This window comes from Sedimenticola selenatireducens, assembly GCF_963675335.2.
Lineage (GTDB): Bacteria > Pseudomonadota > Gammaproteobacteria > Chromatiales > Chromatiaceae > Sedimenticola > Sedimenticola selenatireducens.
Genome location: NZ_CAXXYC010000002.1, coordinates 1 through 115,343 on the forward strand (window position 1 = coordinate 1; position 115,343 = coordinate 115,343).

General features: G+C 56.3%; 102 protein-coding genes and 1 riboswitch (1 of these 103 running past the window's edge). Of the genes, 72 read left to right on the forward strand and 30 right to left on the reverse strand.

All coding sequences use genetic code 11. From position 1 onward, the window contains the following. Nucleotides 1-385, reverse strand: a 385-nt coding sequence (locus tag ACHZBF_RS02590; protein ID WP_321527584.1) for a hypothetical protein, incomplete at its 3' end; no start/stop codon positions are given. A gap of 368 nt (nucleotides 386-753) precedes the next feature. Between ACHZBF_RS02590 and ACHZBF_RS02595 the strand changes: the two genes are divergently transcribed. The 13 genes from ACHZBF_RS02595 to ACHZBF_RS02655 all read left to right on the forward strand — a co-directional run bounded on the left by ACHZBF_RS02595 (nucleotide 754) and on the right by ACHZBF_RS02655 (nucleotide 14,276). Further along, nucleotides 754-1,200: a hypothetical protein gene (locus tag ACHZBF_RS02595; protein ID WP_321527585.1), complete on the forward strand. Its 447-nt coding sequence runs from the start codon at nucleotides 754-756 to the stop codon at nucleotides 1,198-1,200. 304 nt (nucleotides 1,201-1,504) lie between these two features. Then, nucleotides 1,505-3,226 (forward strand): type II secretion system ATPase GspE, encoded by a 1,722-nt coding sequence (gene gspE / locus ACHZBF_RS02600; RefSeq protein WP_321527586.1) that lies wholly within the window; start codon nucleotides 1,505-1,507, stop codon nucleotides 3,224-3,226. Between the two features lie 5 nt (nucleotides 3,227-3,231). Beyond that, entirely contained in the window at nucleotides 3,232-4,452 is a 1,221-nt protein-coding gene (locus tag ACHZBF_RS02605; RefSeq protein WP_321527587.1) for a type II secretion system F family protein, read from the forward strand. Nucleotides 4,453-4,542: 90 nt separating this feature from the next. Further along, nucleotides 4,543-4,983 carry a type II secretion system major pseudopilin GspG gene (gene gspG / locus ACHZBF_RS02610; RefSeq protein ID WP_273440655.1) on the forward strand — a complete coding sequence of 147 codons (441 nt, stop codon included), beginning with the start codon at nucleotides 4,543-4,545 and terminating at the stop codon, nucleotides 4,981-4,983. Between the two features lie 77 nt (nucleotides 4,984-5,060). After that, complete coding sequence (locus tag ACHZBF_RS02615; RefSeq protein WP_321527588.1) at nucleotides 5,061-5,504, forward strand: GspH/FimT family protein; 444 nt, start codon at nucleotides 5,061-5,063, stop codon at nucleotides 5,502-5,504. Next, nucleotides 5,470-5,880, forward strand: a complete 411-nt coding sequence (locus tag ACHZBF_RS02620; protein ID WP_273440658.1) for a type IV pilus modification PilV family protein — start codon at nucleotides 5,470-5,472, stop codon at nucleotides 5,878-5,880. Before ACHZBF_RS02615 ends, ACHZBF_RS02620 begins: the two co-directional genes overlap by 35 nt. Continuing rightward, nucleotides 5,877-6,521 (forward strand): prepilin-type N-terminal cleavage/methylation domain-containing protein, encoded by a 645-nt coding sequence (locus tag ACHZBF_RS02625; RefSeq protein ID WP_321527590.1) that lies wholly within the window; start codon nucleotides 5,877-5,879, stop codon nucleotides 6,519-6,521. Before ACHZBF_RS02620 ends, ACHZBF_RS02625 begins: the two co-directional genes overlap by 4 nt. A gap of 15 nt (nucleotides 6,522-6,536) precedes the next feature. After that, nucleotides 6,537-7,457 (forward strand): type II secretion system minor pseudopilin, encoded by a 921-nt coding sequence (locus ACHZBF_RS02630; RefSeq protein ID WP_321527591.1) that lies wholly within the window; start codon nucleotides 6,537-6,539, stop codon nucleotides 7,455-7,457. A 36-nt stretch (nucleotides 7,458-7,493) separates the two neighbouring features. Then, nucleotides 7,494-8,636 (forward strand): PilN domain-containing protein, encoded by a 1,143-nt coding sequence (locus tag ACHZBF_RS02635; protein WP_321527592.1) that lies wholly within the window; start codon nucleotides 7,494-7,496, stop codon nucleotides 8,634-8,636. A 32-nt stretch (nucleotides 8,637-8,668) separates the two neighbouring features. Beyond that, nucleotides 8,669-9,232, forward strand: a complete 564-nt coding sequence (gspM, locus tag ACHZBF_RS02640; RefSeq protein WP_321527593.1) for a type II secretion system protein GspM — start codon at nucleotides 8,669-8,671, stop codon at nucleotides 9,230-9,232. Between the two features lie 2 nt (nucleotides 9,233-9,234). Next, nucleotides 9,235-9,816, forward strand: coding sequence for a hypothetical protein (locus ACHZBF_RS02645; RefSeq protein ID WP_321527594.1), 582 nt, complete (start codon nucleotides 9,235-9,237; stop codon nucleotides 9,814-9,816). A 31-nt stretch (nucleotides 9,817-9,847) separates the two neighbouring features. Next, nucleotides 9,848-12,052: a type II secretion system secretin GspD gene (gene gspD / locus ACHZBF_RS02650; protein ID WP_321527595.1), complete on the forward strand. Its 2,205-nt coding sequence runs from the start codon at nucleotides 9,848-9,850 to the stop codon at nucleotides 12,050-12,052. Between the two features lie 136 nt (nucleotides 12,053-12,188). Next, nucleotides 12,189-14,276: a PAS domain-containing sensor histidine kinase gene (locus tag ACHZBF_RS02655; RefSeq protein ID WP_321527596.1), complete on the forward strand. Its 2,088-nt coding sequence runs from the start codon at nucleotides 12,189-12,191 to the stop codon at nucleotides 14,274-14,276. A 120-nt stretch (nucleotides 14,277-14,396) separates the two neighbouring features. On the opposite strand, the gene ACHZBF_RS02660 is transcribed toward ACHZBF_RS02655, so the two are convergent. Continuing rightward, entirely contained in the window at nucleotides 14,397-15,050 is a 654-nt protein-coding gene (locus ACHZBF_RS02660; protein WP_321527597.1) for a response regulator transcription factor, read from the reverse strand. A 620-nt stretch (nucleotides 15,051-15,670) separates the two neighbouring features. Between ACHZBF_RS02660 and ACHZBF_RS02665 the strand changes: the two genes are divergently transcribed. The 17 genes from ACHZBF_RS02665 (at nucleotide 15,671) to ACHZBF_RS02745 (ending at nucleotide 27,847) form a co-directional block, all read left to right on the forward strand. Beyond that, nucleotides 15,671-16,495: a phosphate/phosphite/phosphonate ABC transporter substrate-binding protein gene (locus ACHZBF_RS02665; RefSeq protein WP_169720379.1), complete on the forward strand. Its 825-nt coding sequence runs from the start codon at nucleotides 15,671-15,673 to the stop codon at nucleotides 16,493-16,495. Next, on the forward strand, nucleotides 16,492-17,955 hold the full coding sequence (locus ACHZBF_RS02670; RefSeq protein WP_321527598.1) for a sensor histidine kinase: 1,464 nt from the start codon (nucleotides 16,492-16,494) through the stop codon (nucleotides 17,953-17,955). The genes ACHZBF_RS02665 and ACHZBF_RS02670 overlap by 4 nt, the downstream gene beginning before the upstream one ends. Further along, nucleotides 17,948-19,285: a sigma-54-dependent transcriptional regulator gene (locus ACHZBF_RS02675; protein WP_321527599.1), complete on the forward strand. Its 1,338-nt coding sequence runs from the start codon at nucleotides 17,948-17,950 to the stop codon at nucleotides 19,283-19,285. Before ACHZBF_RS02670 ends, ACHZBF_RS02675 begins: the two co-directional genes overlap by 8 nt. Nucleotides 19,286-19,439: 154 nt before the next feature. Then, complete coding sequence (locus ACHZBF_RS02680) at nucleotides 19,440-19,931, forward strand: YeeE/YedE thiosulfate transporter family protein (RefSeq protein WP_029132886.1); 492 nt, start codon at nucleotides 19,440-19,442, stop codon at nucleotides 19,929-19,931. A gap of 1 nt (nucleotide 19,932) precedes the next feature. Then, entirely contained in the window at nucleotides 19,933-20,577 is a 645-nt protein-coding gene (locus tag ACHZBF_RS02685; protein ID WP_051301943.1) for a YeeE/YedE thiosulfate transporter family protein, read from the forward strand. 25 nt (nucleotides 20,578-20,602) lie between these two features. After that, nucleotides 20,603-20,914 carry a sulfurtransferase TusA family protein gene (locus ACHZBF_RS02690; RefSeq protein ID WP_051301942.1) on the forward strand — a complete coding sequence of 104 codons (312 nt, stop codon included), beginning with the start codon at nucleotides 20,603-20,605 and terminating at the stop codon, nucleotides 20,912-20,914. Between the two features lie 9 nt (nucleotides 20,915-20,923). Further along, nucleotides 20,924-21,133, forward strand: coding sequence for a hypothetical protein (locus tag ACHZBF_RS02695; RefSeq protein ID WP_029132885.1), 210 nt, complete (start codon nucleotides 20,924-20,926; stop codon nucleotides 21,131-21,133). A 105-nt stretch (nucleotides 21,134-21,238) separates the two neighbouring features. After that, nucleotides 21,239-21,508: a hypothetical protein gene (locus ACHZBF_RS02700; RefSeq protein WP_029132884.1), complete on the forward strand. Its 270-nt coding sequence runs from the start codon at nucleotides 21,239-21,241 to the stop codon at nucleotides 21,506-21,508. Nucleotides 21,509-21,512: 4 nt separating this feature from the next. After that, complete coding sequence (locus ACHZBF_RS02705) at nucleotides 21,513-22,349, forward strand: rhodanese-like domain-containing protein (RefSeq protein WP_321527600.1); 837 nt, start codon at nucleotides 21,513-21,515, stop codon at nucleotides 22,347-22,349. A 52-nt stretch (nucleotides 22,350-22,401) separates the two neighbouring features. Then, nucleotides 22,402-22,692 carry a hypothetical protein gene (locus ACHZBF_RS02710; RefSeq protein ID WP_029132882.1) on the forward strand — a complete coding sequence of 97 codons (291 nt, stop codon included), beginning with the start codon at nucleotides 22,402-22,404 and terminating at the stop codon, nucleotides 22,690-22,692. Nucleotides 22,693-22,702: 10 nt separating this feature from the next. Next, on the forward strand, nucleotides 22,703-22,975 hold the full coding sequence (locus ACHZBF_RS02715) for a hypothetical protein (protein ID WP_321527601.1): 273 nt from the start codon (nucleotides 22,703-22,705) through the stop codon (nucleotides 22,973-22,975). 16 nt (nucleotides 22,976-22,991) lie between these two features. After that, a complete protein-coding gene (locus ACHZBF_RS02720; RefSeq protein WP_288107567.1) occupies nucleotides 22,992-23,177 on the forward strand; it encodes a hypothetical protein in 186 nt (61 codons plus the stop codon). Between the two features lie 18 nt (nucleotides 23,178-23,195). Beyond that, nucleotides 23,196-24,119 carry a sulfurtransferase gene (locus ACHZBF_RS02725; protein WP_051301941.1) on the forward strand — a complete coding sequence of 308 codons (924 nt, stop codon included), beginning with the start codon at nucleotides 23,196-23,198 and terminating at the stop codon, nucleotides 24,117-24,119. Continuing rightward, a complete protein-coding gene (locus tag ACHZBF_RS02730) occupies nucleotides 24,119-24,748 on the forward strand; it encodes a hypothetical protein (protein WP_321527602.1) in 630 nt (209 codons plus the stop codon). The genes ACHZBF_RS02725 and ACHZBF_RS02730 overlap by 1 nt, the downstream gene beginning before the upstream one ends. Before the next feature lie 389 nt (nucleotides 24,749-25,137). Continuing rightward, nucleotides 25,138-25,872, forward strand: coding sequence for a PEP-CTERM sorting domain-containing protein (locus ACHZBF_RS02735; RefSeq protein ID WP_273440675.1), 735 nt, complete (start codon nucleotides 25,138-25,140; stop codon nucleotides 25,870-25,872). Between the two features lie 199 nt (nucleotides 25,873-26,071). Next, on the forward strand, nucleotides 26,072-26,950 hold the full coding sequence (htpX, locus tag ACHZBF_RS02740) for a protease HtpX (RefSeq protein WP_029132877.1): 879 nt from the start codon (nucleotides 26,072-26,074) through the stop codon (nucleotides 26,948-26,950). A gap of 210 nt (nucleotides 26,951-27,160) precedes the next feature. Continuing rightward, nucleotides 27,161-27,847, forward strand: coding sequence for a tetratricopeptide repeat protein (locus ACHZBF_RS02745; protein WP_273440677.1), 687 nt, complete (start codon nucleotides 27,161-27,163; stop codon nucleotides 27,845-27,847). On the opposite strand, the gene ACHZBF_RS02750 is transcribed toward ACHZBF_RS02745, so the two are convergent. Beyond that, the gene (locus tag ACHZBF_RS02750; RefSeq protein ID WP_029132875.1) at nucleotides 27,844-28,626 is read right to left on the reverse strand and encodes a ParA family protein; all 783 of its coding nucleotides are present in this window, start codon (nucleotides 28,624-28,626) and stop codon (nucleotides 27,844-27,846) included. The genes ACHZBF_RS02745 and ACHZBF_RS02750 overlap by 4 nt on opposite strands. A 380-nt stretch (nucleotides 28,627-29,006) precedes the next feature. Here ACHZBF_RS02750 and ACHZBF_RS02755 point away from each other — a divergent pair, with 380 nt between their 5' ends. The 5 genes from ACHZBF_RS02755 to thiH all read left to right on the forward strand — a co-directional run bounded on the left by ACHZBF_RS02755 (nucleotide 29,007) and on the right by thiH (nucleotide 33,970). Continuing rightward, nucleotides 29,007-29,354 (forward strand): MGMT family protein, encoded by a 348-nt coding sequence (locus ACHZBF_RS02755; RefSeq protein ID WP_273440678.1) that lies wholly within the window; start codon nucleotides 29,007-29,009, stop codon nucleotides 29,352-29,354. Nucleotides 29,355-29,758: 404 nt separating this feature from the next. Beyond that, nucleotides 29,759-29,854: riboswitch (TPP riboswitch) on the forward strand. Between the two features lie 83 nt (nucleotides 29,855-29,937). After that, nucleotides 29,938-31,821: a phosphomethylpyrimidine synthase ThiC gene (gene thiC / locus ACHZBF_RS02760; protein ID WP_321527603.1), complete on the forward strand. Its 1,884-nt coding sequence runs from the start codon at nucleotides 29,938-29,940 to the stop codon at nucleotides 31,819-31,821. A gap of 9 nt (nucleotides 31,822-31,830) precedes the next feature. Beyond that, nucleotides 31,831-32,028, forward strand: coding sequence for a sulfur carrier protein ThiS (thiS, locus tag ACHZBF_RS02765; RefSeq protein WP_273440680.1), 198 nt, complete (start codon nucleotides 31,831-31,833; stop codon nucleotides 32,026-32,028). A 42-nt stretch (nucleotides 32,029-32,070) separates the two neighbouring features. Beyond that, entirely contained in the window at nucleotides 32,071-32,850 is a 780-nt protein-coding gene (locus tag ACHZBF_RS02770; RefSeq protein WP_321527604.1) for a thiazole synthase, read from the forward strand. A gap of 7 nt (nucleotides 32,851-32,857) precedes the next feature. Continuing rightward, nucleotides 32,858-33,970 (forward strand): 2-iminoacetate synthase ThiH, encoded by a 1,113-nt coding sequence (gene thiH, locus ACHZBF_RS02775; RefSeq protein ID WP_321527605.1) that lies wholly within the window; start codon nucleotides 32,858-32,860, stop codon nucleotides 33,968-33,970. Between the two features lie 59 nt (nucleotides 33,971-34,029). On the opposite strand, the gene ACHZBF_RS02780 is transcribed toward thiH, so the two are convergent. The 5 genes from ACHZBF_RS02780 to ACHZBF_RS02800 form a co-directional block, all read right to left on the reverse strand. Then, the gene (locus ACHZBF_RS02780) at nucleotides 34,030-35,241 is read right to left on the reverse strand and encodes a hypothetical protein (RefSeq protein ID WP_321527606.1); all 1,212 of its coding nucleotides are present in this window, start codon (nucleotides 35,239-35,241) and stop codon (nucleotides 34,030-34,032) included. A 1-nt stretch (nucleotide 35,242) separates the two neighbouring features. Continuing rightward, the gene (locus ACHZBF_RS02785) at nucleotides 35,243-36,025 is read right to left on the reverse strand and encodes an outer membrane lipoprotein-sorting protein (protein WP_157606752.1); all 783 of its coding nucleotides are present in this window, start codon (nucleotides 36,023-36,025) and stop codon (nucleotides 35,243-35,245) included. After that, the gene (locus ACHZBF_RS02790; RefSeq protein ID WP_321527607.1) at nucleotides 36,015-38,345 is read right to left on the reverse strand and encodes an efflux RND transporter permease subunit; all 2,331 of its coding nucleotides are present in this window, start codon (nucleotides 38,343-38,345) and stop codon (nucleotides 36,015-36,017) included. Before ACHZBF_RS02790 ends, ACHZBF_RS02785 begins: the two co-directional genes overlap by 11 nt. Before the next feature lie 98 nt (nucleotides 38,346-38,443). Further along, nucleotides 38,444-39,229 (reverse strand): TetR/AcrR family transcriptional regulator, encoded by a 786-nt coding sequence (locus ACHZBF_RS02795; protein WP_321527608.1) that lies wholly within the window; start codon nucleotides 39,227-39,229, stop codon nucleotides 38,444-38,446. Nucleotides 39,230-39,588: 359 nt separating this feature from the next. Then, nucleotides 39,589-40,782 (reverse strand): MFS transporter, encoded by a 1,194-nt coding sequence (locus ACHZBF_RS02800; RefSeq protein ID WP_321527609.1) that lies wholly within the window; start codon nucleotides 40,780-40,782, stop codon nucleotides 39,589-39,591. 70 nt (nucleotides 40,783-40,852) lie between these two features. Between ACHZBF_RS02800 and ACHZBF_RS02805 the strand changes: the two genes are divergently transcribed. After that, the gene (locus tag ACHZBF_RS02805; RefSeq protein ID WP_321527610.1) at nucleotides 40,853-41,629 is read left to right on the forward strand and encodes an AraC family transcriptional regulator; all 777 of its coding nucleotides are present in this window, start codon (nucleotides 40,853-40,855) and stop codon (nucleotides 41,627-41,629) included. On the opposite strand, the gene ACHZBF_RS02810 is transcribed toward ACHZBF_RS02805, so the two are convergent. The 3 genes from ACHZBF_RS02810 to ACHZBF_RS02820 all read right to left on the reverse strand — a co-directional run bounded on the left by ACHZBF_RS02810 (nucleotide 41,626) and on the right by ACHZBF_RS02820 (nucleotide 46,616). Continuing rightward, a complete protein-coding gene (locus tag ACHZBF_RS02810; protein WP_321527611.1) occupies nucleotides 41,626-43,203 on the reverse strand; it encodes a SpoVR family protein in 1,578 nt (525 codons plus the stop codon). The genes ACHZBF_RS02805 and ACHZBF_RS02810 overlap by 4 nt on opposite strands. Nucleotides 43,204-43,369: 166 nt before the next feature. Beyond that, nucleotides 43,370-44,635 (reverse strand): YeaH/YhbH family protein, encoded by a 1,266-nt coding sequence (locus tag ACHZBF_RS02815; protein ID WP_321527612.1) that lies wholly within the window; start codon nucleotides 44,633-44,635, stop codon nucleotides 43,370-43,372. A 58-nt stretch (nucleotides 44,636-44,693) separates the two neighbouring features. After that, nucleotides 44,694-46,616 carry a PrkA family serine protein kinase gene (locus ACHZBF_RS02820; protein WP_029132863.1) on the reverse strand — a complete coding sequence of 641 codons (1,923 nt, stop codon included), beginning with the start codon at nucleotides 46,614-46,616 and terminating at the stop codon, nucleotides 44,694-44,696. A 333-nt stretch (nucleotides 46,617-46,949) separates the two neighbouring features. On the opposite strand from ACHZBF_RS02820, the gene mazG reads away from it, so the two are divergent. From mazG to ACHZBF_RS02840, 4 genes are all read left to right on the forward strand, one after another. Next, nucleotides 46,950-47,747 carry a nucleoside triphosphate pyrophosphohydrolase gene (mazG, locus tag ACHZBF_RS02825; protein WP_037374851.1) on the forward strand — a complete coding sequence of 266 codons (798 nt, stop codon included), beginning with the start codon at nucleotides 46,950-46,952 and terminating at the stop codon, nucleotides 47,745-47,747. Continuing rightward, a complete protein-coding gene (locus tag ACHZBF_RS02830) occupies nucleotides 47,744-49,315 on the forward strand; it encodes a M48 family metalloprotease (protein WP_321527613.1) in 1,572 nt (523 codons plus the stop codon). Before mazG ends, ACHZBF_RS02830 begins: the two co-directional genes overlap by 4 nt. A gap of 86 nt (nucleotides 49,316-49,401) precedes the next feature. Then, entirely contained in the window at nucleotides 49,402-50,277 is an 876-nt protein-coding gene (locus tag ACHZBF_RS02835) for a DUF4743 domain-containing protein (RefSeq protein WP_321527614.1), read from the forward strand. A gap of 91 nt (nucleotides 50,278-50,368) precedes the next feature. Further along, the gene (locus ACHZBF_RS02840) at nucleotides 50,369-52,459 is read left to right on the forward strand and encodes a carboxy terminal-processing peptidase (RefSeq protein ID WP_321527615.1); all 2,091 of its coding nucleotides are present in this window, start codon (nucleotides 50,369-50,371) and stop codon (nucleotides 52,457-52,459) included. A gap of 11 nt (nucleotides 52,460-52,470) precedes the next feature. On the opposite strand, the gene ACHZBF_RS02845 is transcribed toward ACHZBF_RS02840, so the two are convergent. Then, nucleotides 52,471-53,214: a serine hydrolase gene (locus tag ACHZBF_RS02845; RefSeq protein ID WP_321527616.1), complete on the reverse strand. Its 744-nt coding sequence runs from the start codon at nucleotides 53,212-53,214 to the stop codon at nucleotides 52,471-52,473. A 380-nt stretch (nucleotides 53,215-53,594) separates the two neighbouring features. On the opposite strand from ACHZBF_RS02845, the gene gshA reads away from it, so the two are divergent. Continuing rightward, nucleotides 53,595-55,169 (forward strand): glutamate--cysteine ligase, encoded by a 1,575-nt coding sequence (gene gshA, locus ACHZBF_RS02850; protein ID WP_321527617.1) that lies wholly within the window; start codon nucleotides 53,595-53,597, stop codon nucleotides 55,167-55,169. A 131-nt stretch (nucleotides 55,170-55,300) separates the two neighbouring features. On the opposite strand, the gene ACHZBF_RS02855 is transcribed toward gshA, so the two are convergent. Further along, nucleotides 55,301-56,137, reverse strand: coding sequence for an SDR family oxidoreductase (locus ACHZBF_RS02855; RefSeq protein WP_321527618.1), 837 nt, complete (start codon nucleotides 56,135-56,137; stop codon nucleotides 55,301-55,303). Between the two features lie 242 nt (nucleotides 56,138-56,379). On the opposite strand from ACHZBF_RS02855, the gene pomA reads away from it, so the two are divergent. The 3 genes from pomA (at nucleotide 56,380) to ACHZBF_RS02870 (ending at nucleotide 58,690) form a co-directional block, all read left to right on the forward strand. After that, nucleotides 56,380-57,141, forward strand: a complete 762-nt coding sequence (gene pomA, locus ACHZBF_RS02860; protein ID WP_029132857.1) for a flagellar motor protein PomA — start codon at nucleotides 56,380-56,382, stop codon at nucleotides 57,139-57,141. 5 nt (nucleotides 57,142-57,146) lie between these two features. Next, on the forward strand, nucleotides 57,147-58,010 hold the full coding sequence (gene tssL / locus ACHZBF_RS02865; RefSeq protein ID WP_321527619.1) for a type VI secretion system protein TssL, long form: 864 nt from the start codon (nucleotides 57,147-57,149) through the stop codon (nucleotides 58,008-58,010). 65 nt (nucleotides 58,011-58,075) lie between these two features. Beyond that, nucleotides 58,076-58,690, forward strand: coding sequence for a hypothetical protein (locus ACHZBF_RS02870; protein WP_321527620.1), 615 nt, complete (start codon nucleotides 58,076-58,078; stop codon nucleotides 58,688-58,690). A 7-nt stretch (nucleotides 58,691-58,697) separates the two neighbouring features. Here the strand turns inward: ACHZBF_RS02870 and ACHZBF_RS02875 are convergent, their stop codons facing one another. Then, entirely contained in the window at nucleotides 58,698-59,129 is a 432-nt protein-coding gene (locus tag ACHZBF_RS02875) for a DUF1841 family protein (protein WP_273440698.1), read from the reverse strand. A gap of 13 nt (nucleotides 59,130-59,142) precedes the next feature. After that, nucleotides 59,143-59,778: an endonuclease III gene (gene nth / locus ACHZBF_RS02880; RefSeq protein WP_321527621.1), complete on the reverse strand. Its 636-nt coding sequence runs from the start codon at nucleotides 59,776-59,778 to the stop codon at nucleotides 59,143-59,145. A gap of 171 nt (nucleotides 59,779-59,949) precedes the next feature. On the opposite strand from nth, the gene ACHZBF_RS02885 reads away from it, so the two are divergent. After that, nucleotides 59,950-62,028, forward strand: a complete 2,079-nt coding sequence (locus ACHZBF_RS02885) for an ATP-binding protein (RefSeq protein WP_321527622.1) — start codon at nucleotides 59,950-59,952, stop codon at nucleotides 62,026-62,028. Nucleotides 62,029-62,214: 186 nt separating this feature from the next. Here the strand turns inward: ACHZBF_RS02885 and ACHZBF_RS02890 are convergent, their stop codons facing one another. Further along, complete coding sequence (locus ACHZBF_RS02890) at nucleotides 62,215-62,745, reverse strand: MarR family winged helix-turn-helix transcriptional regulator (RefSeq protein ID WP_335342942.1); 531 nt, start codon at nucleotides 62,743-62,745, stop codon at nucleotides 62,215-62,217. A 154-nt stretch (nucleotides 62,746-62,899) separates the two neighbouring features. On the opposite strand from ACHZBF_RS02890, the gene ACHZBF_RS02895 reads away from it, so the two are divergent. From ACHZBF_RS02895 to ACHZBF_RS02905, 3 genes are read left to right on the forward strand one after another with little or no spacing between them, the layout of a single operon-like run. Continuing rightward, a complete protein-coding gene (locus tag ACHZBF_RS02895) occupies nucleotides 62,900-64,672 on the forward strand; it encodes an N-acetylglutaminylglutamine amidotransferase (protein ID WP_321527623.1) in 1,773 nt (590 codons plus the stop codon). Between the two features lie 11 nt (nucleotides 64,673-64,683). Continuing rightward, nucleotides 64,684-66,432, forward strand: a complete 1,749-nt coding sequence (gene ngg / locus ACHZBF_RS02900; protein WP_321527624.1) for an N-acetylglutaminylglutamine synthetase — start codon at nucleotides 64,684-64,686, stop codon at nucleotides 66,430-66,432. Nucleotides 66,433-66,436: 4 nt separating this feature from the next. Continuing rightward, the gene (locus ACHZBF_RS02905; protein ID WP_273440702.1) at nucleotides 66,437-67,591 is read left to right on the forward strand and encodes an osmoprotectant NAGGN system M42 family peptidase; all 1,155 of its coding nucleotides are present in this window, start codon (nucleotides 66,437-66,439) and stop codon (nucleotides 67,589-67,591) included. A 132-nt stretch (nucleotides 67,592-67,723) separates the two neighbouring features. On the opposite strand, the gene ACHZBF_RS02910 is transcribed toward ACHZBF_RS02905, so the two are convergent. The 6 genes from ACHZBF_RS02910 to ACHZBF_RS02935 all read right to left on the reverse strand — a co-directional run bounded on the left by ACHZBF_RS02910 (nucleotide 67,724) and on the right by ACHZBF_RS02935 (nucleotide 75,246). Further along, a complete protein-coding gene (locus ACHZBF_RS02910; protein ID WP_273440703.1) occupies nucleotides 67,724-67,855 on the reverse strand; it encodes a hypothetical protein in 132 nt (43 codons plus the stop codon). Nucleotides 67,856-67,897: 42 nt separating this feature from the next. Beyond that, nucleotides 67,898-68,269 carry a VOC family protein gene (locus ACHZBF_RS02915; RefSeq protein WP_273440704.1) on the reverse strand — a complete coding sequence of 124 codons (372 nt, stop codon included), beginning with the start codon at nucleotides 68,267-68,269 and terminating at the stop codon, nucleotides 67,898-67,900. A 144-nt stretch (nucleotides 68,270-68,413) separates the two neighbouring features. Beyond that, nucleotides 68,414-71,587 carry an efflux RND transporter permease subunit gene (locus ACHZBF_RS02920; RefSeq protein ID WP_321527625.1) on the reverse strand — a complete coding sequence of 1,058 codons (3,174 nt, stop codon included), beginning with the start codon at nucleotides 71,585-71,587 and terminating at the stop codon, nucleotides 68,414-68,416. Nucleotides 71,588-71,589: 2 nt separating this feature from the next. Continuing rightward, nucleotides 71,590-72,828, reverse strand: a complete 1,239-nt coding sequence (locus tag ACHZBF_RS02925) for an efflux RND transporter periplasmic adaptor subunit (RefSeq protein ID WP_321527626.1) — start codon at nucleotides 72,826-72,828, stop codon at nucleotides 71,590-71,592. 187 nt (nucleotides 72,829-73,015) lie between these two features. Then, a complete protein-coding gene (locus ACHZBF_RS02930; RefSeq protein WP_273440707.1) occupies nucleotides 73,016-73,729 on the reverse strand; it encodes a response regulator in 714 nt (237 codons plus the stop codon). A 2-nt stretch (nucleotides 73,730-73,731) separates the two neighbouring features. Continuing rightward, nucleotides 73,732-75,246, reverse strand: coding sequence for a sensor histidine kinase (locus ACHZBF_RS02935; RefSeq protein ID WP_321527627.1), 1,515 nt, complete (start codon nucleotides 75,244-75,246; stop codon nucleotides 73,732-73,734). 172 nt (nucleotides 75,247-75,418) lie between these two features. Here ACHZBF_RS02935 and ACHZBF_RS02940 point away from each other — a divergent pair, with 172 nt between their 5' ends. The 3 genes from ACHZBF_RS02940 to ACHZBF_RS02950 all read left to right on the forward strand — a co-directional run bounded on the left by ACHZBF_RS02940 (nucleotide 75,419) and on the right by ACHZBF_RS02950 (nucleotide 78,441). Then, complete coding sequence (locus tag ACHZBF_RS02940; RefSeq protein WP_273440709.1) at nucleotides 75,419-76,864, forward strand: TrkH family potassium uptake protein; 1,446 nt, start codon at nucleotides 75,419-75,421, stop codon at nucleotides 76,862-76,864. Nucleotides 76,865-76,893: 29 nt separating this feature from the next. After that, complete coding sequence (locus ACHZBF_RS02945; RefSeq protein WP_273440710.1) at nucleotides 76,894-77,103, forward strand: hypothetical protein; 210 nt, start codon at nucleotides 76,894-76,896, stop codon at nucleotides 77,101-77,103. A 333-nt stretch (nucleotides 77,104-77,436) separates the two neighbouring features. Then, the gene (locus ACHZBF_RS02950) at nucleotides 77,437-78,441 is read left to right on the forward strand and encodes a zinc transporter ZntB (RefSeq protein ID WP_321527628.1); all 1,005 of its coding nucleotides are present in this window, start codon (nucleotides 77,437-77,439) and stop codon (nucleotides 78,439-78,441) included. Between the two features lie 84 nt (nucleotides 78,442-78,525). On the opposite strand, the gene prsT is transcribed toward ACHZBF_RS02950, so the two are convergent. From prsT to ACHZBF_RS02965, 3 genes are all read right to left on the reverse strand, one after another. Continuing rightward, a complete protein-coding gene (gene prsT, locus ACHZBF_RS02955) occupies nucleotides 78,526-81,279 on the reverse strand; it encodes an XrtA/PEP-CTERM system TPR-repeat protein PrsT (RefSeq protein WP_321527629.1) in 2,754 nt (917 codons plus the stop codon). A 169-nt stretch (nucleotides 81,280-81,448) separates the two neighbouring features. Next, complete coding sequence (locus tag ACHZBF_RS02960) at nucleotides 81,449-82,960, reverse strand: B12-binding domain-containing radical SAM protein (RefSeq protein ID WP_321527630.1); 1,512 nt, start codon at nucleotides 82,958-82,960, stop codon at nucleotides 81,449-81,451. A 7-nt stretch (nucleotides 82,961-82,967) separates the two neighbouring features. Continuing rightward, the gene (locus tag ACHZBF_RS02965) at nucleotides 82,968-83,690 is read right to left on the reverse strand and encodes an SDR family NAD(P)-dependent oxidoreductase (protein WP_321527631.1); all 723 of its coding nucleotides are present in this window, start codon (nucleotides 83,688-83,690) and stop codon (nucleotides 82,968-82,970) included. A 142-nt stretch (nucleotides 83,691-83,832) separates the two neighbouring features. Between ACHZBF_RS02965 and nosD the strand changes: the two genes are divergently transcribed. Further along, nucleotides 83,833-85,107 (forward strand): nitrous oxide reductase family maturation protein NosD, encoded by a 1,275-nt coding sequence (nosD, locus tag ACHZBF_RS02970; protein ID WP_321527632.1) that lies wholly within the window; start codon nucleotides 83,833-83,835, stop codon nucleotides 85,105-85,107. Between the two features lie 162 nt (nucleotides 85,108-85,269). Here the strand turns inward: nosD and ACHZBF_RS02975 are convergent, their stop codons facing one another. Together ACHZBF_RS02975 and ACHZBF_RS02980 are read right to left on the reverse strand one after the other, a co-directional pair. Beyond that, the gene (locus ACHZBF_RS02975; RefSeq protein WP_321527633.1) at nucleotides 85,270-86,595 is read right to left on the reverse strand and encodes a serine/threonine-protein kinase; all 1,326 of its coding nucleotides are present in this window, start codon (nucleotides 86,593-86,595) and stop codon (nucleotides 85,270-85,272) included. 19 nt (nucleotides 86,596-86,614) lie between these two features. After that, nucleotides 86,615-87,523, reverse strand: a complete 909-nt coding sequence (locus tag ACHZBF_RS02980; protein ID WP_321527634.1) for a hypothetical protein — start codon at nucleotides 87,521-87,523, stop codon at nucleotides 86,615-86,617. Nucleotides 87,524-87,644: 121 nt separating this feature from the next. Between ACHZBF_RS02980 and ACHZBF_RS02985 the strand changes: the two genes are divergently transcribed. The 9 genes from ACHZBF_RS02985 (at nucleotide 87,645) to ACHZBF_RS03025 (ending at nucleotide 96,831) form a co-directional block, all read left to right on the forward strand. Then, complete coding sequence (locus tag ACHZBF_RS02985; RefSeq protein WP_029132838.1) at nucleotides 87,645-88,922, forward strand: acetyl-CoA hydrolase/transferase family protein; 1,278 nt, start codon at nucleotides 87,645-87,647, stop codon at nucleotides 88,920-88,922. A gap of 303 nt (nucleotides 88,923-89,225) precedes the next feature. Next, entirely contained in the window at nucleotides 89,226-90,359 is a 1,134-nt protein-coding gene (locus ACHZBF_RS02990) for a hydrogenase small subunit (protein WP_321527635.1), read from the forward strand. A 9-nt stretch (nucleotides 90,360-90,368) separates the two neighbouring features. Then, nucleotides 90,369-91,391, forward strand: a complete 1,023-nt coding sequence (gene hybA / locus ACHZBF_RS02995; RefSeq protein ID WP_321527636.1) for a hydrogenase 2 operon protein HybA — start codon at nucleotides 90,369-90,371, stop codon at nucleotides 91,389-91,391. Next, nucleotides 91,388-92,527, forward strand: coding sequence for a Ni/Fe-hydrogenase cytochrome b subunit (hybB, locus tag ACHZBF_RS03000; protein ID WP_321527637.1), 1,140 nt, complete (start codon nucleotides 91,388-91,390; stop codon nucleotides 92,525-92,527). Before hybA ends, hybB begins: the two co-directional genes overlap by 4 nt. A 36-nt stretch (nucleotides 92,528-92,563) precedes the next feature. Further along, nucleotides 92,564-94,264, forward strand: a complete 1,701-nt coding sequence (locus ACHZBF_RS03005; protein ID WP_029132834.1) for a nickel-dependent hydrogenase large subunit — start codon at nucleotides 92,564-92,566, stop codon at nucleotides 94,262-94,264. A gap of 415 nt (nucleotides 94,265-94,679) precedes the next feature. Next, nucleotides 94,680-95,195 carry a HyaD/HybD family hydrogenase maturation endopeptidase gene (locus ACHZBF_RS03010; RefSeq protein ID WP_321527638.1) on the forward strand — a complete coding sequence of 172 codons (516 nt, stop codon included), beginning with the start codon at nucleotides 94,680-94,682 and terminating at the stop codon, nucleotides 95,193-95,195. Nucleotides 95,196-95,221: 26 nt separating this feature from the next. Continuing rightward, entirely contained in the window at nucleotides 95,222-95,530 is a 309-nt protein-coding gene (locus ACHZBF_RS03015; RefSeq protein ID WP_029132831.1) for a HypC/HybG/HupF family hydrogenase formation chaperone, read from the forward strand. Between the two features lie 7 nt (nucleotides 95,531-95,537). Then, nucleotides 95,538-96,074 (forward strand): [NiFe]-hydrogenase assembly chaperone HybE, encoded by a 537-nt coding sequence (gene hybE, locus ACHZBF_RS03020; protein WP_321527639.1) that lies wholly within the window; start codon nucleotides 95,538-95,540, stop codon nucleotides 96,072-96,074. A 118-nt stretch (nucleotides 96,075-96,192) separates the two neighbouring features. Further along, nucleotides 96,193-96,831: a protocatechuate 3,4-dioxygenase gene (locus ACHZBF_RS03025; protein ID WP_321527640.1), complete on the forward strand. Its 639-nt coding sequence runs from the start codon at nucleotides 96,193-96,195 to the stop codon at nucleotides 96,829-96,831. A gap of 269 nt (nucleotides 96,832-97,100) precedes the next feature. Here ACHZBF_RS03025 and ACHZBF_RS03030 read toward each other — a convergent pair whose 3' ends face one another. Further along, nucleotides 97,101-97,886: a DUF2189 domain-containing protein gene (locus tag ACHZBF_RS03030; protein WP_321527641.1), complete on the reverse strand. Its 786-nt coding sequence runs from the start codon at nucleotides 97,884-97,886 to the stop codon at nucleotides 97,101-97,103. Nucleotides 97,887-98,328: 442 nt separating this feature from the next. Here ACHZBF_RS03030 and ACHZBF_RS03035 point away from each other — a divergent pair, with 442 nt between their 5' ends. The 9 genes from ACHZBF_RS03035 (at nucleotide 98,329) to ACHZBF_RS03075 (ending at nucleotide 111,197) form a co-directional block, all read left to right on the forward strand. After that, complete coding sequence (locus ACHZBF_RS03035; protein WP_321527642.1) at nucleotides 98,329-100,020, forward strand: ShlB/FhaC/HecB family hemolysin secretion/activation protein; 1,692 nt, start codon at nucleotides 98,329-98,331, stop codon at nucleotides 100,018-100,020. Between the two features lie 12 nt (nucleotides 100,021-100,032). Then, entirely contained in the window at nucleotides 100,033-100,584 is a 552-nt protein-coding gene (locus ACHZBF_RS03040; RefSeq protein WP_321527643.1) for a toxin-activating lysine-acyltransferase, read from the forward strand. A gap of 27 nt (nucleotides 100,585-100,611) precedes the next feature. Beyond that, complete coding sequence (locus tag ACHZBF_RS03045) at nucleotides 100,612-106,677, forward strand: two-partner secretion domain-containing protein (protein WP_321527644.1); 6,066 nt, start codon at nucleotides 100,612-100,614, stop codon at nucleotides 106,675-106,677. A 3-nt stretch (nucleotides 106,678-106,680) separates the two neighbouring features. Further along, nucleotides 106,681-107,169, forward strand: coding sequence for a hypothetical protein (locus ACHZBF_RS03050; protein ID WP_321527645.1), 489 nt, complete (start codon nucleotides 106,681-106,683; stop codon nucleotides 107,167-107,169). 353 nt (nucleotides 107,170-107,522) lie between these two features. Beyond that, complete coding sequence (locus ACHZBF_RS03055) at nucleotides 107,523-107,891, forward strand: hypothetical protein (RefSeq protein WP_321527646.1); 369 nt, start codon at nucleotides 107,523-107,525, stop codon at nucleotides 107,889-107,891. A 3-nt stretch (nucleotides 107,892-107,894) separates the two neighbouring features. After that, nucleotides 107,895-108,461 carry a hypothetical protein gene (locus ACHZBF_RS03060; protein ID WP_321527647.1) on the forward strand — a complete coding sequence of 189 codons (567 nt, stop codon included), beginning with the start codon at nucleotides 107,895-107,897 and terminating at the stop codon, nucleotides 108,459-108,461. Between the two features lie 497 nt (nucleotides 108,462-108,958). Next, nucleotides 108,959-109,855 (forward strand): formyltransferase family protein, encoded by an 897-nt coding sequence (locus ACHZBF_RS03065; protein WP_321527648.1) that lies wholly within the window; start codon nucleotides 108,959-108,961, stop codon nucleotides 109,853-109,855. Beyond that, nucleotides 109,824-110,888, forward strand: a complete 1,065-nt coding sequence (amrS, locus tag ACHZBF_RS03070) for an AmmeMemoRadiSam system radical SAM enzyme (protein WP_321527649.1) — start codon at nucleotides 109,824-109,826, stop codon at nucleotides 110,886-110,888. The genes ACHZBF_RS03065 and amrS overlap by 32 nt, the downstream gene beginning before the upstream one ends. A gap of 24 nt (nucleotides 110,889-110,912) precedes the next feature. Then, nucleotides 110,913-111,197 carry an oxidative damage protection protein gene (locus ACHZBF_RS03075; protein ID WP_273437094.1) on the forward strand — a complete coding sequence of 95 codons (285 nt, stop codon included), beginning with the start codon at nucleotides 110,913-110,915 and terminating at the stop codon, nucleotides 111,195-111,197. Between the two features lie 11 nt (nucleotides 111,198-111,208). On the opposite strand, the gene ACHZBF_RS03080 is transcribed toward ACHZBF_RS03075, so the two are convergent. Beyond that, the gene (locus ACHZBF_RS03080; protein WP_321527650.1) at nucleotides 111,209-112,462 is read right to left on the reverse strand and encodes an ATP-grasp domain-containing protein; all 1,254 of its coding nucleotides are present in this window, start codon (nucleotides 112,460-112,462) and stop codon (nucleotides 111,209-111,211) included. Next, a complete protein-coding gene (locus tag ACHZBF_RS03085) occupies nucleotides 112,453-112,866 on the reverse strand; it encodes a HesB/IscA family protein (protein ID WP_321527651.1) in 414 nt (137 codons plus the stop codon). The genes ACHZBF_RS03080 and ACHZBF_RS03085 overlap by 10 nt, the downstream gene beginning before the upstream one ends. 554 nt (nucleotides 112,867-113,420) lie before the next feature. Between ACHZBF_RS03085 and proV the strand changes: the two genes are divergently transcribed. Both proV and proW read left to right on the forward strand, forming a co-directional pair. Next, a complete protein-coding gene (gene proV, locus ACHZBF_RS03090; RefSeq protein WP_029132820.1) occupies nucleotides 113,421-114,623 on the forward strand; it encodes a glycine betaine/L-proline ABC transporter ATP-binding protein ProV in 1,203 nt (400 codons plus the stop codon). Between the two features lie 7 nt (nucleotides 114,624-114,630). Beyond that, nucleotides 114,631-115,343, forward strand: partial view of a glycine betaine/L-proline ABC transporter permease ProW gene (gene proW / locus ACHZBF_RS03095; RefSeq protein WP_321527652.1) — the 5' portion only. The gene runs 418 nt beyond the window's last position; the window shows 713 of its 1,131 coding nt (coding positions 1-713); its start codon is at nucleotides 114,631-114,633; its stop codon lies beyond the right edge, outside the window.

Consider the following 115,343-nt stretch of genomic DNA (forward strand, 5'->3'; position numbering starts at 1 on the left):
CGAAATCAAACAGCAGCAGGTCGGTGGCGGCGTCGAGATTGTCGATCGTGTTGCTAGTCGAATTGCCACTTAAATTTCGTCTTACTCCCAATCCGGTGTTGGCGTTGCGGTGGACGCGGGACCACTGAAAGGTTGCACCGTTATCCTGCAGGCGAAACGCCTGAACCGCCAGCGGGTTGCCGCCGGGCGCTGACTGAAAATCGTAAGTGACATTGGGCGTGGCGGCATTGGGACCGGTGGTAATGAGCCCGGTTGGGTTGCCGGTGGCAGCTTCGGTGCCGGTGAAATCCCAGGTGTAACTGACGGGTGTGGCGTTAGCCGCTAATGAAAACCCCAGTAGTACAGAAAACCCAGCGGCAGTTAACAGGTGCTTATTCGAATTCATTTTCAGACTCCTCGCTACGCTAATTCAGACGGTGTTTCAGCCAAATGTCCGTTTCAGCGCTTGGGAGTAAACTAGCAACATATAGGCCAATGAGCGATATTAGTCATGTAATCAACAAGATACATTAATTCGCATAACCTTGTTTAATTCAGGTGTAAAAGAATTCGACGACTGCTGGCTATATGTGCTCTACCAGAAAGCTAGCTGTTTCTCTTGCAGCCGAGGCCCGTTTGGCTTGAATGAAAAGCGCCCTTAGAACGCCAGGTGACCTGTCCGGGATGGTTGTCGCCTGCCAGGTAGGGGAGGTTGGACTAGTCTTGTGAGTACATATAGAGTCTATTGAATACCGGGTCATGGAGTCATAGGGTATGTTGCTCAGCGGCAGGCTATTAAATCGGCATCTGCTGTTGGTTGCTCTGCTGGTGACAACAAGTGCGTTGGTTCAGGCGGCAGGGGTCATAGGCGAATCGTTGCGCGGAATACTGGGCGATCTTGAACCCGAGGAGGATATCGCTGTGATTGTCTATTTCTCTGCGCGAGCAGACCTCGCCGACCTGCAGGCTATGGAGCCCGAGCAGCGACGCACCGCTATGCCGGCACTGCTAATAAAGCATGCCAATCGCATCCAGTCACCGATCAAGGCCTATCTGCAATCCCAAGGGGTAATCCGGTTTAAAACTCTCTGGATCAACAACGCCCTGGCGGTTACGGTGCCGGCGAGAATGGTCGCGACGCTGGCTGCGAGACCGGAGGTTGAGCGCATTGATCTGGATGCTACAGTCCACCTGCCGTCACCCGTAAATGGTCGCCGATGAGCTTACGACGGCATGCAGTATTTTTTCGATATTTCCTGCAGCACTGAAGACGAAATCTGTTCCCTATTTCACCGGATCATGCTGCCGAATCGCAGGCCGCTTTATTACAGTAGGGCAACACCCCAGTCGCGCTGCAGCAATCCTGTATTTTTCATGTATAGAAGGATAAATAGCGGGGCAAAACAGTATTTACGTGCTATTAAGTGTTAGATGGCAGCGCACATTCCGCTGGTCTATGAGGGACTTTAAAAATGGCTATTAACGGTTTGTTATTTATCGATCATTTGGGCTGGATTGAGAATCGATGAATGAGGTTGGAGTGACGGCTGGTATCGAATCGGAATCTGACTTGGGTCAGTATCTTGTCCGCTTGGGCAAGCTGCGTGCCGTTGATCTCAATCGGGTGAAACGGGTACAGAATGAGCAGGGTAATACTCAACGGCTGGCGCGGCTGCTGGTAAAGCTGGGTGTGGTCGGTGAGCGTGATGTTGGTGAAGCGATTGCCGCCATGAGCGGGATGACCCTGGTGGCTCAGGATGAGTACCCGACCGAGAGTGTGCTCAGCGGCCTGCTTGCGCCACGGTTTATGCTGGAGAATCACATCATTCCACTGGCGGACAGTGAGTCGGGTGTTACGGTGGCCATGGCGGATCCGCTGGATGACAGCGCCCGCGAAGCCCTCACTTATGCCTGTGGTCGCCCGGTGGTTATGCGAGTGGGACTGCCATCCGAAATCGAGGCCGCCATAAAGCGGCTGGCGGGGGAGAATGGTTCCACGCTCGATCCGGTCGTCGAGGGGGAAGAGTCCGGTGCCGGGCTGGACAGCGAGGATATCGAACACCTCAAGGATCTGGCCAGCGAGGCGCCGGTCATTCGTGTGGTGAATCTGATCATCGAGCGGGCCACCGAGTCCGGGGCCTCTGATATTCACGTGGAACCGTTCGAGGGACAACTCAAGGTTCGCTATCGAATCGATGGTGTGCTGAGGGAAACCGAGCCGCCGCCCGTGCAGATGGGTGCTGCCATCGTCTCGCGTATCAAGATCATGGCTCGGCTCGACATCGCCGAGCGGCGCATCCCGCAGGACGGGCGTATACGCCTGCGGCTGCGGGGCAAGGACTTCGATTTGCGTATCTCCACGATACCGACAATGTACGGTGAAAGCGTGGTGCTTCGGTTGCTTAATCGCGAATCCATCGATCACGATTTTACCGCGCTGGGGTTCCCGGACGACGCGCGCAAGCGTTTTGAGCAGGTGTTGAAACTGCCGCATGGCATGATTCTGCTGACCGGGCCAACGGGCAGCGGCAAGACCACCACCCTGTATGCGGCCCTGAGCCTGCTCAATACGCCCGAGCGCAAGATCATCACGGTGGAAGATCCGGTGGAATACCAGCTTGAAGGGATTAATCAAATCCAGGCCAAACCCAGTATTGGTCTGAGTTTTGCCAACACCCTGCGCTCAATCGTGCGGCAGGATCCGGATGTGATCATGGTGGGCGAAATGCGCGACCTGGAGACGGCGCGCATATCCATCCAATCGGCACTGACGGGGCACCTGGTGCTCTCAACCTTGCATACCAACGATGCGGCGAGCAGCACCACTCGTCTGTTGGAAATGGGGGTCGAGGACTATTTGTTGACATCGACCCTGAATGCAGTGGTGGCACAACGGCTGGTGCGGGTCCTGTGTCCACATTGCCGACGTCCCAGTGAGCTGCCGGATCAATTGGCGGCGCTGCTGGATAGAATGCCGGAAAGGGAACGGGGTGATGGGGTGGTCTATACCGCTGGCGGCTGTGCCAGGTGTGGCGGCAGCGGCTACAACGGTCGTACCGCCATTCATGAATTGATGGTGATTGATGATGATATACGTCGCCTGATTCTAAAGCACGAGGAAACCAAGAGTATTGAGGAGGCGGCGTGTGCCAATGGCATGCGCACCATGTATGAGGCCGGGATGAGCAAGGTGGCTGCGGGTGTCACCAGCCTCGAAGAAGTCCTGCGCGTGACCGAGGAGACCTGACGCATATGACGGTCTTTCGGTACAAGGCGGTAACCACGGCGGGTGAAATCCTCGAGGGTCAGCGTGAAGAAGCCGATCAGGCCGCTGTAGTGAGATGGATTCAGGGTGCCGGCCACATCCCGATCAAGGTCGAGCCGCTCGGTGCGGCAGGGAGATGGCTGGATTGGTTACCAAATATTGGGCGGCGGCGTACGGTCGGGCGCAACGAGCTGTATGGTATTACCGAAGCACTGGCGGTGCTGCTGAAGGCCGGTATTCCGCTTGAACAGGCGCTGATGATTGCGCAAAACACGGCCGATAGCGATGCCAGTGCCAAGCTCCTTACCAATGTCCTGGATGCGGTAAGGGGGGGTGACAGTTTCTCCTCCGCCCTGGAAACCGAGAGCGGCAATTTTTCCCCCCTGTTTATCAATATTATCCGTACATCCGAGGCGGCAGGGGCGCTTGATCAGGGATTGGAAAGGCTCAACGAGTACCTGCAACGGGAAAAAGCACTGCGCGATGAGATTGTCTCCGCCACGATCTATCCACTCATCCTGTTTGGAGTTGCGGTTATCTCTATCGGTTTGATCCTTGCCTACGTTATTCCCAAGGTATCCGAGCTGTTTGTCGGTTATGAGGAGTTGCTGCCCATCTCCACCGCGATAGTCATTGCCTCGGCGGCCTTCGTGCGCAGCTACTGGTGGCTGATATTGCTGGGACTGCTGCTGGGGCTGCTGGGGCTGCGACATCAACTTGCCAGCCCGGCCGGTCGAATGCGTTGGGATGCCCGGCTGTTGCGCGTTCCTTATCTGGGCGATCTGATCGCCAAGATCGAGGTGGCGCGGCTGAGTCGTGGCTTGTCGACATTGCTGGCCAATGGTGTGCCCCTGGTCAAGGCGTTGCCGTTGGCACGGGGAAGCCTGGGTAACAAGGTGATGGACCAGGCATTGGAAGAGGCCATGGGTGAACTCAAGGATGGCGGCAGCCTCGCGGGGATGTTTGCGAATACACCACGTTTCCCGGCACTGGCCCTGCAATTGATCAAGGTGGGTGAAGAGACCGGTAATCTTGAAGGTATGCTCACCAAGGTGGCGAATATCTACGAGGATGAGACGGCCAAGGCGGCAAAACGAATGCTTGCAGTACTGGAGCCGGCACTGATTGTTGGACTGGGAGTAATAATCGGCGGAATTATCATGTCGATAATGGTCGCCATTATCAGTGTCAATGAATTGCCACTGTAGGGTGACCCGGTTCACGGTTACCCCTACCTGGTGGCGTTAACGTGATCAAAGCAATAGAAGCTATCGAAGTGTTTAAGCAGAGGGCAGGTAATGAAAAGCATCAAATTCCGTCAGTCAGTTGGAACGGATCAGGGTTTCACGTTAATCGAACTGCTGGTTGTCCTGGTGGTTCTGGGTTTGCTGGCAGGCTTGGTTGGACCACAGGTGATGAAGCACCTGGGTGAGTCCAAGGTAAAAACCGCCAAGCTGCAGATCGAGGAGATCGTTGCGGCATTGGATATGTTCCGTATCGATGTGGATCGTTATCCGACGGATGATGAGAAACTCGCGGCACTGGTGCAACGACCGAATGGAGTCGATAGTTGGAACGGACCCTATTTGCGCAAATCCTTTGTCCCGAAAGACCCCTGGGGACGCGAATATCTTTATCGATATCCTGGTGAGAACGGTGAGGTTGACGTCTACTCACTGGGTGCCGACCAACAGGAAGGCGGCACTGGTGAAAATAGTGACATTGTGAGTTGGAAATGACCCATATGCCTGGCAACCGGTTTGTTACGAATGTTTGTCGAGTCGCGGGCCACGCGGGGGGGCCGGCTTTTCGGGCAATGCGCGGTGTAACACTGATCGAGTTGCTGGTGGTCTTGGTACTGATCGGTGCCGTACTGATGGTGACAATGCCGGTTTTTTCAAAAGGTGCGCAATCACTGGAGGCTCGCTCAGCAGCACGGCAGGTTTACGGTGTCTTGCGAGTTGCCCGCAGTAATGCCATTGCGCAGGCGGAGCGTGCAGTCGTGTTGATTGATGGTGGAAATGGGCAGATATCGCTGCTGAACAGTCCGGTCGGCTATGTACTTCCGCGAGGGGTGCAGTTTGATCTTACGGATCAGGGGAGGGGTAGTGAACGGGTGGTTTTTTATCCGGATGGCAGTTCCTCGGGCGCCAGGGTCGCCCTGAGCAATAGTCATAAACGCTATCGTATCGATGTTGAATCGTTGACCGGGCAGGTGAGTGTCGATGTGGACAAATCGGTTATCGCACAAAGGCTGTAGAGGCTTCTCACTGGTTGAGGTGCTGGTCGCTTTCGCCATCCTCGCGTCTGTACTGACGGCGACCCTGGGCGTCTTTTCTGCCAGTGTCAGTAGTACCCGGCAAGTGGCGGGTTACGAGCGCGCAGTGGGCGTGGCGGTGGCACGAATGTCGGAAATCAGTCGTAACGCGGACCTTGAGCCGGGGCTTTGGAGCGGGGAGACTGAAGAGGGTTTGCGCTGGATCACCACAGTCGGTGTATTGCCCACCACTGGAGAAGAGAAAGCAATTCATCGTGCGATTGTTCCGTATAACGTGAAAGTAACGGTCGCATGGCAAGAAAATGCGAAAGAAAGGTCGGTCGAGATACACTCAATCAGGTTGGGTAAAGGCCTATGAACCGGGGTACTGCCGAGGTTACAAATTGTCGCCAGTCGGGATTCACTCTGGTGGAGGTCCTGGTCTCGATCGCCATCATGATGCTTATCGCTCCGTTGGCAATTGAAGGTGTGCGGACGGGACTGGAGACCTGGAACCGGCTTGAAGCGCGTGCCGATGTGATGGATCGGGCACGCACCGCCCAGCGCGTGATCAGGAAGCAGATCAGTGAGGCGCTGCCTGTCAAAGTGGATGCTGCGGCCGCGGAGGGGGCGGTTTTTTTTCATGGGAGTCGAGCCGACGTCGAGTTCGTGGCGAATCTTCCCGGCCATGTGTCCGGGGGCGGGCTGTTCCACAACAGGATCCAAAGTGCGGTGGTCGGGAATGAGAAGGTATTGCTATTGAGTTTCTGGCCGTTTAACAGGGTCGACGGTGATGAGTCGGATATTCAACGTATCGTCCTGGGCAAGGGGGTGGAGAGTATTGAGATCGGCTATTTTGGCGCAATGAGCCTGCGGACGCGGGCGGACTGGCACGATCACTGGGACAACCAGGTGTACCTGCCTCAGCGCGTGCGGTTACGGGTTTTGCGTGAAGATAATCGTTACCCCATCTGGTCGGAATTAATCATTCCGGTTTATGCGTCATCACAGCAGCGTTGAGCAGTGGATATGGGCTTGGAGAAAACCACCAGCATTGCACCAGGTTTCCGCCCTATGTGGAATATACATGAGGCGGGCGTTGCGCTTATCGCTGTACTGTGGATTTTAGCTATTTTGACGATTGTCGTTACCGGCATCGCTGCACAGACCCGTACCGAGCAGCGCCTGGCGCGAAATCTGCTTGCTTCCGAGCAGGCATATCATGCGGCGGAGGGCGGTATATATTACGCCATCCATCAGCTATCCGGCGATCAGGGCGGTAGTGGCCAAAAGTTGGTGCTGTCCACTCTTCGAGTCGGCGGCGCGTTAGTCACTACGGAGGTCACTGATGAGCGAGGGAAAATTGATCTAAATACGGCGCCCGATGAGCTGATTCGGGGCCTGATACAGGCGGCTGGCGTCGAGCTGGACGAGGCATCACGTCTGACCGATGCCATTCTTGATTGGCGTGATGGTGACAGTTTGCGCAGATTGCACGGTGCCGAGGATGCAGACTATCGACTTGCGGGTCTAAACTATGAAGCAAAGGATGCGGAGTTTGATAGCGTAGATGAATTACAGCGTGTGCTGGATATGCAGCCGGAGGTTTTTGAATTAGTGCGGGGTGGATTTACTATCCAGACCCATGCGCCTGACATAAATCCAATGGTGGCCGCTCCGCTGGTGTTGGCAGCAATACCCGGAATGACAGAGGAACTTGTCAGCGAATATATTGAAGCGCGGGAAGCAAGTCGCGCTGAAGGTCTGCCGGCACCGGCCTTTCCGCTAGGCGGGAGCCCTTACATTACTTTTGAAAACGGGCCGGCCTACCGGGTGGATGCGCGTGCCGAGATTCCGAGTCGCGCTGTCGCGCGGATTGGTGCGGTAGTGGTGGCTGACCGGCGGCGAGGCCCGGCGGACTTCTCGATTATCGCCTGGTCCTCATCGCCTTACTGATAGTGGGTGGAGTTTAATATGACCACACAAAGATCCATGATCAAACGCCTGCTACCGGGTCTTTCAAGTGGCTTCGATGCTTTTTTTCATTACCTGCTACAACCGCTGAACCGGTTTGTTAGATGGTGGATTACCGAATTGCTGGGGCTATTGCCCATCGGTGTACAAAGGATACTGGGTACCGAGCCCAATATTCTGGTTATCGATGCAACCCCCGGGAAACTGGATGCCGTATCCTGGCAAGGGCAGCGGAGCCAGGCACTGGGTACCTTGAAAATTGTCTCGGTCGCGGCAGACAAACCGAAACTGGAGCCTATTATTCGTTACGCCGCTCGTGCCGATGAAGTGATCCTCCGTTTACCCTACGAAAAAGTACTGCAACGGCAAGTAAAGTTGCCCATCGCGACAGAAGATAATTTGCGCGAGGTGTTGGGATTCGAAATGGATCGTATTACACCGTTTCAGCGCGACATGGTTGTTTATGATTACCAGGTAGATAAGCGTGACGAGGTGGACGGAACAGTGACAGTCCAGCTCTACGTGGTACCAAAACAGGAAGTCAACGTGTTGATGACACGCCTTTCTGCAATCGGAGTGCATCCCAACGCTATTACCATGCGCCCCCTCTCCGCGCAGCCCGTTGCACCGGTTGTTCCATCGAAGCCCAATTTGCTGGAGGATGGTCCGGATGCGCAACGCCGGTCCCCATTGCGGAGTCTGGTTTACGCCAGTGCGCTGATGATGCTGGTGTTGGCCATTGTTGCCGTTGCCTTGCCTCTCTGGACCCAGCATCAATATATCGCTGAACTAGAGAACGCCATCCAGCAAGTTCAGGCCGATGTGCAAACGGCCAAGTCCGTCTCCAAACAGATTGATCAGGTGGTCAGTGATGTTGGTTTTATTGTCACTCGCAAAGAGAACGCACCGCTGGTTATGGAGCGTTTAAATGACCTGACCCGTGTGTTACCCGACGATACCTGGTTGCACCGCTTCGAGTTGAAAGAGAATAAAGTCCAGTTGCACGGTGAGTCGAATAACGCCTCTGCCATTATCTCGCTCCTGGAAAACTCAAACCGGTTTACGGAAACACAGTTTGCGGCGCCTTTGGTTAAAAACGCCCATACGGGAACCGAGCGCTTCTCCATCAGTGCAACACTGCTTGGGAGGACGGGTTCGTGAGAGTGGAACTAACGTCTACACAAAGAAAGCTGATGGCCGTTGTTTTGCTGGTTGGCTTTATCGGAGCGCTCTACGGATTGATCGCTAAACCGCTTCTGGGCCGATACTGGGATAATCGTGAACAGATTGCGGTAATGGAAAAACGTCTCTCCGATTATCTTAGAACGGCGGAAAGTGGGACAGCATTGAAGCAGCAGCTCAGTCTGAGCATGCGCGAACTGGGCCGCGCGGATTATTTCCTGCACAGTGAAAAACGCGCACTGGCCTCGGCTGAGCTTCAGGAGCTGATACGCGACATCATTGCCGCAAGCGATGGGCGTCTTATCAGTAGTCAGGCTAATGATGCCCCCGGTGCCGATGGCCCGGAAAAGGTTTCTATCGACGCCCGTATGCAGGGTGATATCAATGCATTACAAAATGTCCTCTACAGATTGGCGAACAATCGTCCAATAGTATTTGTCGATGAGTTACTCATTACATCTCTTCGTGGGAGGGTGGTTGGCCGCGTCAACAGGGGCGCGCCCCAGAGTGAAAATATGCTAGATATTCGAGTCAAGATCAGCGCCTATCTGCGAACAGGGTCGTCAGGAGTATGATTATGGGTCGCGAACTGTCATTGATTCTGTTCAACACAATAATCTCTGCCGTTCTTGCGGGTGTAATATGGACGGTGTGGCAGGATGATGGCCGGCGTGCGCCTGTCGGGTCGCAATCCGGGGAAGAGATCGTCCCGATAAAACCTGCCGGCATAATACAGCATGAATTGAAAACCGCTCACCTTGATGAGTATGAGGAGACAATCAATCGGCCGCTGTTTACCAAAGATCGCCGTCCCCCCGTTCTGGCCAGTGTTGAAAATACAGAGATCCGTCCTTCTGAAATTGACAAGTTGGTACTTACTGGGATCGTAACCGGGCCGGACAAGAATCTCGCCATCCTCGTGAATGGAGTGAACCAGATGGAGATCCGCTTGCAGGAGGGAAGCGCCTTCCAGGGCTGGCAACTTGAACAGTTTGCGTCGGACGAAATTGTTTTTTCCCGCCAGGGAGAAATTAGAAAGCTTCCTCTCTATAAAGAGGATCAGCCGGTGGCAACGCCATCGCGGGGCATGGTCGGTGCCAGGGAGGCATTGCAACAATTCCGAACTCGACAGCAACGGACGCGGAAATCGCAAAACTGAAAACTACAAACAAAAGGTACAGTTGATTGCTATGAAAATAAATACAAAATGCAATGCATTCATTGTCAGGGGCATCACAACCACATTGCTCACGCTGCTCATGACAGCCTGTGCGTCCACTCCACAGGATGGTTCCACCGCTGCCGGCGCCGAGACCACAGTCGCTACAGTCACGAAATCGGCGGCAGATACGGGAGGGGGCGGGATTGAGCCAGGTGTGACAGCCGCCCATGGAGATGTGACCAATGGAGTGTCACAGGGCAGGAAAAGTGAACTGATAAAAGGGAGCGGCCGTTTTTTTGATGCGCAAGCCGCGCGCAAGTCGATATTCAAGACCCGCAACGGTGAGTACAACCTGAAATTTGAAGACGCCAAACTGAGTGAGGTGGTCAAGACCATTATGGGCGATATTCTCGGGCTCAACTACACCATGGACGAGAAGATTGTCGGGCAGGTGTTTATGCAGACCGGCAATCCCCTGGCCAAGGAAGATCTGCTGCCCGCGCTGGAAACACTGTTGAGCCGGTATGGCGCGGTGATCATCAGCGAGGGGGGTATGTACAGTGTGGTTCCCGAGGCGACCGGACTCTCCACACTTTTTGCACCCCAGTCGAATCTGCTGACGGACAGGGGCTATCAGAATATTATTATTCCCCTTCGCTATATAGCCGCCGAGGAGATGCGCAAGATTCTCGAGTCTCTGCACACTGCCAAGAAGGGTGTGGTTACCGATCAGCATCGTAACCTGCTGATGGTCAGCGGCACCCCGGCTGACCTGCGTGAATACCTGCGCACGGTCGAGGTGTTCGACATTGATCAAATGGATGGCATGTCGGTTGGCCTGTTCCGTTTGGAGGTGGTCGAGGTAAAGGCCGTCAAGCGGGAACTGGAGGCTATCCTGGAAGCGCTAGCGGGAGAGTCCGGGCGTCAAATGGTGCGGTTGCTGGAAATCGAACGCATCAACAGCCTGCTGGCCATTTCACCCCAGCCCAAGTATCTGCGGGATATCGACGAGTGGATTGATCGCCTCGACCGGGCAGAATTGACGGCGGGCCGTGGGATGTATGTCTATTTTGTCCAGAACGGTGATGCGTCCAAGATGGCCAGCGTGCTACAGCAACTGACAAGCGGTGGACGTAGTAGCGGCTCACCCGTCCCCCGCCCCTTGCGGGCAGAGGCGGGCGTCGCAGAGCTTGAACAGAGAGCGCCCGCGGTTAACCAGGCGGCTAACGCCGCTGGTGCGGCTGGCACCCCGTCCGTGGCGGCTCCCAGGCAGGTGATGTTTCCTGGCTCGGGTCCGGCCAATGAGGCGGCAACTATCAGTATTTCTGAGGTTAATATTATTGCGGACGAGGAACGTAACGCCCTGGTTATACTCGCCACTCCGGAGGAGTATGCTCAAGTGGAGAAGGCAATCCGGAAACTGGATATCACGCCAAACCAGGTGCTGGTGGAGGCCTCGATTATCGAGGTGACCCTGACCGATGAATTCAGTTTCGGACTGGAGTGGTTCTTCCGCAATAATCGGGGTTCAAAAACGGGCACCACGCAACTCGATCTCGGCGCTGCCGGCATCGCGGCAATAGTGCCGGGGTTCTCGTACTCTCTGGTGGATGCCGCAGACAAGATTGGTTTCGTCCTTAACGCACTGGCGGCCGATACCCGGCTCAACGTCATCTCCTCGCCGTCGCTCATGGTGTTGGACAACAAGACGGCCACGATTACCGTGGGTGACCAGGTCCCCATTCGTACCTCAGAGACGGTCAGCCAGGGGACATCCGGGGACAACCCCGTGATTACCAGTAGTATCCAGTTTCGGGATACCGGTGTGACCCTGGAGGTGACCCCCCGGATAAACAATGGCGGAAAGGTGATCATGGATATCCGTCAGGAAGTGAGCAGTGTCGACAGGACAACCACCTCCAGTATCGATTCGCCAACCATCAACCAGCGTGAAATCAAGACCTCGGTAGCGATACAAAGCGGTGAAACTATCGTGCTGGGTGGCCTTATTCAGGATGACAAGCAGAATTCGGAAAGCGGTCTTCCCGGGATACGCAAGGTGCCGGTGATCGGGTGGTTCTTTGGCGCTGAGAGTGAAACCAATACCAGGACAGAACTGTTGGTGCTTATTACACCAACCGCAATACTTGACGACAGTGATGCACGAGCGGCAACTGAAGAATTGAAAGGCAAGATGAAGGGTTTAGAGCGTGTTAATTATTCGGTTCGGTGAGCGATTGGCGTTTAACGGGTACCAATGATTGGCCGGTGTTGTGCCTTACCCCTATCACCCCAATAGGCGATGGATAGATACCGGTGCGCCCTGTTGTGGTTCCATCCTCATGGCCTTCAACAAAGGTAGGTAAGGTATGAACGTTTCTGAATTGGATACTACCTGTACCATCGAGGCGATTGTGAAAATCATCGGTCGTGCCCAGCGCATGAAAACCGGGACCGATTGCGCCATGAGGGAAGTTGCCGGCGTTCTGAAATCACGTTATCCATCGTGTTTTATTGCGCTTCAAACTGACGGTGCTTCCGGTTTCACAGCAGGCCATGGGATTGGCCAGGTCATACTGGATAAACTGTCTAACAGGCTGGATCAGTTTTTCGAGATTATGGAAGGCAAATCGAGCGTGCTTGAACACCGAGGCAACGCACCGCTGGTGTCGCAGTTCAATACCGTGTACGGAACAAAATTTTTTGAGTCACTGGCTGTTGCCATCGTAACCTGTGCCGATTCCGGCAACCGGATTGGCATGGTAGGCCTTCTCTCCCGGGAGTTGGAAGGCTTCTCGCTTGACGATGTTCGATTTCTAATCAGTGTATCGGAGTTGATTGCCCTCTTGCTGGCGAACCGCTCCCTGATACATTCCAGCAGATGCTGTGAAGAAAGCATAGAGATTGCCAAGAATGAATGGGAGCAAACGGTTGATGCGCTCCCGCAACTTGTATTCCTCCTCGATGCAAATGGAAAAATAACACGGGCCAACCGCGTGGTTGAGGATTGGAATCTGTCGCAAGTTAAACGGGTGGGTGGACGTGACTGTCACGCGGTACTGCATCCCCACTGTATTGAAGAGGATTGTGAGCTGCGCCTTCGTCTAAAGACTGAGTTGGCGTACCTGAGTATGCATCGACATGCCCAGTGGGAGTACTTTGATAAACCGCTGAGCCGGGAGATACGAGTCTCCTTGCGCTATCTGGCTACTGAAGATCAGCTGAATAGCTACAGAATAGAAAGCTGCGCTGCGCTGGTCTTGACCGATATTACACTGGAGCGCAGAGCCAGGGATCTTCTGCGATCAAATAATAGTGATCTGCAGCAAAAATTGTGGGAAACCGCCGCTCTGCTTCGGAAAATTAATGGGGAACTGGAGCAGCAGATTGCCGAGCATGTGAAGGACAAGGCGGCCCTGAAAGAGTCGGAATCGAGATATGCTTGCCTGGTTGATACGACATTGACTGGAATCTATATACTCAAAGATCAGGTTTTAGTCTTCTGTAATCGCCGTTTTGCCGAGATATTGGGCTGCTCCATTGAGCAGTTATACGGCGTCCGCCTAACCGACCTGGTTCGTTTTTCCAGCGATTCCTCTTCCCAGGCACAAGGCGCAGACCCTCTGGAAGAGATGAGTGGTGCGACCGTGGTTAAGGTTTTGCACCCGGATGGGCGCACTATCTGGTTGAATCAGAGCACGGCAAAAGTTGTGCACAAAGGCCAATCGGCGATTTTGGGTAATGTGGTAGATATCACCGAGTTGGTTGTCACTCAAGATCGCCTGGAAGCATCCAAGGCGGAATTGGAGGCGTTGTCGATTAAGTTTATCGATGTTCAGGAGCAGGAGAGAAAACGCGTCGCAAATGATCTGCATGATGGTATCGGTCAAACGCTTAGCGGAATCAAGATGGCAGTGGAAAACGTAGTGCGGGAGATGGAGCGGGGTCGTGGTACTACTACGGAGAAACTGCGTGATCTGCTGGTTAAAGTTCAAATGGGCATTGATGAAGTCAGAAGAATTTCCATGAATCTCAGGCCCGCGACCCTGGACCAGCTGGGAATTGTTGCCACCATCAGCTGGTTCTGCCGCGAGTGTGCGGCGGAACTTCCCCACATGGAGATTCAAAAAGAGGTCGACGTGATAGAAGAGCATATTGGTGAAGAGATTAAAGCCACCATATTCAGAATCCTTCAGGAGGCGTTCAACAATATCGCGAAACACTCGCAGGCCAAGAGTGCAACTGTCAGGTTGTATCTGAAGAATAAACTGTTGCGGTTATCGATCGAAGATGACGGGAAAGGGATGGCCATGAACAACGGAGTCACGCCCGTATATAGCCTTGGCCTGATCAGCATGAGGGAGCGGGCGGAGTGTACCGGTGGCACGCTCAGTATTTTTTCGCAAATTGGTAAGGGAACCAAGGTTGAAGTGACATGGCCGGCCAATACTGAATAGGAGACGGTGTGTGTCTACGCAATATGTGTATTCGGCAGAGTAACAGTGTCTGAGCACAGGGAAACCGGCCGAGTTACCTACCCGGCCGTATTAAGCGTGTCGTGTTTTCAGTGTCTCCGGTCAGTTGACCAGCAGGTTATTATCCATTGCATATGCCGTAATGGCGGAGGCGCTGTGCAGATCCAGTTTTTTCATCAGGTTGGATCGATGCTTTTCCACGGTTTTGAGGCTTATGGAAAGGTAGCTGCCAATCTGCTTGTTTTTGAAGCCTTCCGCAACCAGTTTCATAACCTCGCGTTCCCGTGTGGTCAATACCTCCCAGGAAGCCTGTTGGGTGGAAGAGTCGTTCCGCCCAAGGTAACCAGTAACCACCATCGATGAGACACAGGGGCTCAGGTAGCTTCTGCCATTCTGGACATGCCTGATGGCTGATATCAGTTCAAGTCTGGTGTCGTCCTTCAGTATGTAAGCATCGGCTCCCGCATCGAGAGTGGACCTTACAAACTCCTCTGCTTTGTGGACCGTGAGAACAATGATTTTAACCTTGGGATGGCGTCGCTTGATTGCCCGGATAGCCTCGGTCCCGTTGATGTGAGGCATGTTCAGGTCCATGAGAATGATGGACGGTTGAAACAGGTTGGTGTTGTGGATGGCTTCATGCCCGTTGACAGCTTCACCGACGATTTCCAGATCTTGCTCATCTGCAAGAATAGCCCGGATTCCCTCGCGGATCATGGCATGATCATCTGCAATTAGAATTCTACCGATTGACATGGTACTACCCCTCCGAACAGTGCAAATCTTCTATACGAAGAGAAAATCTCTTAATTCCCTATATGCCGGGCGTCCGTCGAATACAGTCAGGTGACACGAGAGCCCTTTTGTTTGATTCTAAAAAATGCAATAAACATGCCGTATAAATATAATCAAGGAGTTAGGAGTAGGTGAGGCGGCGAAGTGTAAAATAACCTGACGATACATAATGTATTTTATGGGGCTATCAGACAGTCATATGGGTAATGGGCTGTGCTAATACATCCGGTTAATTATATAGTCCGGCCCGCTCCAGTAACGAGAACAATAACTTGCCTGAATGCCCACCAGACTCAGCCACGATCAGGTCCGGGTCACCACCCAGGCGCCCGATGTAGGGTGGATAAGCCGGTGGATGCGCTGTCGCTTATCCACCCTACGGATTGGCTGCACTGATGAGGCATTTGCAATAACCCATCATTCACTGTCATGCTTTTTCCATATATGGCTGAGTCAGTTGGAAAATAAGGATGGCTTATATTTTCAGGTAGGCAGCCCCCTGGTCTGATAGGCATGAAATGCCGGACCCCGCATGGGGTGCATTTGCCATCCATAATTTTTTGCGGTGTGGGAGGTTGGAGTTGGGACGAAGATTTGGCTGGCCGGCATTGTTGCTGGCCCTGTTGCTATCGGCTGGGGTGTCGGCCGAAAATCAGGAGCCGGGATACCTTCGCTTCGGTGTTCTGCCCCTGCAGAGCCCGACCAAGCTGGCCGGTATGTTTCTGCCGTTGACCGGGTATCTGGGTCAGCAACTGGGACGCCCGGTACAGTTTGTCACCAGTAGCAGTTTCTCCGCTTTTATGGAGAAAGTGGCACAGCGAGAATATGACATCATTTATCTTAACCCGATGCTTTACGGGCGCTCCCGTCAATACGGATATCGGGTAATTGTCAAGGTGGCGTCCGAACCCTTTACGGGCATCCTGGTGACCCGCAACAGCGGCCCCATCCGAGCCCTGTCGGCTGATTCACTGCCTTCGGGGATACGTATCGGATTTCCTGATCCGGGTGCCTTTGCGGCGACTGTCATGGTTCGGGATTACCTGAATTCGATCGGTATCGACGTGGACAGACAAATGCAGGTGCAGTATTTCGGCTCACAGGATTCGGCCATTCTGGCCTTGCATAACGGGCTGGTTGATATCATCGGGACATGGCGCCCTTCGTTACGGTCAATGCCACAAGCGGTGCGCGAGGATCTGCAGATTATTGCCGAGACACCGCCGCAGCCACAGATGCCAATAGCTGTTCGGGACGACTTGTCGGCTGAAGACATTGATCGACTCTACCGGGCGTTGGTGGGGCTTGCTGAAACTGAGCATGGCCAGACGATCATCAAGCAGATGGGATTCAAACGGGGTTTTGAGTCCGCCGCCGATGCAGAGTATCTGGAGGTGAAGCCGTGACAGACACCCCTCTGTTTTCAACCGCCCCAATGTTGGGGCAACAGAGTCGATGGGTTCCCCGCCTGTTCCATACCCTGCGTGCGCGACTGATCATTTCGGTGGCCCTGGTGCATGTTGTGCTGATGGGGCTGTTCACCTGGGAGGCCGTTGAGCGCCAGTCCCATGAACTGCGTCAGGAGATGGTCAATCAGGGACGCTCACTGGCCAGTTTGATGGTAGTGGCGTCGACCAATGCCTTGTTGGCCGAGGATCTGGCCTCGTTGGCAGAGGTAACCCGCCGGGTCGGTGAACGGGAAGATGTCTCCTATGGTGAAGTCGTCGATGTTCGGGGGTTTGTCATGGCCAGCACCCGGGAGGGGCGGGTAGGGCGTCAGGTCGGACCAGTCATCGAACAGAACGATCAGTTCCCGTTGGCAGTTGATGACCGGGTACTGGATCTCCGGGAAGAGGTCCTGATTGAGAATAACCGGGTGGGATTCGTGGTGCTGGGGTTATCTACCACAAATCTTGAAAATGCCCTGACCGAGACTCGCAATCGCGGCATTCAATATACCCTGCTGGCGCTGGTGATCGGCAGTGTTGCCGCCTGGTTGCTCTCCCTTGCAGTGACCCGAAACCTGCACGAGCTGACACTGGCGGCAAAAAAGATTGGCGGCGGGGACCTGGATGCCCGGGTGAATGTGCGCAGCCAGGATGAGACGGGAACGCTGTCCCGGGCCTTCAATCTGATGGCGGCTTCGCTGCAGCGCAGTTCCCGGCAGATGGAACAGGAGCATCGTAAGCGCACCGAGGCGGAGCGGTTGGCCTGTGTCGGTGAGATGGCCGCCTCGATCGCTCACGAGATCCGCAATCCGATGGTGGCGCTGATCAATTCGGTAAAACTGCTGGGCAATGCGCAACTTGCTGCCGAGGATCACACGGCGGTCGTGGATATCGTCAACACCGAGTCGCGCCGCCTGCAACGTATTCTGGACGATTTCCTGATGTTCTCCCGACTGCCGGCCCCCAGGTTGGAGGATGGAGACCTGAAACTGCTGGTTGAGCAGACTATTGGGCTGATTAGTCAGGACCCCCGTTATGCGGATGGAATTCGCTTTGAGCGACGTTATGAGGAGGATAACCGTTGTCGCTTCGATCCTGATCTGATGCGCCAGGTGCTGCTCAATCTGATGTTGAATGCATTGCAGGCGATTACGGGTGAGGGGAAACTGATTATCCGCTTACAGCGCACCGGTGACCGGCTCAATGTCAGTATTGTGGATAACGGCCGGGGCATTCCCGCAGACCTGATGTCTGAAATCAGCAAGCCCTTTTTTACCAGCAGAAAGGAGGGTACCGGCCTCGGTTTGCCCGTGGTGCAGCGTATTCTGGCGCAGCACGGTGCGGTGCTCAGCATCACCAGCCGGGAGGGTTCCGGCACCGAAGTGGCTTTTGACCTGGAAGTGACGAACGATGGGTAACGTACTGATTGTCGATGACGAGTTTTCCATTCGCAAGACCGTGAGTCTGCTGCTGAAGGCGGAAGGTTTTGTACCGTTTGAAGCCGCAGGGATTGATGAGGCGCTGGGTTATTTCGAAACCCAGTCGATTGATCTGGTCATCACCGATCTGCGCTTGGGTATGGAGAGCGGTATCGACCTGCTGACTCAGCTGCAGGAGCGTGGTTTGGCCACCGAGAGCATTGTCATGACCGCCTTCGGCACCATTGAAACAGCCGTCAAGGCAATGCGCTTGGGAGCCTATGACTACCTGACCAAGCCGATCAACCCCGATGAACTGATGCTGCGGGTCCGTAAGGTCTTGGAACGCAGGGCGCTGCAGGAGGAGGTAAAACGCCTGCGCATGGCCCTGGATGGCCGGGAACAGATTCGCTCCATCATTGCCGCCAGCGCCGCCATGCAGCAGGTGTTGGATGTGGTGGCGCGTATCCAGGAGCGCGACATCCCGGTGCTGATCACCGGGGAAACCGGGACCGGTAAGGAGGTGGTTGCACAGGCACTGCACAGCACCAGCGCCCGGGCGGACAAGCCGTTCGTGCCGATCAACTGCTGCACGCTGCCGGAGGATTTGCTCGATTCGGAACTGTTTGGCCATGTAAAGGGCGCCTTCACCGGTGCCGGCGGAAACCGGGAAGGGTTGTTTCAGCAGGCGGATGGCGGGACCCTGTTTCTGGATGAGGTGGGGGATGTCAGTCCACGCCTGCAGGCAAAGTTGCTGCGGGCCCTGCAGGAGGGGGAGGTGAGACCGGTCGGCGGTAACAGCATTGTGCGGGTCAATGTCCGGGTGGTCGCCGCCACCAATAGGGATCTGGAGCAGATGGCGGCCCGGGGTGAGTTTCGCAGCGACCTGCTGTTCCGGCTCAACGTGTTGCCGATTCATCTGCCGGCCCTGCGCGAGCGGCGCGATGATATCCTGCCGCTGGCGTGGCATTTCGTGCACCAGTTGCGAGAACGCCTCGGACGTGACGACCTGGGGCTTTCCACGGCGGCCCAGGAGAAGCTGCAGCAGTATGACTGGCCCGGCAATGTGCGCCAGCTGGAGAATATCATCGAACGCAGTTTTGCCCTTTTTCCCGGGCCGGTGCTGGAGGCGCACCAGATCATTATCTCCACCCCGGGCAAGGCCATTGTGAGTGAGACGCGCGCGGAAACCACGTTGACTATCGCCGAACTTGAGGCGCGACATATTCGTGCGGTGCTGGAGGCGAATGACCAGAATCAGGTGGCGGCGGCGCGTGTGCTGGGGATCAGTCGTTCGACCCTGAGGCGCAAAATGGGCCAGTCGGGGTGATTCATTTTGCGACAGCCCCTGTTCAAAACAGATCAGAATCAGTATTTCATTAGATATTTAAGCTGTTGTAATAATTAATAAAAATATATAAATCCCGATTGGCACCCGGTTTGCACTTCTCTGTCAACAATAACGAACTGGCATTGGAGGGTGCATGGATTTTTTCAAGAAGACCTTCGACCCGGTGATCTCCCTGGCGATTATCGCGGTCTTGAATATCTTTCTGTTTCTGACGGTCGGCGCCTGGACCGTGGGTGGCGGCGAGACCATGATGACCGGTCTCATTGCCGAGTTTTTCCTGGGTGATGAACTGGCCCGCATTCCGTTCTGGGATCTGGTTTTCAAGCCCGATGCCGGTTACTGGAAGATCTATATCAGCCTCGGCATGTTGTTCGGTGCCCTGGTGGGCGCGCTGATGAGCAAGGAGTTCTACTGGCGTGTCCCGAAACATCTCTCCGAGTGGGTGATGATTACCATCGGCGGACTGCTGATGGGGATCGGCATCCGTCTCGCCTTCGTCTGCAATGTGAGCACCTTCTTTGGACTGACGCCGCAGATGAACCTGGGCGGCTATCTGTCGATTACCGGCATCATTGCCGGGGCCTGGGTCGGCTCACTCATCTACAAGAAAGTTCTGGAGGGTTGATATGTCGGTTGTCGGTCAATGTCTCGCTGCCTTTATCTTCGGTTCCGCCGTGGGTTTTCTGGTACAGCGTTCGCGCTTCTGTAACACGGCAGCGTTGCGCGATGCCATGCTGTTCAAGACCTATCGCAATACCAAGGCGCTGCTGGTCACCATGATGATTCTCACGGTCGGTTTCACCACCTTCATGACCTTCGGTGATGGAGTTCCGCTGCAGTTTGACGTCGGTATCAACCAGGTTATCGGACTGTTCCTGTTCGGCATCGGCATGGTGCTGGCTGGCGCCTGCACCGTCTCCACCTGGGTCAAGGCGGGTGAGGGCAACGTAGGCGCCATCTGGGCGCTGCTGTTTACCTTTATCGGCATGTTCCTTTTCTCTCTGGTCTGGTCCTACACCTATTGGCCGCCGGCCTCGGCCACCATGACCGGTGAACCCAACCTGGCGGGTCTGCAATTTGGCTTTGCCAATGCGGCCACCCTGCAGGAGGAGACCGGTATCCCGGCACTATTCTTCGGTCTGATCCAGACCGCAGTGCTCTATGCCATCTATCAGGCGATCCTGCGCAAGGAACGCCGCATCGCCGAGCAACATGCCCCGGTAAGCCAGCCGGTGGCCGCCGCCCGGACAGTATTGGAAAGCAAATCCTGAACAGCACTCCACAGGAGGAGATCTCATGGGACTTTTTGGACGTAATAAAAATAAATCGACGGAATCCGCGGGTCCGACCGGCGAGGTTACGCTGGAAGATGGCAACACCTATCCGGTGAGCCAGATTGTGGACTGTATCGGCGACTCCTGCCCCCGTCCGCAGTTGATGACCAAGAAGGCGCTCTCCGGGGCGGCGGCGGGTGACGTGATTGAGGTGCGCATCGACAATCCCACCTCGATGGAGGCGATTCCGCCGATGATGCCGGAACTCAACAGCACTCATCTGGGCACGTTGAAAGCTGACCGCTACTGGCGTGTCATAGTCCGCCGGCAATAGGATCGGGCCATGACAAAAGGTTATTTGGCCATGTTGACTCTATCCGTCGCGGTGACAGCGGTCTCTGTTGGATCGCTCTCCTATATTGTCATTGCCCAGCCGGATTATCTCCATGCGGACCGTGATGGCGTGCCGTTCTACACACCCCAGGTGATCAACCCCGAAGGGGGCGAGCCGCTGAACATGGGTGAACTGATTCGTCACTACAAGGGGGAGTGAACCATGGATCTGAGTCTGCAAACCTGGATTCAAATAGGCATGTTCGTTTTGTCGATGGCTGTGCTTTATATGAGCATGACCAGTGATTCATCCTGAGGAGACTGCATGATGCGTCGGGAAGTGGTGATTTTTAATGTTCTCAGTCTGGTAGGTACGCTGGGCCTCAGTGCGGTGCTGTTTTCCTATGCGGCAGTCCCGGAGGAGAAACGCCTGGCCGCCAGCCAGCCGCAGCCGATGGAGGCGTTCTCTGACGTGGACCTGGGACCTGACTACGGGCAGATTCCGGTCGTGGAACTGGTGGGTTACTACCTGGAGAATCCGCCCGTGAAGGCAACCGGCAGCGCACCGGTGAAAAGGCATTTTGGCGGCTGCTAGATCAGTGATCCAGTTTGCTGCCGTCTGCTGCCTGGGTCTGCTGGCCGTGATGGCGCTTCCGGCTACGGCGAGCGGATTGCGGTTTATTGACGGTCTGCCGGAAGACGGCCACTGGCGGATGCTGGATACGCGCCCGCTTGAACAGTGTGAAAAACGCAGCATTCAGGGTGCCCGCTGCCTCGCGGCAGAAGAGCTGCTCGGCCACAGTGGTCGTCTGCCGAGCCTACGGGACATCGTCTGGTTGCTGGGTACGCTGGGGCTGGAGGGGCGTGAAACAGTGGTGGTCGCGGGTCGACCGGGTGAAGCCCGCGACTTTATCGCCGGCGTGCTCTATCTGGCCGGGCAGCGGAGTGTGCTGGTGCTGCAGCCACCGCTGAGTCGGCTGATCGCCTCGGGGGATTATGCTTTCGCGGCTGGCCAGCGACGCAGCATGAGTCGTGAGCGGCACTATGTTGCGATGCCCCGGGATGCACAGATCGTGCTGCGCCGGGAGTTGCAGCAACGCTTGAACGGAAATCAACACTTGCGACTGCTTGATGCGCGGAGTCAGGAGGAGTACTGGGGTGAGCAGATACGGGGCTGGCGCGGCGGACACATTCCGGGTGCAGAGCCTGTGGCCCTGGAAACCGGCTCCCCGGTCCGATTGACTGAAGCGGGTGTGGATACGGTGGTTTACGGTCACGCACCACGTGATTCGGTCGCCGCCTTCGTCCGCCTGCAGGCCCACTGGCCCCAACCGGTGCAGGTTTTGATCGAAGGTTGGCGAGCCTGGTCTGCTGATGGCAGTCTGCCGGTCGATTCAGAAAGCTACGAAGATAACAAGACGTTGACAGGCTCCTGAAAACGGGCAGGTCAGTCGTCAATAAAACGCCATTGGGCAAAGGGAGGTATGCGTGAATCTGTTGTTTATTGTATCGACACCGGATGCCGGTCGAGTGTTGTTGCCACTGGCGGCCGCCTGCAAGCGAAAGGGCACCCGCTGGAGCTGTTTCTTTACCAATGACGGGGTGAACATCCTGGCGGAGCCGGGCATGCAGGAGGCGGCCTGTTGTGCGCAACGGGTGGTGGTCTGTGAGCACTCCTGGGCCCGCTTTATGGGCGACAAGCCCTGCCCGGTGGAACTGGGCAGCCAAACCCAGAACAGCATTATGGTCGGCGAAGCGGACCGGATTATCAGTCTGTAGGAGAGGATGCATGCCGAATAAAAACCTGGTTGTACTGGCGCGGCGGGATCATGCGGAAGCGATGCGTGTAGCGGCGGGGCTGACCATCGCCGGCCATGGGGTTCGCCTGATCTTCATGACGGGTCCGGTGGAAGAGACTGCGGAGAACATTGAACAGGCGGAGACGCTGGAACTGTGCGACATCGAACCGGAAACCACGGTTCCCGGTGAGGAGTTACCGTTCCTTGATAGTGCCGCTCTTTCCCTCGCGCTGTTGCAGGCCGACAGCGTAATCAATCTTTAGGGAGGTCGTACGAACAATGAACATAGCTGTTTTAAAGACGGGTCTCTTTCCCGACAGCGAAACCGTTGAGGCGGGAATAGATCATCTTTTAACGCGTTGTAATCTGTATCACTACGATGCAGCAGGTGACAACCTTGCGGACAGTGACTGGGATCAGATACTTGATGAGATTCTGGTCGCTGAACGTCTGATTGTGCTCTAAATAACCAGGAGGATGAAAATGAACATAACGAAAAAAATCGGTGGTGGATTGGCGCTGCTGGGTCTCTGTTCAATAGCCTGGGGTGCTACCCCGCTGGTGGATGTGGACTGGGTAAAGACCAACAGCTGTAATGCCGACGTGCGTGTGCTGGATATCCGTAACCCGATTGATGGTGGTTCCAAAACAGACTATATGCGGGCTCACATTCCCTGCGCGGTGCATACCGACTATCTCAAGGGGGGCTGGCGTGTTGAGGTTGACAAAATACCCGGCCAGCTTCCGCCCGTGGACAAGCTGGAAAAGCTGATCGGCGATCTTGGCGTGGACAACAAGACGCACGTCGTGATCTATCATGCCGGCAAAAACGCGCTGGATCTGGGCAGTGCGACGCGGGTCTACTGGACCTTCAAGTTGCTGGGGCATGACAATGTCTCCATCCTGGATGGTGGCCTGGCCGCCTATACCGCGGACAAGAAGAATACGCTGGAAAAGGGCAATAACAGCCCGGACCCGAAAACCTTCAAGGCTGCTCTGAATGAGGCGCTGCTGGCCACCAAGGCGGATGTACAGCAAGCGTCCGGCAATGGTGTGACGCTGATCGATAACCGTCCGACCCATCAGTATCGCGGTATCAACCGGCATCCCAAGTCGAAACGCAGCGGCACCATCCCGCAGGCACAGAATCTGCCGGAGAGCTGGCTGACTGTTAACGGCGGCGGCAAATTCCGCGACGTGGAGACCCTGAAGAAACTCTACCAGGTAGCCAATGTGCCGACAGAAGGTGATGCCATCAACTTCTGCAACACCGGGCACTGGGCGTCTCTTGGCTGGTTCGTCGGCAGCGAATTGATGGGTAACAAAAAATCCCGGCTGTATGACGGTTCAATGGTCGAATGGAGTGCGGATGAATCACTGCCAATGACCGAGGAAATCAAGCTCTGATGAGCCGGTTTCTTGTGGGACTGGTGGCCGGAATCGCCTTGTTGATTCCGGCCACTGTTTTTTCGGCGGGAGAACATCAACGACGATTCGCCGTGGAGCTGGCACTGCTCGCCGGCGACAGCCGGTTATTGGTTGAAGAAAAGCTGTCGGCCGAAAAACGCCAATGGATCGAGGGGCGAATCGCCAGCAGCCTCAATGTACTGCCGCTCCTGGCGCGTTACTATCTGCAGGAGTCAGGGCTGGATGAGGCGAGCCTGCTGGATCAGATCGAAGGGTTACAGCTGCGGGTTGTTGGTTCCAATGCGTTATTCAAAGCCGCCGGAGAGATGAGTCAACGGTTTCCAATCCGTTTCCCAGTCGACCTCCAACAGCCACTGGATCCACTGACCAAATACCAGACGGCGTCGGACTATCAGCAGCTGTGCCTGGGCTGCCATATTGCACCGGCGCCGGATACATCGGTAGTGATCGGTAATTTCGGTGCTTTCGCCCGCTCAATACCGGATGACGAATGGCTGGCCCGCCTGCTGGGGGGGCTGCGCGGCGACAGTTACACCGCGTATGAAAACCCGTTCAGCGATGCGGAGATCAGCGGTTTTTATCGTTATATCCGGGATGAGTTGCCTTAGTCACATTCACGCCTGCTGACGGCAGTGTCAGGATTGTGTGGCCGGCAGCATGGGCTACAGGTCGTGACCTGGAGATTTAATTTTCCTCCAGGGTGAAGCCGAAAGAAAATATCCGCAATATACGGGGTCACTCTCTCGCCGCCATGGCATCCGGATCGGCTTTGTCAAAGACAAATTATGTTCGGTTTTTTTACACAATCCTATTGTTGCGGACTTTTGCGAAGTCGTCGTGCCAATTAAAAAATAACAATATCAATATATTATTCACAATATCCACATGTCGGCATGTTTTTTGCAAAACTCAAACCGTGGGGACGGTATGGTAAATATTGGTGGGCTTAAGACCATCACGCTGTTCGAACAACAAAACGAGTCAAGGAGAAGTGAAAATGATCGGAAAACTTAAACTGCTGGGGATTATTGCCGTATTGGCAATTAGCACCGCAGCCAACGCCACAATCGTGACGGTTTATAATGATTTTGATGGTGGTTTGACCAACTTCAACAATACGGTCACTGCGGCGGGTGGTACGGCAACCCACGACACCTGGAGCACGCAGTTGAGTGGTACCTCTTCAAATCAGGGTGATTACACTGTCACCATGAACGATGGTTCTGCAATCTCATCTTATATTTACACGCTCTGGAGCTCCTCCCCTAGCCGCACTACAAGTGGTTATGTTGTCGATATCGATCCTGCTGGATCGGGCCCGGGAATTGGTGCAATTGGCAGTGGTGTCACTCTGACTTTCGATTCTGCCGTTAATGCCATCGGTTTTGAGGTGGGCGATTGGGCAACCTGCTGTCAGCCCTCCAATATTTATATCTCGTTTGATGACGCCGCGCCCATCCTGGTTGGCGCGTCCACTGTCTTTGGTGATGGTTTTCTGACTAACGGTGGTGCCGGCGTGTTCGTGGCCGCTTTTGACGACTCGGGAGACTTTACAAAAGTACAGTTTTGGGGTGATGGCTTTGGCGAAGTTTTGAACATGGGTGGTACGATCCACTATGCCCTGCTTGAGCAGGGTAGTCTGCCCCCAAGTGGCGTGCCGGCCCCGGCACCACTGGCACTGATGGCTATCGGCCTGTTGGGTCTGACCTGGCGCGGCCGCAAGGCATCCTGATCGCTGTTCCGACAGAAGCAGAATAACCAGTTTCTGTCGATCAGGCAGGTGACAAGGCCCTCGCTGAAAGGCGGGGGCCTTTTTTATGGTTGGATTTACTGCAACATTGCCTGTGGGGTGGCGACCCTGCTAAATTCTTGAAAACACCCGTCGTTATCCCTATCTCCCGAGTATTCTTAATTTTTGGAGTCCTGACCCAATGAAGCGAATTATTCTGTTCCTGGCCACCAACCTGGCGGTGATCGCGGTACTCTCCGTCACCTTGCGTCTGCTGGGCGTGGAGCGGATTCTCGATCAGCAGGGGGTGGGTCTGGATATGAACTCCCTGATTATTTTTGCCGCCGTACTGGGATTTGGTGGTTCGCTGATTTCACTCTTTATATCCAAGTGGACGGCCAAGCGGATGATGGGACTACGGGTAATCGAGACCCCGTCAACCGCGGCGGAACAGTGGCTGGTCAGCACGGTCCAGCGACAGGCGCAGCAGGCGGGCATCGGCATGCCGGAGGTGGCGATTTACGAGGGTGCGGAGATGAACGCCTTTGCCACCGGCTGGAACCGCAATGACGCCCTGGTGGCGGTGAGCAGCGGCCTGCTGCAACAGATGGGCCGCGCGGAAGTGGAGGCAGTACTCGGGCACGAGGTAAGCCATGTGGCCAATGGCGACATGGTGACTCTGGCGTTGATCCAGGGTGTGGTGAACACCTTTGTGATCGTGCTCTCCCGGGTGGTGGGTCATCTGGTGGACCGGGTGGTGTTCAAGACCGAGCGTGGACACGGCCCGGCTTTCTGGATCACCACCATCGTGGCTGAACTGGTGCTGGGGATTCTGGCCAGCATGATCGTCTTCTGGTTCTCGCGTCAGCGGGAGTACCGGGCCGATGCGGGTGGCGCCAAACTGGCCGGCCGCAACAGCATGATCAACGCCCTGGCGAGGCTCGGTGGCATGCAGCAGGCGGATGGATTGCCGGACCAGCTGGCGGCCTTCGGTATTGCCGGGGGCAAGGGGCTGGGTGATCTGTTCCGCACCCATCCCAGAATCGAGGATCGGATTGCACGCCTGCGTGAGCAGGGTTGATACAGCACGAATAACTGGAATGCGGGTAGGATGGGCAAAGCGCAGCGTGCCCATCAAACTCTAATCCAGTGCTGCAGAAGATGGGCACGCCCGTTGCCCGGGTGTAAGGGGCGAGCGAGGTGCCGATGCTTTGCCCATCCTACCCCTCCGTGTGTTTTGGAATAGCTGAATATTTACAACTGAATGAACGTACTTAGAAGCAAAATTATCTTGTTGATCACGCTCCTGCTCAGCGGCTGCATGACGGTGGCGGAGAAGGAGGCGATCGAGGTCCTGCCCATGTACGGTCAGCCCCAACTCGCCCGTTCCGATTATCTGCAACGGGAAGATGCGGCCTTCGTTAAACAGGAGGGCTACCGTTATCGGGGGGACCTGAAGCGGGCCAGCCGGGAGTGGTCCAGGCAGGCGCTTGATATCCTGCGCCTGGGCGATCTGGATGCGGCCATGCGCCGATTGAACCAGGCCTGGCTGCTGGATCCGGCCAATTACCAGGTCTATTGGGGCTTTGGCCAGGTGCTGGTGCTCAGGGATGACCTGGCGGGTGCCGCAGGCTATCTTGAGCAGGCTCTGCATATTGTGGATGACGTTTACCAGAAACCGGCGCTGCTGACGGATACGGGAACGGTGTATTCACTACAGGGCGAGCAGGCCGAAAGCGCCCGGATCGGGCAAGGTGTGGCGCTGTTCGATCGGGCGAATGCCCGATTTGCGGCGGCGGTGGCGCTGGATGGGGATTATCTGCCGGTGTGGCAGCGCTGGGCCCGGTCACTCTATCGGCAGGGTGATTATGCCTCCGCCTGGGACAAGATACGGCAGGCGCGGCAGCGGGGTGTGAAGGTGTTTTCCGGAGATTTTCTCCAGGCGCTTTCAGCCCGACTGCCGGAGCCGGTAAATTAGGCTTCCGCCGCCACCCTCTGGCCAAGTGCGCCGTACAGTGCCTCATACTCCCGGGTGAGTTTATGTTTCGGGTCGAAATGGATCATGGGCTGGGCACTCTGATGGGATTCCCGGATGCGTATGGAGGGTGAGAGGTAAGTGTCGAGAATCGGCAGCCCCTCTTCAATCAGTTCGTTGACCAGGGTCTGGGGCAGCCGGGCGCGGGATTGAAACTGATTGACAATAATGCCTTCAATTTTCAGTTCATCATTATGGTCATCCTGGATCTCACGCACGTTGCCCAGCAGGGTGTAGAGGGCGTGACGGGAGAAGTCATCGCAGTCAAACGGGATCAGGCAGGCGTTGGCGGCGATCAGGGCGGAGCGGGTGTAGAAGTTGAGGGCCGGCGGGGTATCGATATAAATCTCATCGAAACCTTCCAGTTTTTGCAGAGTATCGCGTAGCTTGAACATCTTGTAACGTGACTCCAGCTTCCCCTGCTGATCCTCCAGCTCCGGGTGGGCCGGCATCAGGTACAGGTTCTCGAACGGGGTTTCGTGGATATAGGCCGCCGGGCCCTTCGGTTTGAAGCTGTAGGAGAGGATCTCCTTGAAAAAGTCCACCAGGGTATCATCCAGTTCGGCAGGATTGGTACCGAGCAGGTAGCGGGTCGAGTTGCCCTGCGGGTCCAGGTCGATAACCAGGGTGCGTTTGCCGCGGGTGGCGCTGATGGCCGCCAGGTTGCAGGTGATAGTGGACTTGCCCACACCTCCCTTCTGATTAAACACCACTCGACGCATAATAGTCGCTCCCAGCGAACGGTTAGATTGATGAGAAGTGTATCGCCCATTATTGTGCGTTGCAACAAACAGGCTAATACCGTTTTGTCAGCTACAGATTCTATTTATTCACAACTAAGGTGTTGTGCTGAACAATGCCTGTCGGGTTACGCCTTTGGTTAACACGACCTGCAATTTTCGCGACCGTAGACTGTAGGTCGGATTAGCGCAGCGTAATCCGACGAAGAGATAACGGGGATATTGAGTGCTGGTGAGCCCCGGTTGTCGGGTTACGCCTTTGGCCAACACGACCTACAATCGGAATCCCGGATTGTGCACACAACTGGAACCGGCAAACGATCCGGAAATGTCAGAGTTTTTCCTGAAGGTGGGTGAGGTAGATGGGTAGGCAGGTGAACAACTATCAACGCATCTGGCGTACCGTACAGGCCATCCCGGAGGGCCGGGTGGCCAGCTATGGGCAGATCGCCGATCTGGCCGGCCTGCCCAGGCGAGCCCGCCTGGTGGGACGGGCCTTGGGTGAGGTGCCGGACGACCAGACAGTGCCCTGGTACCGGGTGCTCAGAAGTGACGGGCGAATCGCCTTTCCGGCCGGCTCGCCCCAAGCCGAACGGCAGAAGCAGCGGCTACAGGAAGAGGATGTGGTGGTACTGAATAACCGGGTCAGACTGGGTGAATTCGGTTGGCGGCCGGACCTGGCGGAGTTGCTGATGCGGCTGGAGTTCTGAGGCATGACCGGGCGCATCCACCATATGTCCTGTGTTGCATCTCCCGCGTGGGCACAAGAATGTGCCTACCCTGCCCGGCTCCGGACAGTTTGGTTGCGGCACCGTCCCAGAGTGAGTATCGCGGCGAGGGCGCCGCTCCTACAGATGCGGCAGCCGAGTAAGGTGGGCACGTCGTTCGTGCCCACCCTGCCAGGCTATCTGCCGATTTTGTAGGAGGCCCGCCCTCGGGCCGATTGGATGTGGCACCGTCCGCCGGTGAGGCATTTGCAATAACCCATCATTAGCGGCCATGCTTTTTTCCGCATGCGGTTGAGTAAGATGGGTAATCGGACAGTTTTTTTGAACATTGCCGCGCTGCATTCGTTTGCTGTACCATGTGGCGCATGTGGGCGGATACTCTGCCCTGATAGAAGCGGGGGTGCCACCGGGAGGTGGCTGAGAAATACCCTTTGAACCTGATCCGGGTCATACCGGCGTAGGGAAGCTGGCTCTGTTCTGCAGGCTAAACAAGAGCGACACTCCTTCCTTTCCGTTCAAACCCCCGTTTCGTCTGACCCATCCCCTTAATGGAGGACGAAACGCAATGCAATCCAAAGACAACACGCAGCCACAGCACTCAGTCGATACCGGCAACATGGCGGTCGAGAGCTTTCCCGGTTCCCGCAAGATCTACCTGCAGGGGAGTCGCCCAGATATTCGGGTGCCGATGCGTGAGATCTCCCTGACGGATACACCGGCCAGCTTTGGCGCGGAGAAGAATCCGCCGGTGCTGGTCTACGATACCTCCGGAATCTATACCGACCCCGATGCGAAAATTGATCTGCGGGCGGGCCTGCCGGAGATCCGTCGTAGCTGGATCGAAGAGCGGAATGACACTGAAAGACTGTCCGGAGTCAGTTCTCAGTTCACCCGCCAGAGGAAGGATAATCCGGAACTGGATGCCCTGCGCTTTGAGCATCTGCGCGAGCCGCGCCGGGCCAGGTCCGGTGCCAATGTGACCCAGATGCACTATGCCCGCAAGGGCATAGTGACGCCTGAAATGGAGTTCATCGCCCTGCGCGAGAACATGCGCCTGCAGGAGGCGCGGGAGCAGGGGCTGCTGCAGCAACAACACCCCGGTTTCAGCTTCGGTGCTGCAATCCCCAAGGAGATCACTCCGGAGTTTGTCCGCGAAGAGGTGGCGCGAGGCCGGGCGATCATCCCGGCCAATATCAACCATACTGAGCTGGAGCCGATGATTATCGGCCGTAACTTCCTGGTCAAGATCAACGGCAATATCGGTAACTCCGCGCTCGGTTCCAGTATCGAGGAAGAGGTGGAGAAGATGGCCTGGGGTATCCGCTGGGGCGCCGATACCATCATGGATCTCTCCACCGGCAAGAATATCCACGAGACCCGCGAGTGGATCCTGCGTAACTCGCCGGTACCGATCGGCACGGTGCCGATCTACCAGGCGCTGGAGAAGGTGGGCGGCATCGCCGAGGACCTCAACTGGGAGGTGATGCGCGATACCCTGATCGAGCAAGCGGAGCAGGGGGTGGACTACTTCACCATCCACGCCGGCGTGCTGCTGCGCTACGTCCCGATGACCGCCCAGCGGGTGACCGGCATTGTCTCCCGTGGCGGCTCCATCCTGGCCAAGTGGTGCCTAGCACATCATCAGGAGAATTTCCTTTACACCCGCTTCGACGAGATCTGCGAGATCATGAAGGCCTACGATGTCGCCTTCTCACTGGGTGACGGGCTGCGCCCCGGATCCATCGCCGATGGCAATGACCAGGCCCAGTTTGCCGAACTGGAGACCCTGGGCGAGTTGACCAAGAAGGCGTGGGAGCATGATGTGCAGGTGATGATCGAGGGTCCCGGTCATGTGCCGATGCAGATGATCAAGGAGAACATGGATAAGGAGCTGCAGGAGTGCTACGAGGCCCCCTTCTATACCCTGGGTCCGCTGGTCACTGATATCGCCCCCGGCTATGACCACATCACCTCCGGCATCGGTGCCGCCATGATCGGCTGGTACGGCTGCGCCATGCTCTGCTATGTCACCCCGAAGGAGCATCTCGGCCTGCCGGACAAGGAAGACGTGCGCGAGGGCATTATCACCTACAAGATCGCCGCCCATGCGGCGGACCTGGCCAAGGGACATCCCGGCGCGCAGATTCGCGACAACGCCATGTCCAAGGCGCGCTTCGAGTTCCGCTGGGAGGACCAGTTCAACCTGGGACTCGACCCGGAGCGGGCGCGGGAGTATCACGACGCTACCCTGCCCAAGGAGTCGGCCAAGGTAGCCCACTTCTGTTCCATGTGCGGCCCCAAGTTCTGCTCCATGAAAATCTCCCAGGATGTGCGCGAGTACGCCAACAAGCGGGGGCTGGATGATCTGGCGGCCGCCGTGGAGGTGGGCATGAGCGAAAAATCGCAGGAGTTCACCGCCGGTGGCAGCGAGATCTACAAAGAGGCCTGAGGCTGGGCAATGAATATTTTTGTGAATGATGAAGAGACCCGGATCGAGCCCGGTCAGACCCTGGCGTCGCTGCTCGCCGACCTCACCGGTGGACGCCCGGTGGCGGTGGCGGTGAACGACACCGTCATCCGCCAGGATGAGTGGCCCGACTACCGGCTGCAGGAGCAGGATCGGGTGCTGGTAATTGCCCCGGTCCAGGGCGGTTGAGCCAACCGGTGGCCTCTCCGTTATTCAAGGAACGGGTAAAGCATGAAAACTGAACCATTAAAGATTGCCGAACATACCTTTCAGTCACGGCTGTTTCTCGGCACCGGCAAGTTCGGCTCGAATCAATTGATGCACGATGCAGTGGTCGCCTCCGGCAGTGAGCTGGTCACCGTGGCGCTACGGCGGGTACGGCTGCAGGAGCAGGAGGACGAGGTGGTCTCCCATCTGCAGATCCCCGGCGTCAACCTGCTGCCGAATACTTCGGGCGTGCGCACTGCCAAGGAGGCGGTGCTGGCGGCGCAACTGGCGCGGGAGGCGCTGCAGACCAATCTGCTGAAGCTGGAGATCCACCCCGATCCGCGCTATCTGCTGCCGGACCCCATCGAGACCCTGGCGGCCACCGAGATATTGGCCAAAGAGGGCTTTATCATCCTGCCCTATATCAATGCCGACCCGGTGCTCTGCAAGCGTCTGGAAGATGCGGGCGCCGCCGCCGTGATGCCGTTGGGGGCACCCATCGGCACCAACCAGGGACTGCAGACCCGCGCCATGCTGGAGATTATCATCGAGCAGAGCACGGTGCCGGTGGTGGTGGATGCCGGTATCGGCGCGCCGTCCCAGGCGGCCGAGGCGATGGAGATGGGCGCCGACGCGGTGCTGGTGAATACCGCCATTGCCGTGGCTGGCGATCCGGTTGTCATGGCCGAGGCGTTCAAAATGGCCACCCTGTGCGGCCGCATGGCCTACGAGGCGCGGCTGGGCAATGTCAGCAAAGCGGCCGAGGCGAGCAGCCCGCTCACTGCATTCCTTGGACAGGAGTAAAAACGAAATGACCTTTCTGGACACCTTCGAACGTCACAGCTGGGAAGGGATGGCGGAACGCATCAACAGCAAGCAGGCTGCCGATGTGGAGCGGGCGCTGAACAGGCACGGCAAGCGGGACCTGGATGATTTCTGTGCCCTGATCTCGCCGGTGGCGGTGCCTTATCTGGAGCAGATGGCGCAGCTGAGCTATAAGCTCACGCGCAAGCGCTTCGGCAATACCACCCAGCTCTATATCCCGATGTATCTTTCCAACGAGTGCCACAACATCTGCACCTATTGCGGTTTCAGCGTGCACAACAAGCTGGAACGCCGGACCCTGAATCAGCAGCAGATCATGCAGGAAGTGGCGGCGATCAAGAGTCATGGCTTCGAACATCTGCTGCTGGTGACCGGTGAGGCCAATCGCACGGTCGGGGTGGACTATCTGGAGCAGGCGCTGGAGTGGGTCAGACCCTATTTTTCCAGCCTCTCCATGGAGGTGCAGTCCCTGGATCAGGCCGATTATGAACGGCTGATCAAGAAAGGCCTCAACAGTGTGCTGCTCTATCAGGAGACCTACCACCGGGACAACTACAAGCAATATCACCCGAAAGGCAAGAAGGGCAACTTCGAATACCGCCTGGAGACCCCGGATCGGCTGGGGCGTGCCGGGATTCATCGTATCGGCCTGGGCACTCTGCTGGGGCTGGAGGATTGGCGTACCGATGCCGGATTTATCGCCCTCCACCTGGGTTATCTGGAGCGTCAATACTGGCAGACCAAGTACTCCATCTCTTTGCCACGCTTGCGGCCAGCCGAGGGGGTGCAGTCGCCCAACGTGGTGGTAACGGACCGGGATTTCGTGCAGCTGATCTGCGCCTATCGGATCTATAGCGAGAATGTGGAGATCTCCCTCTCCACCCGGGAGTGTCCCGAGTTTCGCGATCACCTGCTGAAGCTGGGCATCACCTCCATGAGTGCCGGTTCCAAGACCGAGCCGGGCGGCTACTCCATTGAGGAGGAGGCGCTGGAGCAGTTCGAGATCAGCGACGAGCGCAGCGCCGAAGAGGTGGCGGCAATGATCCGCCGCCAGGGGTTCGAACCGGTCTGGAAAGATTGGGATTCAGTGCTGGGTTGATGAAGCAGGAGGGGGCGTCGTCCACGGGACGCCCTATGGCTGGCTGACAGGGCTGGCAATCAGAAATAGCGTTCCAGGGTGAGTTGCAAATGATCATCCCGGCGCAGTGCCGAAAGCGGATCATTGAGCTCGTTCCCGGAGAACAGGCGCAGATCCAGGCTGGCCTTCCAGCCGCTGCCGATGCGGCTGCTGGCCTCTATCTGCAGGCTATGACTGTGATAATCCAGGTCATAACCGATACCGGCCAACAGTTCACTGCTCTCGGCGTCATTCAGGGCGATGCGCGCGCCAAAAAAGAGATCATTTTGGGCCAGGCTGGTGGAACGGGTTCCCCGTTCGTCCCAGCCGTACTCCAGCAGCAGTCCCAGGTCGGTGTCGCTGTCGGCGATGCCGTACAGTGTGTACTCAAAGCCGCCTTGCAGAGCCCAGAAACTGTCGCGCTGACCGTCGCGCCAGCGCATCTCCAGTTTCCACAGCCAGTCATCCAGCGTCGCCTGCAGATCCATGCCGAGCTGGTTGATCTGTTCATAGTAGGGAGTCAGGACGGGGTTGCCGCCGCCATCCGTGCCAGGCAGCAGGAGCGGTTCCCGGTTGGTGCCACGGAACCAGTGCAGGCCGATATCATAGTCGCCCAGGGTGCGACTCCAGCGGGCCGCCAGATCAAGATGGGTGTCACGGGCTGCAGATTCATAGGCCGCCTGGCTGGTGTCCACCACCAGTCCACTTCGCAGGCGTCCGTCGGTACCGGCAAAGGTGCGCTCACGAAAACCGGGCAGGGCGAACAGGTCCAGTATGCCCCAGGATCTAGCCAGGGAGAGGTGGATCATGGGTTGCCCCAGTTTGTCCTCGCCGTCGATATCCTCAACCCCATCCGTCTGGTTGATGGTGTCGACCAGGTGCTGAAACTCGGTGACGCCCCAGAACACCTTGTTGATCCCGCTGTGCAATTCCCAGTCGTCGCCGATATGGCTCCAGCTCAGTTGCCGGATATCGCCATGGCTGCGTTCCCGGTCGTGTTGGTCCCAGCGCAGGTAGGGGATGAACTTCACATAGTCGGCATCATCGTTCCAGGTGTAGAAAAACTGCGGCTCAAAAAAGCCGGAGAGATTGGATGTATCATACTGTTCGGCAAACTGGGGACTGTGCGGAAACAACCGTAACTCAAGGCCCGCCTTGCCGCTGGTCTCCAACCGGTTTTCTGCGGCACCGATAGCCGGCAATACCAACAGGATAATGGGCAGCCACTGCTTTATCTGACATCCTCGGCCCATGTCAACGGGCACGCTTCAGGCTGTTTTTATTAAAATCCGCCTCGTCGAGACCGCTCCCGAACTGGTAATTCATCCAGCGCAGTTCAGTACTTTTCCCGGTCTGGTGATTGACCATATCCATCCGGTCCGGTCGCCAGTATTTGTTCAGGTACTGTTGATAACCGGTGTAAGTGAGGGTTTTCAGCGGGCTGTCCTTGCGATCATAGAACTCCGCTCGCTGTACCCGGTATTCCGCCTTGTCAATCCATACCAGGCGGCGGGTGTAGCCGGAATTCTTGTCCACCGGGTACTGTTCGACCACGAAGCAGTCCAGGCCATCAATCACTTCGTCCTTGATGTACTTGTAGGTGTACTTCTCGATCTCGAACGAGCTGAGGTCTTCATAGGCAAACTCGGAACCCATGAAGGGCCCGGATTTGTTACGTGACGAGATTCGTTTGACCCGCTTCAATGCCGGCAGGTAGAGCCACTGGTCATCGGCTCCCAGGGCGTGAGAAAAGCTGAGGAAGGCGGTGCCCTTCACATCCAGTGGTTTGTCGAACACCGTCAGGCTCTTGTCGCCATCGTTCTCCTGTTCGAGGGATTGCATGCGGATTTCACGCAGGCTCTCCTCACCCTGTCGGTTGCGCAGGATCATCTGCATATCGGCTTTCATGTCACCCCAGCCGGTGTCTCGGGCAATGCTCTCGGCGGCGATGGCCTGGCCTTTCTCTTCCGCCGATTCAGCATGCAACAGCGGTTGTACGCCAAGCAGTGTCAGTATCAGGAATATTCTAAGCGGCATTCTTTGCCTTCTCATCCTTTATGGCTCCTTCAGTTGTGGTAATCGGGTGGGTATCGAGTTTCATCAGTAGCGGCGGCAGGAACAGGAAGTCGATGGCCAGCGCGATCAGGATGGTCAGTGCCGTCAACAGTCCCATATCGGCATTCACCTTGAAGGTGGACTGCGCCAGTACCATGAAACCGCAGACCAGCACCAGGGTGGTGATCCAGAGTGCCCGGCCGACACTGCTGAAGGCGTAACGCACCGCCGCATGCGGGTTAGCGTTACGCTCCCGGCGGGCCCGCAGGTATTTGCTCAGGAAGTGGACCGTATCATCCACCACAATGCCGAGGGTCATGCCGGCCACCACCGACAGTGCCAATCCTACCTGGCCGTTGATGAAATACCAGGCACCAAAGCCAACTGCAGCCGGAGTCAGATTCGGTAGCAGGCTGATCAGGCCGAACTTGATCGATTTCAGGGCAATGCCGAGCAGCAGGGAGATCAGGATCAGTGCAAAGGTGACGCCCAGCAGCATACTGCGAATATTGCGCTGGCCGATATGGGAGAACATCAGGGCCGGGCTGGCGATGGTCACTTGGTATTCGGGGGCATTGAGTTCAAGCCAGTGCAGTATCCGCTGCTCCAGTTCAATCTGCTCGTTGCTGGTCATGTTGTCGAAGGTTGCAATCAGGCGAGTGGAGGATTTGTCCACGTTAAGCTGGTTATTCAGATCCAATCCATAGGGCAGGGACATCTCATACAGCAGCAGGTACTGTGCTGCCAGCTCCTGGCTGTCGGGCAGGCGATACCAGGACGGGTCATCCGCATGCATGTTGCGATTGAGCCGTTTCAGGGTGTCGCTCAGGGTGTTGACATGATCCGTCTCTGGTTGGTCGCGCAACCACTGGCTCAGCTGTTCCAGTTTCTGCAGGAAAGCCGGATCGTTGATGCCGCTGGATTTGCCGGTGTCGAGGGAGATCTCCATGGTGGTCATGCCGGAGATGTTCTCCTGCATGAAATCGGTGGCTTGTCGGAAAGGAACCGTGGTGTCGAAATATTTGACGAAATCATCATTGAGTTTGTTCTGCGGCAGAAACAGCATGATGAAAACCATGATCAGGGATGTGACCGGCAACAGCCAGCGGCGGTTATGCACGACAAAATCGGCAAAGTGCATCATCAGATCGCCCCGCGCCTTGTGCGGCTTCACTTTCAGGGGCAGCAGCGACAGCAGGGCGGGAAACAGGGTGACGGAGAAGAGAAAGGCGAGCATCACGCCGATGGCAACCAGGTTGCCCAGGTCCCGGAACGGTGGGGAGTCGGAAAAGTTCATGCTGAGGAAGCCGATGGCGGTAGTGACACTGGTGAGAAAAATCGGCTGATAATTGATTCTCAGACTGTCCAGAATGGCCTGGCGTTTTTCGATCCCATTACGCATCTCATGGAACAGCGTAGTCAGGATATGGATACAGTCGGCCACTGCCAGGGTCAGAATCATGGTCGGTGCGCTGGCGGAGGGGCCGGTCAGGTAAAAGCCGGTCCAGCCGGCGATGCCCATGGTGGCGGCAATGCTGAAGATGATGATGAGAATGGTGGAGAGAGTGCCGGTGATGGTCCGCAGGAGCAGCCCGATGGTCAGCGCCACGATTAGAAACATCACCGGCACCAGGGTGGCGCTATCCTCCAGGGATGCCTCGGCAAAGCTGTTGTTCATCATCACCATGCCGGAGAGATAGACGTCCACGTCCGGGTTTTTCGCTATGAACTGGCTTTGCAGTTCACGTACCTTGCTGGCGATCTGTGGTACCTCTTCCACGGGATTTATCCCCGGAAGTTGCACCGTGGTGTTGACCAGCGTCACATGGGCCTGGGGTGAGATCAGTTTGTTTCTGAGCAGCGGCTCATTGATGGCAATGTCTCTGGCCCGCTCCAGCGCAGCCTGATCCATCTGTAGCGGTTCCAGGGCCAGGTCTTCAACAATCAGCTCATCGCCGTCGGCATAGCTGTACTGGTAGTTAGTGATGGAGTCGACCCGGGTGGAGAAGGGGATCTGCCAGGAGGCTTCGGTGAGTTCCCTGATCGCTTCGAGCCGCTCGCTGGTAAAGACCTGACCATCTTTTGGGGCGATGATGAAAGCGACATTATCGCTTTTGTTGTAGATTTTCTGAATCGCCTCATAGGCATTCAACTGGGGGTTTTCCTTGCCGAAAAATACCCGGTAGTCACTTTTGAAGACCAGATGCTGCGCTCCCGAAGCTGCCACCACAACCAACAGAATAGTGGACAGTATGACAAGCACGGGGTGCTTCAGTACCCATTGTGTCAACCTCTGGTGCATGATTTTTTTCTCCTTGATGGGTGCACCTGAATGCGACAATCACACCTGTTCTGTGGTCCGCGAACCGCTAATTGACTGGGTAAGTTTTTTCGCAATGGCTAACCGCCTGTCTTGAGATTGGACATTTTTTCCTGGCACTGGACATCTTCTCCCAGTTTGTCGATCAGTGCGGATTCCCGGGGGAATATCTCTGTTCTGATACGTTTCAGTGTAGAGTCGTAATCCCATTCACGCGCCAGCGGTTGCCACAACATACCGTCCAGCAGCAGGTTGGCGTGATTGAATACCTCGGTTTGCGTATCCAGGGCGTCTCTGCAGCTGCATTTGTCCTGGCTGCTGATCAGCAGTGAGATTGCGCCAAAACTCCCGGCCCAGTTGGTAAACACAATCTGCCGGCGACTGAGGTGGGGTGCCAGTGTCAACTCGCCTGTCGCTATGGCCTCGTCCACCAGTTTAAGCATGGGGCCCATCAGGCGGCCTTCCAACTCATAGTGCGCGGTAAGCCGGCGCTCCGAGGTGCGTTCAATCAGATTGGCAGTCTTGGCCGAGATGACCAGCATAAATCTGGTGGGATCCAGCAAGGCATGCAACAGATAGGCGCAGTGGATGGCCAGCAACCGCTCTCTGGTGGTCCCCTGAAATGCAGCGGCCCGGGTAAACAACTCCGCGAGACTTGCCATGCCGGCGTTACAGATGCCGGTCAGCAGATCTTCCCGGCTGCAGAAATGGTTGTAGACGGTTCCCTTGGAATAAGGGACTCTTGCCACGACCTTGTCCATGGTCAACCCGGCGGTGCCGTCCTGCTCCATGATACTCAGGGCGGTTTCAATCAGCTCCTGTTCGCGTGCCAGCAGTCGCTCTGTATTGACAATTCTTGGGCTCATGGACCAATGCCTGAAACTCCGGAGTATATTGACGATTCGTCACTGACGAATTGTCAATTCTAGTCGCAGAAACAGGGCTGTCAATTGGTCAGACCGTATGATGTGTCATTTATCGCTTGCAAAGATGTGACGGGTGTCCGGGAAACAGGGGTTAACGCCTGCTTCGTATTGCCAGGGATAAACCGGTGCGATCGATCATGCCAGTTTACTGAACTATTCCCACCTTTGCGCACTTGGCAACCTTGCCGGAATCGATTTTCCGATTCCCCATCAAACTCGGGAGGTAGGTGGCATCGTGGTAGCAGCCGCGTCCTGCCGTGATTGTCGGACCCACAGGTCGCCGGCCGAGGTACCATGGGTCAGCGTTCTGCCGCCAGGCGTGAAAAACGGTGCTCGTAGCCGGCCTTCGGGGCATCCGGGATCAGCAGGGAGAGCAGCAGTGAGACTAGCGCCATCGCCGCTCCGAAGTAGAACACCAGCTCCGGCGAGGCGAGCCAGAGCAGCCCGAAGCTGGCTGGTATCACCACGGCCGCAATGTGGTTGATGGAGAAGCTGACACCGGCAGTGGCGGCAATATCCTCGGGGGCGGCGATTTTCTGGAAATAGGTCTTGAGGGCGATGGCCATGGCGAAGAACAGGTGGTCCAGGACATAGAGCCCGGCGGCCAGTTCGGCCTGCTCGACCAGGGCGTAGCCGCTGAACACCAGGATCAGGCCGGTATATTCGATCAGCAGTGCATTGCGCTCGCCGATCCGACCGACCAGTCGGCCGATGCGTCGGGCGAACAACACATTCATCGAGGCGTTGAGCAGAAACAGCATGGCGATATCACCGACCGAGTAGCCGAACTTCTCTACCATCAGGAAACCGGCGAATACCACGAATATCTGCCGACGCGCGCCAGACATGAAGGTGAGCGCATAGTAGAGCCAGTAGCGACGCCGCAGCACCATGTGCTTGTGCTGTTCGGTATGCTGGGGAAACAGTGGAAAAGCTATCCAGGCGATCAGGGCGATAATGACCGTGATCCCGCCGGTGAGCAGATAGAGCCATTGATAGTCCAACTGCAGCAGGTCAGTGCCCAGCCAGATCAGGCCGAAGGTGAGGATAGCGGCAAAAGATCCGGTGGCGATCAGGCGTCCCAGGGTTTCGGCGGATGACTGCTTGTCTATCCACTGCAGGGCGAGCGAGGTCTGCAGCGTCTCGTAATAATGGAAGCCGAGCGACATCACAATAGTGGTGAGGTAAAGGCCGATCACCGACGGGAAAAAGCCGGTCAGTGCAGTGCCGATGCCGAGCAGCAGCAGGGAGATATAGGCCAGGGTCTGTTCACGGAACAGCAGAAGCAGAAAAATCACGCCAAAGGCGAGGAATCCGGGAATTTCACGCAGGCTCTGCAGTATACCCATCTCCTTGCCGGTAAAGGCGGCCATCTCGATGGCGAAGTTGTTCAGCAGCGCCTGCCAGGCGGCAAAACTGATGGGCACGGCGGCGGCCATCAGCATCAGCAGGAGATCGGGGCGTTTCCAGGGATGGGCAATCGGGGGTCTCATCGGCTGATTGTCGCTCAATCTGCTATGGCGTGTTACAGTTAAAAAGACATTTTTTATAGAGAAAATGCCAATGTTGCCATCTTCACCCACCGGGCAGATCCTCAATCCTGACCTTCCTGTGGTCTCGATCGCACTTGATCTTGAGCGGGAGCAGGGTGCGCCTCATACCCACCCCCGGGCCCAACTGCTCTATTCCATTGAGGGTGTGATGCGGGTGATTACCAGGTTGGGAACCTGGCTGGTACCTTCGAGTCAGGCAGTGTGGATACCGTCCATGATAGAGCATCAGGTGATTGCCACCGAGGCGATTGCCATTCGCTCCATCTATGTTGATCCCGCCTGGAGCGGTGGTCTGCCGGCTGACTGCTGTGTCATTGCCGTGAGCCCGCTATTGCGGGAGCTGATATTGCGCGCGGTGAAGATCGGCAACAGCTATCCGCCGCTGGGGCCGGAGCGACGCTTGATGGAGGTGATTGTGGATGAACTGCGACAGATGCAGCGGGCGCCCCTGCATCTGCCCATGTCCAGGCACCCTAAGGTCAGGAAGGTGATTGACGCCCTGGTTGAGCGGCCCGCCGATTCGGGAAAAATCGAGGATTGGGCAAAGCGTGTTGGCACCAGTGCGCGGACCTTGTCGCGTCTGTTTGTCAAAGAGACGGGTATGAGTTTTGGTGCCTGGCGCAGGCGGTTGCGTCTGATGGAGGCGATTGAACGACTGGGACAGGGTGAGTCTGTCACCCGTGTCGCCTTTGAATTGGGCTATCAGAGCAGCAGTGCCTTTGCCGCCATGTTTCGCAGTGAATTGGGCGTCTCGCCCAAGTGTTACGGCCTGCAGGACCCTGGTTAGTCTATTGTCAACTCATCGCCGGCCGGCTGCGGGCAACGATGCGTGATTTGAGTTTCGCCATCACTCTCCACCGATTCGATCTCGACCCTGAAACCCCATAACCGGTGCAGGTGTTTGATCACTTCGTTGGTGGTGTCCGAAAGGGGGCGGTTTCGGTCCTTGTAATATCGGAGTGTCAGGGTCCTGTCTCCTTGATGATTCACATTGTAGACTTGAAGATTGGGTTCCCGGTTGCTCAGGTTGTACTGGGCACTCAATTTTTCACGCACCGCCCGATAGCCTGCATCATCATGGATGGCGGAGATGCTCAGGTTCTCCTCCCGGTCGTCATCCAGTACCGAAAACAGCCTGAATTCACGAATCAATCGGGGTGACAGATATTGTCCTATAAAGCTCTCGTCCTTGAAGTTGCGCATGGCGAAGTCGAGAGTCGTCTGCCAGTCTGAATGGGCAATGTCCGGGAACCACTGTAGGTCCTCGTCGGTCGGGTTTTCACAGATATTGCGAATATCCATCATCATCTTGAAACCCAGTGCATAGGGATTGATGCCGGAATAGTAGGGACTATCGAAATCCGGTTGGGCGATGACATTGGTATGGGTGTGCATGAACTCCAGCATGGCGGCGTCGTTGATCAGCCCCTCGTCATACATATGATTCATGATGGTGTAATGCCAGAAACAGGCCCACCCTTCGTTCATTACCTGGGTTTGCCGTTGCGGGTAGAAGTATTGTGCGATTTTACGCACTATCCGTATGATCTCGCGCTGCCAGGGTTTTAATAGGGGGGCGTTCTTTTCCAGGAAGTAGAGGATATTCTCCTGCGGTTCCGGCGGAATGCGTTTGATTTTATTCTCTTTTTCCTGAGGCTCATGGATGTTCAATTGACGCCACAACTCGTTGACATGGTGCTGCAGTATCAGTTCACGGTCTGACTGTACGTGGGGTTCATCTTCAAGGGTCTCGCCGGCACGACGCTTATAACGGTCGACGCCAAAATTCATCAGGGCATGGCAGGAGTCGAGTATCTCCTCTACCTCCTGAATGCCGTGTTTCTCTTCGCATTCGGCGATGTAATTTTTGGCAAAGATCAGATAATCGATAATCGCCTCGGCATCCGTCCAGATCTTGAACAGGTAGTTACCTTTGAAGAAGCTGTTATGACCATAGGCGGCGTGGGCAATCACCAGTGCCTGCATGGTCAGGGTGTTCTCCTCCATCAGGTAGGCGATACAGGGATTGGAGTTGATTACGATCTCATAGGCCAGATTCATCTGGCCCCGTTTATAGTTTTTTTCCGTGATGACAAACTGTTTGCCGAAGCTCCAGTGGTTATAGCCGATGGGCATGCCGACCGAGGCGTAGGCGTCCATCATCTGCTCGCTGGAGATCAGTTCCAGTTGTACCGGATAGCAGTCCAGGTGATAGACATCCTTGGCGATCCGTTCGATTTCCTGGTTGTACCTGTCGATCAGATCAAAAGTCCAGTCCGATTCGGTGGAGATGACTCGATCCCGCTCGGGTGTCGGTTGCCGCTTGTCATCGGAGTGCTGTTTGCCGCGAGGGGTGTTCATCCGGCACCTCCCTCTGCAACCGCTCCCTGCGTCGCTCCCGACCACCTGTTCCCGACGCGGTCTACCTCCCCCATCCATGGGGTCGTACCTCCTGCATTCATGCAGTCGTGTGCCGCACCCTGACGGGCTGCCTGCGGCCGTAATAATTGTCTATCGTGCCAGTTTTTCATGCCTCTTGCCTTTTAAAGAGTTCATGGAAAACCGGGTAGATCTCGCCGGCATCCCTGATCTGTTTCATGGAGAAGGTCTCAAAAGCCGCGCAGACCTTTTCATACTCCCTCCATAACCCTTGATGCTCCTGATTGTGAATTTCGACATAGGCGTAGTACTGCAGATACGGCATGATCGAATCGATCATGAGGTTGCGGCATGTTGCACTGTCATCCTCCCAGTTGTCTCCGTCGCTGGCCTGGGCGGCGTAGATATTCCAGTCTTCGGTGGGGTAGCGGTCACGGATAATGTCGCGCATGAGTTTCAAGGCGCTGGAGACGATCGTGCCGCCAGTCTCCCGCGAATAGAAGAACTCCTCCTCATCCACCTCCTTGGCCGAGGTGTGGTGGCGGATGAAAACCACATCGGTCTTTTCATAACTGCGGCTGAGGAACAGATAGAGCAGGATAAAAAAGCGCTTGGCAATATCCTTGGTGGCCTGACTCATGGAGCCGGACACGTCCATGATGCAGAACATGACGGCCTGAGTGATCGGCTTTGGCTGCGGAATGAACTGGTTGAATTTCAGATCATAAGTATCGATAAAGGGAATGGTATCAATACGGGATCGAAGTAGCGCCAGCTCCTCACGCAGGCTTTTTATCTTCTCTTCGTTGTGCGGTTTTTTCTCAAGCTCCAGCTCAAGCAGCTGCTGGAGCTCCTTGCAGCGTTTGCTGTAGGGTGAGGCGATGGCAATCTTGCGGCCTTTGGCCCGCCGCATGGTACGCAACAGGTTCAGATTGGAGGCAACGCCGGTATTTGAGAACCCGGCCCTGACCAGCGTTTTGGCGGATTGTGCCACCACCTTGGTTTTTACCAGATTGGGTAGTGCCAACTCTTCAAACAACAGATCGAGATATTCGTCCTTGGATATCTCAAAACCAAAATCGTCTTCCCCTTCGCCGGAGTTGGATGCCTGACTTCCGCCGCCGCCCTGACCTGATTTTTCGGGACGCTTGACCTCGTCACCCTGACTGAACTGTTTGTTTCCCGGATGCACATTTTCATGTATGCCGCCCGGCCCATGATGGATGATCGGTTCTTTGACATCCTTGGCGGGGATATTGATCTTCTCACCCGACTGTGTATCCGTGATGGACCTTTTGCTGATTGCATCCGATACGGATTTTTTAATCTGCTGCTTATATCTCCGCATCAGGCGCTGACGGTTCACCGCACTTTTATTACGCCCGTCGAGTCTTCGGTCAATGATCATGGCCATGGATTACTTCCTTACTCTGAGACTATTATTGGTCGATCGTTAATCACCTCGCTCTGGCTCAGTTCGATTTACGTACCCGTAAATACCACTCGGATAACAGCCGGACCTGCTTTCGTGTGTAGCCTTTGGTCATCATCCTGCTGATGAAGTCTTCATGTTTCTGCTGATCTTCAGTGGAGGCCTTGGCGTTAAAGCTGATGACCGGCAACAGCTCCTCGGTGTTGGAGAACATCTTCTTTTCGATAACTGTGCGCAGCTTTTCATAGCTGGTCCAGTTCGGGTTTTTGCCGTTATTGTTGGCCCTGGCCCGCAGTACGAAGTTGACAATCTCGTTCCGGAAGTCCTTGGGATTTGAGATGCCGGCCGGTTTCTCAATCTTCTCCAGCTCTTCATTGAGGGCGGAGCGGTTGAGGAATTCACCGGTATCCGGATCGCGGAACTCCTGATCCTGTAGCCAGTAATCCACATAAGTCACATAACGGTCGAAGATATTCTGGCCATATTCAGAGTAACTCTCCAGATAGGAGGTCTGGATCTCCTTGCCGATGAACTTGATGTACTCCGGTACCAGATGGCCCTTGATGTATTCCAGATAACGCTCCTGCAACTCGGGAGGAAACTGCTCCTGCATGATCTGCTGCTCCAGGACATAGAGCAGATGCACCGGGTTGGCGGCGATCTCGGTATTGTCAAAGTTGAATACCTTGGAGAGTATTTTATAGGAGAAACGGGTGCTAAGGCCGTTCATGCCTTCATTGACACCGGCGTAGTCCTTGTACTCCATGAGACTTTTGGCTTTCGGATCGGTATCTTTCAGGTTTTCGCCGTCGTAGACCCGCATCTTGCTCCAGATGTTTGAGTTCTCCGGCTCTTTCAGTCGGGTCAGCACAGCAAACTGGGCCATCATCTTCAGGGTGTCCGGCGCGCAGGGGGCATCTGCCAGACTGGAGTTGGCAATCAGTTTTTTATAAATCTCGATCTCTTCCGTAACCCGCAGGCAGTAGGGAACCTTGACGATGTTCACCCGGTCGAGGAATGCCTCATTATTCTTGTTGTTTTTAAAGCTTTGCCATTCGGATTCATTCGAGTGAGCGAGGATAATACCCTCGAAAGGTATGGCGGAGATTCCCTCGGTACCTTTGTAGTTGCCCTCCTGGGTGGCCGTGAGCAGTGGGTGCAGCACCTTGATCGGTGCCTTGAACATCTCGACAAACTCCAGCAAGCCCTGGTTTGCCTGGCAAAGGCCACCTGAAAAGCTGTAGCAATCCGGGTCATCCTGTGAGAACTCATCCAGCTTTCTGATATCTACCTTGCCGGTCAGGCTGGAGATGTCCTGGTTGTTTTCGTCGCCCGGTTCGGTTTTGGCTATGGCGGTCTGGCTGAGTCTGCTGGGCCAGAGTTTAACTACCTTGAATTTGGAGATATCGCCGCCATACTCACGTAGACGCTTTACTGCCCATGGACTCGGGATATGGTCCAGGTATCGGCGTGGAATGCCATACCGCTCGAAGATCAGTTCGCCATCTTCATCGGGGTCGAATAGGCCCAGTGGGCTCTCATTAACCGGAGAACCTTTTAAGGCATAAAAGGGTACTTTCTCCATCAGGTATTTGAGCTGTTCGGCAAGGGACGACTTGCCGCCACCCACCGGGCCTAACAGGTACAGGATCTGCTTTTTTTCTTCCAGACCCTGGGCTGCGTGACGCAGAAAAGACACCACAGACTCTATGGCATCTTCCATTCCGTAAAATCCGTTGAAACTGGGGTAGGTCTTGATTACCTTGTTTGAGAAGATGCGACTCAGGCGTGGGTCTTTGCTGGTATCGATCAAAACGGGATCACCAATGGCAATCAGCAAACGCTCTGCTGCGGATGCGTATGCCGACCGGCTCTCTTTACAGAGATCGAGATAGGCTTCGATTGTTATTTCCGATTCTTGTACCGCCTCATAACGGCCCTGGAAATGGTCAAATATGGTCATGGAGTCGTCCCTCCTGATAGTGTTATACGGTACCGCCATCCGCATTAACCGCAGTATGGTGTAAGTTTTCTCCTCGCCCAGTTTGCCCGCTGCCTGGTTTCCTTACGCGCAGCCAGCGCAAGCTTGTTGTTGGTGTTATCCGGCTTTAATTTTGCAAGTCCCTTATTTAGGAAGCTTAGTTTATGTTTATTTGTTTTGCCGTGAATGTTTGTAAAAAAAACACGGGTTTTATATAAAGACCGCTACTTGATGAGTTAAGTTTCAACCGAAGCAGGAGATGTTGAAAGTCCCCAGGCTTCTGTTACATGACGAGCGATTGTCCGGGGAAATAAAATGACCATACAACGGCTGGTAGAGATCATGGCACAACTACGGGATCCCGACAGCGGCTGTCCATGGGACAGGGAGCAGACACTGGAGACTATTGTTCCTTACACCATCGAAGAGGCATACGAGGTGGCGGACAGTATCGCCAAGGCTGACATGGGGGAACTCTGCAGTGAGTTGGGGGATCTGTTATTCCAGGTTGTATTCTATGCCCGGATTGCCAGTGAACAGGGACATTTCAACATGGATGATGTTATCCATGGCATTTGTGAAAAGATGGTGCGTCGGCATCCCCATGTGTTTGGTGATGCCCGGGTGGCGAATGCCGATGAGCAGAGCATTGCCTGGGAGCAGTTGAAGGCACAGGAGCGGCAAAGTCGTGCAACAGAGGAACCGGTTCATCATCTGCAGGGGATAGCGCATGCGCTGCCGGCTTTGCTGCGTGCAACCAAGCTGCAAAAGCGGGCGGCAAAAATCGGTTTTGACTGGCCGGATAGTGAAGGTGTGTTGGCCAAGGTAAGGGAGGAGCTGGGTGAGCTCGAAGCTGAATTGAACAGGCCGAGGATAGACGAGGCGCGGGTGGCGGATGAGATGGGAGATCTGCTGTTCAGTTGTGTGAACCTGTCCCGGCATCTTGGGCTGGATTCCGAGAATCTGCTGCGGGCGACCAATGGCAAATTTGAGGCGCGCTTCAATGCCATGGAGTCGATCCTGCGGGGCAGGGGCATGACCCTGGAGGCGTCGGATCTGTCGGTGATGGATGCGGCATGGAATGAGGCCAAACGGAAGGAAAAGGGAAAATGAGTGGTTATCGTGGACTATTTAACATCACCTCCAGACTGTTCCTGGGTATGTTGGTTTTGGCAGGCTTGTCCGGCTGCGCCACCAATCCCGTTACTGGCAAAAGTGAATTGGCACTGATCTCGGAACAGAGTGAACTGGAGATCGGACAGAAACAGTATCAACCCAGCCGCCAGATGCAGGGTGGTGACTACAAGGTTGAACCGGAAATTACCCGTTATGTGCAGCAGGTCGGGCAGCGTCTGGCGGCGGTCAGTGACCGTAAACTCCCTTATGAATTTGTGGTGTTGAACGATTCCACCCCAAATGCCTGGGCACTGCCGGGCGGCAAGATTGCGGTCAATCGGGGGCTTTTGCTGGAACTGAACAATGAGGCGGAACTGGCTGCCGTGTTGGGGCATGAAATCGTCCATGCGGCCGCCCGGCACGGTGCCAAGGGTATCGAGCGGGGCGTGGTGCTGCAGGGTGTGTTACTGGCGGCCGGTGTAGCGGCCAGTGACAGCGACTATTCGCAACTGGCCGTGGGTGCCGCGGCTGTTGGGGCCAACCTGATCAATCAGGGGTACTCCCGGGATGCCGAACTTGAGGCGGACCACTACGGAATGGTCTACATGGCCCGGGCGGGCTATGACCCACAGGCCGCGGTCGGGTTGCAGGAGACCTTTGTGCGACTGTCGAAGGATCGCAAGGAGAACTGGTTGAGTGGGCTGTTTGCCAGCCATCCTCCTTCCGCCGAGCGGGTGGAGAAGAATCGGCAACGGGCGCGGGAACTGGGACAAGGCGGGGAGCTGGGGGCTGAACGCTACCAGCAGATGGTCGGTGTGCTGAAAAAAACCGCCCCGGCCTATGCGGCCTATACCGAGGGACGGGCCGCACTACAGAAAAAGCAGTCCGATAAAGCGCTCATGCTGGCGGACCGGGCAATCGGAATCGAGCCCCGGGAGGCGCTGTTTTATGGCTTGAAAGGTGACGCCCTGGCGCAGCAGGGAGCTGATACCAAGGCATTAACCGCCTATGACAAGGCGGTAACGCTGGATGATGGATTCTTTCGTCACTATCTGGTACGAGGAGCGCTTAAGGCCGAGTTGGGAGACCGATCCGGAGCACGGCGGGATCTGAATCGCAGCGTGGAGTTGTTGCCGACGGCGGATGCCCACTACCTGCTCGGGGGGCTGGCGTTACGCGAAGGGGACCGGCCGAATGCCATAGCCCACTATCAACAGGCCTCGGGTGCTTCCAGCGAGCACGGCAAGGCCGCGGCAACGGCACTGGCGCGACTGGACCTGCCTGAACATCCAGGACGTTATATCAAGAGCCGCCTGGGTATCGATCGAACTGGCAGTGTGTTGATTCATCTGGAAAATCCGACCGCTGTGACGGCTCGGGATATTCGGGTACAGTTGGGCGAGTTGGGTGCCGGCGGCCGGGTGTTTGTGCGTGCGGAGTACAGGGTGCCGGGAGCTCTCGGCGCCGGGCAGGCGGTTTCGCTTCAAACCGATATCCGTCTCTCCGACAGCAAGCAACTCAACCGCTGGGATAGTCGTGTCATTGGTGCGGCTGTTGTGGAGTAATTACCGGAACGGTAGCCAACTCTTCGGTAATCTGTTAACCAGTCCGCCGGTTTGATTACACCGGCCGCATCCAGGAATTGTCTTGTATGAGATTTATCGATCATGTTGCTGCCTGCAATGATCATGACGCCAGTCGTTTCGTCCCGTTTACGATAGGAGGAGTGACGGTCGGTCGCATACGACCACTGTTTGCCGAATTGCTGAAGCCCTGGCCAGCGGTTTTCTCCGTAACCGATCACTTTGTCGCCCTCAACTGCCGGGAAACCGGGCTGATCGAGCGGTCTGCCCAGGTGGCCGGGGTACTTGAGCAACTGATCGCCCTGGGTGAGCTGAGTCCCTTTCACGGTGAACGCTACGCGGCTGCGCCCCAGGGCGGTGCAAGCCCTCTGCTGCTGATCGATCGTGCGATGGCGCCCCTGTTTGGTATCCGGGCATATGGCCAGCATGTCAACGGCTATGTCCGCTCCCCGGATGGGCTGAAAATGTGGGTTAGCAGGCGTGCCCATGATCGTCAGCACTATCCCGGCCGGCTGGATAATCTGGCGGCGGGTGGACTGCCTTATGGTATCTCGCTGAATGAGAATCTGGCCAAGGAGTGTTGGGAGGAGGCGGGAATTCCTGGCCATCTTGCCCGTCAGGCTGTGCCGGTAGGTGCCGTAAGCTATCATATGGATACGGAGAAGGGTTTCAAGCACGATACACTTTATTGTTATGACCTTGAATTGCCTGAAGATTTTATTCCTGAATGTATGGATGGCGAGGTGCAGTCATTTTACCTTTGGCCGATCGAGGAAGTGCGGGATGTGGTGAAGAACAGTAGTGAGTTCAAACTGAATTGCAATCTTGTGATTATCGATTTTCTCATCCGCCACGGCTATATCGGACCCGATGACGAGACGTATTTGGCCCTGCTCACGGCGCTACACCCCGCCCCGCCTCCGCTTGAACCGCCATCCGGGTAGTTCGCGTGTTACACTTTGACCCATGGCGCAATGAAACCTATTGGGTCAAACCAGGGTCCAACTGATGTTTATTAGGATGCGATTCAAATCTATGAAATTCAGATACCTGCTGTTTTGGGCTTTATTGCTGCTTCAGTGTTTTACTCTTGCCTGGGCCAGTGTCAGGGAGGTTCCGCTCGATGAGCTGCAACCCACGCGCGCCCAGCGACAATCCACACTGATTATTCTGAAAGTGATCAACGAGTATCACTACAAAAAACACCTCCTGGACGATGAAATGTCCCGGGCGATCTTGAGTCGGTATCTGGAAGTACTGGACCCGAACAAGAGTTTCTTTACCCAGGGGGATATAGACCGATTCAATGTAATTGGTGATCGTCTGGATGATGATTTGAAAGATGCCCGGCTCGACTCGGCATTCAGCATTTTCCGGGTCTATCGCCAGCGCATCGATGAACGGATCAAATATGCTTTAAAGTTGCTTGATCGGGATTATGATTTCACCATCAACGAAACCTATCGATTCGACCGTCAGAAGTCTCCCTGGACTGCCGACACAGCGGAATTGAATGAGCTTTGGCGTAAGAAAGTGAAGAGCGATATCCTCAGCCTTAAGCTCAAGGATAAGCCGCTGGATGAAATCAAAAGTACCCTGCAAAAGCGTTATACCGGTATTCAGCGGCGAACCCGTCAAATGGATTCTGACGATGTATTTCAGGTCTTTATCAACTCCTACACCTTGAGTCTGGAGCCTCATACCTCCTATATGTCCCCACGGGTGTCGGAGAATTTTGATATCAGCATGCGGCTTTCATTGGAAGGAATCGGCGCCGTATTGAAAAATGAAAACGAATATACCGTGGTACAGCGTACCGTCGTCGGTGGTCCGGCAGCCTTGAGCGGACAGATCAATCCGGGGGACCGGATTGTCGGGGTCGGTCAGGATGCCGAGGGTGAAATGGAGGATGTGATCGGCTGGCGTCTGCAGGATGTGGTTGATCTTATCCGTGGTGCCAAGGGCACCACTGTCCGGTTACAGCTCCTGCCTGAAGACGAGGGATCGACCGGACGTTCCAAACTGGTCACGCTGGTGCGCAACGAGATCAAGCTGGAGGATCAGGCCGCCAAGAAGTTTGTCATCAAGGATCTGGGTGGTATGGGAAATATTCGCATTGGCGTAATTGATATTCCTGCCTTCTATCGGGACTTTCAGGGGTACTCCAAGGGTGACAAGGATTTTACCAGCACCACTCGCGATGTCCGTAGGCTGATTCGCGAACTGGAAGAGGAAGGCGTGGATGGCATTGTTATTGACTTGCGTGAAAATGGTGGTGGCTCCCTGGTAGAGGCCACCGAGTTGACTGGCCTGTTTATCCCTTCCGGGCCGGTGGTGCAGGTGAAAAATGCCTCGGGTGATCTGGACATAGAAAACGATCCCGATCCCGATCAGGTCTATACCGGACCGCTGGCGGTTCTGGTCGACAGGCACAGTGCCTCGGCTTCGGAAATTTTCGCCGGGGCCATTCAGGATTATCACCGGGGAATTATTATCGGTGAGCCCACCTTTGGTAAGGGAACGGTACAGACCCTGGTCGATCTCGGGCGGTTTGTGCGCTATGGGGAAAAGAACCTGGGGCGCCTGCGCCTGACCATGGCGCAATTTTTCCGAGTGAATGGCGGCAGTACCCAGTTTAAAGGGGTTGTGCCGGATATCGTGTACCCATCCGCGGTGCAATCCGATGATCAGGGTGAACGGAGTCTGGATAACTCGCTACCGTGGGCAAAAATCGATGCCGTGAACTACAAGGCCCAGGGGCTGGGATTGCTGGAACCCTATCGGCAGATGCATCAGCTGCGCATCAAGGATGACCCCGGTTTCATCTATCTCACACAAGTCGAGGCGATGCTGAAAGAAGTAAAGGCCCAGGATACGGTGTCACTGCTTGAAAAGGATCGGGAGATTGAGTGGGACCAGCGGGAAAAACGCCGCAAGGCGGAGAAAAACCGCTTCCTGATGGCGGTTGGACTGGACCCGGAACCGGAAGACGTGGATGAGAATAAAGAACGCACCGACCCGGCCGCAGATCAGGATGATCCGGTCGCCAGAATCATGCTTAACGAGGCAGCCCATATCCTGGCTGATTACATCGGTGGTCAGAGCAGGGCCGCGATGGTTAATTGATTAGCTAGGCTTTATCCGGATAGACCGCGCTCAATCCACTTTCTGACCCTGTTCGCATCACCGAACGGGGTCAGTTTGCCAAATGAGTTGAGCAGCACAATGGTTAGTTCGCGCCCTTTGACCTTGGCCTTCATTACCAGGCAGCGCCCTGCTTCATTGATATAACCAGTCTTGCTGAGCTGAATATTCCAGGCCTGATTCTTCAGTAGCCGGTTCGTATTACCATAGGTTAGCGGCCCCCGCTTTGGGTAGGGTCGAACGTCCATTCTCAAGCGGGTGGTGGCATCCGCTATCTCCGGATAATCGCTGGCCGCCTTGACCATTCTGACCAAGTCGTTGGGTGAAGCTACATTACCTGCATCCAGTCCGGCTGGATCGGTAAATCGGCTGTCAACCATTCCCAGTTGTCTGGCTTTCGCATTCATTGCCCGGATAAACTGCTCGGTACCTCCGGGATAGGTACGGGCCAGCGCGCTGGCAGCCCGGTTCTCTGACGCCATCAGCGCCAGATCGAGCAGACTGCGGCGACTCAGTGTGGCGCCATAGTTCAGTCTCGAACCGGTGAGCCTTATCAGATCCCGGTCCTGTTTGGTAATGCGAATCTTCTCATCCAGGGGCAGGCGCGCATCAAGGATCACCATGACCGTCATCAGTTTGGTGATCGAGCCGATCGGCAGTGGAGTATCACTCTGTTTGCTATAAATTTCGTTGCCGGTGCTGTCAACGATCAAGGCGGAGGCTGAGCGCAGTTTCAACTTTTTCTCATCCAGCCTGTTCCAGGCAGGATTGACTGGCTGAGGGGTTGCCGATGACGGGGATTGTGCTGTGGATGACCGCGCAGGTTCGCCGGCATTCAGTTGACACAGGGGCAGAAACAGGAGGAAAAATATGTACTTCTTCAAACTTGACTGATCCGGGCTATTGAATTTCGGCTATCTTTGCCCAATTTGGGATTAAATGCAAAAACCGCGACCCCTTCATGCAAGGGGATGTCCTACGGTAACAGTCTGGTGGGTGTCGTTTATTCATCGGACAGAAGGCAATCTCACTGGCTATAATGCCGGCTAACCGAGAGGGCTTTGTCCGGAGCGGGTGGGACGAATAACCAGAACAGACAATACCTGGGACAAAACGATTGTATCAATCTGTAGAAAATCGTATCCGGCAGCTATCGGATGATATTGGGCAATATTTGTCTACCGGCGGTGCTGTAGGGCTTGAGAAAGAGTGCCTGCGAGTTTCGGAGGATGGCAGTATTTCCCAGCGGCCGCATCCCGTGGCGTTGGGTTCTGCGCTGACTCACCCCTATATCACCACCGACTATTCCGAGGCGCTTGCGGAGCTGATTACGCCACCCTGCGCGCGTATAGATGAGGCGCTGGATTTTCTCAAGGATACCCAGAAGTTTGTCTACGACCACCTGGAAAACGAATATCTCTGGGCCACCAGCATGCCCTGTGTACTGGACGGAGGGGAGAATATTCCGTTGGCCTATTACGGCACTTCCAATCCCGGCATTATGAAAAATGTCTATCGCCGGGGCCTCGGTCACCGTTATGGCAGGACCATGCAGGTGATCGCCGGCGTCCATTTCAATTTCTCCTTCGCCGATGACTTCTGGCCGCTGTATCGGGAGTTCCGGCGGAGTCAAGCACAGCAACGGGCCTTTATCGACAGTGCCTATCTGGAGCTGATCAGAAACCTGCAGCGATTTGGCTGGCTGATTCCTTACCTTTTCGGGGCCTCTCCGGCGGTATGCAAGTCCTTTCTGGGCGACAAGCCGACTGAACTGGAGGAATTTGACCGGCATACCTATTTTGAACCTTACGCCACCTCGCTGCGCATGGGTGACATCGGTTATACCAACAGCAAAGAGAAGGGCGTCGGCATCAAGGCGAACTACAACAGCCTCGATAGCTATATCAATAGTCTGACCCACGCCATTGAAACACCGAGCCCGTTGTGGGAGAAGATCGGAGTGGAGGTGAATGGCCGCTACGAACAGCTCAATGCCAATATCCTGCAGATCGAAAATGAGTATTACACCACCGTGAGACCCAAGCAGGTGCTGGATGGGTTGGAAAAACCGACACTTGCGCTGCGCCGGCGGGGTGTGCGCTATATTGAACTGAGATCGCTGGATGTGAATGCATTCCACCCGCTGGGTGTCAGTGAGGAGCAGCTCAGTTTTTTGCGCGCTTTTATGGTGTTCTGTCTGCTGCTGGAGAGTCCACCGATCAATGTGCAGGAGCGCAGGGAGATTGATCAGAATATAGGCGGTGCCGCGCACCGCGGGCGTGACCCCTCGCTCTATCTGTCGCGTCAGGGCAGGGAGATCCGGCTGCGTGACTGGGCGAGGGAACTGCTACAGGCCATGGAGCCGGTGTGTGAACTGCTGGATCGATGGGATGACGCAAAACCCTACGGCAAGGCACTGAAGCAACAGCAGGCCTGCGTCGCCGACCCGGAAAGTACCCCTTCCGCCAGGATGCTGCAGGAGATGCGCGAGCAGGGTGAAGGATTTTTCCATTTTGCCAGGCGTAAGTCCCTGCAGCATCGGAACTATTTCAACGGCTATGTTCCAGACACCGAGCGCTACCGGATGTTCCTTGATGAGGCGGAGATGTCTCTGGAGCGGCAGCGTGAACTGGAGCAGGAGACCGGCGTAAGCTTTAGCCAGTTTCTGGCTGATTATTTCGCCCAGCACTAGTACTGCTTCAAATTGATAAAGCACCTAATGTAGGGTGGGCTAGGCGCATTGTTTGCGCGGTAACCCACCAACCGTGCCGTCAGCCACACCTTAAATAAACGGGATTAGAGCTTAAGTCAGCGCTATTTGCCTCACACCCGCTTCAGCACCCAGTCCATGAGCCGATCAGGCAGTAGTCGTTTCAGTGTGCCGAACAGGTACGTGGGCAAGGTGACATAATAGCGAATCCGTGGCCGGGGACTCTCCAGTGCGTGAATCACCCTTTTCAGCACCGCTTCCGGGGGCAGGGTAAAGGGTACGGCGGGGCCATCCCGGGTCAGCCGCTCCTGCATCGCCCGGTAGGCTTCCTGGTGAGGGCTGTGGGCCGGATCAACATGGTGTTTCCACATGGCGTAGGCATTTGCCCGGAAGCGGCTTTCAATCGGTCCCGGTTCGATCAGGCTGACCGATATGCCACTGCCTTGCAGTTCCAGTCTCAAGGTATCGCTTAGACCTTCCAGGGCAAACTTGCTTGCGTTATAGGCGCCACGGTAGGCCAGTGCCGTGAACCCCAGCACGGAACTGTTCTGAATAATCCGACCTTCCCCCTGCCTGCGCATCACCGGTATGATTTTGCAGGTGAGTTCATGCCAGCCAAACAGATTGGTTTCAAACTGGGCGCGTAAAGCTTCCCGGGTCAGGTCCTCAACAGCGCCAGGCTGGCCGTAGGCGCCATTGTTGAACAGTGCGTAAATTCGGTTGTCCGTCATGGCCAGAATCTGTGTGACGGCCTGCTGTATGCTGTCGGAATCAGCGAGGTCCAGTACAACCGATTCCAGTCCGGACTGGACAAGTCGTTCCACGTCCCTGCTTTTCCTGGCAGTGGCAATTACCCGATAACCTCTCTGTTTCAAGCCATTGGCCACGCACAGGCCTATGCCACTCGAACAGCCGGTGATCAGAATTGATTTCCTGGATGGATCACTCACTTGAGCCTTCCTTTGTGCCTGGTCTTGTGTCGGTTTCCACCAGTCATCACAGGCCTGTCTGAAAGGGCTGCGATCCGAGATTCCCCAGTCTTGTGAATTGGCGGTAGTGACGGCAGATTGTAGCGAATTAACCGAATATATTGCAGTCTCCGCATCTAAAGTTTCCGTGCTGTTGTCCGCTACAGGATTGCATGCCTGGTTTTTGGTATGGAATTGGTCTGTAGAGTGATGAGGAAGTATTTGTGGATATAGCGACACTGGTTGGGTTGCTGGGCGGTTTTGGAATCATCATCGGGGCGATTGCCACGGGCGGCGATATCATGCTGTTCATTAACGTGCCCTCTATCCTGATTGTGGTGGGCGGCACTTTCATGGTGACCCTGATGCAGGTCTCTCTGAAGGATTTTCTGGGCTCTTTCACCATTGGCATGAAGGCCTTTTTTTACAAGACGGACGATGCGGCATTTTTGATTGAAGAGGCGGTCAGGCTGGCCGATGTGGCGCGTAAGAATGGCCTGCTTGCCCTGGAAGGGCAGGAGATCAGCAACAGCTTCCTCAAGCAGGGTATCAGTCTCTGTGTCGATGGACATGATCCGGCACTGGTCAATCGTCTCTTGAGCAAGGATATCGACCTGACTATTGGGCGTCATGAAGTAGGCCAGGCCATGTTTAAAAATATGGCCACCATGGCCCCTGCGATGGGCATGATCGGTACACTGATCGGTCTGGTGCAGATGCTGGCCAATATGTCTGATCCGGCAAGTATCGGTCCCGCCATGGCGGTAGCACTGCTGACCACGCTCTACGGTGCGGTGATCGCCAACGCATTTGCCCAGCCGTTGGCTGACAAACTGGCACGCGCCAGCAGCCTGGAGAAAATCAATAAATCGCTGATTATAGAGACCATCGCGGGTATCCAGGAAGGTATGAATCCACGGGTATTGGAACAACTTCTCTCGACTTATCTGCCCTCGAATAAGCGCGTCAAGGAAGAGACCGAGTAAGCGATATGGCAGATGATTGCCCAAAATGTGACGAGGGCCTGCCTCCCTGGCTGGCGACCTTTGCCGACCTGATGTCCTTGTTGATGTGTTTTTTCGTGCTGCTGCTCTCTTTTGCCGAGATCGATGCGATACGCTTCAAGAAGATGGCGGAATCGATGAAGGATGCTTTTGGTGTGCAGCGTGAAGTGCCGGCACCGGATATTGTCATGGGCACCAGCGTGATCATGCAGGAGTTCAGCCCCTCTACCATTCCGGAACCTTCACTGGTTGATGAGGTGCGGCAACAAACCACGGACATTGAGAAACAAAATCTGGATGTGCCGTCTGACGTGGCCGATGCTGTGGTTGAGGCCGCGCTGGAAAAGGTATTGCAAGAGGTGGCACAGCAGGCCGAGGAGATCAGAGAGGCACTTAAGCTGGAGATCGAAGAGAATCTGGTCAGTGTGGAGACAGAGCAGACCAAGATCATTATCCGGATCAATGAAAAAGGCTCTTTCCCCTCCGGCAGTGCCAAATTGAATGATGATTTCTATGGCGTGATGGTACGCATCAGCGAGGCTGTCGCACGTACGCCCGGTAAAGTGGTGGTGGCCGGGCATACTGATGATGTACCGATATCCACCAACCGGTTCCGTTCGAACTGGGAGCTCTCATCTGCCCGAGCCGTGACCGTGGTCCACGCCCTGCTGGACGATCCCAATGTCGATCCCAAGCGAATAGCGGTGGAGGGGCATGCGGATTCTCAACCGCTGGTGCCGAATGATTCAGTGGAGAACCGGGCAATTAACCGGCGGGTTGAATTGATTATTCAACGTGGCTCGGATCTGGATAACGGGGGGTTGCTGGAACTTCAGGTGCCACAAGGTTAGGGTAAATCGGTATTGCAGGTGATACTAAATAGCTAACAAACTGGAACAAGCGGGGTGAGTTGTCGTTGAATATCAACCAGAATGAGCGTAGACAATTTTTTCGGATCGACGACAGCCTCAGTCTGAGTTATCGGCAGGTCTCTTCTGATCGCCTGGCGGCTTCAATCGAGTGTCTGGAAAATGAAATCGACAGTGACTTCACCGTGGTCAGCAGTCTGGCCGCAGTCAGTCAGGAGATGATGGGAACACTGAATAAGATTGAATCGAGCCGACCGGAGATCGCCGCGTATCTCAAGTCCCTGGACAGGAAGATCGATATCCTCGGGCGTGCCCTGATGGCACAGACTACCGAATTGTTAAAGCAGCCGGCACAGGCCGTCAATCTCAGTGCTACCGGTATCTCGTTCCAGGTTTCCGAATTTATTCAGCCGGGTTCCACGCTGGAACTGAAGCTTCTCCTGACTCCTTCCTACGCCGGTATCCTGAGTTTTGTTGAAGTAATCGGTTGTGATCCCGCCGCACCCGAACCGGAAGAGCCGGATCCGGGATACAATCTGCGTACCGCCTTCGTACATATACGAGAGCGGGATCGGGATGTGCTGATTCAACATGTAATACAGCGTCAGGGCGCCCAGATACGCCGCGCTCGGGCAGTGCAGGAGCAGCATGGGCGGGGGTGACCGCCGGCTATTTTTTCGCCAGACTACGGATGCAACGCAGATAGGCCTGCTCGTCGGGCATGCGGTTTTCCCGTTGTGCTTCCCATAACATTTTACCCAGGCACTCCATCATCCGGTGTTCCGCTTCGTGACTGTCAGCCGCGCCCAGGACCACCTGCTGATAGAGTTGACGAATACCTGTCGGTCGGTCGGTGCCGATCTGTTCCTGCAGACTGATATGCATACCCATGTGCAGAAACGGGTTGGTCTCGCCCAGATCGGGTAGAAAATCCTTATCCAGCGCACTGTCCGGAGCTTCCAGCAGGGCGTGATATTCCGGATGTTGTCTAATGGTTTCGGCAACCATCCGTTCCAGCGGGATCAACTCCTCTCCGGTACACGCCTTGCGCCAGGCCTCGGTAAAGAAGCGGCGCATCTGGGTTCGATCATTTCCAAACATTATCCTATAACTCTCAATCCAGATTCTTGTCGCGGAACTCACACAGATCCTCAATGATACAGGAGCCGCATCGGGGACTGCGAGCCAGACAGGTGTAGCGTCCATGCAGAATCAGCCAGTGGTGTGCGTCGAGCAGAAATTCCCTGGGTATATTTCTTAATAACCGCTTCTCGACTTCCAGTACATTTTTCCCTGGTGCTATTTTTGTGCGGTTGGCGACGCGGAATATGTGGGTGTCGACGGCCATGGTGGGTTGTCTGAATACCGTGTTCAACACCACGTTGGCGGTCTTTCTGCCGACGCCTGGCAGTGCCTCCAGCGCCGTCCTGTCCTGTGGTACCCGGCCCTCGTGCATCGTTATGAGCTGCCTGCAGGTCTTGATGATATTGCTCGCCTTGCTGTTGAACAGGCCGATGGTCTTGATATAGGTCTTCAGTCCTTCTTCGCCGAGCGCCAGTATCGCCTCCGGGGTGTTTGCCACTGCATAGAGCTTGTCCGTGGCCTTGTTCACCCCCTTGTCGGTGGCTTGCGCGGAGAGAATGACCGCGATCAGCAGTTCGAAAGGGGTATTGAAATTTAACTCGGTAGTGGGGTGCGGATTCAGTTCGCGTAATCGCTCGAAGATAGTACGTCTGATTGCCTGGTTCATATGGCGGATTTTACCATGACAACTCTCCACAGGGCCGATAAATGTGTACTGGTTGGATGTTCCGGGAGTATGGTGCCGGTTTATTCCGGTCCGCGTTTCAGAAATTACCAGATATAAAGTAGTATATATTTTTTGCGATGCTTTATTCAGAATTAACTACCGAGGCATGGGATGCTCAATCCGTTACCCGCTTCTTTACTGAAGAACCCGGAATTCCAATCCGCGCTGGTCCGGTTGGGTATCTGGTTATTTGCCGTCGTTTATATCGGATTCGGGGCGGCTACGAATTATTACGCGGTCGATCTGGGGGATTATGCGCTGCTGTTCGGCGGCTATCTGATACTGTTTCTCTCCGTGCTGACGAGCGTGTTCTATCGCCCGGTGTGGGAGGCCAGACGCTATCTCTCCCTGCTGTTTGATATTTCCGCCACCAGCCTGTGCATCTATCTTACCAAGGAAGTGGTGAGTCCTTTTTATCTGCTTTATATCTGGATTTTTATCTCCTACGGCACCCGCTATGGGAAAGCATATCTGAAGGCGGCATCGCTGCTCAGCATCCTTGCCTATGCCCTGGTACTGACGGCTCTGGGACAGTGGGAGAGGTATACCTTTGAGGTGATCTTTTTTCTCTTGCTGCTAATCATGCTTCCGCTCTATCAGTATGTACTGCTGAGAAAATTGCACAATGCCAGGCTGGATGCGGAGCAGTCGGACAAGGCGAAAGGCATCTTCCTGTCCAGTATGACCCATGAACTGCGTACCCCGTTGAGCGGTATTATGGGGATGTCGCAACTGCTCAGGAATACCACACTCGATCCTGAACAGAAGGAGTATGTGGACTCCATTGCCTCATCGGCCAATATCCTGGACTCTCTGATCAGTGAGGTGCTTGATCTTTCCAAGATGGATGCCGAGGGTTTCGAGTTGAAACCGAGATTGTTTGATATCCGTGGGCTGTTCAGGGATATCAGCCTGACACTGTCTCATCAGGCCCTGGATAAAGGTATTGAGTTGATCTGTTCCGTCGATGAACGTGTTCCGGTGCAACTCTATTATGACGAACTGCGGTTACGCCAGATTCTTTGCAATTTGCTCTCGAATGCACTGAAATTTACCGAGTCTGGAGAAGTGGAGTTGTCGGCATCTTTGGCACTGGTTACCGCCGGAGGTGGTGAGGAGATGCTGTTGATAACAGTCCGGGACACGGGTATAGGCATTTCGGAAGCGCAACAGCTGAAGCTGTTTGAATGTTTCTGGCAGGCGGATGCCTCCTCCACCAGTGGTCATGGTGGTCTTGGTCTCGGCGCCACTATTACCCGGCGTCTTACTCATCTGATGGAGGGGGATGTCAGCGTTGAAAGCAGCCCCGGAGTCGGCAGTACCTTTCAGATACGCTTACCCCTTACCGGGCAGATACCAGACCCGGCAGCGTACCGGTCACGCCTGTTTGATGGGTTTACGGCGCTGATCTATGAGACCAACCAGCGCACGTGTGACCTGATCAGGGAGTCATGCACCGAGCGGGGCATGCACTGTTATTCTGTATCCAGGGTCAATGAACTCTCCGCGGTGGTTCAGCAGGTGGAGATGCGGGGTGGCCTGGATTTTGCTATTGTTGCCGATTCTCCGGGTGGTCAGGATGTATACCGAATCGGCCGGGTTCTGCGCCAGCACCTGGGGAGTGACCTCGCCATTATCTACCTGGGGTATATGGAGCGAAGGCTGCAGGACGATCACCCGGCCAGCCATTTCCTGATCAAGCCGTTTTTAGCATCCGAACTGTTGAGTCATATCGGGTTACTGCTGAAGCGAGGCGCATATCCGGAGCATGACAGGGCAACGGATTCTCGCAGCAGGGCGGCATATCAGGTGAATGTTCTGATGGCCGAGGACAATGCGATTAATGCCAGGGTGCTGAGTACGTTACTGAGTGGCATTGGTTGTCATGTGAGCTGGGCAAGGAATGGAGAGGAGGCGTTGCAGATGGCATTGAACGATGCCTTTGATATTGCATTCATCGATCTGCGTATGCCGAAAATGGATGGCCTGGCATTTACCCGCGAGATGCGTGAGCAGGAGAAGGGTGACCGACGACTGCCCATTATTGCCTTGACGGCCAATATATCATCCGCTATCCGCAAATCGTGTGCCGAGGCCGGCATGGATGACTTTCTGGCCAAGCCGGTAGATGAACGGTTATTGCGGCAGACGATTGAACGTTATACGTCAATCAATAACGACAGCAATTAGAGTCCCCGATAGGGGATCCGTAAACCCTCGCCTTTAGCTACGACCTATGCCCGGTCGTAGGAGCTGCTTTAGCTGCGATCTGTGCGCGGTCGATGAATTCCTTCGCGGCTAAAGCCGCTCGGGCGCTTGATGGGGTACAGGGATTGCGGCAGTGTCAGGGCTCAGCGTGCCCATCGAGGTTGCCACTCAAGGATTGGGCGAGGCAATATCGAGCAGAGGGGCGGCGTCGATGGTTTCCGCATCCATCATGGTGGCGACGCGCTGCAGCGCCGAGAGAATCTGGGTTTTTTCCCAATCTTCCAGTGCTTCAAATCGTTCAATAAATTTTTCGTGCAACAGGGGAGGGGTGGATAGCAGTACTTCCTTGCCGGCCTCGGTCAGGCGCGCATTGACCACGCGCTTGTCCACGCTGCTGCGCACCCGCTCGGTCAGCTTTTTATCCTCAAGGCGGTTAAGGATGGTGGTGACGGTCGCCTGACTCAGGGATACATCGTCGGAGATCCGCTTTACCGTGACATCGCCCAGCGCGTTGATGGCTCTCATCACCATCACCTGGGGAATGGTCAGGCCGCAACTCTTCACCATCCGCTTGGACTGCAGATCGGTCGCCCGAATGATGCGACGCAGGGAGACGAGCACGTCATGCCAGTACTGATTTTCGGCCATGAGTTGAGTCAGGTTGAATTTGACGGGTGATGGATTATAGCCAGTTTTCATATTTCAACCAATGTGAACTATTTAGTTTGTACTCTAAACATTAGAAGTGTAATAATATAGTATTACACTGAGCATGAGAAGGGCATCTGGCGGGATACGCCCGGCCGGGTATATCTCTGCCGAGGTGCCGCGCCCTATAACAGGAGTTTTATATATGTGTGGTTTTGCCGGGATCTATGCACCCGGAATGCGTGAATCAAATGTCGGGCGGGTAGAGCAAATGATCCGCAAACTGGCCCCCCGGGGTCCTGATGGTGAGGGGATTGTGACCCGCAACGGACTGGCCCTGGGCCACCGGCGCCTGAAGGTGATCGATCTGTCGGAGCATGCCCAGCAGCCCATGGTAGATGCCGAGCTCGGGCTCGATCTGGTGTTCAACGGCTGTATCTATAATTATCGGGAACTGCGCGAAGAGCTGCAGGGTCAGGGTTATCGTTTTTTCTCCCACGGCGATACCGAGGTGGTGTTGAAGGCTTACCACGCCTGGGGGCTGGAGTGTGTGAAACGGTTCAATGGCATGTTCGCCTTCGCCATCCATGAGCGAGACTCCGGGCGTCTGGTGCTGGCCCGGGACCGACTCGGTATCAAGCCCTGCTATATCGCCGCTACGGATGGCCGGGTAGCATTTGCATCGACCCTGCCCGCACTGTTGAAAGCCGGTGATATCGATACCTCAATCGATCCGGTGGCACTCAACTACTACATGAGTTTTCATGCCGTGGTACCGGCACCGTTTACCCTTCTGAAGGGGGTGCGCAAGCTGCCGCCAGCGACTGTCCAGGTCTATGAACAGGACGGCTCGCATCACAGCGAGACCTACTGGCGTCTCAAGGTGGGGAGTCGTGAAGAAGATCGTGCGGTCAGTGCCGAGGAGTGGCAGGAACGCGTCCTGGCGTCGCTGCGGCGTGCGGTGCGCCGCCGCATGGTGGCAGACGTACCGGTGGGCGTGCTGCTCTCCGGTGGCCTTGATTCCAGCCTGATTGTCGGCCTGTTGGCGGAGCAGGGCCAGACCGGTCTGAGCACATTCTCTGTGGGTTTTGAAGAGGCGGGTGGTGAGAAGGGGGATGAGTTCCAGTATTCCGATCTGATTGCCGAGCACTTCCAGACTGATCACCACAAGATAATGGTCCCCTCCAGCCGTCTGCTGGAGACCTTGCCGGAGACCTTCAATGCCATGTCTGAGCCCATGGTCAGCTATGACAATATCGGTTTCTATCTGCTTTCTCATGAGGTCTCAAAACACCTCAAGGTGGTTCAGTCCGGCCAGGGTGCCGATGAGGTGTTCGGCGGCTATCACTGGTATCCGCCATTACTGGAGAGTGGTAGCGGGGCGACTGATTATTGCCGCCTGTTCATGGATCGCGACTTCGATGAATATGCCGAGACGGTACAGGCAGGGTATCTGCAGTCTGACTTCGCCAGCGCATTTATCGAACAGCAGTTCAGCGATGAAGAGGGTGGTAATGCGGTGGATCGGGCGTTGCAGCTGGATACCACGGTAATGCTGGTGGATGACCCGGTGAAGCGGGTCGACAACATGACCATGGCCTGGGGTCTGGAGGCCCGAGTACCTTTCCTGGATCACGAGCTGGTGGAGCTGGCGGGCCGGGTGCCGGCCGATCTGAAGGTGCGAGGTGATGGCAAATGGGTCTTGAAAGAGGCCGCGCGCCAAGTGATTCCACACCAGGTGATCGATCGACCCAAGGGCTACTTCCCGGTGCCGGCGCTGAAATATATCGAAGGACCCTATCTGGATTTTGTGCGGGATGCACTGAACGACACCCGCGCCATCAACCGTGGCCTGTTCAATCGGGATTACCTGACCAGACTGCTGGATAACCCGAAGGATCACATTACCCCGCTACGCGGCTCCAAACTGTGGCAGGTCGCCCTGCTGGAGTTGTGGTTGCAGACCCATCATCTCTAGGTTGTGGCGCAATGAGCAAAGCAGAAAAAGGAAGGAGCGGTAATCTGAATATCGAGCAGATGGGGTCGCTAAAACACTGGGGTGCCCCCCCCAGTTCGATTGCCGATGAACTGGACAAGCAGGCGGTGGTGGATTGCGGTTGGGGCCGACTGATTTTTGGTCAGACCTTCCGCTCCAGTCGGCAACTTGCCGATCAATTGCGTGACGAGAGTCTGGGTCGTCGGGATGTGGCGCTCTACAGCCGTGACCCGCAGGTCGTAGTGTCCCAGGCACCCCAGGAGCTGTTTATCGATCCCTCCCTGACCTATCGACTGAACCTGGAATATGCCGAGCTGGCGGATATGGTCGGTCATGGTATCGAGATTCGACCGATTACCGATGCCAGTGATGTAGAGCAGGTCAACCGGATATACAAGGCGCGCTCGATGGTGCCGGTAAGGGACGGATTTTTTGACTACCAGCGCACGCATCCGGAACTGCATGTTCTGCTGGCCGTTGAGACTGCGAGTGGACAGGTGGTCGGCTGTGTTACCGGGGTGGATCACCATCTGGCTTTCGATGATCCGGATAACGGCTCCAGTCTCTGGGCCCTGGCGGTGGACCCCCAGTGTCTGCATGCCGGCGTCGGTGAAGCACTGGTGATCGCACTGGCCAACAGATTCAAGGGTGCCGGCCGCTCCTTTATGGATCTGTCGGTGATGCATGACAATGAGCAGGCAATCCGGCTCTATGAAAAGCTCGGTTTTTTTCAGGTGCCGGTCTACTGCATCAAAACCAAAAATGCGATTAATGAACTGCTCTATGTCGGACCAAAAAATGATGAGGAGCTGAATGTCTACGCACAGATTATTGTCGATGAAGCCTACCGCCGTGGCATTGTAGTGGATATTGTGGATGCGGCCGGTGGCTTCTTCGACCTCAGCCTGGGTGGCCGGACGGTCAGCTGTCGGGAGTCGCTGACCGATCTCACCAGCGCCGTGGCGATGAGTCGCTGTGATGACAAGGCGGTGACTCGCCGGTTTCTGGCCCGGGCCGGACTGCATGTGCCGGAACAGGAACTGCTCAAGGACGAGGAGCAGGCACTGGCTTTTCTGCAGCGTCACCAGCGTATCGTCATCAAGCCGGCTCGCGGGGAGCAGGGTGTCGGTGTCTGTGTTGATCTGAGCGAGCCGGCTGATGTGAGAGCGGCCTATGCCCTCGCCGCCGGCTTTTGTGACCGGGTGGTGGGAGAGCGTTTTGTATCGGGTGACGATGTGCGGATTATTGTTATCAATGATGAAGTGGTCGCCGCGGCGGTTCGCCGTCCCGCTTCAGTCGTGGGCGATGGTTCCCGCAGCATAGCCGAGCTTATTCAAAAGCAGAGCCGCCGGCGGGCAGCCGCCACCCAGGGCGAGAGTGTGATCCCGATGGATGATGAGACGGAACGTTGTGTGAAAGATGCTGGCCTCACTATGGATCAGGTACTGCCCAAAGGTCAGCGACTGAAGGTGCGCAAGACCGCCAATCTGCACACCGGAGGCACCTTGCAGGATGTGACGGACCGGCTGCATCCGGAACTGGTCAAAGCGGCCATCTGCGGAGCCCAGGTACTGGATATGCCACTGGTCGGATTTGATTTTATCGTGCCGGATCTGGAAGGCCCCGAGTACGCCATTATTGAAGCCAATGAACGGCCCGGTCTGGCCAATCATGAACCCCAGCCCACGGCTGAAAAACTACTGGATATGTTGTTCCCCCAAACCGCCCTGGCAAACAGGTAAACCAATGAAAATAATTGATATCGATCGCACGTATCTGCGTGAGACCCTGCTGGAACTGCTGCAAGTGCCCAGCCCAACCGGTATGACTGACACTGTGGTACAGCTGGTTTGCCACAAGCTGGAGCAGATGGGGGTTGAATATGAACTGACCCGGCGCGGGGCGATTCGTGCCAACCTTTCCGGTGAAGTGCACTCACCGGATCGGGCCATTGCGGCGCATCTGGATACCCTGGGTGCCATGGTCAAGAACCTGAAGTCAAACGGACGGCTGGAGGTGGTTTCGGTCGGTACCTGGCCGGCGCGTTCGGCGGAAGGTGCCCGGGTGACGCTGTATATCGATAAGGGTATTCAGTACCGGGGTACGCTGCTGCCATTGAAGGCGTCCGGGCATGTGTTCGGCAAGCAGGTGGATACCCAGGAGGCGAGCTGGCAGAACCTGGAGCTGCGTCTGGATGAGCCGGTGCACAGCATCGCTGACCTGGAAAAGCTCGGCATTCATCCCGGGGATATGGTCTCCATTGATCCGCAGCCGGAATTTCTCAAAAACGGTTTCTGGGTCTCCCGCTTTCTCGATGACAAGGTGGGCGTGGCAGCGGTATTGGCAGCGGCCAAGGCGATCTGTGATGCCAAGGTCCCGCTACCGATGGATTGTCATCTGCTGTTCACAATCTCGGAAGAGACCGGCGTCGGTGCCTCGCATATTCTGCATGGTGACGTGGCCGAACTGCTGGCGGTGGATAATGGCACCATCGCGCCGGGTCAGAACACCTCCGAATACGGCGTTACCATCGCCATGCAGGACTCCAGTGGCCCGTTCGACTGGTACCTGACCCGGCGGCTGATCTCACTCTGCCAGACCTGCGGGATAGAACACAGCCGGGATGTATTTCGCTACTACCGCAGTGACTCGGCGGCGGCGGTGGAGGCCGGCAATGATATTCGTACCGGGCTGATCTGTTTTGCCCTGGACGCTTCTCACGGTCATGAACGCACCCATGAAAAATCGGTGCTGGCGGTGGCCCGCCTGCTCTCCATGTACATGCAGAGTGGCCAGCTGTTCGAGCGGGATGAGCGACCCCTGGGCCCGCTCGATGATTTCCCGGAAGATCCCGCCGGCTGGGACGACGATTTCAGTGTGGACAAACCGGTATCCGAATAGTCGCGTGTGAGGCGGGTAGTGGGGCGAACGATATCGAAGGGATCAATGCTCCGCTTCCCCGTACTCCATAGGGCGCCGTGACCGCCTCGATACGCCAGGCGGCGTCAATGGTGCGCCGCGTGTCAGTGACATTCATCTGCGATTTTCAGGGGACTCCACATAGATCATCCAGGGCACGCCAAACCGGTCGGCGACCAGGCCGAAGGCAGGCATCACACCAGCCTCCGAATCGTTGGTGGCTTTTACAATAATCATGAATCGCATGTGCGTATCCTCCCTTGTCAGGGTTGCAAACGGCCCCGTCCGCTACTGCATGGAGTGCAGGCCGAACAGGTTGCCCTCTGTGTCAAAGCCCAGGCTGATGAACCCATACTCCCCGATGGACATCTTGGCTTGCTTAATCTGTCCACCGGATTCGTCTATGCGCGCCTCTTCAACGGCACAATCATCGCAGGCGAAGTAGATCAATGTGCTCACACCACCCGAGGGGACACCCGCCATTTTTACCAGTGCGCCAGAGGCCCCTGCGCTGTTCATGTCCATGGGAAAGCCCCACATCTCCAGATCCGGTGTATTCAGTCGTTCCAACTTGACCTGAAATACCGATTCGTAGAACTGCTTGGCACGTTCCATCTCCTGCACATAAATCTCAAACCAGACGACCGGGTTGTTTTTCATAAAAGCCTCCTTGATGAATGACGCAATAGCCACGCGTCGGTTAACCTGACGACTATTCTTGGACGATCATGTTAAATCCGCTGTAAATCATGGTTTGCCATCAAACAGCATGCTATGGGGCCGATCCGACTTCCGCCCGGGCTATTATCCCGACCCCCCGGGATGGTGGCTCGGGGTGTGGGGTGAACTATGGGGCGGCAGGTGGGGGCGTTGTTCAAACTCCTCCGGGCTGCTGCGCAGGCGGCGATCGGTGACCAGCCGGTAGAACAGCGGGATGAAAAAGATTGCCAGAAAGGTGGCAGCCAGCATGCCGCCGACCACGCCGGTACCAACCGCATGGCGTGCCCCGGCGCCGGCGCCGGTGGAGATCGCCAGCGGCAGCACGCCGAGGATAAATGCCAGTGAGGTCATTAGGATCGGTCGAAAGCGCAGACGGGCCGCCTCCAGGGCGGCGGCACTGGCGGAATATCCCTCGTCTTTCTTGAGCAGGGCGTACTCGACAATCAGAATGGCGTTTTTCGCCGCCAGCCCGAGCAGGGTTACCAGACCGATCTGAAAATAGACGTCGTTGCTGAGCCCGCGCAGCCAGACCGCGGCGAGTGCGCCAAAGGTGCCGAATGGCAGGGCCAGCTGGACGGCGATCGGCAGTGACCACTTCTCATACTGGGCGGCCAGGATCAGGAACACCATCAATACCGCAAGGCTGAGTGCGAGGCTTGAGGTGCCGCTGGAGCGCTTCTCCTGAAACGAGGCGGATGTCCACTCGTAGCTGAAATTCTTCGGCAGGGTGCGATCGGCGATCTCCTCGACAATCGCCAGCGCCTGGCCGGAGCTGATACCGGGCGCCGATTCGCCAAAGATTTTCACTGCCTGGATATTGTTGTAACGATCCAGGGTTTCCGGGCCCGAAGTGTACTCGACCCTGGCCAGGGCCGAGAGGGGGACCTGGGTGGCATCTCCGGTGGGCACGTAGAGTGCGCCGATGTCCTCCGGCCTGGCGCGATAGCCGGGTTCGGCCGACATCTGGACCTGCCAGGTGCGACCAAACTTGTTGAAATCATTCACATAGAAGGTGCCCAGGGTCGCCGCCACGGTGGTGAACAGAGCGTCGATATCGACCCCGAGGAGTTTCGCCTTGGCCCGGTCGACGTCGACATAGAGTTGCGGCACCCGCGAGCGCCAGAGCGACAACGGCTGGACGATGCGCGGGTCCTTGCGCAGTTCGGCGAGCAGCTGTTCGCTGACCTTGGCCAGCTCCTTTGGCCCGCCCTCGCCGCGATTCTGCAGGTAGAGTTCGAAACCGCCGGCATTGCCGAGGCCAAAAATCGGCGGCGGCCCGAAGGCGATCACCAGGGCCTCGCGGATGCCGGCGCTTTTTGCCATCAACTGGCCGACCATATCGTCGGTGGAGCGCTGGCGCTGGTCCCAGTGCCGGGCGGCGACAAAGATGGTCGCCGCGCTGTTGCGGAAGCCGCCGCCGAGAAAATCCAGTCCGGCGAATGCCACCACATGTTCCGCGTCGGGATCGTCACGCATGATCTCGATTACCCGCTGTGTCACCGCCTCGGTACGCCTGAGACTGGAACCGTCCGGCAGGTAGACCGCGCCGATGTAATAGCCCTGGTCCTCGTTCGGCACCAGTGATCCCGGGGTGATGTCCCACAGGAACAGCGCCGCACCGACCATCAGCAGGTAGAGCACAATGGCCAGTTTGGCCCGTCGCAACAGGAAACCCACCCCGGCTAGATAACCGCCGGTGATATGGGTGAACCCCCGATTGAAGGCGGCAAAAAAGCGTCCCGGGTGACGCCGCTGGTTTTGCAGGATAATCACCGACAACGCCGGAGTCAGGGTCAGGGCGACGAAGCCGGAGAGCACCACGGCGATAGCGATGGTGACGGCGAACTGGCGATACAGTTCACCGGTCAGGCCGCCCAGAAAGGCGATCGGAATAAATACCGCGCAGAGCACCAGGACGATGGCGATCACCGGCCCGGTCACCTCGCGCATCGCCTTCAATGCCGCCTCGCGGGCGGCAAGTCCCTCCTCGTGCATGATCCGTTCTATGTTCTCCAGTACCACGATGGCATCATCCACCACGATGCCGATCGACAGCACCATGCCAAACAGGGTGAGGGTGTTGATGGTGTAACCGAGCAGGTACAGGCCGATAAAGGTGCCGAGCAGCGACACCGGCACGGCGATTACCGGGATCAGGGTGGCACGCCAGTTCTGCAGGAATACGAACACCACCAGCACCACCAGCAGGATCGCCTCACCCAGGGTCTTGATCACCTCGCGGATCGACACCTCGACAAACCGGGTGGTGTCGTAGGGGATCGAGTAGGTCAGCCCCTCGGGGAACTGTTCGGCCAGGTCAGCCACGGTCGCCTTGACCTCGTCGCCGACGGCCAGTGAGTTGGCGCCGGGTTGCAGGAAGATGCCGACCAGGGTCGCCGGTTTACCGTTGTAGAGGCCGGTGAAGTCGTAATCCCTGGAACCCAGCTCGATCCGCGCCACGTCCTTAAGCCGCAACAGCGCCGTGCCTTCGCCCGTGCGCAGGATGATGTCGCCAAACTCTTCCGGAGTCGACAGACGGCCCTGGGCGTTGATCGTATAGACCAGCTCCTGTCCCTTGCCGATCGGCGGCTGGCCGATCTTGCCGGCGGCAAACTGGGCATTCTGCTCCTGTATGGCGCTGGCGATCTCGGTTGCCGTGACACCCAGTTCGGCCATCCGGTCCGGTTTCAGCCAGATCCGCATGGCATAATCCTTGGCGCCGAATATCTGTACGTTGGTGGTGCCGGGGATGCGTTTCAGGCGGTCCAGTACGTTCAGCGTAACGTAGTTGCTGGTGTAAAGGTCATCGAAGCGTCCGTCCGGGGAGAGAAAGGCGAGCACCTGCAGGAAGGCGGAGGAGCCCTTCTCGACCGTTACCCCCTGGCGTCGGACCTCTTCCGGCAGGCGCGGCTCGGCTTGCTTGACCCGGTTGTTGACGTTGAGGGCGGCCTGGTCGACGTCGGTGCCGATCTCGAAGGTGACCTGAATCTCCAGCACTCCGTTGGAGGCGGAGGTGGAGCTCATGTACATCAGACTCTCGATGCCGTTGATCGAATTCTCCAGGGGGGCAGCGACCGTCTGTTCTATGGTCTGGGCCGAGGCGCCGGGATAGATTGCCCGTACCGTGACCACCGGCGGGGCGATCTCGGGATACTGGGCAATGGGCAGGATGCGCATTGCCAGCAGCCCGGCAAGTACCAGGAAGATCGACATTACTGCGGCAAAGATCGGGCGATCGATAAAAAAGCGCGACAACATGATCAGCGCTCCCCGCCGGAGGACGCCTTGGCGCTGCTGGATGTTTCGGCCGTTTTATCAACGGGGGGCTGGGGTTGAATCGGCATGCCCGGGAAAAAGATGCGCGCCGTGCCCTCGATGACGACCTGGTCGCCTGCGCTGAGGCCGGAGCGGATCACCCAGAGCCGTTCACCCTCGGTGGAATCGGGACTATCCACCCACTGACCCACCTCGACTGGTTTGGACTGGGCGATGGTCATGCCTTTTTCACCCTGGCCGACGACATAGACGAACTTGCCGTTGGCATCTTCCTGTACCGCACGCTGTGGTACCGCCAGGGCATTGGGCAGGACACCCCCTTTGATCCGCACCTTTACGAATTGTCCGGGGCTGAGCCGGGCATCCGGATTGGGCAGGGTGGCGCGCCTGTCGTAGGCGCCGGTCTGCGGGTCGGTTCGGTAATCGCTGAAGTCGACCGGTCCGGTCAGCGGATAGATTGTGCCATCGGCAAGCTGCACCTCGACCCGGCGCTGATCGGGGGGCGGCAGTGTCAGACTGCCCTCGGCCAACTGCCGGTCAATTGCCAGCTGCTCGTTCTCGGCGATGGAAAAGCGCACATAGAGCGGATCGATCCGGGCGAGGTTGGCGAGCGGCCCGCTGGTGGGTGAGACAAATGAGCCTTCGGCCTGCAGGGCGCGCCCGATACGTCCGGCAATCGGTGCATCGACCCGGGTGTAGTCGAGATCGAGCTGGGCCTGGGCCAGTTCCGCCCGGGCGGCGGCGACACCGGCGCGATTCAGCTCACGGGTGGAACGGGCGTCATCCAGATCGCGCTGGCTGACCGCCAGGGCCTTGACCAGTGGGGTCAGCCGTTTCACTTCCCGCTCGGCCTGGATGAGGCGCGCGTTGGCCTCCGCCAGTGCCGCCTCGGCCACCCGCTTGCGGGCCACGAACGGGGCACTATCAAGCTGGAACAGCGGCTGTCCCGCCTCGACATGGCTGCCTTCCTCGAACAGTCGCTGTTCAATCAGTCCGGTAATCCGCGGGCGGATCTCGACCTCCCGCGAGGCCTCCAGTCGGCCGACGTACTCGAACTGTGCCGGCAGATCCTGCGGCAACAGTTCGATGACGGTGACCTGTTGTACCGGCATGGCGCTATCGGTCGGTTGCGACTCGCTCTCGCTGCAGCCGGCAAGTTGCAGGGCCAGCAGGCCGAGTATCAGGTGTGTTAAGGGAGTACGGATATGCCGTGTCATATTCATGCAGTGGCGTGTGCCTCTGTCGGTGGATTCAGGGAAAGCCGGGGTGTCATGGCTGTTACTCGTCGGTCATGGGTGTATCGGGCCATGACTCAGAGTGATAATAGTTCATAAATTGGAATCGCATGGGCATTCTGCCGCCTGGTTTTGGCAGCGGAAAAAACACAGTAAATACCGGTTTAATGGGGTGTCAGGGTTGGCTCTGGTCGTTCAGGGCCAAGGGAATGGCCAGCCGGTAGCCAACACCCTGCACGGTAATGACAAATCGTGGATTTGCCGGGTCATCGCCCAACTTGTTGCGCAGTTGACCGACCAGCACCCGCAGGTAATGGGTCTCCTCCTGCTGTGCGGGACCCCATACCTCACCCAGGATCTGCCGGTGGGTCAGTACCTGACCCGGTTGAGCGATCAGCAGTCGTAACAGCTCATACTCCTTTTTGGTCAGGTGGATGGGGTTGCCATCGACACTCACCTTGCGCTGGGAGAGATCCACCTGCAACCCCTGGGATTCGAACAGGCTCTGGGTTGCGGTAGATTGCCGGGTGTCACGCAACACTACCCGGATGCGTGCCATCAGTTCACTGATACCAAACGGTTTGGTGACATAGTCATTGGCCCCGGCATCCAGCGCCGCCACCTTCTGGGTCTCGTCGGCGCGCACCGATAATACGATGATGGGTACGTTCGACCACTCCCGCAGGCGCGAGATGAACTGCTGGCCATCCAGGTCCGGCAGTCCCAGATCGAGAATCACCAGGTGTGGCTGAGCCGTGGCGCAAAGGGCCAATCCCTCCGCGCCGAGGCGGGTCTCATGAACGGTATAGTGATGGGCCTCGAGACTGATACGCAGGAACTTGCGAATCTGCGCTTCATCTTCAACCACCAGGATAGTTTCGTTTGCCATGCTTATGCTTCGCTGTTTTCCGGTGGGCCGGCGGGCAGCAGGATCTGCATGCAGGTGCCGTGATGATTCAGTCTGCCTTGGGCGGTTACCATGCCGCCGTGCGCCATAATCATGCCGCGCACTATAGCCAGTCCCAGCCCGGTGCCCTGGAGATTGCCGCGATCACCCTGGCGGGCGGTGTAGAACATGTCGAAAATTTTTTCGCGTTCCTCAGGTGGTATGCCGGGTCCCTCATCACACAAAAGAATTTCCACCTGATTGTCCAGGTAGCGGGCTGTCAGGGTGATCTCGCCATCGGCTGGTGAAAAGCGTACCGCATTATCCAACAGATTAACCAACGCCTGTTCAATCAATACACCATGCACCCAGAGCAGGGGCACATCGGAGCCAATGGTTATTTTCAATGGCCACTCTTTCAGCCTGTCGCGCATCCGTTCCACAGCACTTGAGATGATGTCATGCAGATCGACCCAGTCACGGCGCAGATTCAGTTTGCCCTGTCCCAGTCGGGTCATATCCAGCAAATTCTGAATGTGCCGGTCCAGTCGCCGTGCCTCTTCGACCACGGTTTCCAGTAACTCGGTACGGTTCTTACTACTGAAGCTTTCGCCATACTCCAGCAGGCTGGTGGTGGAGCCGATGATGGATGCGAGAGGGGTACGCAGGTCATGTGATACGGATGACAGCAGGGCAGAGCGTAACTGCTCTGTCTCCGAGACCAGTCGAACCTGCTCCAGATCTTCCGCCAACTGGGTACGGTGCAGGGCAATGGCCGCCTGCTGACACAGGCTGCGGGATAGATTGAGCTGCTCACTATCCATCTGTTCGCTATTCATTACCAGCATACCGACAGGTTCCTGATCAGTGATGAGCGGCAACAGCTGCCATTGATCCTGCATGAGTGGTTCGGATGCGATTACTGACCAGGCTTGTTTGATATCAGTTACGGTCAGTGGGACAGGCAGGTTTGTGCCCGTACGTAAAACCGGAACGCCATTATTGTCCGGGAGATAGACGGCGACCGGACAGTTGAGGCTGTGTGTGAAGTGGTCAACCAGCGTGTCCAGCACATCATCGGTGCTGGCAGCAGAGGACATGTGACGACTGAATTCGTAAAGGTTCGAGATGCGTTGCAGGGAGAGACGTCGTTTGATCATCTCCTGATGCATGCGTGCTGCCAGATTGCCGGTTATGGCGGCCATGAGCAGGAAGAAAATGAGGGTGGCGACATCTCCGTCATCCGCCACTTCAAAGGTGTAGTAGGGCGGAGTGAAAAAAAAGTTGAAGGCGAGAAAACTTAATACGCTGGCAACCAGTGATGGGCCCAGGCCGGTGCGGGCAGAGATGATCAGGACACCGGTCAGAAACAGTAGCGACAGATTGGCATGGGGCATCAGACGATGCAGCAGGAAGGCGAGACTGACCGATATCAGAACAATAACCATGGCACCGGCATAGGCTAGTGGTTTCGCTGTGAACAGTTGATCCGCTTGCTCGGCGTCGATCTGGGTGGGCATGTTTACCGGGTCCGTGTATTGAGTACTGAGCAGGGTGGTTTCATTCTGCGGGTCGGCGTGATTTCAATAAAATAAAAAAAGCATAAAATTTTGACACTCTTTTTATGTGACCGTGCTGAGAGTTGTTCCGATAATTAGTGCATCGCACAGTTGAAGAGTTCTCAGTGGCCTCATGAATCCCACCATTATTGCCAATATACTCGGAATCTGGATGCTTCTGTTCAGCGGTAGTCTGCTTCCGCCGTCAATTATTTCGCTACTATATCACGACGGTGAGACACTGCATTTTTCGCTCCTGGTATTGTTCAGCCTGCTTACCGGATTGGGGATCTGGCTGCTGTCGACAAAACGCAAGATCCAGCTGCACACCCGCGATGGCTTCATTATTGTGGTGGTATTGTGGTTGGTGACCAGCCTGTTGGGTATGTTGCCTTTTATCTTTGGTCCCGGTTTGAGCATGGCAGATGCGCTGTTTGAATCAGTATCCGCCTTTACCACCACCGGCGCCACGGTGATGTCGGGGCTGGATGAACTGCCGCCATCCATACTCTTTTTCCGTCAGGAGATGCAGTGGCTTGGGGGTATTGGTGTGGTGGTCTCTGCTATTGCCCTGCTGCCCATGCTGGGTATCGGTGGTATGCAGATGTTCAAAGCCGAGACGCCGGGGCCGATGAAGGATGAGAAGCTGACCCCGCGAATTGCCCACACTGCCCAGGCACTATGGAAACTTTATCTGGTCATGACCGTGGCCTGCGCACTGCTCTACTGGATCGGCGGTATGAGTCCCTTCGATGCCGTAGCTCATAGCCTGTCCACCGTCTCTACAGGTGGATTCTCTACCCATGACGCCAGCCTGGGCTATTTTGACAGTCTGTTTATCGAGGTGGTTGCAACCCTGTTCATGCTGATCGGCGGGATCAGCTTTGGTGTGCACTTCCTGGTCTGGAAACGGCTGTCGATCCGGCCTTACTGGCAGAACGTGGAAGTGCGCGTGTTTCTGCTGTTTGTTCTGGCGGTGATTCTGGTGACCGGCACCGTGCTCGATCTCGAAGGGGGCAGGGACGGGATCCTGGAGTCCCTGCGCTATGCATCATTTACCGTGGTATCTGTGGTGACCAGTACCGGGTTCGGCATCGATGATTTTTCCGTCTGGCCCACCATGCTGCCGCTGTTGCTGATACTGATCAGCTTTGTTGGTGGCTGTGCCGGTTCCACCGCCGGTGGTATGAAGGTGATCCGGTTTGTCATCATGGGCAAGGGAGCCGGTTTGGAGATTCAGCGATTGATGCACCCGTCGATGATTAAACCATTGCAATTGCAGAACAAGGTGATCGATGTGCGGGTGGCCGATGCGGTGCGCAGTTTTTTCAGTGTCTACGTCGCCACCTTCGTACTGTTCATGCTGTTTCTCATGGAGCAGGGTCTGGATCAGGTGACTGCGTTCAGCGCGGTGGCGACCTGCATGAACAATCTGGGACCCGGATTGGGTGAAGTGGCAACCAGCTTTCAGTCGGTATCCGATTCGGCCAAGTGGATACTTTCCTTTGCCATGTTGCTGGGTCGCCTGGAGATTTTTACCCTGCTGGTGGTACTGAGCCCTTCTTTCTGGCGTCGATAACACATCCTAACCAGCCGGAGGCCGTCCCTATGATTCAACTGGATGAACAGGAGTTGCGCTGTCTGAAAGCTATTGCCAATGGTTCATCAATCATTGTTTTGCCTTGTAAAGCACCGGTGTTGGAGAAATTGATTGGCCTGGGGCTTGTTGAACAGACACCCGGCAGAAGGCTGCCAATGGAAATGGTGCGACTGGTCTATCGATTGACTGCCGCAGGTCAGTCGATGCTCAGCCTATAGCTTGAGATACCCGCATCATCGATGATCGCCAATCGTTCAGTCTGATAATTAAGAAGCCTCTGGTTAAGTCTGGACGAAGTAGATTGTGAGCCGGAATGATCAGATTCAAGGCGCAAATCGCACGTAATAGCCGGCTATTACGAAGATTTGCAACGCAGAAGCTGGACATTCCGGGCGCAAGATACAAGTTCACGACTTGATCAGAGGCTCCCTAACCTGCATATCTTGTCTGTCGTCGTGTCTATACAAATTGTCGACGGCCCGAGGCTATACTACCTTGCAGCAACGGGCTGTTGCTTAATGGCACAGAATAACAAACAGAAGAAGAGATTTATGAGCAGATTATTTGAACAGGGTGCACCTGATGAATTGGATGGCCTGACAGATGCGTGGTTGCTTACCGGGCGGGGTGGCGGGAATCGGTTAAACGAAAGGCAGGTTTCGGATTGTGAACTCATGGATGATCAGTGGCTCTGGTTGCACCTCGATTATTCCAAAGCTGCCGTTCAGGAGTGGATGTATCGATACAGCGGGCTCAATGAACTTACCGTGGAGGCATTGTTGCAGGTAGAGACACGCCCCCGTTGTGTTGCCACGGATAATGGATTATTGATTTTTCTGCGCGGAGTGAATCTGAATCCGGGAGCCGATCCGGAAGATATGGTCAGTCTGCGCATATGGATTGATAACCAGAAGATTTATACCTTGGGACTACGACGTCTGTTGTCACTGGATGATCTGCGTAGATTGATTGAGCATGGCAGTGGCCCGGAAGTACCAGGGGATTTTCTGGTTATGCTGGTGAACCTGCTACTGGACAGGGTCAATGTGGTAATCGATGACTTGTATGATCTGGTGGATCAACTGGAAGAGTCGGTATTAATCGCTTCAGGTCATCATTCACGTGAACAGCTGGCGGGTATTCGCCGGCAAGCGATAACCCTGCGTCGATTTCTGGCACCCCAACGTGAGGCGCTTAACCGGTTGTCGGCGGAACGTTCGGCAATATTATCCAACGAACATCATCTGTATCTACGCGAGTCATCTGACCGTCTGACACGTTTCGTGGAAGATCTGGATGCGGCGCGGGAACGCGCCGGCGTGGTGCATGAGTCACTGGTCAGCAGTCTGACCGAACAGACCAATAATCGCATGTACATTCTTTCCGTTATTGCCGCCATCTTCCTGCCACTCTCCTTTGTGACCGGTTTGCTGGGGATCAACGTGGGCGGTATTCCAGGCGCTGAAAGTCCCCTCGGCTTTCCGCTGGTGATGCTCGGAATGCTGCTGGTGGCGGCGGCCTTGTTGGCCTTCTTTCGCTGGCGACGCTGGTTTTGAGTTAGGCGTGCGCTATTACCGATTGTGCTGAAACACGGAACACCCTCCTGGTCAGGATGGCCAAGAGGGTTGTTGTGATTAGCGTCAGTTTTCCAAAAGCTTCCGGGCGGATTTGGCCAGTTCCGTTTTGTCGTTGATGGCGATGGCCCGTTTCAGGATTGTCTCGGCCTCAGTGCGGTTACCCTGTTTATGCTGAGCATAGCCCAGGTGATAGATGATCTCCTGGTTGTTGGGACTCAGTTCAGCCGCCTGCTTGAGAATTTCCGATCCCTTGCTGAGGTCGCCGGTCTGTACCAGGATCCAGCCGTAGGTATCGACAATCTCCGGCCTTGTTGAGGCCAACTCATAGGCGCGTTTGCCCAGTTCAACGGCCTTGTCGTTCCCGCGGCTTGAGTAGATCCAGGCGAGGTTGTTCAGGGCTATCAACTGGCTGTCGTCGGCCTGCAGGACCTTTTCATAAGTTTGGATCGCCTCATCATGCAACCCCTGTTCCAGTAGCGTGCCGGCGAGACTGATCTGAACTTGCAGATTGTCGGGCTGTTTTTCCGCCCATTCACGTAACAGATCCAAGCCACGCTGGGCATCGCCGGCGCGCGTATATTGCTGTCCCAGCATGATCCCCAGTCGCTCACCGGGTTGCATTTGATAGGCCTTCTCATACAGGGTGATGGATTTTGCTGTCTCTCCCTGAGCAGCGTAGACCGTACCTTCAAATTCATAACCTACCGGCTTGTCCGGCATGGCCTGTTGGATGGTCTTGGCATGGGACAGGGCGGCCTGATGGTTTCCAGCACCCAGTTCAAGGCTGTAAAGGCCCACCAGTACCGGGACGAATCCTGGATTCTCCTTCAGCGCCTGCTGATAGCTTTCGCGGGCATCATCTTGTTGCCCGGCCGCCTGTTGGGCGTTACCCAGCAGTTGCAGGGTTTCGGCACTCTTTTTCTGGTACGTGAGCTGCCTGAACGTGGTGACGGCGTTGATGGTGTCGCCCGCCGCAAGCTGGGCCCGGCCATGGATGGTCAGCACCGAAGGGTCACGCGGGAAGGCGGCGGAGAGCTGGCTGGTCATACGCAGAGCCTTGAGCGGTCGGTTTTCCGCCAGATAGGCCATGGCCGATATCAGGCCGGCGCGGGAGGTTTTCGGTTCGCCATTATGAGCCTGCTCCAGTAGCTTGTGCATCCTGTCGCGGTCTCCCTGTCGTCTGGCCAGATCCGCCAGTCCCATCAGTACCGTGGCGCTGTTGGGTATCTTTTTCAGTGCGCTCTGGAAATGTGATTCAGCCAATGCCAGATCGCCCTTCTGTATCGCCAGGCGGGCCAGATTGGCCTCGGCGGTGATGAAGCTCGGATCAATCTCAAGGCTCTTTTTAAAGCGCTGTTCCGCCTGCTCCTGATTGCCCGACATCAGATAGGCCAGGCCGGTCAGGTTGTAGCCGACGGGATTTTTCGGCGACCTTTTCTCCAGTGCCTGACTCGCCTCCAGTGCCTTGGTGAACTCCTGTTTATTCAGATAGGAGAGGACCAGCAGGACATCTGCCTGGACAAACTCCTGCTCCATACCAATGGTGTTCTCCAGTTCTGCGATGGCCTCGCTGCTCTTGCCCTGGGCCATCAGTCCGAGCGCCAGCTGGGTCCGATAGGCGGCCAGATCCGGGGCGATTTCAATCGCCCTGCTCATCAGTTCCGATCCCTCCTCAAACCGCTTTACCTGCATGTAGGCAGCGCCGAGCATGGCCATCAACTGCGGGTCTTCGGGGTAGAGCCCGAGAGCGGGCTCCAGCAGCTTCACCACCGCATCCGACTGTTTCAGCTGATGTTGGACCGATGCCAGTAGTTTGATGGCTGGCAGCAGAGTCGGCTGGGCCTTGAGCACCTGGGTGAGATAACCATGGGCCGCCTCATAGTTGCCACGGTAGAAGTTTGCCGCTCCCAGCAGTGTTCGAGTCTGCAGGTCATCCGGATTGGCATTGAGGGCCTTTTGCAGCAGGATGTCCGCCTCGTCCAGGTTTCGCTCCAGCAGGGCGATAGCCCCACTGAGATGGAGCAGCTTGGGGTGGCCCGGCACCAGCGTTTCCAGTGTGGCCAGATCGGCCTTGGACTGATCTATCTGGCCGCCGGCCAGATAGATCTGTGCCCGACCCAGCAGGGCACGGACATTTTTCGGTTGCAGGGTGAGTGCTTTGTCGAAATCGGCGCGGGCCAACTCCGCTTTCCCGCTCTGTAGATTCAGTTCACCCCGCATCACCAGGGCAGCGGTGTTGTCCGGGTGGTCAGCGAGCAGCCCGTCCAGGCTGTTAAGCGCTTCTGCGCGGTGGTTTTCCGCGATATCGGTTATGATTAACCCAAGCACCGCTTCCTGAGACTGGGGGTTGAGTTGTTTTACCTTGCTGTAGGTGTCGCGTGCTTCCTTGTACTGGCGCAGGCCAAGATGGGCATCACCCCGAATCAGCAAGATGGAGATCCGGTCATCGATCGAGCTCCCTTCCTCTTCGCTGATAGAGTCAAGTATCTCCTGATACTTCTGCTGCATCAGGTAGGCCTTGGCCAGGTTCAGTTCCCAGTAGCTCTTCGCGGCGTTCAGCTTTTTTGCCCGCTCAAACTCTTTTTCGGCCGAGGCGCCATCACCGGCCTGGAGATAGATTCTGCCCAGCATCAGTCGGGCTTCGATGTTGGCGGGATTCTCTTGCAGGGCATTCTTCAGCTGGATCACAGCCGCTTTCGCCTCGCCCTTCTCCAGGTAGGCTTCGGCCTCCCGGACATAGTCATCGGCGTGCGCCGGGTTGAGCAGGGACGCGGTGAGCAGCAGCGTGCAGGCAGTGAGGTTACGCAGTGGTTTCATGGGTCGACATTCCTTTTTTGTCCGCGCCGGTCATTTTTTATTGACGGATCTGGCGATCCGCACGTTGTCTGAATCCTGCCCTGTCACCGGGTTGCATGTGCAGGGCGAGGGCGTTGATTGAAATTATTATACCCCAATGAGGGGGCAACATCCCGGTCTCCCCTGGTGTTCAGTGATGTCTGGCCTGGCGGGCTGCATGCCGGTTGGTTGTCAGATTCGCGCCATCGTCCGGGTCGATGATGTTGCGCAGGAACTGGGGACGCCCCTTGATACCGGATCGATTGAAGTCGGCTTCGAGTGTCCGGGCGGCGGTTGCCGGTGGCACCGACAGTGGCCCGGTGAGGCCGTCATGCAGCAGCTCGAACAGCCGCTTGAGCGCGATACGGTGCACCTGTCCGGTGGTGCTGAACAGCCAGTCGCTGAATTGCATGAAGCGGTCGAACGGCTGATTGTCCAGCAGCAGAGGGAGGCTGCGCTGAAAACGTCCCGAGTTGGCGACCATCTCCCAATAGCGGGCGAAGCGGTTGAGCCGCTGCATGGTCGGAAAATCGATCCGGTCGGTACTCAGCACATTGTACGGCGCGGCCGGATTGTAGCGCATCTGGAACGGCTCGCTATGGCGGATGATCGGGGAGCCCTTGAGCCGTTTCAGAACGCCGACCTGGATTTCATGGGGGGCGAGGGCGGCGAGCTGGTCAAAACTGTCGGCAAAGCTCTGCATGTCTTCGCCGGGGAGTCCGATAATCAGATCGGCATGCAGATGGGCCTGGGTCTCGGTGCGCAGCCAGTGCAGATTGGCCTGGCTCTTGGCGTTATCCTGTTTTCGGTTGATGAGCCGCTGTACCTGCGGATTGAAAGTCTGGATTCCGATCTCCAGTTGCAGCGACCCGGCCGGAAAACGCTGCAGGGTACAGCGCAGCCGCTCCGGCAGATGGTCCGGTATCACTTCGAAATGGAGGAACAGCTGTTCGTCCATGCGGGCCAGAAAAAACTCCAGCAGGGCGACACTCTGCTCCGGGTTGAGGTTGAACGTGCGATCAACGAATTTGAAGTGCCTCACGCCGCGCTGGTAAAGCTGTTCCAGTGCCTGTATGAATGCGCCCCGCTCGAACGGGACCGCGCTTCGGTCCAGTGCCGAGAGACAAAACTCGCATTTGAACGGACAACCGCGTGATGCTTCGACATAGATCAGCCGGTGAGCGATATCCTGATCGGTATAGTAGGCATAGGGTAGCTGCAGTGTCTCCAGCGGGGGCGGCGATGCCTCGATCACTTTTCCCGGCGGTTGCTCGCCCCGCAGCAGCTGGTCGCAGAGCGCGGCGAAGGCGAGGTCAGCCTGCCCGGTAATCAGGTAATCGGCTTGCTCTACGATGGCCTGATTCTGCCACTCATGACTCACTTCCGGCCCGCCCAGCACGATAATCGTTTCCGGACTCACCTGCTTGAGCAGAGATACCAGTTGCTGACTCCTTTCGGCATTCCAGATGTAAACCCCGAGACCGATGATGCGCGGCTGCTCCACCAGCAGTTGTTCGGCGATATCGATCGGCCAGGGGTCGATGGTGAACTCGCGGATGGCCGCCCGGGGCTGCAGTTCACCCAGGTTGGCATACAGATAACGCAGTCCCAGCGAGGCGTGAATATGCTTTGCGTTCAGGGTGGCGAGGATGATCTCCGGCATCGACCGATCAGTTCTGTCCGAGTGTGCGGATGTCGGCAAAACTGCCGCTGGGGAGTTGCTTCAATCCCGGGATGGCGTCGGCGATCAGTTGTCCGGCATCGCGCGGTTTGGGCATCGCCGGGGTCTCCCGTGCAGCGCGCAGTTTGGCCACCGAGGGGAATTGGTGCTCATCCACCTGAGCCGGATCACACAGCACATCCTGCATGGCGGTATCCACCAGTCCCGGCGCCAGCGCCGCCAGGTGGGTGTGGGGAAACTCGTGGGCATAGAGCTGGGTGAGCATGTTCAGCGTTGCCTTGGAGAGGGCGTAGGCGCCCCAGCCACGATTGCCGTTGATGGCGGCGCCCGAGGAGATCAGCACGATCTGGTCGATGCGGATGCCCGATTTCAACAGCCAGTCCAGCAGTACCTTATTGGACCAGACATTGGCATCCATCACCTGCTGAATATCCGCCAGGCTGCTGTCTGCCATATCCTGCATCTTGCCGAGGATGCCGGCGTTGAGAATCACCACGTCCAGATGGCCGATGCCCATCAACAGGGTCTCCAGGGCCAGCGGTACCGCCTCGTAATCGGTCAGGTCGCAGCGGATATCCTTCAGCTTGCCGGGCAGATCCGTGCAACCGCGCCGGCTGACGCCGTACACCTCCCAGCCTTTGTCCAGATAGACCTCGGTTAGGCCGTGTCCCAATCCGCTGCTGTTGCCAGTGATCAATACTGTTCTGCTCATGCTGCTTAATCCATGTCAATTACTGTGTTATTTATGGCTGCTATGCTGCGCAACGTCGTCAGCGTCCACTCCGTCGATCATTCCGGCAGTTAAGATACCACGGGGAGAATGACACCAATCACTTCAACCTGTGAGGTTACCTTTGCCACGTCGCTTTGCCCAGTGCCTGTTGCTTTACTGCATCCTGATTCCGCTCTCCCTGGCGGTGGGCACGCCGCTGCAGCCGTTGATTGATGCTGCCCTTCCCGGCGCTACCCTGCAACTGCCGGCGGGACACTACAGCGGTCCGGTGGTGATCGACAAACCGTTGACCATTGACGGGGGCGGCCAGGCGATTATAGACGGCGGCGGGCAGGGCACGGTGGTTACCATCGAAACGGATGGGGCCCGACTGAGCAATCTGCGCATCACCGGGTCGGGTGACCGGCACAACGAGCTGGACGCCGGTATCCGGGTGACGGGCAAATTCAATGTGGTTAAGGATAACATGCTGGATGACGTGCTGTTCGGTATCGCCCTGCACCAGTCCGAGCACGGCATCATCCGGCGCAACCATATCCGCTCCAAGCGGCGGGAAGTGGCGCAGCGCGGTGATGGCATCCGCATCTGGTACAGCAGCGGCAACAAGGTGATGCAGAACCTGGTCACGGATGCCCGCGACCTGATCGTGCTGGATTCCCATGACAACAGCCTGACCGGTAACCGGGTGGAGGGCGGCCGCTACTCCCTGCATGTGGTCAACTCGCAAGGCACCCGCATCCAGGGCAACCGTTTTGTTGGTAACGAGGCGGGAATTTTCACCCTGAAAACCAACGGGCTGGTGATCAGGGATAACCTGGTGGCCGAGATCAAGGATGTGACCGGTGTTGGAATCGGGCTAAAGGAGAGCTCCAGTGCTGTGATCGAGGGCAATCGGATACTCAATGTCACTATCGGCATTGCCCTGGATCTCTCTCCGGAAGATGAGACCCTGCCCAATCAGGTGCGGGATAATCTGATCGCCTATAGCACAGTGGGAATCCAGTTTCTGAGTGACCGGGGCGGCAATCAGCTCTCCTCCAACCGTTTTCAGAACAACTTTATCCAGGTGGCCGTGCGCAACGGTGGCGGAGCGATGAAGAATCAGTGGCGGGGGAATTTCTGGAGCGACTATGCCGGTTTCGATCGCGACGGGGACGGGACCGGCGATACTCCCTACGAACTGCATGCTTATGCCGATCAGCTCTGGCTGGATTATCCCAGCACCCAGTTCTTTATCGCCAGTCCCACATTCAGTCTGCTGGATTTTCTCGAGCGGCTGGCGCCCTTTACCGAGCCCAGATTGATGGTGCGTGACAGTGATCCCGTCTATACAACGCAGGAAGGAACGGTTGCTGCCAGCCAGGAGGCGGAGCCTGCTACCTGCTCGCTTTGCTGAGTGGTAGGTTGGATTAGCCCGCAGGGCGTAATCCAACACGCCATGTCACGGCAATCGGCAGGCATCCAACGACGCCCCAGTCGAGTTGTCGGCTTACGCTGCGCTAAGCCGACCTACCGCTCCTCGTTCCCACGCTCCACGTGGGAACGCATACCGTTCGGCCTAGAGCGCCGAGGCCATCATGGAGGTCTTCTCCAGTCGGTCTGCGAGGGTGCGCATCAATACCCTGTTAAACTTCGTCTGTAGCTGAATCGAGGCCTGTTGCAAGGCCTCGGTGCGGATCTTGATCACGGTCACTGGTGAATTACTCACCACGCTGGCGCTACGCGGCTTTTTCATGCCATGGATATAGGCCATCTCACCAAAGCACTGACCAGTCTCGATCAGGCCGAGGAAGGCATCGTTCTTCATGATCCGGGCATCTCCGGCGGCGAGAATAAAGATGGATCCGCCGATCTTGCCTTCGTCAATCAGGGTCTTGGCACCACGGAAGCGGCGCCACTTGCTGATCCGCAGCACCTCCCACAGCTCCACGTCGGTAAAGTCGTGAAAAAAGGCCAGGGTCTTCAGGATATTGAATTTGCGAGTATCCGATACATCAATGCTGGTTGTGAGTTCCAGCTGTTCATGCACGGTCGCCAGATCGCACGCCAGGTCGGCCCAGCTATCATAGCGGTCGGCCGCCTTTTTGCGGATGCAGCGGTCAACAATCCGAACGATCTCCCCGGGAATGTCACGCCGCACATCCTTCAACGGGGTCGGCGGGCGGTTGGATATTTTCTGTATCAGGTCATACTGGTTTTCCGCCGTGAACGGCAGCTTGCCACTCAACAGCTGATACATCACCACACCCAGGGAGTAGATATCAGCCTGCTGACTCAATTCCCGGCCCATGATCTGCTCGGGTGACATGTAGCTGGGAGTGCCGACCGCATCCACCACCTGGGTCAGATCGGAATCGGCCAGCAGGGCGGTGCCGAAGTCGGTCACCTTGATATCTGTGCCGCCGGTGGTCAGCAGGTTGGCTGGTTTGATATCACGGTGAATCAGGCCATTGACGAAGGCGTACTCAAGGGCATTACAGCACTTGAATATGATCTCTACCACATCGTCGATCGGTAACAGGTTCTCCAGCTGGGTATGGCGTTTGAGGGTATGGCCATCGACATATTCCATGACGATGTAGTGCATGTCCCTCTCGGTGCCGGCATCGAACACCTTTACAATATAGGGATGGCGCAGTTTGCCTGCCAGGCTCGCTTCGTTAATGAACATCTTCTTGAAGCGGGCGCCGTTGACCGGCTCGCTGAAGATGTTCTGGTGGGCGATCTTGATCGCCACTTCATTGTTGGAGAAGGGATCCTGCGCCAGATAGACCGAGGCGGTCGCCCCCCTTCCAAGCAGTTTGCGGATCTGGAATTTGCCTATCGTTGTGCGTGTCAAATCGTCTATGGCCGGGTTCTCCGGTGGGTTTGTCACGAGATTCATAGCCTGCCGCGGATTGGCGTTACTCTTTTGCCGACCAGTTCATATCATAAAACTGGCACTGCTCCAGAAACTCACTGGTGCTCTTGGGCATGGGGACCCTGGCCCCTGAAAGATAGGTGATAAGCTGGGTTCCTGCGGTGATCAGCTTCACGCCTTGATCAATATGTTGCTTCTGTTCCGTGCTGGTGGGTACGGGCAGGTGGATAAAGAATTGCTCCACCATCTCCCGGGATGCGACAAATTCCGGCCAGACGGTGAACAGGGCCCTGTCCTGTTTGATCAGCTCGATCTGCTGTTTGGCGGCACGGCAGTAATTGCGGATGTAAGGGACGGCCGCGCCGAAAATCTCGTCATCGGTAAAACTCTTTACCATGTGGGTTGAGATGCGGTCGATATCCTTCATGGATTGGGCGATCTTGCGATAGCGTGACTCGAACAGCTGGTCAAGGGGATGGGAGAAGGCCTTGAACGGCTCGCCCCAGAGTTCATCAATGCCTTCATGGCCGCTGTAGTGTTTGACCAGCTTGCCAAGTTCCAGCGCCTCCTTGAAGTAGTCACCGCAGCGCACCATCAGTTCGTTGTCGGGATTGACCTTGACCCCCTTGGCCTCCAGATCGACGATGGCGTTGAAGATATCCGAGGCGCGATTGAACAGGGCGCCTGCCAGCATGGCGCCATTGACCCGTTTGCGTGCCGGATCGTGCTCCTGGGCATAGGCCTCGCGCGCCTCTTCCAGGCGTTCTCCCGGGGTGTTGATGCCGCTTTCGGTATGGTGGAAGGCGCGCCTGGTCAGGTCGTCAATAAGCTTTTTACGATTGGCCAGGGTGTTTTCCGGGGTGGGGTAGTAGCGGATCCAGTAGCCGTCATAGAAGACACACTCTTTGTCCGCAATGATCCGGCGTGTACCGTTCTCAGGATTGTTGCTCATTTTTCACTTCTGACATAGCTCAATCTAACAGGCCGCCAATCTGAAGTAGAATGCATTACTCCACAGGCTGTGTGGCCAAATTTTACGCCTAAAATCCGGTACAGGGAATCAGGGAATCAATATGAAACAGCATAAAGATGCGCACGAGGCGCTGTCCGTCGTGTTGTCTGGTCAGCGGATATTCGTGCATGGAGCCGCTTCGACACCGCTGCGTCTGATCGATGGATTGGTCTCCCATGCCGGGCGGCTCCGGGATGTAGAGGTAATGCATCTGCACACTTTCGGTGATGCCGCCTATGCCGATCCCGCCTGTGCGGAGAGTTTCCGGGTGGCCAACCTGTTCGTCGGTGGCAATATGCGCCGCTACTATGACGGTGGCCGGGTAGACTATCTGCCCTGCTTTTTGTCTGAAATACCGGCGCTGTTCCGCTCCGGTGAACGGCCCATCGATGTGGCACTGATACATCTCTCACCACCGGATGACCACGGTTTCTGTACCCTGGGTTGCAGCGTGGATGTGGCACTGGAGGCGATACGCACGGCGCGTACCGTGATTGCCCAGATCAATCCACGCATGCCACGGGTACATGGGGACGGCTTTGTGCATATCTCCCGGATAGACCACTATATCGAAGTGGACGACCCAATACCGGAGGTGCCGCGCCCGGTTCTGGGGGAAGTGGAGCGGGCGATTGGTAGACATGCAGCGGCATTGATCGAGGACGGTGCGACCCTGCAGATGGGCATCGGCGCCATACCGGATGCGGTGCTGGGAGCCTTGCACGGCCATCGTCATCTTGGGGTGCATACCGAGATGTGGTCGGATGGTCTGCTGGACCTGATTGAGATCGGCGCGGTGGATAACTCACGCAAGAAGAGTCACCGGGGCAAAAGCGTCTCCGGCTTTATCATGGGTTCGAACCGGGTCTATGAGTATATCGATGATAATCCCTCGGTGATCCAGGCGCGCATCGACTGGGTGAATTCGCCCCATGAAATTGCCAAGAACCCGCGGGTCACCGCGATCAATTCGGCTGTCGAGGTGGACCTGACCGGCCAGGTGTGCGCCGATTCCATCGGCCACCGGATCATTTCCGGGGTGGGCGGGCAGATGGACTTCATTCGCGGCGCCTCGCTCTCGGAAGGCGGCAAGCCGATCATTGCCCTGCCAAGCCGTGCGCGAAACGGTGCCTCGCGCATTGTACCAGCCCTGAGGTCTGGTGGTGGGGTGGTGACCACCCGTTCACACGTTCACTACATCATTACCGAATACGGGGTGGCCAATCTCTATGGTCGCACCCTCAATGAACGGGCAGAGGCGCTGATAGCCATCGCCCATCCCGATGACCGTGAAATGCTGGCGCGCGAGTGGCGCGCCATTCGCGCAGTGAGTGGTTGAGATCAGCATGGTATCTCCGTTTCCAGGGCCAAGTGTCGGCAAACGGAATGCCCATTTGGTTTCTTCTGGCATGAAAAGATACTTGTCGTTTGCGTAGCGATTGTGAAATAAAACCTTCCAATATGCCTTTCTGACATATATCAAATTCCCCGCTAAGCACATGAGTCGCTGATTAAAATTCCCCATACCTTTTTCCTGGCATGGAAATTGTACTTAGGCCTGGAATGACAGATCTGAAGCTGTCAGGTGAACAGACTTACAGAATAACTCACCTTCCAGGACCGACAATTGAGGTAGGGGTTAATGAACGACGAGCGCAATTTCGAGCAACTCGAGAAGAGACTGGGCGTATCGCGGCGGGACTTTATGAAGTTCTGTACCGGCGTGGCTGCGACCATGGGACTGACCACCAGCGATGCGATGGCCATGGCCAGTGCGGTTGCCAGTCCGAAGGCGAGGCCACCGGTAATCTGGCTTCATGGTCAGGAGTGCACGGGCTGTACCGAATCCCTGTTGCGTTCCGAGCACCCCACCATTGAGACCCTGATCCTGGATCTGATCTCACTGGACTACCATGAGACCCTGGCGGCCGCCGCCGGTCATCAGGTGGAGGCGGCCAAGCAGGCCTCCATGAAGGCCAACAAGGGCAAGTACCTGCTGGTGATCGAGGGGGCCACGCCGGTCAAGGATGGCGGCATCTACTGCAAGATCGGCGGCAAGACCATGCTGGAGCATGTGAAAGAGGCGGCCGAGGGCGCGGCGGCTATTGTTGCCATCGGCTCCTGCGCCTCCTGGGGTGGCATTCCCTCCAGCGGCATCAATCCGACCGAGGCCAAGGGTGCCCCGGATATCCTGACCGACAAGACCGTGGTCACCATCCCCGGATGCCCGCCCAATCCCTATAACTTCCTCTCCACCGTGCTGCACTTTGTCACCTTCGGCAAACTGCCGGCACTGGATCACCTGAACCGACCCAAGTTTGCCTACGGCCGACTGATTCATGAGAACTGTGAGCGTCGTCCGCACTTCGATGCCGGCCGTTTCGCCCTGGAGTTTGGTGATGAGGGTCATCAGAAGGGCTACTGCCTGTACAAACTCGGCTGCAAGGGGCCCGAGACCTATGCCAACTGTCCCGCTGTTGAGTTCGGTGACGTGGGGGGCGGTGCCTGGCCGGTCGGTGTGGGACATCCCTGTTTCGGCTGCACCGAGCAAGGTGTTGGCTTCACCAAGGCGATTCATCAACTGGCGGATGTGAAGACCCATGCGCCACCCAACGCCTTCCCCTATGTCAACGACCGTCCGGGTACCAACAGCGCCACGCCGGGTGCCGCGGCACTGGTGGGCGGCGTGATTGGCGCCGCAGTGGGCGCCACTGCCATGGCGGCCAGGAAGCTCGGCAAGAGCGAGCAGTCGGGTGACGGCGACAAGCAGGCATAAGGGGGCGTTATGAAACGTAGAGATTTTCTCAAAGCCGCAGCCGGTGGCGCCGCCGCACTCTGCAGTGCCGGCAGTGCGGAGGCTCGGCCCAACAAGGAGCCGCTGGAGAATGCCATCGGCATCCTCTATGACGCGACCCTCTGTGTCGGTTGCAAGGCGTGTGTGCGGGCCTGCAAAGAGATCAACGGTCTGCCGCCGGTCATCATGGGTGAGGATGTGCAGTACGATGCCTCACGCGGTGTTTCCGGTTCCACCTACAACGTGATCAAGGTGTACAAGAACGGCACCTCGGAGGCCAAGGATCGGGAGATCGATGGCTTCTCGTTTGCCAAGAAGAGCTGCATGCACTGTGTCGATCCGGCCTGCGTCTCCGGTTGTCCGGTTTCCGCGCTGACCAAGAATCCGGTCTCCGGCATCGTCCAGTACAACGCCGACACCTGTATCGGTTGCCGCAACTGCATGGTGGCCTGTCCCTTCAGTATTCCCCAGTACGAGTACCATGACGCCAAGGGGCAGATCCAGAAGTGCCTGTTCTGCAACCAGGCCGGGGTGGAGCGCATCTCCCAGGGTCTGTTGCCGGGCTGTGCCGATGTCTGTCCCACCGGGGCGACCCTGTTCGGTACCCGCAAGGAGTTGCTGGCGGAGGCCAAAAAACGTCTCGCCAGCAAGCCGGGCGAGACTTACACCTACGCCAGAGGCCGGGCGTCCGACGAACTGCATACGCATGAGAAGGATGCGCCAGCCTATCAGCAGCATATCTATGGTGAGCACGAGGTGGGCGGTACCCAGGTGATGCATATCGCCGGCGTGCCGCTGAAAAAGCTGGGTATGCCGGAACTGCCCGAGCGCTCCTACGCCTCGATCGCGGAAGGGGTTCAACACACGCTCTACAAGGGCATGATTGCACCGGCCATCGCCCTGGCGGGGCTGGCCTACGTGGTCAAGCGCAACACCAGTAAACCGGACCAGGATGACCCTGATGGTCAAAATAGTCGTCGTCCCGGGCCTGACAATGATAGAGGTGAACCATGAGTGAACATCAACCGGTGGAGGGTAAGATTCTTACCCTGCCATTCATGTTCCTGGGCGTGCTGGCTGCGATTGGGCTCTATTTCCTCGGTGTGCGTTTTACCGATGGACTGGGTGCGGTCGCCAACATCAACTCCGGTTATCCCTGGGGTATCTGGGTGGTCTATGACGTGGTGGTGGGTACGGCCCTGGCCTGCGGCGGTTACGCCCTGGCCTTTGTCATTTATGTTTTCAACAAGGGTAAATATCACCCGTTGATCCGGCCGGCCATCCTGGCCAGCCTGTTCGGTTATGCGCTGGGTGGTTTTGGCGCCTTCTTCGACATGGGGCGCTACTGGCAGTTCTATAACATCGCCATGCCCTCCAACTGGAACTTCAACTCGGTCATGCTGGAGGTGGGGCTCTGCGTGATCACCTACATCTTCGTGCTGTTTATCGAGTTTGCTCCCGCCCTGCTGGAGAAGATCGGCGCGAAGAGTGCCCTGCGCTGGCTCAACAAGGTGCTGTTCTTCTTTATCGCCCTGGGTGTGCTGTTGCCCACCATGCACCAGTCGTCGCTCGGCTCACTGTTGATCATCATGGGCTCCAAGGTGCATCCGCTCTGGCAGTCGCTGCAGTGGCAGCCGCTGATGGCATTGTTGACCGCCCTGACCATGGGCTTCTCCATTGTGATCTTCGAAGCTTCCTTTGCCGCGGTCGGTTTCAACCGGCGTCCCGAGACTCCACTGCTGGCACGCTTGAGCAAGGCGATTATCTGGCTGATCTCAGTCTTCCTGGTGGTGCGTCTGGCGGAGCTGGTACTGCGGGGTAAACTCGGCTTTGCCTTCGCCGGTGATCTGGCGGGCAATATGTTCCTGCTGGAGATGGCACTGTTCATCTTCCCGCTGGTGGTGATGCTCTCCCGTGGCCGTCGTGATAATGCGCGACTGTTGCTGTTCGCCGCGGTCTCGCTGCTGTTTGCCGGTGCCCTGTACCGTTTCAATGCGTTCCTGATCGCCTATAACCCGGGCCCCGGTTACAGCTACTTCCCCTCGGTCCCCGAGATCATGGTGACCGTGGGTATCGTGGCGATTGAAATCATGGCCTATCTGGTCTTCGTTAAGAAACTGCCCGTTCTGCACTCTGCTGAACATGCGTAAGGCAGAACAGACATTCCTTAAGTAGGAGAGAATATTGTGGCTACTCGTATAACTGTTGATCCCGTCACCCGTATCGAAGGGCACCTGCGTATCGATGTCGAGGTTGAGGATGGCAAGGTCAATAATGCCTGGTCCTCGGGCCAGATGTGGCGCGGCATCGAGAAGATCCTGGTGGGGCGTGATCCGCGTGACGCCTGGGTCTTCACCCAGCGTATCTGCGGTGTCTGCACCACGGTTCATGCGCTCACCTCGGTGCGCGCGGTGGAGAATGCACTCAATCTGGAAGTGCCGCTGAATGCCCAGTTTGTGCGTAACCTGATTGTGGCCGCCCAGGCGGTGCATGACCATATCGTCCATTTCTACCACCTCTCCGCGCTGGACTGGGTGGACGTGGTGTCGGCCCTGGATGCCGATCCCAAGGCCACCGCCAAGCTGGCGGAGAGCCTCTCCTCCTGGGGTGGCAACGGACCCCACGAAATGCAGGCGGTGAAGGACAAGCTGGCGTCCTTTGTCTCCAGCGGCCAGTTGGGACCGTTCGCCAACGGCTACTGGGGACACCCGGCCATGAAACTGCCGCCGGAAGTGAATCTGCTGGCGGTTGCCCACTATCTGCAGGCACTGGAGGTGCAGCGCTACGCCAACAAGATTGTCACCATCCTGGGCGGCAAGACGCCGCATATCCAGAACCTGGCGGTTGGTGGAGTCTCCAACTCCATCAACCTGGACAGCCAATCCACCCTGAACATGGAGCGTCTGCTGGCGATCAAGGGCTGGATCGACAAGCTGGCCGATTTCGTACACAACGTCTACCTGGTAGATGTGCCGGCCGTCGGCGCCTTTTATCTGGACTGGGCCGGTTACGGCCAGGGCGTCACCGACTACCTGTCGGTGCCGGACATGCCGATCGACACCAAGGGGACCCAGTTCGCCCTGCCGGGTGGTTATATCACCGGTGGCGACCTGAGCACCTTCAAGCCGATCAGCAGCTATCAGGATGCACTGTTCCGCGACGGTGTGAAGGAGAGTTCCAAACATGCCTGGTATGAGGGCGATGCGGCACTGCACCCGTGGGAAGGCGAGACCGAACCCCAGTACACCGACTTCCAGGACGAGGGCCAGTACTCCTGGATCAAGTCGCCCACTTTCTATGGCAAACCAGCCCAGGTTGGTCCGCTGGCCAACGTGCTTTGCATGGCGGCGGCCGGACATGAGTCCACGTCCAAACATCTCAAGACCGCCATGGGCACCCTGAACGCGGTGGCGGGACAGGAGATTCCGCTGGCGGCCCTGCACTCCACCATCGGTCGTCATGCGGCCCGTGCGGTGCGCACGGCAGTAATGCTGGACAACATGAACGAGCAGTGGAACATGTTGGTGGAGAATATCGGCAAGGGGGATACCGACACCTTCAACCAGCCGGTTTTCCCCAAGGGCGAGATCAAGGGCTTCGGTTTCCACGAGGCACCGCGCGGTGTGTTGTCGCACTGGGTGGTGATCAACGATGGCAAGATCAAGAACTACCAGTGCGTGGTGCCCAGCACCTGGAACGCCGGCCCACGTAACGAGAATGACGCCATGGGCCCCTATGAAGCCTCCCTGATGGGCAACCCGGTGGCCGATCCGGAGCAGCCACTGGAAGTGCTGCGTACGGTGCACTCGTTTGATCCCTGTATCGCCTGTGCCATCCACCTGGTGGATACCGAGCAACAGGAGATCATCAAGGTCAAGGCGCTCTGAGCATCTGAAACTCTGAGAGCATCTGAACAGTGCTGGATGCCTCCTTCCCTCTCTCCCTGTCCGGGGAGAGAGGGTTTTTTCCAGGATGGAACATTGGCCCGCCAACAATGGGTGTCGATGTAGGTTGGGGTGAGGAACGAACCCCAACACGCTGATGCATACGCCTGAAATCTTGTTGGGATTCGCAGGCTCATCCCAACCTACGGGCTCTGGAACCGGCAAAAAGCAAGTACCGCGAAGAACGCGAAGCACGCCAAGGAAAACCGATTCCTTTACTTAATCTTTGCGCTCTTGGCGCTCTTGGTGGTTATGTATCCCATTGCATCTGCAGTTTGTTTCCGGGGCGTAGTGGTGGAAGAATAGTGACGATCAATGTATCCAGAATCCGCGATTGGATACCCAAGCTGGAGACGATATGAGCGTAGTGGTGATTGGACTGGGTAATGTGCTGCTATCCGATGAAGGGTTGGGTGTTCGCGCTGTTGAACTGCTGGAACAACGCTATAGCCTGCCAGAGTCGGTAGAGCTGATCGATGGCGGCACCTCGGCCATGGATCTGCTCAACCCGCTCAGTAACAATGAACACGTCATCATCGCCGACTCGGTCAAGACCGGCGCGCCGCCCTGCACCCTGGTACGCCTGGCGGATGACGAAGTGCCGAAATTTTTTCAGACCAAGATTTCGCCCCACCAGATCGGCCTGTCCGACCTGCTGGCGCTGTTGACCGTACAGGGTCAGGCGCCAAAGAAGATCACCATCATCGGCATGGTCCCGGAGTCGCTGAAAACCCATATTGGCCTGAGCGACGGAATCAATGCCAAAATGGATGAGATGGTGGAACTGCTGGCAGATGAACTGCGATCGCTTGGCATTGCGATAAAACCCAGGCAGGATGGCGTCCGGGGCTTCTGGGCAGAAGCGGGTCAATAGAGAGAAACAGACAAGGTTGGATAAACATGTGTATCGGTATTCCAATGCAGGTGATCGAGCAGCGCGATCTGATGGCGCTGTGCCGTGGACGCGGGCGTGAAGAGATGGTCAATACCATGCTGATCGGTCCGCAGGAACCGGGCACCTGGATTCTCAATTTTATCGGTTCGGCTCGTGAAGTACTGACCGAGGCCGAGGCGAAACAGACCAATGACGCCCTGGATGCGCTGGAGCAGATCATGAGTAGCGACGGAGAGGTGGATGTGGATAGCTACTTTGCCGACCTGACCGATCCCAACCGCAAGCCCGGCAGCTTTCCCAACGACCCGAGTTGATAAACCCATGACCCGATCCGCCTTTTTTGCCGCCGACCCGGCAGCCGAAATCACCCGTGCCTTTCGCCAGATCGAGCAGAGCCAGATGCAGGGGTTGCCGGTCTGCAATGATCGGCTGACGACGGAGATTGTCGGGCTGCGTCGATTTGAACAGTACTGGGCCGGCGCGCTGATCACCCCCTGGACTCTGCAACTGATCCTGTTGCCGGCGACTGCCGAGGCCGAAGAGTTGGCAGAAGGTGATCACCGGACTTTTGTGTTTCCCCAGGGGAGCGTTGTATTCATGGCTTCGGAGAACTCCGATCTGGGGGTCTACCTGGCCTGTTCCCTGATGTCGCCACTGCACGATTTCCCCTCCCAGGAGGCGATCAGAAGCACCACCGAAGAGGTGATGACGCTGCTGTTCCAGCCCCCGGCGGAACAGCCGTCCGGCGAGTCGGTGAAGGTGGCCATGCCGGGGCGGTTGGATATTGAACGGGAGGCAAAATCCGTGGAGAAAAAAAGCGGCACCCGGCGTGATTTTCTCCGCGGCATGATGAAATAAGTCACCGATATCTTGGGCGCGCGGTCAGCGCTCTGGCCGGTCGATCCAGAGGATTGGGGGAACCTGCCATCAACGCAGCAGTCTCACGGGTAGATAAGCGCGCGGATGATCAGGGACTATGCAAAACATAACACGCAGGAAATTTGTTCTCGCCTCGGCAGGTCTGTTGGCCGTCTATACGGTACCTACGCTAAGCGCGTTGCGGCCACTGACACCCCGTCAGACCCCCGGTCCTTTCTATCCCAAACAACCGCCCCTGGATAATGACAACAACCTGGTCCAGGTTGCCGGTCACGGTACATCAGCCCAGGGACAGATCACCGATCTGTACGGACGAGTTCTGGATCGCAACGGCCATCCGTTGGATGGGGTTCGCGTCGAGATCTGGCAATGCGATAACAACGGGCGTTACCACCATCCGAACGACCGGGCACGGCGACCGCTCGACCCGGGGTTCCAGGGTTCTGGGCATACCGTGACCGACAGTGAAGGGCGCTATCGTTTCCGCACCATCCATCCGGTGCCTTATCCCGGGCGCACGCCCCACATTCATGTCGCCGTGTTCCCGGAGGGACGCGCCCCCTTCGTCACCCAATTCTATGTCGCGGGCGAGGCCAGAAACGCAGATGATTTTCTCTACCGTGCGATCCCGCAAGAACGCCGCCACCTGGTAAGCGTCGATTTCAGGTCGGTGGAACTGAGTGATGTGCAATGGATGGCCGAGAAGGATATTGTTCTTGAAGTCACCCCTGCCTGAATCAGCGGTTTACAAACACCCCCCGCTATTGCCGGGGGGTGTTTAATGGGCAGGGCTATTTTTTTGCTCTGTCCCGATTATATGTTGGTCTTGTTTTGGCTTAGCTTGGCAATTCGCCGCGAATTCGGCCCGGGGCGGGCCTCCTACAGGTCAAACCCCTCTCCGGCGGCCAAGCGTAGCAGTAGGAGTGGCTTCAGCCGCGAATTTCGCGGATAAATCCGCTTCTACAAAAAGGCCACTTCTCATGCACCAGGTAACTGGGACATAGCCTATTTTTTGACCACATCTCTATAGGCGTGCCAGGAGGCGTGAGCCACGACTGGGAATCCGATGGCAAGCCCCACATACAGTGTGAAGAAACCGCCCACGATCACCAGCACAATCAATCCGGCCCAAACCAGCATCGGTACCAGGTTAAAGCGGAAAGCCTCGAAACTGACGCGCATGGCGCTCATGACATCCACATCCTCGCGATCCAGCAGCATGGGAACGGAAACCACGCTGAAGGAGAACACGGCCAGTGCGAACATCGCGCCCACCAGGGTTCCGACGGCCAGCATCGGCATATTCTCCAGCGAGAACAGATAGGGAATGACGTTTTCCATGGTCGGGGTGATACCGCTGTTCATCAACATGAAGATCAGGCTCGCCGCCAGAAACCACGCGATGAAACAGACCGCCATGGCCGCGCCCATGGTACTGATGGCGAAGCTGTGTTTGCCAATGGCGCGCAATGCGTGCATGAAATTGGCAGTTTCGCCATTTTCAACACGGCGGCTGACCTCGTACAGACCCAGGCCCAGGGCTGGTGCCACCAGGAAAAATCCCCCGAGTAGTATCGGCAGTAGATAGAAAAGTCCGGTCGCAACCGTGCCCAGCGTGAGCAGGTAGCTGGCGATGGTAATCAGTACCCCATAGCCGATACTGGTGGCTGGAGTGCGTTTCAGATCCTGCCAGCCGGCGACCAGCCAGCGCCAGGGATGGTCGGTGGTGATGTCCTCAACTTGAGCGAGCTTCCGGTGGTCGGAATAGGTACTCAAAATGGTGTGACTCATGGTTCACCTCCAGCGTATTCGAACAGTGCAGGAATGATAGTTTTCCTACTGCCAGAGTATAGCAGTCGGATATTGAACCATGCGCCCGTCCGGGATCGAGCTGGTGAATGTGATTTCCCAGATGGATCACTCTTGGGAGATAAGTTCGGCAACCGGCGCGGCTGAACACAGCGCCTGGGAAATTGAATCTTCATCACACTCTCCTCATTCACATGCTCAAAACAGTGCACAATGGTAAATTAATCCTTTACTTCATGTTTTCTATGAATATAATTCACACTCACTCAGAGTGTTGATGGATCAATGCTGCTCCCGAGCTATCCGTCTTAACCCAAACCCCGTTCACTCTTGGATTTCACACTGTTGTCTGTTAATCCGTCGCTCTTTTTCGCGATTTGGGTCTGGAAGTGTGCGGGTTTTTATCGGAATCAGGAGGATTCTGGTGTCTGGCAATATATTGGATTGGTATGTACGACTGGTATTTCCGTCGCTGGGGCTGGTCTGTTTTACGGCGATGGCTGATCTCTCGGCACCCTCCGCGTTAAATCAAGAGCAGTTGCTGCAGGACCAACGTCAGGAGGCTCTTGAAGAGCGCCTGCAGCCGAAGCCTGGCGATGTTCGTCTCCTCTCCTCGCCAAAAACCGACACGAATGACTTTCCCTCTGAATCACCCTGTTTTCCTGTTTCGGCCGTTGTTCTGGAAGGTGAGGGTAAGCGCATCAGACAAATATTGGGGACGCTACGTCAGCAGGCGGTTGGAAGATGTCTGGGAACCCGGGGTATCCATCTGCTGATGACGCGAATACAGAACCGGCTGATTGAGTCCGGTCTCATAACCACCCGGGTGCTGGCGCCCAGCCAGGACCTGACAGAAGGGGTGCTGCGCCTGGTAATTGTGGCGGGGACCGTCAGCGATATCCGGTTTGCAGCGTCGAGCCGGAGTGACATCAATCTGGTCACCGTACTTCCTCTTTCCCCCGGGGAGCTATTGGATCTGCGGGATCTGGAGCAGGGACTGGAAAATCTGCAACGGTTGCCTGGTACCGAGGCCGGTTTCCAGCTACTGCCAGGTACATTGCCTGGTGAAAGCGTGGTGACCGTTGACTGGCAACAGGAGAAACCGTGGCGAATGGCACTGACCCTGGATGATGCGGGGTCGGAGCAGACCGGCAAATATCAGGCCGGGGCAACCCTGTTTCTGGACAATCCGTTGGGACTGGGTGATCTCATTTATCTGTCTGGTGGCAAGGATGTCCTGAATGACGGAGGGCGGGGCAGCGACAGCCGGCAGATCCACTACTTCTTGCCGGTGGGGTATTGGTCGTTGGGCCTGACCGCAGACCGCTATGACTACCAACAGACGGTTGCCGGTGCAGTGGTCGACTACCAGTATCGCGGGGAGAGTGAACGATACAGCGTTCAGCTCGACCGGGTGTTCTATCGCAACAGCAACGCCAGGACATCACTCGCACTGCAGATCAGCAAGCGACGTTCAGACAACTTCATTAACGAAGTGGAAATTGCCCTGCAACACCGTAAAAGCGCAGCCTGGCAGCTTGCACTCAAGCATCGGCAGTTTTTTCAGAAAAGTACACTTTCGCTGGATTTGGCGTACAGCCGGGGCACACGCTGGTTCGGTGCGGAACCGGCTCCGGAAGAGGCGACGGGCGAAGGGACCGCGCTGGCCAGAATCTGGTATCTGAATGCCCTGTATCAATTGCCTATCAGGATGGGGAAGCACGCATTGCGTTACCAGGCAAAGTTTCGTGGGCAGTGGAGTGAGTCACCGCTGACACCGCAGGACCGGTTCTCGATCGGCAGTCGCTGGCATGTTCGCGGTTTCGACGGGCAGCGTTCGCTTTCGGCAGACCGGGGCTGGTCGCTGAGCAGTGAAGTGGCCTGGAAAATCCCCCGGCAGGATCATGAACTCTTCCTGGGGATTGATTTTGGCCAGGTCGCGGGAGGCGGCAGTGAGTTGCTGCCCGGTACCAAATTGGCCGGTTCGGTGCTGGGCATGCGTGGCACGCTGGCCAGTATCGGTTATGAAATCTTTATAGGTACGCCGCTGAAAAAGCCGTCTGGCTTTCATACGGACAATACCAGTTTTGGATTCAGTTTGAACTGGCAGATATGAGGGCTGGCGAATATGACCGGTAGAGTCTTGCATCTGATAGCGCCGATACGGGGTGACGTTGTCAACGAGGCTGAGGTACTGGGTGCCGCCGTCTGGCTCTGGATGCATTCGGCGCGTCATCGAACTCTGTCGCTTCAGGCGTTGCAGGGGATGCTGCTGCCGGCCATCAGGGCTGGTCAGTATGTCCTGGCGATCGAGGCCGGACGTCCGGTGTGCTACATGGCCTGGGCCTGGTTCGATGCCGAAGCGGAGGCGCGATACCTGGATGATCCGGAGCGGCTGTTTGACCAGAGTGAGTGGTCATGTGGTGATCGCTTCTGGGTTATTGATTGGGTGGCGCCGTTCGGCCACAGCAGGAGCCTGCGCTATCTGCTGGATGAAGATCTGTTGTCGCACAGCTGTTCGCGGATTCTGTGTCGAACGCACAAAGGCCGTGTCGGGCGGGTACTGCAGCATCGCGGTCGGCGTGTGACAGTGGCGGAGGCCAGAGCCTATTTCAGGGCAAGACCGCCAGGTAAGGCTGATGGGGCGGAAGGCGAAGCAATCAGGGTGGTACAGGTATAAACAGGGATAAATCAGAGGTGAACAGGGATGAATAAGCACCGTTATCGAATCATTTTCAACAAGGCCCGTGGCACCTGGATGGCGGTTGCGGAGATCGTCAGATCCTGCGGCAGCTCAGCCTCTCCCGTGGTGAATGCTAATGGTGGCGCAAGCGCGGTTAGACGTTTTCTCTGCACTCTGCGGCCGGTCAATTTTGCACTGTTCACGATCTTGGGAATGGTTCATGTCCCACTGTCCCAGGCCGATATCGTTGCTGATGGAACCGCCCCGGCAGCGAAGCGGCCGACTGTCACCCACGCGGCCAACGGCACGCCGCAGATTAATATCCAGCCGCCGGATGGGTCAGGCCTCTCCCATAACCACTACACGCGTTTCGATGTGGACTCACAGGGGGTGGTCCTGAATAACGCCCGGGTGCCGGTCAAGACTGAGCTGGCGGGATGGGTCAACGGCAATCCCAATCTGGCCGGCGGCAGTGCGCGGATCATACTCAACGAAGTCAATGCGGCCGATCCCTCCTATCTGCGTGGCTTTGTCGAGGTGGCGGGTGACCGCGCACAGGTGATCGTGGCCAACCCCGCTGGCATCACCTGCTCCGGTTGCGGCTTCATCAATGCCAACCGCGCGACCCTGACCACCGGCAGTCCCCAGTTTGATCAGGGTGCGCTGGCCGGATTTGGTGTGCGGAGCGGGGAGATTGCTATTGAGGGTCAGGGACTGGATAGTCGTGGCGTGGATTACACCGATCTGATTGCCCGGGCCGTGACGGTCAATGCGGGTATCTGGGCACAAAATCTCAATCTGGTCACCGGTGCCAATGATGTCACTGTTGAAGGCAGTTTACGCGGTGTCCATGCCGTCGCCGGCGCGTCCCCGGCATTTGCCATCGACGTCAAGGCGTTAGGCGGCATGTATGCGGGAAAGATTCTGCTGGTCGGTACGGAGCAGGGCGTTGGGGTGCATAATGCCGGCCTGATCGGCACATCGGTGGGCGATCTTGTCATTACCGCCAATGGCAAGCTGGTCAATCAACAACAGATAGAATCGGCCGCCGGCCTGTCGATCGACGCCGTGGGGGTGGACAACCGTGCGGGCACGATCCTGTCGCTGGATGATCTCACACTGACAGTGGATGCCGTGGATAACAGCGCCAGCCTGATCCATTCCGACAGGATCCTGACCTTGCGGGCGGGGACCCTGATCAACAATGGACGAATCCAGGCACTGGAGGAGGTCAATCTGCATGCTGATCAGATCGACAACCGGGAGGCCGGCGTGATCAGCGCCAATGCAACCAAACTCATCGCAACAGAGCAGCTGGTTAACCGTGGACTTGTGGATGGCGTCACCACGCGGATCCAGTCCGACCGGCTCGACAACATCGGCAGTGGTCGCCTGTATGGTGATCAGCTCGCTATTGCTACCCGGCAGTTTACAAACCGGGAATCCAACGGCAGTGCGGCCACGGTTGCCGCCAGAAACCGGTTGGATATCGGTACCACGGAGCTGATCAACCGTGAAGGTGCCCTGCTGTTAAGTGCGGGTGATCTGCATATCGGAGGCAATCTGGACGAACTGGATCAAGCCGCCGGCAAGGCAAGTATCATCACTAATCAGAGCGCCACTATCGAAGCACTGAGTCAGTTGCATGTTGCTACAAGGGAGCTCCACAACAACAACGCCCACTTCACCAAAGAAGAACTGTCGGTGCTGGTGGATGAGCCCCATTTTGAACAGCAGTGGATAAACCCTGAGGACTACTACGCCTATGATTTTCTGCGAAATATTTCCGAGGAGGTGATGACCGGCAGTGATCCCGCCAGATTGCTTGCCGGTGGTGACATGATCCTAGAGGTGGACGAGCTGATTAACGACAAAAGTCATATTCTGGCTGGTGGCACACTGAATGCAGATCTTGGTAGCCTGGAGAATCGTGAAGGAGTGCTGGAGCGGCGGGTAGAAGACCGCGGTGAAGTGTGGTTTAGTTGGATCGAATATTGCGGTTCCCTCGGTAAAAGCAAGTGCCGGCGCGAGACGCCACACACGCCCTACGCCCCAGCAGATACTATCACCAGTATCACTCTCCCGATAGCGCGTTTTGAAGAGCATGCCGGCGAACCGGGCAGTGGTACCCTGATCGATGCCCTGACTGTGGCGGGCAGTAGCACCGGTGGCGGATTGATCCAGCTCCCGAACAGCGGACTGTTCCAGGTCCATCCTGAACCGGCACATCAGCGGCTGATCGAAACGGATCCCCGCTTTGCCGGTTACCGGCAATGGCTCAGCTCCGATTACATGCTGGATCAGCTCCAGCTGGATCCCGCCGCCACACAGAAGCGTCTTGGTGACGGCTTCTACGAACAGCGTCTGATCCAGCAGCAGATAACTCAGCTAACCGGTCTACGTTATCTGGCCGGTTATCAGAGTGATGAAGAGCAGTACAAGGCGCTGATGAACGCCGGTATCAGCTTTGCCCTGGATTATGATCTGAAGCCGGGTATCGCACTCAGTGCCGAACAGATGGCCCAGCTCACCAGCGATATTGTCTGGCTGGTGGAACAGGAGGTGATGTTGGCGGATGGCAGTCGTCAGCCGGTTCTGGTGCCGCAGCTTTATGCCGTGCTCGAAGCGGGGGATCTGAATGGACAGGGTGCCCTGCTGGGTGGACAGCATGCCGTGCTTGATCTGAGGGGTGATCTGCTGAATGAAGGTACCCTGTTAGCCGACCGGTCCCTGAGCCTGGATGCGTCCAATATCAACAACCGACGGGGCACAGTCGCCGCGGAAACCTTAGCCTTGTCGGCTGAGCGGGATATCAGCAACAGCGCCGGCCGGATGCGGGCGGAGAACCGCCTTGTCCTGCAGGCCGGGCGTGATATCTCGGTGGCAGCTGCTACTCGTGAAAGCGTCAACCGGATCGGTGCGAGCCGGTTTGAGCGGCTGCATCTGGATGGTATCGGCACGCTCCAGGTGATGAACCCAGACGGCATCCTCACGGCCGCTGCCGGTCGTGATATCAATCTCACTACGGCCCATGTCACCAATAGTGGAGCAGGAAGCGCCACCATGCTCATGGCTGAAAACCAGATCAACCTCAACACCACGGTCACGCGGAAGCGTGAGGCCATTGTCTGGGATGCGCGTAGTTACCTGACTGAAGGCCAGACCCGGGAAGAGGGTGCGTTGATCGAGACTGCCGGGGATTTGGTGATGCAGGCAGAAGCCGATATCAATGGCCGTGCCGCCACGTTGCGCAGCGCCGGGGCGTTGGCGGTGAATGCCGGAGGTGACATCCACATCAACGCCGGTGTGGATGAGCAAGTGTGGAATCGCCGCCAATATATCGCCAAGAGCGGGCTCTTCTCCTCCAAACAGACCATCGACGAGAGCCGCTCCACCGTTCGCCGCGTGGAGGGCAGTACCCTGAGTGCCGATCAGATCAATCTGCAGGCCGGACAGGATATCACTATCACCGGTTCACAGATTGTCGGTACCGGTGATGTTACCCTGGGTGCCGACAGGGACATCGTCATCCGGAGCGGTGAACAGACGACGTCCAGTTACGGCTATCACCAGGAGAGAAAATCGGGACTGATGACCAGCGGTTTTGGTATCACCCTGGGCAAACGAGAGATCAGTGATGAACTGGATCAACAATCCAGCATGGCTATTGCGAGCACAGTTGGCAGTATCGAGGGCGATATAACGCTAACATCTGGCACCAACTTCAGCCAACGCGGCAGTGACCTGCTGGCACCGACAGGAAGCGTGAATATAACCGCCAGGGATATCGAGATTGTCGAAGCACAGGATAGCATGACCACCCGTACTGAAAGCCGCTTCAAACAGTCGGGCCTGACCTTGAGTCTCTCCAATCCCGCTATTGATACGGCGCAGACAGTACACCAGATGTATAAGTCCGCGCAGCGCACCGATGACCCGCGCCTGCAGATGCTTGCCGCCGCCACAGCTACGCTGGCGGCCAAGGACGCCTACGACCAGGTCAAGGCCGGGCAGGGCAGCACCATCAATGGCCGTGAAGGCCAGATCAAAACCGGTGAGACCCAGCCGGACGGCACTTCCGGAGCGCGTGATACCACGGCCATTGATAAGGTTGGGGGCGTCAGTCTCAACATCAGTGTAGGTAGTAGCAAAAGCCGGAGCTCCAGCCGAATCGAGACCACCAATGTTGCCAGCTCCACTGTCCAAGCGGGTAGTGATATCACCCTGGCGGCAGCAGGTGACGAGACGGAATCATCTATCCTCGTACGTGGCGGTTCGATCAGTGCGGGACGGAATATCATGCTTGATACCGAGCGTGGGATTGATCTCCTGTCCGCACAAAACAGCTACACCCGGAATGACAACAACAAGAGCAGTAGCGCCAGTCTGGGCGTCAGCCTCGGCCTGGGTAACGATGGTGCGGGACTGGCGGTGACCGCCTCCGCTTCACGCACTCATGGCTATACCGATGCCAGTGATCTTACTCATACCAATACCCGCGTCATCGCCGGTGAAACGGCGAACATCCGTTCTGGCAAAGAGACCAGGATCGAAGGTGCCACGCTGGAGGGGAAACAGGTCATTGCCAACATTGGTGGCAACCTCCATATCGAAAGCCTGCAGGATCAAAGTCACTACGACAGCAAACAGCGGGACAGCAGCGGTAATCTGTCGGTGGGCCCAGGAATATTCAGCGCCGGCATTAACAGCAGCAAAACGAATGCCCGTGCAGTATATGCCAGCGTTAGGGAACAGTCCGGGGTCCGTGCGGGCGAAGGCGGCTTTGATGTGAATGTCCAGGGTAATACCCGGCTTGTTGGCGGCATGCTGGCAGCCAGTGGTGAGGCCGTCAAGGGAGCAGGAAATCGCTTCACGACCGGTACACTCACGGCATCGGATCTTGAAAATATTGCGACCGCCAGCGCCAAGTCGGATGGATACAGCCTAAGCAGCGACATGCTGACCCAGGGCAAGTACGGTATTGCCAAGGCCATTATTACCAAAACTCAGCTTGATTCCGAACTGGATAACAGCTCACGTGGAGAGAGCCGCAGCATCGTCAGCAATGGCGAAGTTCATATCACCAATGAGGCCGGACAGCTTGAACGTACCAGCCTGACAATCGGGCAAACCATCACCCTGCTTGATCGTGATGCAGACAAAACCCATAGCGCGGCACGCAAGCAGGATGCAGAGAATCTGCAGAGGAGCGTCGAGGCAGAGCGGGAAATCAAACAGATGGTCTACACCACGGCGGTGAAATTTACCGATGAGACCTATCGTACAATATTTATCAAGGAGCACCCCTTTTACGAAATATTACGTAATGAGGCGGGGCAACCGCTCATTGATCCGAAAACAGGAAATCCGGAACTGAGACTGCTCTCCGAAACGGAAAAACGCAATCTTAAGCCGGGCAGGGATGGCAAGGTAATCGTGTTTCCCAATGGTATTTTTAACGACGAAGCGGCAGCAGGCAGCTATGCAGTGCAAATGAGTGAGGCGCCCGTGGGCGATCCGGTGTATATGATTTACTTCCCCGAGGCGAACAATGCAGTGTCTGAGGTCCTGGTAGCGGGCTATCAATACTACCTGGAGAGTTCCGCGCTCGGAATATCCAGATCCTCCGCGGAAGTGATTGATGTCATGCGTCGGTATGGTGAAAGTGGCCTCACTCTTGTGGGACACAGCCGGGGTGCGATGACGATCGGGAACGCGATGGAAGCACTCGAAGCAGAACCGGGTTCGAGGGGAAGCCTGCTGGATACCGACATCAAGTTTGTTGGGCCGGCCTACAGCGCCCAGGAGGCGGCTAACAGGCTGGATAGATTGAGCGATGGTTTCAGTTCAGGTGTGGAGTTGCAAAATCACGCGGATGATTTTGTCGGGACTTTAATCGGGAAAAACCCGGCGACCTATGATAATCGTCCTGCTGGGAGCAGTGCATTGACTGAAACGCTAAGGCTGTTTGGCGATGCGCCCACTGTGCATAGTTGTTATGGGACCGGCAGTGCGAGCGATATGTGCAATGATGATTATGGTAAAGCACCAACAATTAACATCCAAGCAGACATAAATATACTAGAGTAAATCATGAAGAAAATATTAGTTTTTTTAGTGATTTTTCTTTCATCGTGTGCCAAGCCATTTCAGCCAGTGGCGCCAGGTTATACATTCTGGTCAAAGCCCGATGCAGGTGAACTAGAAGTTAAGAAGGCAATGCTGGAATGCGGTAAACCATCTCCAGATCCAACTGTTCAGATGTACAATTTCGCATATGATCTCAAAGATGATGATGAGCAATTAAATCATTACATAATGACAAATAGGTGTATGGAATCAGCTGGATATACTGATAGACATACAACTGCGGAAAAAAGTTGCTTGAAGTATCCGGAGCGTACGTTATTACCTGCCTGCCAACCCAACGCAATAATCCCCACACCCAGCGTTGAGCGCAGACTGAACAGCTGGTACTGCAAAATCAAAACGGACTATCAATACTGCCTGAAACATGCCGTGAATCCGCCGGCGTGCAATCCAGATGGCTACAAAAATCCACCTCCCGAGTGTTTGCCGTAATGAATAGGCCTGTAACGATTCGCTTTGTGACTGTCGTCAAAAAAACCTGCGCCAAACGGGGTTTGTACTTATCTGATTAGAAAATGGCGTGCTTGTTAACGGGGGCGCGCTGCTTGACCGTGATGTGGATAAGGCCCGTAGGGCGGCACAAAAACAGGACGCAGGGAGTATGCAGAGGAGCGTCGAGGCGGAACGGGAAATCCAACAGATGGTTTATTCCACATTACCTGGAGAGTTCCGCGCTCGGAATATCCAGATCCTCCGCGGAAGTGATTGATGTCATGCGTCGGTATGGTGAAAGTGGCCTCACTCTTGTGGGACACAGCCGGGGTGCGATGACGATCGGGAACGCGATGGAAGCACTCGAAGCAGAACCGGGTTCGAGGGGAAGCCTGCTGGATACCGACATCAAGTTTGTTGGGCCGGCCTACAGCGCCCAGGAGGCGGCTAACAGGCTGGATAGATTGAGCGATGGTTTCAGTTCAGGTGTGGAGTTGCAAAATCACGCGGATGATTTTGTCGGGACTTTAATCGGGAAAAACCCGGCGACCTATGATAATCGTCCTGCTGGGAGCAGTGCATTGACTGAAACGCTAAGGCTGTTTGGCGATGCACCAACGGTACATAGTTGTTATGGGACTGGAGATGCTAGTAGAGGGTGTAAGGATAGATATGGCAAAGCTCCGACTTCGAATATTCAACCAAATAAAAATAGGAATTAATAAATGATGAAAGATATATTTATCATTATTATCGTGGTATTACTTTCTGCCTGTGCTAAACCATTTCAACCAGTTGCTCCTGAATATAAACGTTGGACTAAGCATGGTGCAACTGAACTTGATATCAAGAAATCCTTGTTAGAATGTGGCGTGCCTTCTGTCAACCCTACAGTGAAAGTTTATGAATTTGCTTTTGATCTCAAAAAAGATGAAGAACAATTAAATAAATTTTTTTTAGAAAATGCTTGTATGGAAAAGAGTGGTTATATAGATCGTTGGGGAAGTGTCAAAGAATCATGTCAGATGTATCCTGAACGAAAATATTACCCCGCCTGCCAACCCAACGCAAAAATTCCCACCCCCAGCGTTGAACGCAGACTGAACAGCTGGTACTGCAAAATTAAAACGGACTATCAATACTGCTTGGAACACGCCGTGAACCCGTCAGCGTGCAATCCGGAAGGCTACAAAAATCCACACTCCCGAGTGTTTGCCGTAATGAGTAGGCCTGTAACGATTCGCCTTGTGACTGTCGTCAAAAAAAACTGCGCCAAACAGGGTTTGTACTGATCGGAATTGAAAGTGGCGTGCTTGTTAACGGGTGCGCTTTGGTAACACAAAAATGAAAGGGAAATCAGATGAGAAGAGTCTTTGTAGGTGTAACGTTAACAACCCTGTTGACAGGCTGTCTGACAACATCAGGCGTCTATAAGTTAAGTGCTGTCGATAAGCAGGGGAGACCGGTCGCTACTGAATTCAACTTGATCGCGCAAGGTGCGGGTATCTACAGTATGCGCAACGCGCTATGTGCTGCCTATCCTGGGTCGACGGTATACATAAAATCGACTTCGGATGGTGACAACCTCGATAGCGAGAGTCCCTACCAGTGCCGATGACCCGCTTGCCTTAAACAGGATGGATGCCCCGAGTCTGAAGTAAAGATTAGTTGTTGGACAGCGTGAGCGTTTTGTATCTATTCTTAAAACTGGCGGGATACGAAAAGGGTTATTTTTTGGACTGGTGAGTACGCTGTCTGGATTTTCTCGTCTACAAAGAGATACATGCCCATGAAACTGCTGTTTGTCGGGAGCCGTTCGGCTCAATCCGCTGCCTCCCTAGCGGCGCTGCTGGAGAGTAATGCGCCCCCCGATATGCTGTTTATCGATGGTCCGGACAGTGGTGGATTAGGAGTGGACGGGCGTCTGCCGCCGCTGATCACAGCGGAAGATCAAGCCGGGGTGTTGGAGCTGGCTGCCGCGCACGGCATTGCGGCAACCAGCGGATCATCACAGCAACTGCAGCAGATTGTCCAGATCGACCGTCCGGAGCGGGTGCTGGTCTCCTGCTATCCGCACCGGATATCACCGGCACTGCTGGAGGGTGTGCCGCTCGGCTGGCTGAATATCCATCCCTCGTTGTTGCCGGATTATCGCGGTGTTAATCCCATTTTTTGGCAACTGCGCGATGGGCAGGCCAGTATCGGGGTGACCCTGCATCGAATGAACCGGTTGCTCGATCTTGGCCCTGTAATCGATCAATGCAGTTTTGCGCTGACTGATTTTCCGGACTATATGGAGATCTGTCGGCGTGTGGGGCGTTGCGGGGTGGGGCTGTTTCTGGCGTATCTGGAAAACTACAGCAAGGGTTGGTCCAATGAGTCCAAGCAGGATGCGGAGTCGGGTAGCCGGCAGGGCCATCCCCGGCCGGAGGACTTCGCGATTGACCCCGACTGGTCCGCTCGACGGGTAGTGCGATTCGTGAAGGGGGTCAGGGGTTTGGGCGTCCCCTTCCTGGAGACGCACGCCGGTCGCGATCCGATTCAGGACGCGTCGCTTGCCGCGAGCGGTCACTCGGCACAACCTCTGCCGGGTGAGCGGCTGATTCACTGCTATGATGGTAGTGTGGTGCTGCGCGTCTTAACGAGGAGGGGTGGTGAGTCGTCCGATCAAAATTCCCGTGGATAATTACCAACTGGTTGAAACCTGCCTGCAGGAACAGCTACCTGGCGGCACGGTCCGCTGTGGACTCTGCTCCTGGCGCTGTAAGCTGAGTCATGGGCAGCGCGGATTCTGTCAGGCTCATGTCAACCGCAATGGTACTCTGTATAACCTCTCTTACGGCATCCTCTCGTCGATCGATGTCAATCCTATCGAGGCCAAACCGGTGCGCCATTTTCGACCGGGTACCCGGGTGCTCTCGGTAGGCAGCTACGGCTGCAGTTTTCGTTGCGGCGGCTGCCACAATCTGGAAATCTCCTGGGGCGTGACGGCTCTGGATGAACTGGCCAGAGGGGCTTCCACCGAGGCCTTTATCACCCCGGACGAACTGGTCCAGGCGGCCCTGCGTGAGGGTGTGGAGGGGATCGCCTTTACTTACTCGGAACCGGCGGTCTGGTTGGAGTACATACTGGATGTGGCTCCGCTGGCGCATCAGGCCGGACTCTATACCGTCTATGTCAGCAACAGCTTCATCACCCCGGAGGCGCTGGTTCGGGTGGCCCCGCATATCGATGTGCTCTGTTCCGACATCAAGAGCCTGCGGGATGATTTCTATCACGAGATCTGTCCCACCGCTCGGGTCGAGCAGGTGCTCAGTGCCATAGAAATGGCCCAGGAACTGGGGATTCATGTGGAGACGAGAACCAACGTGATCCCGGGCAAGAATGACGACAGGGAAGAGCTTTACCGCATCGCCTGTTGGGTGCGTGATCACCTGGGTGAAGAGAGCCCCTGGCACATTACCCGCTTCTTTCCTGCCTACAAGTTGTCACATATTCCGCAGACTCCCGTGGAGACCTTGTGGCAGGCGCATGCGGAAGCGCAACGGGCGGGGTTGAAAAATGCCTATGTCTATGCGGATACCGGCTGTGACTGCGCCAAGGAGAACAAACCCCTTCAGGCCTATTTTCCGGAAAAATCGCTGCAGCTGAATGCGGTGAAAAAGTGCAGCGCCTCCTGTTGCGGAGAGGAGGGTGTGCTGTTGAAAAAGTATGAGTAGTCTTTTGGTACAGGGTAATTGACTATGAAACGAATGGTTGAATGTGTGGTGCTCAAACGCAAGGCAGAGGGATTGGACAAGCCACCGCATCCGGGTGAACTGGGCAAGCGAATCTATGAGAATGTCTCCAGGGAGGGTTGGCGGCAGTGGCTTGATCGTCTGGTGATAATCGTCAATGAAAACGGCCTGAGCACCGCTGATCCAAAAAATCTGTCACTGATTGAGCAGCATATGCTCGGTTTTCTGTTTGGGGAGGGCGATTATGGTCAGCTCCCGGCAGGCTATCGTGCCGGTGGCGGTAAGAAGTAGCGGGACCGTTTTCAGTTATTCAGCAGGGGATCGATAGTAATCTCCAGCGCGCAATGGGCGTTGCGCAGGGCCTGCTCCGCAGCTTGCGGCGTGTCGGCGGCGCTGTAGATAAAGCCGAGATAACTGGATGCTTCCGGCAGGGTCTCAACGACCTGTCCGGACTCCATACTGATACGGATATCGGTAATGTGTGGCAGTGTCCTGATCTCCTGTACGCCGTTGATACGACGCAGGACACCGGCGCGGGGGATGGGGATCATTAGTACGCCCGATGCCCCCGACCGCCGTTCGACAGGCAGCGGGTTACCCATCGCGGCGGCCAGTACATACTCTTCCAGGGGGCGTGCCAGAACCGCATCCAGGCTCCTGCTGCACTCCCCGCCGATGGTGCGGGAGGCGATTTCCAGAATCCATACCTGATTTCCATCAATTCTAAGCTCTGCATGCACCGGCCCCTGGTGCAACCCATAGACACGACAGGCATCCGCTACCGTCTGCCTGATGCGCTGCTGGATCGCCTCAGGGAGTCGCGAGGGGGTGATGTAATAGGTCTCCTCAAAATAGGGCCCGGTGAGCGGGTCTGGTTTGTCAAACAGGGCCAGCAGTGTGAATACCCCTTGTTGCAGGAGTCCCTCCAGGGCGACCTCCTGACCCGGCAGGTAGCGCTCGATCAGCAGGGTCTGGCGTTCAATGGGGTTGCTTAGCGGCGCAATAATCCGGGCGATGGTCCGACACGCCTGGGCCGCTTCATCCGGATCGTTGGCGCGGATCACGCCGCGACTGGCGGAGAGACTGACCGGTTTCAGCACCACGGGGTAGGGGAGTCCCTGCAACTGGGGCGCGATCTCCCGGGCAAGGTCCAGCTGCCAATGCTCCGGCACGGGCAGTCCCGCGGCCTGCAGCTGTCTGCGTGCCAGGTCCTTTCGGTGGCTGAGGGTGGCGGAGGCGATGGAGTTGGTGGGCAGCCCCAGGCGGGTGGCGATTCGTGCCGCCAGTTCCACGGTGCTGTCGTCACTTGCGACCACTCCACTGAACGGGGTGGTCTGCGCCTGGGCGATGATGGCATCGAGTAGTGCCGAGGGTTCTGTAAAGTCGCCCTGAATGCCGTCGGCCACTTCACGGGTCAGTGAATAGCGGCTGTCGGAAACAATGGTCAGTGATACACCCAGCCGTTCTGCCGCCTTCAGATAGGGGGCCAGGCGATAGCTCTGGCCCGGGCTGATCAGCAACAACCGGGACTGCATCTGCGTCAGGTTCAGGCACAACCCCCGCCGCCACCCCCGGAGGCACCGCAGCCGCCGCAGCCGCCGCTCCCGCCGATGTTCTGGAACACATTGCGGAATACAATGCTGCTGTTGAGCCCTTGCGTCTGATAATCCACCTCGACCCCTTCCAGAACGCCCAAGGCCACCGGATCGACAAAGATCTTCAGTCCATCCTGCTCCAGGACGCAGTCGATCTCCTGGGGACTCTCCACGAAGGTCAGGCCATAATTCATACCGCTACAACCCCCGCCATAAATGAAGATGCGTATGCCGACGATGTCTTCCTCATTCTGGACCAACTGGATCAGCTGATCCCTTGCCTCCGGTGTCACACGTACCTCATCGGTGATCTGGTGACTGAACGAGGCCTTCTCTTCGGTTCTTTCCCGTTGAAATAAACCCATAATTAATCTCCTGCGCGGATATTTAAGAACATAACTAACTTGCCTGGTATGACCATGGATCGGTGTATAGGTTACAAGCTAGCACGAATTCGGCTGCATACAACCGGGTTTCGGCTGCTGTTTTCGCTCACTCTGTTGAGGCTTCCCGATCCTGGGGGGTGGTGATTATTCTTGTGGCAGGTTTTCTATGTGCACACCGCGTTGCCGTGTCCGTGATTAACGGGCGTTGACGGCCAACGCAGATCATTTGAATGCGATGGTATTCTTATTATTAACCAGCCACGCATTTGACGACATAGCGCAATAATTGTTAGTATTCTAAATTATTCATATTGAATGAAATTATTTAAAATGAATAATAATCAATATGTTATATATTGTTGCTGTGTACATTCCTGTTAAATCAATTTTGATACACAGCATATTTTGTTTAAGTGGTACAGCACGTGGAATCAACATAGTCCACTAATCAATTCAATCGCTTGGCTCTCTATCCGCGGGCAAGTGACAGGTTGTGAACCAAGCAGCCACCTCATCCGGAAAGTGATAACTATATGCAGCAATCGCCTGTCAAGGTTCAAGTAAAGAATCTATTCAAGATCTTTGGAAAAAACCCGAAGGAAGCGCTTCGTCTGGCCAGGCAGGGTGTGGATAAAGAGACCGTTTTTGAAAAGACCGGTCATGCGGTGGGTGTTAATAACGCCTCCTTCGATGTCAAGGAGGGCGAGATATTTGTCGTCATGGGGCTGTCCGGCTCCGGCAAATCGACCATGGTGCGCCTGCTCAACCGGCTGATTGAGCCCACGGCGGGTGAGGTGCTGGTGGATGGCCGGGATATCGCCTCCATGACGGATGAAGAACTGCGCGATCTGCGGCGCAGGGACATGAGCATGGTGTTCCAGTCGTTTGCGCTGATGCCGCACCTGACGGTATTGCAGAATGCCGCATTTGGGCTGGAACTGGGTGGTACTCCGTTGAATGAACGTCTGCAACGGGCCGAAGAGGCGTTGCAGCAAGTGGGACTGGATGCCTGGGGCGAGAGTTTTCCGCATGAACTTTCCGGCGGGATGCAGCAGCGGGTCGGCCTGGCCAGGGCGCTGGCCAACGATCCTTCCGTGCTGCTGATGGATGAGGCGTTCTCCGCGCTTGATCCGCTGATTCGCTCCGAAATGCAGGATGAGCTGCTCAATCTGCAGGAGACCCGTCAACGCACCATTATATTTATTTCCCACGATCTGGATGAAGCCATCCGCATCGGTGATCGCATCGCCATCATGGAGGGCGGTCGCGTGGTACAGGTGGGGTCGCCAGATGAGATCCTGCGCAACCCGGCCGATGACTATGTGCGCTCCTTCTTCCGCGGGGTGGATGTTTCAACGGTGTTTACCGCCGGTGATATCGCACGCAAGACCCAGGTCACTGTGATTGAGCATGGTGGTATTGGTGCGCGGGCGGCACTGGAACGATTACGGCAGCATGATAGGGAGTACGGCTATGTGATTGATCGGGGACGGCGCTTTGCCGGGATTGTCTCGGTTGATTCCCTGAAACAAGAGCTGCAAAACGATGACCCGCACCTGAAGAATGCCTTCATACCGTCGGTTGAAACGGTACAGCAGGATGCTTCGCTGGGCGACCTGTTTGGTCCGCTGGCCCAACACGGCTACGGACTGCCCGTGATATCCAGCGACGGGCGTTATATCGGCACGGTGAGCAAGGCCACCATGCTGGAAACTTTGGACAGGCAGGCCAGGTGATTGAATTATGAGCAGTGAGAACAGCAGTAATCCCTGGGCCGCCTCCGGAAGCAGTGACAACGTCGTCGGTACGCCCACACCCGATACATCCGCTGCCGCGCCCGCGGCCAATCCCTGGGGGACGGGTGCCCAGGCACCCCAAGAGCCGACGGCCAACTGGCTGGATACGCAGCAGGCGCCACTACCCGAAGATGCTTTCAACTGGCTCGACCCCTTTGCCCAGAAACTGATCCCACTGGATATCTGGGTGGATCAGGGACTGGAGTGGCTGGTGGATAATTTCCGTCCGGCTTTTCAGGCGGTGCGCTGGCCGATTGATGCCACCCTAACTGGAATCGAATCCGCCCTGCTGGCAGTGCCATCCATTGTCATGATCATCCTTTTCGGTCTGATTGCCTGGCAGGTGAGTGGCCGACGCCTGGCGTTGGCGACGGTAGGCTCTCTGGCATTTGTCGGCCTTATCGGTGCCTGGCCGGAAGCGATGGTAACCCTGGCGCTGGTGCTGACCTCGGTCTTTTTCTGCATTCTGTTCGGTCTGCCGACCGGCATCATGCTTGCCCGCAGTGACCGGGCTGAATCCACCCTGCGACCAATTCTGGACGCGATGCAGACCACCCCCGCTTTTGTCTATCTGGTACCGGTGGTGATGCTGTTCGGCATCGGCAATGTGCCGGGTGTGGTGGTGACCATTATCTTTGCCCTGCCGCCGCTGATCAGGCT

Excerpts from the sequence above, each read along its gene's own strand:
- ngg (WP_321527624.1), top strand. The coding sequence starts at position 64,684 with ATGAGCAAAGCAGAAAAAGGAAGGAGCGGTAATCTGAATATCGAGCAG.
- ACHZBF_RS02620 (WP_273440658.1), top strand. The coding sequence starts at position 5,470 with ATGTGGACAAATCGGTTATCGCACAAAGGCTGTAGAGGCTTCTCACTG.
- ACHZBF_RS02810 (WP_321527611.1), bottom strand. The coding sequence starts at position 43,203 with ATGAACACCCCTCGCGGCAAACAGCACTCCGATGACAAGCGGCAACCG.
- ACHZBF_RS02625 (WP_321527590.1), top strand. The coding sequence starts at position 5,877 with ATGAACCGGGGTACTGCCGAGGTTACAAATTGTCGCCAGTCGGGATTC.
- gspE (WP_321527586.1), top strand. The coding sequence starts at position 1,505 with ATGAATGAGGTTGGAGTGACGGCTGGTATCGAATCGGAATCTGACTTG.
- ACHZBF_RS02985 (WP_029132838.1), top strand. The coding sequence starts at position 87,645 with ATGAAACAGCATAAAGATGCGCACGAGGCGCTGTCCGTCGTGTTGTCT.
- ACHZBF_RS03060 (WP_321527647.1), top strand. The coding sequence starts at position 107,895 with ATGATGAAAGATATATTTATCATTATTATCGTGGTATTACTTTCTGCC.
- ACHZBF_RS03045 (WP_321527644.1), top strand. The coding sequence starts at position 100,612 with ATGAATAAGCACCGTTATCGAATCATTTTCAACAAGGCCCGTGGCACC.
- ACHZBF_RS02735 (WP_273440675.1), top strand. The coding sequence starts at position 25,138 with ATGATCGGAAAACTTAAACTGCTGGGGATTATTGCCGTATTGGCAATT.
- ACHZBF_RS02975 (WP_321527633.1), bottom strand. The coding sequence starts at position 86,595 with ATGAATCTCGTGACAAACCCACCGGAGAACCCGGCCATAGACGATTTG.
- proV (WP_029132820.1), top strand. The coding sequence starts at position 113,421 with ATGCAGCAATCGCCTGTCAAGGTTCAAGTAAAGAATCTATTCAAGATC.
- ACHZBF_RS03015 (WP_029132831.1), top strand. The coding sequence starts at position 95,222 with ATGTGTATCGGTATTCCAATGCAGGTGATCGAGCAGCGCGATCTGATG.
- ACHZBF_RS02915 (WP_273440704.1), bottom strand. The coding sequence starts at position 68,269 with ATGAAAAACAACCCGGTCGTCTGGTTTGAGATTTATGTGCAGGAGATG.
- ACHZBF_RS03010 (WP_321527638.1), top strand. The coding sequence starts at position 94,680 with ATGAGCGTAGTGGTGATTGGACTGGGTAATGTGCTGCTATCCGATGAA.
- ACHZBF_RS02730 (WP_321527602.1), top strand. The coding sequence starts at position 24,119 with ATGAGCCGGTTTCTTGTGGGACTGGTGGCCGGAATCGCCTTGTTGATT.
- htpX (WP_029132877.1), top strand. The coding sequence starts at position 26,072 with ATGAAGCGAATTATTCTGTTCCTGGCCACCAACCTGGCGGTGATCGCG.
- ACHZBF_RS02725 (WP_051301941.1), top strand. The coding sequence starts at position 23,196 with ATGAACATAACGAAAAAAATCGGTGGTGGATTGGCGCTGCTGGGTCTC.
- ACHZBF_RS02785 (WP_157606752.1), bottom strand. The coding sequence starts at position 36,025 with ATGCCGCTTAGAATATTCCTGATACTGACACTGCTTGGCGTACAACCG.
- ACHZBF_RS02805 (WP_321527610.1), top strand. The coding sequence starts at position 40,853 with ATGTTGCCATCTTCACCCACCGGGCAGATCCTCAATCCTGACCTTCCT.
- mazG (WP_037374851.1), top strand. The coding sequence starts at position 46,950 with ATGACCATACAACGGCTGGTAGAGATCATGGCACAACTACGGGATCCC.
- ACHZBF_RS02605 (WP_321527587.1), top strand. The coding sequence starts at position 3,232 with ATGACGGTCTTTCGGTACAAGGCGGTAACCACGGCGGGTGAAATCCTC.
- nth (WP_321527621.1), bottom strand. The coding sequence starts at position 59,778 with ATGAACCAGGCAATCAGACGTACTATCTTCGAGCGATTACGCGAACTG.
- ACHZBF_RS02965 (WP_321527631.1), bottom strand. The coding sequence starts at position 83,690 with ATGAGCAGAACAGTATTGATCACTGGCAACAGCAGCGGATTGGGACAC.
- ACHZBF_RS02950 (WP_321527628.1), top strand. The coding sequence starts at position 77,437 with ATGAGCAGATTATTTGAACAGGGTGCACCTGATGAATTGGATGGCCTG.
- ACHZBF_RS02800 (WP_321527609.1), bottom strand. The coding sequence starts at position 40,782 with ATGAGACCCCCGATTGCCCATCCCTGGAAACGCCCCGATCTCCTGCTG.
- gspD (WP_321527595.1), top strand. The coding sequence starts at position 9,848 with ATGAAAATAAATACAAAATGCAATGCATTCATTGTCAGGGGCATCACA.
- ACHZBF_RS02615 (WP_321527588.1), top strand. The coding sequence starts at position 5,061 with ATGCGCGGTGTAACACTGATCGAGTTGCTGGTGGTCTTGGTACTGATC.
- hybA (WP_321527636.1), top strand. The coding sequence starts at position 90,369 with ATGAAACGTAGAGATTTTCTCAAAGCCGCAGCCGGTGGCGCCGCCGCA.
- ACHZBF_RS03065 (WP_321527648.1), top strand. The coding sequence starts at position 108,959 with ATGAAACTGCTGTTTGTCGGGAGCCGTTCGGCTCAATCCGCTGCCTCC.
- ACHZBF_RS02835 (WP_321527614.1), top strand. The coding sequence starts at position 49,402 with ATGAGATTTATCGATCATGTTGCTGCCTGCAATGATCATGACGCCAGT.
- ACHZBF_RS02770 (WP_321527604.1), top strand. The coding sequence starts at position 32,071 with ATGAAAACTGAACCATTAAAGATTGCCGAACATACCTTTCAGTCACGG.
- ACHZBF_RS02945 (WP_273440710.1), top strand. The coding sequence starts at position 76,894 with ATGATTCAACTGGATGAACAGGAGTTGCGCTGTCTGAAAGCTATTGCC.
- ACHZBF_RS02695 (WP_029132885.1), top strand. The coding sequence starts at position 20,924 with ATGACAAAAGGTTATTTGGCCATGTTGACTCTATCCGTCGCGGTGACA.
- ACHZBF_RS02920 (WP_321527625.1), bottom strand. The coding sequence starts at position 71,587 with ATGTTGTCGCGCTTTTTTATCGATCGCCCGATCTTTGCCGCAGTAATG.
- ACHZBF_RS02795 (WP_321527608.1), bottom strand. The coding sequence starts at position 39,229 with ATGAGCCCAAGAATTGTCAATACAGAGCGACTGCTGGCACGCGAACAG.
- ACHZBF_RS02675 (WP_321527599.1), top strand. The coding sequence starts at position 17,948 with ATGGGTAACGTACTGATTGTCGATGACGAGTTTTCCATTCGCAAGACC.
- ACHZBF_RS02960 (WP_321527630.1), bottom strand. The coding sequence starts at position 82,960 with ATGCCGGAGATCATCCTCGCCACCCTGAACGCAAAGCATATTCACGCC.
- ACHZBF_RS03085 (WP_321527651.1), bottom strand. The coding sequence starts at position 112,866 with ATGGGTTTATTTCAACGGGAAAGAACCGAAGAGAAGGCCTCGTTCAGT.
- ACHZBF_RS02720 (WP_288107567.1), top strand. The coding sequence starts at position 22,992 with ATGAACATAGCTGTTTTAAAGACGGGTCTCTTTCCCGACAGCGAAACC.
- ACHZBF_RS02595 (WP_321527585.1), top strand. The coding sequence starts at position 754 with ATGTTGCTCAGCGGCAGGCTATTAAATCGGCATCTGCTGTTGGTTGCT.
- ACHZBF_RS03025 (WP_321527640.1), top strand. The coding sequence starts at position 96,193 with ATGCAAAACATAACACGCAGGAAATTTGTTCTCGCCTCGGCAGGTCTG.
- ACHZBF_RS02925 (WP_321527626.1), bottom strand. The coding sequence starts at position 72,828 with ATGAATATGACACGGCATATCCGTACTCCCTTAACACACCTGATACTC.
- ACHZBF_RS03075 (WP_273437094.1), top strand. The coding sequence starts at position 110,913 with ATGAAACGAATGGTTGAATGTGTGGTGCTCAAACGCAAGGCAGAGGGA.
- ACHZBF_RS02790 (WP_321527607.1), bottom strand. The coding sequence starts at position 38,345 with ATGCACCAGAGGTTGACACAATGGGTACTGAAGCACCCCGTGCTTGTC.
- thiC (WP_321527603.1), top strand. The coding sequence starts at position 29,938 with ATGCAATCCAAAGACAACACGCAGCCACAGCACTCAGTCGATACCGGC.
- ACHZBF_RS02780 (WP_321527606.1), bottom strand. The coding sequence starts at position 35,241 with ATGGGCCGAGGATGTCAGATAAAGCAGTGGCTGCCCATTATCCTGTTG.
- ACHZBF_RS02935 (WP_321527627.1), bottom strand. The coding sequence starts at position 75,246 with ATGCCCACCCAGATCGACGCCGAGCAAGCGGATCAACTGTTCACAGCG.
- tssL (WP_321527619.1), top strand. The coding sequence starts at position 57,147 with ATGGCAGATGATTGCCCAAAATGTGACGAGGGCCTGCCTCCCTGGCTG.
- hybB (WP_321527637.1), top strand. The coding sequence starts at position 91,388 with ATGAGTGAACATCAACCGGTGGAGGGTAAGATTCTTACCCTGCCATTC.
- ACHZBF_RS02840 (WP_321527615.1), top strand. The coding sequence starts at position 50,369 with ATGAAATTCAGATACCTGCTGTTTTGGGCTTTATTGCTGCTTCAGTGT.
- ACHZBF_RS03030 (WP_321527641.1), bottom strand. The coding sequence starts at position 97,886 with ATGAGTCACACCATTTTGAGTACCTATTCCGACCACCGGAAGCTCGCT.
- ACHZBF_RS02715 (WP_321527601.1), top strand. The coding sequence starts at position 22,703 with ATGCCGAATAAAAACCTGGTTGTACTGGCGCGGCGGGATCATGCGGAA.
- ACHZBF_RS02830 (WP_321527613.1), top strand. The coding sequence starts at position 47,744 with ATGAGTGGTTATCGTGGACTATTTAACATCACCTCCAGACTGTTCCTG.
- ACHZBF_RS02750 (WP_029132875.1), bottom strand. The coding sequence starts at position 28,626 with ATGCGTCGAGTGGTGTTTAATCAGAAGGGAGGTGTGGGCAAGTCCACT.
- ACHZBF_RS03055 (WP_321527646.1), top strand. The coding sequence starts at position 107,523 with ATGGAAGCACTCGAAGCAGAACCGGGTTCGAGGGGAAGCCTGCTGGAT.
- ACHZBF_RS02990 (WP_321527635.1), top strand. The coding sequence starts at position 89,226 with ATGAACGACGAGCGCAATTTCGAGCAACTCGAGAAGAGACTGGGCGTA.
- ACHZBF_RS03050 (WP_321527645.1), top strand. The coding sequence starts at position 106,681 with ATGAAGAAAATATTAGTTTTTTTAGTGATTTTTCTTTCATCGTGTGCC.
- ACHZBF_RS03040 (WP_321527643.1), top strand. The coding sequence starts at position 100,033 with ATGACCGGTAGAGTCTTGCATCTGATAGCGCCGATACGGGGTGACGTT.
- ACHZBF_RS02875 (WP_273440698.1), bottom strand. The coding sequence starts at position 59,129 with ATGTTTGGAAATGATCGAACCCAGATGCGCCGCTTCTTTACCGAGGCC.
- ACHZBF_RS02905 (WP_273440702.1), top strand. The coding sequence starts at position 66,437 with ATGAAAATAATTGATATCGATCGCACGTATCTGCGTGAGACCCTGCTG.
- ACHZBF_RS02930 (WP_273440707.1), bottom strand. The coding sequence starts at position 73,729 with ATGGCAAACGAAACTATCCTGGTGGTTGAAGATGAAGCGCAGATTCGC.
- thiS (WP_273440680.1), top strand. The coding sequence starts at position 31,831 with ATGAATATTTTTGTGAATGATGAAGAGACCCGGATCGAGCCCGGTCAG.
- ACHZBF_RS02690 (WP_051301942.1), top strand. The coding sequence starts at position 20,603 with ATGGGACTTTTTGGACGTAATAAAAATAAATCGACGGAATCCGCGGGT.
- ACHZBF_RS02685 (WP_051301943.1), top strand. The coding sequence starts at position 19,933 with ATGTCGGTTGTCGGTCAATGTCTCGCTGCCTTTATCTTCGGTTCCGCC.
- prsT (WP_321527629.1), bottom strand. The coding sequence starts at position 81,279 with ATGAAACCACTGCGTAACCTCACTGCCTGCACGCTGCTGCTCACCGCG.
- ACHZBF_RS02635 (WP_321527592.1), top strand. The coding sequence starts at position 7,494 with ATGATCAAACGCCTGCTACCGGGTCTTTCAAGTGGCTTCGATGCTTTT.
- ACHZBF_RS02940 (WP_273440709.1), top strand. The coding sequence starts at position 75,419 with ATGAATCCCACCATTATTGCCAATATACTCGGAATCTGGATGCTTCTG.
- ACHZBF_RS02755 (WP_273440678.1), top strand. The coding sequence starts at position 29,007 with ATGGGTAGGCAGGTGAACAACTATCAACGCATCTGGCGTACCGTACAG.
- ACHZBF_RS02815 (WP_321527612.1), bottom strand. The coding sequence starts at position 44,635 with ATGGCCATGATCATTGACCGAAGACTCGACGGGCGTAATAAAAGTGCG.
- ACHZBF_RS02890 (WP_335342942.1), bottom strand. The coding sequence starts at position 62,745 with ATGAAAACTGGCTATAATCCATCACCCGTCAAATTCAACCTGACTCAA.
- hybE (WP_321527639.1), top strand. The coding sequence starts at position 95,538 with ATGACCCGATCCGCCTTTTTTGCCGCCGACCCGGCAGCCGAAATCACC.
- gspM (WP_321527593.1), top strand. The coding sequence starts at position 8,669 with ATGGCCGTTGTTTTGCTGGTTGGCTTTATCGGAGCGCTCTACGGATTG.
- ACHZBF_RS02980 (WP_321527634.1), bottom strand. The coding sequence starts at position 87,523 with ATGAGCAACAATCCTGAGAACGGTACACGCCGGATCATTGCGGACAAA.
- thiH (WP_321527605.1), top strand. The coding sequence starts at position 32,858 with ATGACCTTTCTGGACACCTTCGAACGTCACAGCTGGGAAGGGATGGCG.
- gspG (WP_273440655.1), top strand. The coding sequence starts at position 4,543 with ATGAAAAGCATCAAATTCCGTCAGTCAGTTGGAACGGATCAGGGTTTC.
- ACHZBF_RS02910 (WP_273440703.1), bottom strand. The coding sequence starts at position 67,855 with ATGCGATTCATGATTATTGTAAAAGCCACCAACGATTCGGAGGCTGGT.
- ACHZBF_RS02820 (WP_029132863.1), bottom strand. The coding sequence starts at position 46,616 with ATGACCATATTTGACCATTTCCAGGGCCGTTATGAGGCGGTACAAGAA.
- ACHZBF_RS02895 (WP_321527623.1), top strand. The coding sequence starts at position 62,900 with ATGTGTGGTTTTGCCGGGATCTATGCACCCGGAATGCGTGAATCAAAT.
- ACHZBF_RS02655 (WP_321527596.1), top strand. The coding sequence starts at position 12,189 with ATGAACGTTTCTGAATTGGATACTACCTGTACCATCGAGGCGATTGTG.
- ACHZBF_RS02680 (WP_029132886.1), top strand. The coding sequence starts at position 19,440 with ATGGATTTTTTCAAGAAGACCTTCGACCCGGTGATCTCCCTGGCGATT.
- ACHZBF_RS02645 (WP_321527594.1), top strand. The coding sequence starts at position 9,235 with ATGGGTCGCGAACTGTCATTGATTCTGTTCAACACAATAATCTCTGCC.
- ACHZBF_RS02660 (WP_321527597.1), bottom strand. The coding sequence starts at position 15,050 with ATGTCAATCGGTAGAATTCTAATTGCAGATGATCATGCCATGATCCGC.
- ACHZBF_RS02700 (WP_029132884.1), top strand. The coding sequence starts at position 21,239 with ATGATGCGTCGGGAAGTGGTGATTTTTAATGTTCTCAGTCTGGTAGGT.
- ACHZBF_RS02885 (WP_321527622.1), top strand. The coding sequence starts at position 59,950 with ATGCTCAATCCGTTACCCGCTTCTTTACTGAAGAACCCGGAATTCCAA.